The organism is Streptomyces sp. NBC_01390, assembly GCF_045040105.1.
In the GTDB taxonomy this organism is placed as follows: Bacteria; Actinomycetota; Actinomycetes; order Streptomycetales; family Streptomycetaceae; genus Streptomyces.
The window spans coordinates 3,785,973-3,901,315 of the sequence record NZ_CP109551.1 but is presented as its reverse complement, the minus strand read 5'-3'; the positions used below and the strand labels follow the sequence as shown (position 1 = coordinate 3,901,315).

Below are 115,343 nucleotides of genomic sequence, written 5' to 3'. Positions count from 1 at the left end.
CCCCAGCCTGACCGCCGCCGTGAGCAGGTCGGTGCGGTGCACGGGGTCGAGGCAGTACACCAACTGGGCATCCCGCTCAGGGGAGTCGACGCCCCCGGCGGCCGCCGCGAAGGCCGGCGCGGTACCGGTGGCCAGCAGCAGGAGGACAGCCCCGGTCGCCGCCCGGGAGGCGTGCCGTGCGCGGGGCCGGCGGCCCGGGGGAGCGGTACCCCGAGTGACCCGAGTGCTCCGGGCGCTCGTGGTGTTCCGGACCGGCGGCCGGGTGCCGTCGCGGGGCACCCCTCGCACCCCTGATCTCCTCGCCTGCCTCATCAGCGTCTCCCCCGTCCGGTGCCGGCCCTGCACACGCCTGCTGTGTCTCGTACGTCTTGCATTCCCCGCGGTCGCCGTCTGTCCCACATTTCCGGGCCACCGGAACCCCGCACTCCGGAACATCCCGAACTCCGGTCACGGCACCGGCTGTTCGTCCTCCGCCCGCTGGTCGTACGGAGAGTGACGCTCGGAGTCGGCGGGGAGTTCCCGGCCGGCACGCGTCCGCCGTCGGCGGGGCGGATGAGCCAGCAGCGCCTGCGAGGTGCCGTACAGCAGGTTGACGGTGATGACGGCCGGCCCGACGGTCGCGGCGGTGCCCGGGAAGTCCCGCTCCAGGGTCAGGGCGATCAGCACGGCCGTGATGCCGTTCTGCTGGCCGAGACCGAGCGCGATCCGGTCGCTGCGCTCCAACCCACGTACGAACAAGGGCAGTACGCCCAGCGCGACCACCGCCTGCGCGGCGAACGCAGCAACGCCCAGCACGACCCCCGGCCACAGCCGCACCCCGTGCGCGAGCAGCAGCCCGAGCGTCAGGAACGCGGCGAGGAACGCGCCGCCCACCGCCCGGCCGACCGCCTTGTCCAGCACCGTGGCACGCAGCACGAGACCGGCCAGCGCCACCCCGAGCATCAGCTGGTTCAGCGCCGCGAGCACCAGCATCGCCCCGACGAGCAGCACCGCGCCGCCCGCCTTCGTGCGCCGGACCGCCACGACGTCCGGCAACCGTGACACCGCCCGCCGCCCGACCCACCACAACAGCACCACGGCGGCCAGGAGCACGGCGTTGAAGAGGAGCCCGGTCGCGTAGTCGCCGCCCGCGCCCCGGCTGATCTCGGGGGTGCCCTCGTGCCCCGCCGCCGTATAGGCGTACCCCGCCAGATACAGCGTCAGCAGGACCGTCATCGGGTCGTCGAACGAGGCCCACGCCGTCAGCAGCGACCGGGCGCGGGGCGACATCCGCCCCCTGCCGGTCAGGGCGGCCACCGACAGCGGGTCGATCTGGGCGACGGCGACACCGAGCACCAGGTACTCGGGCCGCCGGAACACCAGCATCATCGTGCCGGCGATCAGCCCGGCCTTCAGGACCACCCCCAGGGTGACCGCGGCCACCACACCGGTCAGATCGGCCCGCAGCGCCCTGAGATCGATCGAGTACGTGCTCCCGTACAGCCCGACCGCGAGGAGCAGCGCCGCCCCGAGCGCATAACCGTCGGAACGCACCAGCGCCGAGACGTCCACCACCAGACCGGCCAGCACACCGACGGCCAGCAGGCCCGCCGAGCCGAGCACGATCCCGGGGACCACCTCGGGCAGCCTTCGCAAACGGGTACGCAAGGATGTCCCCATGGCCTTGTCCCCCCTCCGCTCCGCCCCCACGCGCTGTCCGGCGCGACCGGAGACGTTCCCCCCGGCGGTACGGGTGTGACCGCCTGTGGGGCAGAAGAATGCCAGGGGCCCAGGTGCCGAGGGAAAAGCCGCACACCAGCCTTCCGCCCGGCTCGTCGACGCCCCCTGGCCGGTACGCGACCCGACGGGCCGGCGCCGCTGCCGTCCCGCCCTGACTCTGTCCCGACCCGTCCTGTCCCGTCCTGTCCTCACGATGCCCGGCACGAGGCATCCGTGAACCCGTTTCGGTGCCCTGGCCGAAAGCCAACGGTCCTTTCCAGCAGGGTATTTGACGCCCGTAGACTCACCCGGTGACAAAGGTGACACGCGACGACGTCGCCAGGCTCGCGGGAACTTCCAGCGCGGTCGTGAGTTACGTCGTCAACAATGGCCCCCGGCCCGTCTCCGCGGAGAAACGCCGACGCGTTCTCGAAGCCGTCAGGGAACTCGGCTACCGGCCCGACCGGGTGGCCCAGGCCATGGCCAGTCGCCGTACGGACCTGCTGGGGCTGATCGTTCCGGACGCCCGTCAGCCATATTTCGGGGAAATCACCCACGCGTTGGAACGCGCCGCCGCCGACCGGGGAAAAATGGTGCTCGTCGGCAACTCCGATTACCAGGAGGAGCGCGAACTCCGTTACCTTCACTCCTTTTTGGGGATGCGGGTGTCGGCGCTGATCCTGGTGAGTCTGGGGCTCGGTGACCGGATCGCGGCGGAGCTGGACACCATGGACACCAGGGTCGTGCTGATGCACGAACGGTCCGCGTCCGTACGCAAGTTCGCCGTGGTGACGGACGATGTCGAGGGCGCCGGGATGGCCACCCGGCATCTCCTCCAGCACGGTCACACCGCCGTGGCCTGCCTGGGTGGTCCCGAGGCGGATCCCGTGGCAGGTGATCCCGTCGCCGACCATGTCGAGGGCTGGCGCAAGGCGATGGCGGACGCCGGCCGCCCCACCGGCGGGCTCCTCTTCCACGCCCCCTACAACCGGTACGACACCTACGAGGCCGCGCTGCGCCTGCTCGCCGCCCCCGACCGGCCGACCGCCGTGTTCTGCTCGACGGACGACCAGGCCATCGGCCTGCTGAGGGCGGCCCGCGAACTGGGCGTCGACGTGCCGGGCGAACTGGCCGTGGTGGGCTTCGACGACGTCAGGGAGGCGGCGATGACCGACCCGCCGCTGACGACGGTCGCCTCCGACCGCGAGGCGATGGCCCGCAAGGCGGTGGACATGGCCCTCGATCCGGACCTGGACACGGGGACACCCGGCGAGACCGACCGCACCCGCCGCTTCCCGTCCCGCCTGGTCGTCCGGGCGTCCTGCGGCTGCCCGAACCGGACCTGAACCCGGACCCGCCCCACCGCTCCCCGCCCGCCCGTCGCCGGACACCGCCGGCCCCTTGCCGTGCAATCGGTGAGCGTACGACCATGACCGCGACCGAGGCGGGCCGGTTCGTACAATTCGGTGCCGAGCGACATGGTGTCGTGGGACCCCGACCTCGACCCTGCCCTCGCCCTGTCGTCAGAAGTGGAGAACCCCGTGCGCGCCCTCGTCATACATCACGACCATCTCTCGCTGTCCGGTCCCGTTGGCGACCGGATAGCCCAACTCGGTTACGACATCGACGAGTTGATGGTCGTACCGGCCGAGCGGTACGACAGCCCGGGCGTGGAGTTCACCTTCCCCGACCCGGCCGGCTACGACCTGGTCGTGCTGCTCGGCGCGCCCTGGTCGGTCTACGACAGGGCCTCTGTCGCGCCCTGGATCGACGGCGAACTGGAGCTGCTGCGCACCGCGTACGCCGCCGAACTGCCCGTGCTCGGCATCTGCTTCGGGGCACAGGCGCTCGCCACCGCCCTCGGGGGGAGCGTCGAGGTGGCGCCCCGGCACGAGATCGGCTGGACGGCCGTCGAGTCGGACGTGCCCGGGCTGATTCCGGCGGGTCCCTGGTTCCAGTGGCACTTCGACCGGTTCACGGTCCCGCCGGGCGCGGTGGAGCTGGCCCGCAGCGCGGTCGGTCCGCAGGCCTTCCGGGCCGGCCGGGCCCTCGGAGTGCAGTTCCATCCCGAGCTCGACGAGGAGACCCTGCTCCAGTGGCTGGACGCGGGCGGCCGGGCCGAGGCCAGGGCACACGGTGAGGACCCGGAGCGACTGCTCGCGGAGACCCGCGCCCGGCGCGAGGAGTCACGACAGCGGGCGTACGACCTCGTGGACGCCTTTCTCGCGGAGATCGCCGAGGTGTCGACGGACCCGGCAGCGGGCGGGCAGGACCGCGCGGCCTGAGAGCGTTCGGCGCTCCGATGAACGTTTTCCGGCGAATACGCGTCGTAGCGATAGTCGGGACTCGTTCGTTTGTTTGTTCAGGGGGATCACCATGGCTTCGGTCCGATTGCTGTCGTCCGTCGTGCTGGTCGGGGGGCTGATGTGCACGGTCGTCGCCTGTGAAAAGGCTGCCGGGGCGTCGGGACAGGGCTCGTCGACGGACTCGCCCACCCCCACCTCCTCGTTCTCGTCGTTCGCGGAGTCCTGGGACGAGCCCGACGCGTACGCCTACACGCTGACGTCGAGCGAGGGGGAGCGCAGCCTCATCGGCACGTTCCGGGTGACGGTGCGGGACGGGAAGGTCGCCAAGGTGGTCGGGCTCGACGAGAGCGGGCGCGGCGAGGTGCGGCGGGCGCCGGAGGAGGTACCCACCATCGGCGGTCTGCTGGACCAGCTGGAACGGGCCCACGACGAGGGCGCGGACACGGCGGAGGCGGAGTACGCGCCCGACGGGCACCCCGTCCGGATCACCCTGGACCCGGAGGAGAACGCGGTCGACGACGAGCAGACGTACGTCATCAGCGACTACGAGCCGCAACCGGCGTCGGCGGGCACGAAGTCCTAGTTCTGGGCGTCGTGGTCGTTCAGGTCCTCGAAGGTGCCGCCGACCTTCTGGCGCAGTGACTCCTGGAGCTTCGGGGGCGCGCTGATGACCCACTTCGTGCCGACCAGGTACTTGCCGCCGTAGATGGCCGCGCTGTCGAGCCAGATGAGCTTGTACTTCTCCTCGGGGAACGTCGTGATCAGGTAGTCGCCGTCGGCGGTGTGACAGACGCCCTCGCGCAGTTCCTTCGCGTCGGTGCGGATCGTCACCTCGCAGCCCGTCAGCTTGGCGATCACCTCGACCTTGGCCGGCGCGACCACGGCCGCCACGGGGGCGGCGGGCATGGACTCCGACACGGACGGCGACGCCTTCTTCCCGGAGTCCGTGCCGGAGTCCGACGTACAGGCGGTGGCCAGGGGGAGGGCGACGGCCGTCAGGAGCGCGGCGAGCGCGACGCCCCTGCGGGAGGACGGCCGGCGGGGTTGCTGCTGGGACACTGAGCTGCTCCTGGTCGGGCGGTACGGCGGACGTACGACTCGACAGGAGGTACGGGCGGGCGCTGGGCGGTGTTCACAGCCAGCCGTTGCGTTTGAAACCGCGGTGTACGAAGAAGCAGGCGGCGGCGATGACGGTGAGGACGACCGGGTAGCCGTAGCGCCAGTGCAGCTCGGGCATGTGCTGGAAGTTCATGCCGTAGATCCCGCAGACCATGGTCGGTACGGCGACGATCGCCGCCCACGCGGTGATCTTCCGCATGTCCTCGTTCTGGCCGACGGTGACCTGCGCGAGGTGGGCCTGGAGGATCGAGTCGAGCAGGGCGTCGAAGGCGTGGATCTGCTCGGTGGCGCGCATCAGATGGTCGGACACGTCCCGGAAGTAGGCCTGTATCGCCGGCTCGACGGACGGCATCGGCTCGGTGGCCAGCTGCTGGAGGGGGCGGCCGAGGGGGACCACCGCCCGCTTCAGTTCGAGCAGCTCGCGCTTGAGCTGGTAGATACGGCCGGCGTCGGCGGTGCGCGGGCTCTGCGGGGAGAACACGTCCGACTCGACCTGGTCGAGGTCGTCCTGGACGGCGTCCGTGACGTTCAGGTAGTCGTCGACGACATGGTCGGCGATGGCGTGCAGCACCGCGGCCGGCCCCCTGCCGAGCTGCGCCGGGTCGGACTCCAGCTCCTCGCGCAGCGGACCGAGGGAGCCGTGCCGGCCGTGCCGGACGGTGACCACGAAGTCGGGGCCCGCGAAGACCATGATCTCGCCGGTGGTGACGACCTCGCTGGTCGCGGTGAGCTCCTCGTGCTCGACGTAGCAGACCGTCTTGAACACGGAGAACAGGACATCGCCGTACCGCTCCACCTTGGGACGCTGGTGGGCCTGGACCGCGTCCTCGACGGCGAGCGGGTGCAGCCCGAACAGTTCGGCTACGCGGGCGAACTCCGTCTCGGAGGGCTCGTGCAGGCCGAGCCAGACGAAACCGCGGTTGTGCTTGCGGACGCGGGCGACGGACTCCTCGACGGTGGGCGCGGTGGGCTGGCGTACACCCTCGCGGTAGATCACGCAGTTGACGACGGTCGAGCCGAGCGGTGACCGGGCGGGGTGACTGAGATCCACCCGTTGCCGCCCACGCCGAGCCAGGCGGGCCACTTTGCGCAGGCTGCCGACCATCGACATGTGGTTGCTCCTTCTCCGGGTGCGGCCAGTGTGCCAGGTGGGGGTAAGGGCGAGGTCAGGAGGCAGGAGGTGGGGCCGGCCGACCTGGGCTCGGACGTCCCGTGCCGGACATACCCGTTTCGCCCTCTGTGCATCCGGGCAGGGATCGGGCAGCGTGGTCCCGGTCGAGTGAGCCGGCCAGGGGGAGGGGGACGCGGCGGTGGTGGCGGACCATGTGCGGACCGCGGACGGGCGGCGCTTACGGGTCGAGATCTCGGGGGACCCGAACGGACACCCCGTGTTCCTCCTGCACGGCACACCCGGCAGCCGGGTAGGTCCCCGGCCCCGCGCGATGTTCCTGTATCAGCGCGGCGCCTGCCTCATCAGCTACGACCGTCCCGGATACGGCGGTTCGGACCGCAAGGCGGGGCGCCGGATCGGCGACGTGGTGAACGACGTCTCCGTGGTCGCCGACGCCCTCGGGATCGACCGATTCGCCGTTGCCGGGCGATCGGGCGGCGCCCCGCACGCCCTCGCCTGCGCCGCTCTGCTGCCGGACCGGGTGACCCGGGCCGCCGCACTGGTCGGGCTCGCGCCGAGAGACGCGGAAGGGCTCGACTGGTTCGCCGGGATGGCCCCCTCCAACGTCAACGAGTTCAGGACGGCGTTCACCGATCCGGAGCGGTTCGCGGCCCGGCTCATCCCGCGGTCGGCGGCCATCCGCAGCGATCCGGCGAAGCTCCTCGAAGAACTGCGCACGGAACTCACCGACGACGACCGGATGATCGTCTCCGACAACACCATCCGGTCGATGCTCCTGCGCAACTACCTCGAGGCACTGCGCACTTCACCGTACGGCTGGATCGACGACGCTCTCGCGCTGACCGGCCCGTGGGGATTCGACCCGGCACAGATCGATGTGCCGGTGCTGCTCTGGCACGGCGGGCTGGACGTCTTCTCGCCCGCCTCGCACTCCTCCTGGCTCGCGGCCCGTATCCCGCGCGCCACGGCCGTCCTGGAACCGGCGGCGGCCCACTTCGCGTCCCTGCGCGCCCTGCCCACCGCCCTCAACTGGCTGCTCTCGGGCACCACTCAGTCCTAGACGAGTAAGCCCTGACGTCTGACCCGCCTCCCCGTCGCGGGACGACGGCTCGGTGGCCTTCCGCCGGAACGGAACCGGGCCACCGCCGCGACCCGTCCGCGTCGCCTGTCGCGTCGGTCAGTCCACCTCGTCGGAGGACTTGGACGAACTGCTCTCGGAGTACATCGCTGCGGCATGCCGAGCGGTCTCCTGTTCCGCGCCGGGTGCCAGAACTCTCATGGGGCCTTCCGCGAAGCGGCGCCCGCGGCCAGTCCTTTCCTGGTGCCGTCTCGTCTGGTGTGCTTCCAGGCCTTCGGCGGCGCCCTGGGGGGTCGCGACGACCAGGCTCAGCATGCCGTACCGGGTGAACCATTCCCGGGGGATGGCCTTGCCGGTCATGGCCTTCCACGCGTCGCCCGCGAAGGTCGAGCAGTTGTGCAGGGTGAAGTTGTAGTTGGCCAGGACCCTGTCATGGGCGATCTGGTAACCCTTGATGACGTCTTCCAGAGCCACTTTCTTCGACTCGTGGTGAGTGGCACGACCGCGGCCGCTGTACCCGTCCGGGCAGTGCACGCCGCCTTGCACGCTGCTGAGCCTTTCGTACCCGCCTTCTTCCGGGTAGAAGCCGAACGAGGTCTGCTCCCCGTCTGATCCGGTGATCTCGATCCAGGCGTGACCGCTGCCTCCCCTGGGGCTGGTCCCCTGCACCTGGAACGTGACCTTCAGCTTTTTGCCACTCCCCTTCCCCACTTCGGCTACGAGGAGGTCGCGGAACGGCCTCAGAAGGTTGGTCTCCGGCAGTTGGGAAAGCAGCCCCTCGGCCGAACCCGCCGACGAATCGGAGTCGGATTCCGAGGATTGCGACGCCCGGGCCTGGCCTTGGGGAGCCGCTTGTTGTGCCGGCCGGGCCTGGTCCTCGGAATCGGAGTTGTGTATCGCCCGGATCCGGCGGAGCGTCGAGGGGCCCAGGCCCAGCCTCTCGGTCCGTCCTACGAGGTCGTCCAGCCCTCCCCCTGCCACCAGCTCCTGTTCCGTGCGGCTCAGAAGTTCCCGCCGCTCCGGAGAGCCGTCGCTGTCCCGGCCGTGGACCGATCCGCCAGAGTCGGAGGCGGAGGCATCGGCCTCGTAGTCTCCCTCGCCGCTGCTCCGGCGGCCCCGCGAGGGGCTCTCCATACGCTGCACGGCTCCGCCCGCTGTCGACGCGTTCTCGTTGACGGCCGCAGAGCCGACGTCCTGCGTGAGAGCCCGCTGGGTGACGACGGACGGAGCGGTCGCCCCACGGGCACCGAAGGAAGCCCCGTCCCTCTCCGCCTTCTGTTCCGAGCCCTGGTTGGGGTCGGTGATCGTGACTCCGGCACCGTTGTTGTTACCGGTCTCGGGGGTTCCCTTGAGGTTCTCGTTGACATGGCTCAACTCGTGGCCCATGACCCCCTTGTCCGCGACGACCTGCGGGGACGCGAAGATGTGGGTGCCGACCGTCATGGCACGGGCCCCGAGGGCCGCCGTGGCGCGCTGGGCCACCGGGTTGTCGTGGAGTTGAGCGGCGGCGAGGTTCGGGTTCTGGAAGAACGGCATCGCCTCCGCGAGCAGCGGTTCGGGAAGCGAGCGGCTCGGTGACGCCATGGCCGCGTCGAGCAAGGCCTTCTGAACGGCCGGGCTGGAGTCCGCCATGGCCTCGTGCCCGTGGGCGTGTCCCTCGCTCTCAGGGATCCGCTGGACAGCTTCGTCCCGCGCGGAACGCTGGACCGGGGATGCCTCTCCCTGATGCCCGCATGCGGGGCCGTGCTGATGCCGCTCCTGGGCCCATGGATGCCCGGCCTGGCGGAGCAACTGCACGACAGCGCCGTTCCCCGCACCGCTCTGCAGTCCGAGAATCCTTTGAACAGCAGGGCTGCCGGAAGTCGCTGAGCGCGGTTTGGCCACAGAACTGCGTCCAGCGAGTTTGTCGCCTTCTTCCTTGGCGAAAGCCATGATCATTCCCTTGAAGTGGAGGATCAGCCCGTTCTACTCGCCGACTCGCTCGAATCCCAGGTACCCAAGGGCAGACTTCGATGCCAAACCGGCACTCGACGACGCTACGGCCGGAGCGTCAACTCCTTCTCGATGTCCCGCTTGTCGAACTTGGCGTCGAACTTTGCCAATAGTTGCGGGCCGCTGTCGATCCGGCCACGTCCCGTTCGACGTCATGATGTGCGGCGCCTCGCCGCACGATGACGTGACAGGACCTGACGAGGAAACCCGTGGATCAACTGCTGAGAGTCATGAACTTCAACGTCTCGAGTGACGGGATCGGTGCCGGTGAGCACCAGAGTCTTGAGCGGCCGTTCGGCCACGACCATCCCGAGAGGCTGTTCGCCTGGGCCGGAGCCACGGCGAGCTGGCCCATGCGCACGGATCCCGGCGGGAGCCGGGGCCTCGACGACTACTTCACGCGGGACTTCGCACGCAACATCGGTGCCGAGATCATGGGCCGCAACAAGTTCGGCCCCCAGCGCGGGCCCTGGCAGGACTACGAGTGGCGCGGCTGGTGGGGGGAGGAGCCCCCGTTCCGCACGCCGGTGTTCGTCATGACCCACCACACGCGTCCGTCGTTCACGCTCTCCGACACCACGTTCCACTTCGTCGACGGCGACCCGGCCACGGTCCTCGAACGGGCGCGGGAAGCGGCGCAGGGCCAGGACGTCAGACTCGGCGGCGGGGTCACCACCATCCGGCAGTTCCTCGATGCCGACCTCGTCGACACCATGCATGTGGCGGTCTCGCCGGTAAAGCTCGGGTCCGGACTACGGCTCTGGGAGTCCCCCGATGAGCTGCGCGACCGGTTCCACCTGGAGGTCGTCCCCAGCCCGAGCGGCGTGACACACCACCTGTTCTGGCGAAGGTGACGCCAGGGCCAACCCGGGCGGGCTGACAAGGCTGGCCAGGCACTCAACGAGGACTGGCCGTTCAGCTGATTCACCCTGACCAAGGGTGCAAAGACGGGTTCTCAGTGGTCGTAGGCGATCAACGATCGAGTGATCGGTGCGCCGGTCAGGTTGTTCAGCCAGATCGCGGCGGCCATGGCCAGAATGCGCTGGGCGACGCGGACCGCGACGCCCGCGCAGCTGCGCCCGCCGTGGCCTTCCAGGTCGAGCCGGCCTTTGAGGGTGTCGTTGACCGACTCGATCAGCTGACGGACCTTCTTCACCATCGGCTCGCCGTAGCGGGCCTTCTCGCGCCTGCGGGAGGCCGCAGCAAGGTGATGCCGTGGTCGGCCGGCAGCTGTTCGAAGGCCCGGCCGGCGAAGCCCTTGTCGGGGTGCACACCAGGTACAGCCGCAGCCCCCCAGAAGAACCGCGAGTGGCTGGCGCAGTAGCCGTATCCGGCCCATCCGGCCAGGTCGGAGCGTTTCACGGTGCGCCGCGCGCAGGCGTTTGTTGTAGCCGGACCGCTGAGGCAGGTACGGGAACATCCCGGTCAGGTGCTTGCGGGCGCAGCGCAGCCAGTGGGCTTCGGAGGTGAAGCCGACGGGACTTCGGACTTACTCGTCCAGGGGGCCCTGGCCGGCTGCCGGCGACCAGTCGTCGCCGGCGCACCCGTGCCGTACCTCACCGCATCCCGCGTCCCGCACCCCGCCTCACACCGCCAGCGGCTCCAGGTCCCGGTACACCCGCCGCCTGCTGTGGGCGAACCGGGTGATCCCGTTCTCGTCGCCGAGCAGCATCCGCAGCTCCGACAGTGCCTCGCCGTGCCGCCGCTCCGCCTCCGCCTCGTGGCCCAACTCGCTCAGTGTCAGGGCGGAGTTGGCGACCACGGCCAGGGTCTCCGGGTGATGCGGGCCCAGGATCTGACGCAGGGTGACCAAAGCGTTCTCCTCCAGCTCCCGGGCCTCGTCGAGACGGCCCTGGCCGGCCAGTACGTTGGCGTAGTTGACCCCGCAGAACAGGGAGTGCGGGTGCTGCTCGCCCAACACCTCGCCCATGCGCCGCAGCACCTGCCGGAACACCGTGTCCGCCTTCTCCGTGTCGCCGCAACCCCAGTGGTAGATACCGAGGTTGTTCAGCGCGGCCTGGGTGTACGGGTGGGCCTCGCCCGGTACCTCCATGTATCTGGCCAGCGCTTCCCGGGCGACCTCGCGGGCCCGCTCCCGTTCGTCGGCCGCGAACAGGTCGGCCGCCATGTTCAGATCGCAGGCCAGCGAGTCCGGCGTCGGCTCCTTGTACTGGCTGCGGTACTGGTCCTGCGTCGCCGTCGTCAGCCGCCGGGCGTCCTCGAACTGCCCGGCCCGACGCAGCGACACCGCCAGGGACTTGGCGCACCGCAGGGTGCCCGGGAACTCCTTGCCGAGGATCCGCTTGTGCGTGTCGTACGCCTGTGACAGCACCGCCACCGACTCCGCGTACCGGCCGACCTCGCGCAGGTCGCGGCCCAGCCCCTCGGCCGAGGCCAGCGTGTAGGGATGCTCCGGCCCCAGTACCCGCTGGCGCCGGTCGAGCGTCTCCTGGTCCAGGTCGCGGGCCTCGCCGTAGCGGCCCACCATGCGCAGGGCGAGGGCGAGGTTGTTGGCTGCGTTGAGGGTCCTGGGGTGGGACTCGTGGAAGATCTCGCTGAACCCGTCGTGCGCGGCACGGGCGAGGTCCACCGCGGACCGGTAGTCACCGAGCGCGGCGAGGTCGCTGGCGAGGCTGGACGTGGTGACGTACGTGTGCGGGTGCGTGGGGCCAAGGACCTGGCGCTGGCGGTCCAGCAGTTCGGTGTCGATGTCCCGGGCCTCGATGTAACGCCCTTGCGATCGGAGCACGTTGGCGAGCTGGCAGCGCAGGTACAGATACTGCACGTCGTCCTCGCCGCGCAGCGGCTTCCAGTGGTCCAGCAGGTCCTCGGCGCGTTTCTGCGCGTTGGGGAAGTCACCGCGTTTCCAGTAGTAGCGGACCCGGTCGATGAGCAGCCGGCGCGTCTCGGACTCGGTGCAGTTGCGGGCGTCGGAGGCGGTGAGGTGCGGCCAGATGACGCCGAACCGGGGCCAGCTCTCGGGGTCGTCGATCGGCTCGTCGCCGTCGGGACGGGCGCCCGCGAGCACCGTGTGCACGACATGCCGGGCGTGGCGCTGCTCCTCCTCGGTCAACTGGGCCCGGATCACGGCCTGGACCAGCCGGTGGACCTGGATGCTGTTGCTGACCTGGTCGACCTTGGCGAGCGCGAACCGCCCGATCTCCTGGACGACCCGGCCGAGCAGCAGCGGCTCCTGGAGCGCCGGGTCGTACGGCTTGAGGGCGTCGATCATCTCCTTGCTGTAGAGCAGGTCGGAGGAGATCGGCTCCGGAGCCAGGAACGCGCACAGCTGCAACAGGCGTACCGAGGCAGGAGAACGTTCCTTCAGCCGGGAGATGGACACGTTCCAGGTCGCGGCGACGGTCTTCGGGTAGTCGGCGGGCTGGTTGAGGTCCAGGACGTCGGTGGTCTGCTCGGCGAGCTGCCGCAGATACGTCTCGACGGGCGTGGCCGTCTCGGCCAGCCAGGCCGCCGCCTGCTCGACGGCCAGCGGCAGGTCGCCCACCGCCAGCGCCACCTGGTCGGCCGCCTCGGGGGTCAGCCCCCTGGCCCGCCGGGTGAGGTGCTCGACGCTCTCCTCGCGGAGGAAGACGTCGACGAGCTGGGCCGAACCCTGTTGCGCCCAGGCCTGGTTGCGGGAGGTGATGAGGATGTGCCCGCTGCCGCCGGTCGGGAAGTACGGCGTCAGCGCGGCCGGGTCGTCGGCGTTGTCGAAGATCAGCAGCCAGCGGTTGGTCGGCGTGCCCCGGGACAGCATCTGCCGGGCTTCCTTGCTGGCCATGGTGATGTCGTCGCGGCCGGGCGCGCCGATACGGGTGCCGAGTTCGGCGAGCGAGGCGACCACATCGTCCTCGTGCTCGGCGGACGTCCACCACACCAGGTCGTAGTCACCCATGAAGCGGTGTACGTACTCCAGTGCGACCTGGGTCTTGCCCACACCGCCGAGCCCGAACAGGACCTGCGGCTGCGAGGGGCCGGCGGAGACACCGCCGCCGAGCTGGTCGCGGATCCGCTCCAGGATGACGTCCCGCCCGGTGAACGTGTTGTTGCGCTGCGGCGCGCTCAGATACGCCGGAGTGTTGCCGGGGAAGCGGGCCGCGTGTGGTCCCGCCTCCGGCGCCTGCCCGGGCAGCCCCAGGGCACGCAGAACCGCGGCGGCACACTGTGTCTCGTCGAACCGGTGCAGGTCCACGGGGTTGTGGTCGAGGTAGCTCTCGGGCAGCCGCACCTCGTCGACCCGGAGCGGAACGGTCGTACCGGGCGGGGACTCCATGCCGGTGTCGGTGAGGGTGCGCCAGACGGTGTCGGCGTACCGGGACTTCTGGAAGGCGGTCGACAGCAGGAGCACGGTGCGGGTGGCCGAGTCCGAGCGCTCGACGGGGCCGCCGGAGATGTCGTGCGTCACGACGTTGCAGCCGACCCGTTTGAGCAGCGACTCGACCCAGTCGGCCCACATCCGGTTCTCCGCCGAGTAGGCCACGACCACATTGGCCGCGCTGGTCAGCGGGCGCCGCCTGAGGTACGCGTCGCGGCAGCGCAGCCGCACCGGCTCGGGAATCGGCGGCAGCGAGGTGACGTCGCCGTCGGTGATGACCTGGGTGAGCCGCTCGAACGCGGACAGCAGCGACTTGGGGTCGCCCTTCGCGTCGCCGAAGGTGGCGAGGGTCTCCTCGTAGGCGTAGTAGGGCCGGTAGGGGATCTCGACGCTTCCCCAGTACGCCGTCTGCTCGTCCGGGCCCAGTTTCTCGCCCTTGAGCCCCTTGGGCAGCCCCTGGAAGCGCAGCCGGGCCAGCGACCGGCCGGCGTCGACCTTGTCCTTCTCGCCCTCGTCGATCCGCATCGGCACGGGCAGTACCCGGATCGGGTGCGGGAGGGAGCCGTCCTCGACGCTGCGGGCCACCGCGGCGCCGCCGTCCAGGGACTGGTCGCTGAGGGTGAAGCAGTCGACCAGGACGTCGGGCATCTGCATGGTGCAGATGTCCGCGTTGTCGGACAGTCCGGTACGGCTGTCGATGAGGACGTAGTCGTACGACTTCTTCATGTTGGTGCGCAGCGCCTTGAGGAAGGCGCCGCCGCCCAGCCGGTCGTAGAAGTTGTCCCATTCCAGGGAGGACACGGTCGCCGAGTAGGCGCGGTCCTGGCGGCCGGCGGACAGGAAGTCGAGCGAGCCGCCGGCCTTGAAGCTCAGCCCGAACCGTTCCGGGGTGAGGGAGATGGCGTGCTGCTCGACGTTCGCGTAGTCGTCCTGCCAGTCGCCGGTGCGCTGTGGACCGGTGGTCGCCGCCCATGCGAAGTCATGAATGATGTTGATGACTCCGGTGGTGGCCACCAGCGCGTTGGGCTCCAGGAACGGGTGGAAGAAGCGGTGCAGGCCAGGCGCCTCCAGGTCCCAGTCGACGGCCAGGACCCGCTTGCCGTTGGCGGCGAGGATCCACGCCGTGTTGGCGAGGGCCATGGTGCGCCCGGTACCACCTTTGTACGAGTAGAAGGTGATGATGCGTCCGTTCTGCACGGCCGTCATGCTTCTCCTCCGTTGTGGGGTCCCGCTTCCGGGTACTGCGGCTGGATGGGGCCCATCAGACGGGGCCTCGGGACGTGCGGGCCCGGCGGCGGATGGGCCTCCGCGTGCTTGAGGAACTGCCGGGTCGTATGGGCCACGACGGCGGGGAGTACGTCGGTGAAGGCTTTGAGCGTGGGCACACCGGTCACGGCGATCCGGCAGTCGGTGCGCCGCCCCCGGTCGAGGATCAGGGGGAGGGTGCGTTCCAGTTCCTCGGTGAGCTGACGTCCCTCGGAGCTGTGACACTGCAGGTCGAGGCGGTTCCACGGGACGATCGCACTCACCCACGGCCGCGCGTGCGAGTCGAAGATCTTGAGCCGCCGCCGCCGTTCCTCGTCGGTCAGCACCCAGCGGTCGACCAGCAGGATGCCCGGCCGCACCACAGCCTTGTCGTCCTTCTCACCGTCATCACCGTCGTCGCCGTGACCGCCGCTGCCGGCCGGGGAGTTGCCGCCGGACACCGTCGGGGACTCCCCGGTGTCCTCGTCGTCGAAGGAGGACACCGTGATCCGGTAGTCGAGGGACCGGATGAGTTCCTCGGCGAGCGACGGCAGCGGACGGGTGGACTCGCCGTGGTACGGGTTCCAGTCCTGCGCGTCCTCGCCGTACGGCCGGATGTCGCGGTACTCGGGGACGCTGTCCCGGGTCGGCGCGGCCACGGTGAGATGGATGTGCCGGGGGCCCGAGCCGCGCGGCTTGAACGCGCTGGGCGTGCTCTCGTAGTTGCGGGGCCTGCTCGGCGGCAGCGGTGACTCGTGGGCGACCCGCACGATCCGCTGCGCCAAGCCCAGCACGGTCTCCTCGTATTCGTCGTGCAGCCGGTTGAGTTTGATCAGACCGTAGATCCCGTTGGCGGCGTAGCGGTCGCCGTAGGTCGAGTGGTCGAGGTGGATGTGCCGTACGGAGTCCGGGAGTTGGTCGTAGTCCACGCGGGTCCACAGGGCGGGGACGATGACGGACGCGGAGCCCGCGCCGGCGGCCTTGGCATGCAGGACCCGCTCGTGGAAGGCGAACCACTCGCGGCCGCACATCTCGCTGGTGAAGTAGCGGGGCGAGAACAACGGTACGAACACCCGGCACTTGGCCAGGTTCTCGCTGAGCTTCTCCGGCCAGCCCTCGCCGGAGTGCATCTCCCGGTCCATGAAACCGGCCTGCGAACCGGCGGGCAGATCGGTGAGCGCCATGATGTGGTTGCACAGGTCCCGGTACAGGACGTGCACCCAGTGATCGGGGTCTCCGCCGCCCGTGCCCCACGGTGGTGTGTGGGCGTAGGAAAGGAAGAAGTAGGGCTGGGTGTCCGGCACCCGGTCCCGACCCCGTTCGGTGTTGTCCACACGCCCCCCTGCCCGTCGGTGCGCCCCAGCGCCGGGGTCACCTGACCGGAACCAACAATGTGCCCGACGGTCGGCTCACCGGGGTTGCTTGTTTTACGTCAATCCGGGGCGATAACCGGCCATCTGATCGACTGCGTGGTCCACGACGTCACGCATGGCGCAAAGCGTGACCGTTTTTCCGGCCCATTCCCGCTCCACCACCAGCTCACGCGGGAGCCGCTTCCCGATCACGCCGAAGTCACTGTCGTCCAGGACGAGATCCTCGTACGAGATCCAGTTCCCCCGCTCGCCCACCACGCACCGGTACGTACGCAGGGGTGCGGGCGGGGTCATTCGGTACTCGGCCAGATGGAACGCGCTGCACACGTCGAACCCGACGCGCAGCAGCAGGATCTGGGCGTCCGCCGCGTACAGCGCGGCCAGCGGCGAGCGCTCGCCGAGATGACAGTGCGGGTCGTGCGCGCCGAGCAACTCGGCGGCCCTGGGCCCGAGTCCGGCGAACGAGGTCTGCGGATGCGTGCTGCGCACGGCACCGGGAGTGGTCCGCACACATTCGGCCAGCGCTCCCGTGGACGGACACGGCGTGCTGTCCGGAACGAAGGGCGGCATCGAAGCCCGCAGGGCGGCCTTCTCCCGCTCGGTCAGCCCCTCGGTGGCGGTCCGGTACGCCAGCGAGGTGTCGGAGTTCTCAGGCGTGAACGCAGGCACGACAAGCGTGCCACCGGCCCCCAACTGGCCGAGCAGACAGTCCCGCACGAGAGAGGGACCGAGACCGGCGCCACGGAGGGAGGCGTGGACGATGAGGGGAGCGCCGGGCCTGACACCCAACTCCACCAGCACGCGCCGTAGTTGGGCGGCGGGGTGAGATGTGGCGCGGGGGGCGGAGACGCCGGCCGCGGGGGCGAACAGGGGCTGAGGCGGGCGCGGTTGGGGTGGGAGGTCCAGGGCGGTCGAGGTGTGGGGAGCCGGGCTCGTCGTGTTCGCGGGGGTGGGCGATGTCGGAGTTGGCTGAGGTGCCTGGTCCGGGGCGCCTGCGGTGCGGCGGGCCGGGGCGACCGGGTTTGCGCGGCCGGGCCGCGTAGGGGTTGGTCGCGGTGCCTGGTCCGGGGCGGGTGCGTGGGCGGAGGGGGCCGTTCGGGGAGGGAGGCTCGGGGTGGAGGCCGGGAGGAGGGGCCGGTCGGTCGGGTTGGCGGGGGTGGTCGGTCGTGGGGGTCGGCCCGGGGTGGTCGCCGGGGAGGAAGTCGGGGCGGGTGCGTGGGCGGAGGGGGCCGTTCGGGGAGGGAGGCTCGGGGTGGAGGCCGGGAGGAGGGGCCGGTCGGTCGGGTTGGCGGGGGTGGTCGGTCGTGGGGGTCGGCCCGGGGTGGTCGCCGGGGAGGAAGTCGGGGCGGGTGCGTGGGCGGAGGGGGCCGTTCGGGGAGGGAGGCTCGGGGTGGAGGCCGGGTGAAGGGGCCGGTCGGTCGGGTTGGCGGGGGTGGTCGGTCGTGGGGGTCGGCTTCGGGTGGTCGCTCGGGAGGAAGTCCGAGGGGGTGTGTCGGTGGAGGGGGTCGGTCGGGGTGGGGGTTCCGGGGTGGTCGCCGGGGCGAAGGGGTGGTCAGGCATCGTGGGGCCTCCGGGGCGGTGGGCCCGGGTGCTTCGCCCATTCCGTCCACAGCTGGGCGGCCAGCACCGCGCCCGTTTCCGTGAGTTCCTGCTCAGGAAGCGCGGTCAGCTCGACCAGGGCGCGTACGGCGGCCTCGCGACGGGAGCTGCCGAGTTGCTCGGAGGCCTCGTCGAGGAGGCGGCCCGCCCGGTTGCCCAGGACGTTCAGGTCACCTGTCTCCCGGAGGGAGGTGAGCCTGGCCTGCCGTCCCAGCCGCGGGAGTTCACGCGCGAACTCCTCCGGCGTGAAGTCGACCGCCGCACCCAGCGCCCCCGGCCCGTGCGTGCCGAGCCGCAGTCCGCTGCCCGGGGCGAGCGGAGTGACGGTGGTGACGAGCAACGCGTTGCGGTCCTCCCCGGACCACCGTGGCCGCCGGGCTTCGAGCAGCTCGTACGCCCGCCTAAGGCGCTCGGCGAAGGATGCCGGGGTCTGCCCGGGGGCGAGGGGAACGGGGAAGCAGTCTCGGTAGGAGTCCGCGTCGTCGATCACCAGAGCCGGCCGGCCGGGCACTTCCACGGTGTCCAGCGGGCGCCACTGGGCGGCGGCAGCGGGGTCGGCGAGCTGTACCTGCACGGGCTCCGACGCGCCGAACACACAGAAGCCGCCCGGTGTCGTCTTGACCTCCACCCGACCGGGCTCCGCCAGCGTGAACGTGCCCAGCGCGGGGAGATGGAGGGCACGTTCGGGCTGGTCCCAGCCGAGCATCACGTCCGCGCCGGCCCGCACCGCCGCCGAGAAGGCCAGAGCCATGAAGCGGGGGAGATCCGCGGCCTCGTACCGGGACCGGAGCAGCCAGGTGCGGACGTAGGGGTGGGCGAGCACCTCATTGAGGTGCCCGACCGTGTCGACCCCGGCGTCCAGCTCCAGCAGAGTCCGCCAGGCCTCGTCCCAGCCGGGTTCCGGCGTCGGGTCGTCGTGCACGACCCGCAGCAACGCCCGGTCCAGCCGCAGCTGGGAGAGGCTGAGTTCGTCCGGCCGCCAGACCGAAGGGGCGAGCGCCCGGTTCGTCACCCGCTCGGCGATGCCGTCCACCAGGGCACGCAGATCGGCGCAGAAGACGGAAGGGTTGTCGAAGTCGCGTTCGGCGCTGTAGCGATGGGCGTACAGACCGCCGCCGCAGGAGTCGACCACCGGACAGCGCCGGCACTCCTCGCTGACCCCGGCGAGCCCGCGCTGGCGGGCCAGCACCCCCTCGTGCCGGGCGAACTCCTCGAAGCCGTGCCGGAAGACGTCGTACCCCGTGGCCGCCGCTCCGTCGAACGCCGTCTTGAGTGAGTCCGCCTGCTCGAAACTGCCGTCCGTCTCGACCACCGCGAGGTCGGACGGAGCGAGTCCCATCGCCTCGGTCAGACTGGGACCGCCGCGCAGTGTACTGAGCACCGACTCGAACGTCCGTACGGGAATCCGGCGCCCCTGCTTCTCCCAGAGGTCGAATACGGCGAGCAGCCAGTCGGCGTACGGGGTCGGTGATCCGGAGGGGTTCGGCGGCGGGTTCTCCCAGGTTGAGTGCGGTAGCAAATAATCGATACGGGGAGGATCAAGTGCGGTCAGTGTTTCGTGCACCGTGACGGGATCGTTCGCGACATCGACGGTACAGAGCAGACCGCCGAAGAGATGGCGGTATGCGGGAGTGCGCAGCAGCTCGATTCCGCGAACTACCCGGTCATAGCTGCTACGGCCTCTGCGGTCGAGTCTGTGCCGGTCGTTGGCGGCACGGTCGCCGTCGAGCGAAATACCCACCTTGACGCCGAATTCCGCGAAGACGTCCAGATGCCGCCGGCCCAGCTGGATTCCGTTGGTGTGAATCTGGAGGTCCAGTGTGGTGACCGGGGCGAGGGTCCGTGTGAGTTCCGCGCAGATTCTCCTGAGCCGGGCGGGGCCACAGAGGAGTGGTTCGCCCCCGTGCAGGATGACCGTCACGGAGGGAAGCTTGTGAGCCTCGGCGTAGGAGGCGAACTGCTGGGCGGTCCGGGTGAGCGCCTCGTCGGAGATGACGACCGGGCGGGCTTTCCAGCCCTGGTCGGCATGCTCGTACACGTAGCAGTGGTCGCAGGCCAGGTCACACCTGCTGTGCACCTTCAGGACCAGCTGCTGGAGGGAGGGGCTCGTCACACTGCATCTTCGCAAACTTACTACCGTACCCGAGGGCAACTCGTTGAACTGTTACCGAAGTTGACGAGCGTGACACCTGTGACATGGGGGGCATCCGACGGTGGTGCCGTCGGATACACCTGTCCGCGTGAACCTTCGGGCTCAAACCGCCGAGTTGAAGGTGGGGTGGGGCTGACGCCTGCCGGGGCTGTCCGGCAACCGCCCGATCATGTTCATGACCGCGTGGGAGTGCCGGGAGAGGTCCGCCAGCGGGGTCAGCGGCTGGGAGGTCGGCCGAGTACCGCTTGCGGGCGTTGCCTGTGACTGAGAGAGGCTCATGACTGGCTCGTAGCTCCTTCTGCTGACGCTGTCCAGCCCCCTTGTCGCCGGTTGGGACCGACCAGCGACAAGAAAGTCTGGTTTTGACGCGGACGATACCGGAGGGCGACCCCCAGGATGGAATCCGCCCATTCGACTTCAGGCTCTGACGCCCAAGAGTTGGCTATTGCGTGGGCAATGACCACGGGGGTGAGTCAATTGCACGCCGGTACTCCGGGGCCCAGTGTCACGCTCAGTGAGAATGATCTTCCGCCGTTGTTTGTCGTGAGCGATCGGCGCGCTCTGAGCCGTCAGAGTGAGTCCCTCTACGCGGTGCGCACGCAGTTGTTGCTGCTGCTGTCCGCGACGGCGATGGCGATGCTGGCGGAACGATTCGACAGTCATATTCCAGCGGCATTTGCAGCGCTTCTTTACGCCTTTACGATCGCTATCGGACTTCATATCGCCCGCCGCCGGGCCCGCGCCCAGTGGCGGGCGCACCGCGATGTGGCCGAGCTGCTCAAGTCACTCGCCTGGCAGTACATGGTGCACGGGGGGCCGTTCCACTCCGGGGTCCCCGACCCCGACGGACTGTTCGCGGAACGGCTGGAGGAGCGGCTCCGGGAACTCAGGCGGGTGGGCTGGGAGGACTCCCGCAACGGGGTCCGCGCCCGGGGCGCCGGGCAGATCACCCCGGTCATGCGGGCCGTGCGCGCCAAGCCGTTCGCCGCACGCCGGGACTTCTATCTCCGCGAGCGGTTACTGGAGCAGTTCGTCTGGTACCGGAACCGCGCCTCCGAGTCGCATCGCGCCTCCGTGCGCTGGTCCTCCGTCACGGCCGCCCTGACCCTGCTCGCCCTGCTGGCGGCCGTGCTCAGGGCCCTCGGTGTGATCGGCGGCTGGGATCTCACCGGCCTGCTGAGTGCCGGCGCGGCGGCCGGGGTGGCCTGGCAGGAGGTGCGGCGGCACCGGCCGTTGACGTACGCGCACTCCCTCATCGAACAGGACCTGGAGACACTGCGCGTCTCGATGTCCAGGACGGTGACGGAGGCGGGGTGGGCGGAGGCGGTGGCCGAGGCCGAGCGAATCGTGTCACCGCAGCACACCGACTGGCTGGTGCGGTTCGGCGGTTGACCCCGAACTCAGCCGCGCAGCACCCCCGGTCGCCACAGCACCGTCACCGGAACTCCTGTGCGGCGGGCGTACGCCACCACGTCACCGGTGCCGCCGAGCCCTCGTGCGGGCAGGCCGTCCCATACCGCGACCAGCCGGTCGGCGTGGTCGACGATCCAGCGGCCGGCCGCGAAGTAGGCCTCCTCGTGCGTCGCCTCCTCGGGCAGGTTCACGCGGGTACGGCAGGAGTTGAGGAGGCGCCGGTAGGCGGCACGGATGTCGGCGTCGCCGAGGTGAGCCTCGTAGTCCATGCCGGGAATCACGGCGGTGACCGGTATGCCCAGGTCCAGCGCCATGTCGGCGAACAACTGGTCGGCCCCGGCCGCGAGGCAGCTCAGGGCCTCCAGCTCCTCGTCGCCCCGCAACTGCCGGCGGATGCCCGTGCGGACGGACGGCAGCACGGCGGCGGGAATCGAGCGGTGCCCCGTCACGCCGATGCGTGTGCGGACGCGCGCCCCGACGCGTGTGCCTGTGCCGGTGTCCATGGACGTGCCGACGCGAGTGCCGACGAACGTGCCGTTTCGCGTGCCGTTTCGCGTGTCAGTCTCAGTCACTGGCTGCCCTCCGCCGTCCACGGTCCGTGACCTCTCTACAGGGTGCCGTCTCCCAGCGGGGCTTGCCAGATGACCGTCATATCCAGGCCATCGCCCGTTGTGTCGTCGCCGCTGTCGCCATCGGCGTACACCGTCAGCCGTACGGCGTCCCGGCCGTCCGGCAGGACCGCCGTCGCGTCGACCGTGACCTCGACGCGGCTGACACCGGGGCGGCGTACGGCGCTGGCGAGGGTGCGGCGCAGGGCGGTGAGGAGCCGGGCGGCGACGGGGGAGGGGACGAGGTGCTCGACGGGCCCGGTGAAGTGGACGGAGGGCCGGCGGCCGAGTACGGCGGCGGCACCGGCCGTCTCCCGGAGCACCTTGCCGCGCAGGCCTGTCGGTGCGTCGGCGGGGGGCTGCTGGAGGGCGAAAATGGTCGTCCGGACCTCCTGGACGGTGGCCTGGAGTTCGTCGACGGCATGCCCGAGGATCTCGCGCACGTTGTCGTCGTCCCCGGCCCGGCGCTGGGTGGACTCCAGCATCATGCCGGTGGCGAACAGCCGTTGGACGACGAGATCGTGCAGGTCACGGGCGATCCGGTCCCGGTCCTCGTACACCGCGAGGCGGGCGCGGCGGCGCCGGGCGTCGGCGAGGACGAGCGCGAGGGCGGCCTGCGAGGCGAACTGTGTCGCGAGGAGCCGTTCCGTGCCGGTGTACGGGCGGTCGCCGCGTCGGCGCGGCAGTGCGAGCGTGCCGATCAGCCGGCCCTCGGCCTGCAGCGGCAGCAGCATGCTGGGTCCGAACCGGTGCCGCACGGGGGTCGTCATCCGCGGGTCGGTCGCCGAGTCGTCGACGAACACCGCGTCCCCGCCGAGGAGTTGAACGAGCACCGGGCTGCCCGGGGCGATGACCGTCCCGACGATGTCACCGGGGTCGTCGAAGGTGGCGGCGGTCACGATCTCCATACCGCCGGCGTCCGTCGGCTGCAGGATGACGCCCGCGGCGGCGTCGGCGAGCTGCCGGGCACGTTCCGCGACGATCATCAGCGCGTCGTCGGCGGCCCCACCGGTGAGCAGCGCGGTGGTGACGGCGGCGGCACCCTCGATCCAGCGCTCACGCTGCCGTGCGGTCTCGTACAGCCGGGCGTTGCCGATCGCGATGCCGGCCTGCGCGGCCAGCACCCGCAGCAACTCCCTCTCCTCGGCACCGAACCGGGTCCCGTCGAGTTTCTCGGCGAGGTACAGCCGCCCGAACTCCTCGCCCTCCACGAGGATCGGTACGTCGATGACGGCGACGCCCTCCCGTTCGGCGCGCCCCAGGTCGGCCCGGCGGATCTCCAGGAGACCGTCGTGCCCCGGGTCGGCCATCCCGAGCCCCGCGTACCGGGCACCGGTCAACTCGGCCGCGCCGTCCACGATGTGCTGGAGGGTGGTGCGCAGTTCGAGATCGGTACCGATGCCGAGTACGGCTTCGAGACGGGACGGCAGCGGGGGAGAGGGAGGAGAAGGGGGTGGGTGAGGTGGGGGCGGGTTGCCTGGCATGTGGATGGTGGACGGTGGGCAGCCGGCTCGGGTGCCGCGCCTCAGGTGGCCAGCGGATCCAGGACCAGGGGCTCGATCCGGCCCTCCAGCATGTACCCGAGGCCCTGCACCGCGCACACGTCCGGCCGCTCGGCGATGTGCACCGGCATCCCGGTCGCCTGCCGCAGCATCTGGTCGAACCCGGGGAGCAGCGCGCTGCCGCCGACCATCATGATGCCTCGGTCGGCGAGGTCGGCCACCAGGTCCGGCGGGCAGTCCCGCAGCACCTTGCCGATGCCGTCGAGTACGGCGGTCAGCGGCGTCTGGATGGCGTCGCGCACGGCGGCGGTGTCGACCTGGACGGAGCGGGCGAGGCCGGTGGCGACGTCCCGTCCGTGGATCTCGGTGGACGACGGGCCGTGCGCGGTGAGCCCGTTGCCGGAGAGGGCGAGCTGCAGCGGACGTACGGACTGGCTGGGCAGCATCAGTTCGTGCTGGTGGCGCAGGTGCTGCACGATCGCGTGGTCGACGGCCTCGCCCCCGACCGGGATCCGCTCGGCGGTCACGATCGAGCCGAGCGAGAGAACGGCGAGCTGGGTGGCGGCGGCGCCGCACACCATGACCATGGTCGCCTCGGGCTGCTCGACGGGCAGTCCGCAGCCCACGGCGGCGGCGACGAGCGTGTCGACGAGTTCGACGCGCCGGGCGCCGAGCCCGACGAGCGTCTCGATGGCCGCGCGCTGCGCGAGCGGGTCGGCGTCGTGCGGGTAGCAGGCGGCGGCCCGCAGGAAGGGCTTGCGGCGCAGGGTGCGGCGGACCTTGTCGCCGATCAGGTGCCGCAGCATGCGCTGCGCCATCTCGATGTCGACGACGGTTCCGCCGGACACGGGCCGCACGACCCGGATGTAGTGGGGCGTACGCCCCGTCATCTTCTCGGCGAACTCCCCGACCGCGATCAGCGCACCGGTCTTGGTGTTCACGGCGGCGACCGAGGGCTGGTCGACGACGATCCCTTCACCCTTGACGTAGACGCGGGTCCGCGCGGCCCCGAGGTCGACGGCGAAATGGCAGCGGCGCAGCTGTTCCAGACTGACGGTCATGGCAGATCCTCCCGAGAGCGCAGACCGTACGGGCCGCGCCGGTCGGCGGGCCCACTGGCATCCTGCGGGGGTGGGGGAGCGGGGCGCCTGTTGTAGGGGGCCGGGTGGGGTGCCGCCGTATGGGTGTTTTGTTCTTTATGTCTGAATTATGACCAAGGTCCCGAGGGGCGCGGCCGAAGGTCCTGCCCGGTGTCCGGGCGGCCCACGATGCCCCGGACCACCCCCAGCTCCACCAGGTCCTGCGGCCGGATCCGCAACTGGTCCGCCGTCGCCCGCACCTCGCCCTCCGGGCGCTTGAGGATGGCCGCCGCGAGCTCCGGCGCGATGACGGAGAAGTAACTGTCCGGCGTGGCCCAGGTGTTGCCGGGTGCGGCCAGGGCCAGGGCGCCGCCCGAGCCGCCCTCGCCGATGAGCAGCGTGGTGACCGGCGTGCGGGCGGCGGCGACCGCGCCGAAGAGGTCCGCGATCGCCGCGCCCGCGCCCTGGCGCTCGGCGTCGGCGTCGTTGGCGGCGCCCGGGGTGTCCACCAGGGTCAGCACCGGGATGCCGAGCCGGTCGGCGAGGCGGATCAGCCGGGTGGCGGTGCGATAGCCGGCGGGGCGGGTGGCCGTGCCGAGTTGCGCGGCGTACGCGACGGTCCGCCCGTCCTCCGCACGCTCGCCGAACCCGCACACCATCCCGGCGTCGGTGCCCCCGCAGCGGTCACCGCTGATATCGGCGCGCCGGGTGAAGCAGGCGTCCAGATAGGCCTCGGCGCGCGGGCGCCGAGGGGAGCGGGCGCGCTCGACGGCGTCCCAGCCGGTGGTGGGGAGGGACGCCGTGCCGAGGGGCGCCGGTGGCGGGACGGCCCCCGCCGACCCGGTCTCCGCAGGCGCAGTCCCGGCGATACCGGAACCGGTACTGGCGCTGGTACCGGCGCTCAGCAGGCGCAGCCACAGGGCCAGCGTCTCCCGGAGCGCCTCCGGACGGACGATCGCGTCGGCCGCGCCCGCCGCCACCTGCGCCTCGGCCGTGTACGCCGCCGGGTCCGCGTCGGCCGGCCGGACCCGGGAACCCGCGAAGCCCACCTGGGCGCCGGGCAGCGCCAGCACGACGTCGGCGCCCGCCCCCAGGGTCGCCCAACCGCCGCCGGTCGTCGGATCCCGGAGCACCGCGATCTGTGGCAGGGCCGCCTCACGGGTCAGCGTCGACTGCCGGGCCACGCGCTGGAGCTGGGTCAGCGCGAGCATGCCCTCCTGCATCCGGCTGCCGCCCGTCGCGACGAGCGGCACGACGGGCAGACGGTGGGCGCGCGCGTACTCGTACGCGAGTTCCAGGCGGTCTCCGGTGCGTTCGCCGAGCGAGCCGCCGAGGAAGCCGAACTCGAAGGCGACCAGCACGGCAGGGGTACCCCCGATACGCGCGGTGCCGCAGACGACGGACTCCTCCTCGCCGGTGCGGGCGGACGCGCGGGCGCGCGAGGCGTCGTAACCCTGCCAGGAGAGGGGTCCGTCCGGCTTGAACTCCCGGGTGGGGTACGGGAGTTCGACGAAGCCCCCGGTGTCGCAGAGCAGGGCGATGATCTCGCGGGCGGAGAGGCGCCCGGGGGTCTGCTCGGTCGCCGGATCAGTCACTGGGCAGCGCCCGCTTCATGATCTTCCCCATGTCGTTGCGCGGGAGGGCGTCCAGGTAGCGCACCACCCGGGGGCGCTTGTGCGGGGCGAGCCGGGCCGCGACATGGTCGGCCAACTCGGCGGCGTCCGGCGGGGACTGCGGATCGGCGGGGACGATCCAGGCGACGATGCGCTCGCCCAGGTCGGCGTCCGGCTCCCCGGTGACGGCGGCCTCGCGTACGCCCGCGTGCTCCAGCAGCGCGTTCTCGATCTCACCCGCGCCGATCTTGTAGCCGCCGCTCTTGATCAGGTCGGTGGCCTTGCGGCCGACGATACGGACATAGCCGTCGGGATCGCGCACCGCCATGTCGCCGGTGCGGAACCAGCCGTCGGCGGTGAAGGCGGCGGCGGTGGCGTCGGGCCGGTTCAGGTACTCGGTGAACAGGTTCGGCCCGCGCACCTGGATCTCACCCACGCTCCCTCCGTCGTACGCCGTGATGGGCGCCCCGTCCTCCTCGACGAGCCGCAGCTCGACGCCCGGCAGCGGTACGCCGACCGTGCCCGCGCGCGGCTCCCCGTCCGCGCGGACGCTCGTGTTCATCAGCGTCTCGGTCATGCCGTACCGCTCCACGACCCGGCGGCCGGTCGCCGCCGCGATCCGCTCGTGGTCGTGCACGGGCAGCGCGGCCGAACCGGACACGAGCAGCCGGGCCCGGCCGAGTGCCCCGGCGAGCTCCGGGTCACCGGGGAGCGCCTCCGCGATCCGGTGGTACATCGTCGGTACGCCGAACAGCATCGTCGCCCCGTCGTTCAGCTCGCGGGTGACGCCCTCCGTCCCGAACCGCCCGAGGTGCCGTACCGAGCCGCCGCGCCGCAGCGGGCCGAGGATGCCGAGAATCAGGCCGTGCACATGAAAGAGCGGAAGCGCGTGCACCAGCACGTCCTCTTCAGTCCACTGCCAGGCGTCGGCGAGCGCGTCCAGGGTGGTGGCGACGGCCCGGCGCGGGATGACGGCACCCTTGGGCGGGCCGGTGGTGCCGGACGTGTAGACGATCAGGGCGGGGGATTCGGGGGCGGGGTCGTACGCCGTCCCGGGGGTTCCGGAAGGGGGACGTTCCAGGCCGTGCACCTCGACCTCGACGCGCTCCAACGAGCCGAAGGCGTCGGGGAGTCGGTCGCCCGGTGCGGTGAGTACGAGAGCGGGTGAGCTGTCCTTCAGGATGTGGCCCAACTCGCTCTCGCCCGACTTCGGGTTGAGCGGCACCGCGGGGATCCCGGCCAGCAGGGCGGCCACGACACCGACGGCCGTCTCCAGCGTCGGCGTCGCCCAGACCGCGACCGGGCCGCCGGCCCCGGAGATCCGGTCGGCGAGGGCTCCGGCCGTGGCGGCGAGTTCGGCGTACGTCAGCGAGCGCTCGCCGAAGCGCAGGGCGGGCCGCCCGCCCGTCACGTCGGTCGGGGTGCCGGTCGGGTCGCCGGTCAGCCCGGGGAAGAGAGAGGACACGCGTCGTACTCCTTAACTCGTCACGTCGGTCGTACAGCGCGGTGACACCCGCGGTCACCCCCAGTCGGGGACCACCAGCACCAGCCACACCACCGCGGGAACCACGGCCACCACGACTCCTCCGTACATCATCAACTGCCGGAAGAAACGCTCGCGGTCGACATCCTGCGCCGAGGCCAGCACCAGCGCCCCGTTCGTCGAGAACGGACTGACGTCCACCACCGTCGCCGACACCGCGAGCGCCGCCACCATTCCGACCGCCCCGATCTCCCCCTGCGCCAGGAACGGCACCGCCAGTGGAATCAGCGCCCCCATGATGCCGACCGAGGACGCGAACGCCGAGATCAGCGCGCCGATGTAGCAGAGAAGCACCGCGGCCAGCAGCGGCACGCCGATGTCGCCGACGCCCTCGCCGGCCCAGGTGATGGTGCCCATCTCCTGCAGCACTCCGACGTAGGTGAGAACACCGCAGATCACCAGGACGGTCGTCCAGGCGATCTCGCCCACGGCCTTGCGGCTGTCGTCGGGCCAGCAGGCCGCGAGCGCGACGGCGAGCGTGATGGCGGTGAGCCCCGCGTCGAGGTCGAAGCCGAGCACGGCGACGACGAGGACGACGAGCCCGGCGAGGGTGGCGATGCGGGCGGGCGTGAGGCGAAGGGCTTCCTCCGTCCGTACGGAGACGCCGCCTCCGCTGGGGGCGTCGCCTTCCCCGGCGGCGGCGGAGGCGCCGCCGCTGTCGTCCACTCCGCCCGCACGGCCAAGCTTCAGCCCGCCGAAGAGCACGAACACCACTGCCGCGATGGCGAGGTTGACGAAGAGGGAGGCGAGAAACAGGGCGATCTCGTTGCCGGGAAGCTTCTCCTTCTCGACGATCCCGTTGACGATCGACCCGTAGATGCTGATGGGCGAGAAGCCGCCGCCCTGGGCCCCGTGCACCACCATCGCGCCCATCAGCAGGGGGCTGATGCCGTACTGCGCGGCGAAGCTCAGTGCGATCGGCGCCACGATGGCGACGGCGGCCGGACTGACCGCGCCGATCGCGGTGAGCGCCCCCGTCAGTACGAACATCACCCACGGGATGAGCGCGACCCGCCCGCGCACCAGCCGGACCGAGGCGTGCACGAGCCAGTCGGTGGTGCCGTTGGCCCGGGCGATCGCGAACAGATAGGTCACTCCGACCAGCACGACGAAGAGGGAGCCGGGGAATCCGGCGAAGATCGTGTCGGTGTCGAGGTCGGCCACGAGCTCGCCCACCGCGAAGGCGGCGGCGAACGCGAGCGCGCCCATGTTGATGGAGCGGGTCGTGGCTATCACGAACACCACGACGAGCACGAGGATCGAGATCAGTTCGGCGGACATACGGGCTCCCGTTCCTGGGTCCCTTGTCGACGAGTGGGCGACGAGCGGCCTGTGTGGCTGACTGGCTAAGTGGCTGAACCACATTGGGTGTTGGTCTCGACCGGCGTCAAGGGACCCGACACGAATTGGCTCAGCCACTCGTCCACTGAGCCATGCTTCCACCAGGCCTCCGAACCGACGGCTACCCAGTGTTACGCTGCGGCCGAGGTGAGGGGGATGGTCATGGCTGACGCACTGCGCCCGGTGGAAGCCAGGACGCGTCTGTACGAGCAGGTGCTCGACCGGCTGCGCGACTACGTCGCGGAGGGGGGCCTGGGAGCCGGTGACCGGCTTCCGCCCGAGCGTGATCTGGCCGCCCGGCTGGGCGTCAGCCGTGCCTCCGTGAAGCAGGCCATCGTCGTGCTGGAGGTCCAGGGCCTGGTCGAGGTCCGGCACGGTGGCGGTACATATCTCGTGCGCGACAGCCTTGAGGTCGAACCCGTGGAGCAGCTCGTCGAGCGTCGGCGCCGGCTGCCCGACGTCCTCGACGCGCGCGAGGCGCTGGAGACCAAGCTCGCCGAACTGGCGGCCGAGCGCCGCACGCCGGAGGACATCGACGTGTTGCGTGCCGCACTCGCCGTCATGGGGGAGGAGATCGACAAGGGCGCGGAAGGAGTGGAGGGCGACCGTCTCTTCCACGCGGCGGTCACGTCCGCCGCGCACAGCGGGATTCTCGCCGAGTTCATGCGGTCGATCGCCGACCAGATCACCGAGAGTCGCCATGAGTCCCTGCGCCAACCGGGCCGCCCCGCCCGTTCGTTGGCCCAGCACATGGCGATCTTCGAGGCGATCGAGGCCGGCCTGCCGCGGCAGGCCGCCGCCGCGATGCGACGGCATGTGCGGACGGTGGCGAAGGTGCGGTTGCTGGACTGGGACCCGGAGGACGACGGCTCGCAGTCGGGCTGAACCTGCCCGCCGGAAGCCGCCGCCCCGCCTGTCCGCCCTACCGCACCGGCATTCGCCCCCCGTCGGTCCGCACCACGTCCGCGACCACGCAACTGACGTTGTCCGGGCCCCCGTTGGCGTTCGCCGCCTCGATGAGCGCGGCCGTCGTCGCGTCCGGGTCGGGGGTCGTGGCGAGGAGGCGCCGCACCGTGTCCTCCGGTACGGCCCTGGTCAGGCCGTCGGAGCAGAGGAGGTAGCGGTCGCCGGACCTGGCGTCGTGCAGACGCAGGTCGGGGGAGGCGGGGGCGCTCCCCAACGCCTTGCGGAGCAGCGTGCGTTGGGGGTGGGTCGCGGCCTCCTCGGGGGTGAGCCGGCCCTCGTCGATCATCGACTGGACCAGGGTGTGGTCGTGGGTGATCAGAAAGAGCTCGCCGTCACGCAGGAGATACGCGCGACTGTCTCCGATGTGCACGAGGGCGAGGCGCGACCCGGTCCACACCATCGCGGTGAGGGTGGTACCGACGTCGTTCGCCTCGGCGATGTCCCGGACCGCCTGGGTGGCGCCCTGGACCGCGTCCTCCAGGAGGTTCAGGACGCTGCCGGCGGTGAGCGGTTCGGCGTCCAGGAACTTCAGGGCCTCGACGGCGGCGGCACTGGCCGGTGCGCCCTCGGGGCCGAAGCCGTCGGCGACGGCCAGGACGCGTGAACCGGCGTACGCCGTGTCCTGGTTGGCGGCGCGGACCAGACCGATGTCGGTGCGGGCGGCGTAACGGAGTTCGAGCAGATCGCTGCTTGTCATGAGTTCGGTGTCCTTCCTCGGCGGTGTCGAGAGGTGATCGACGAGGAACGCGGCGAGATCCCGCCGGGCCGCCGTGTCCGCCTCGACCCGCGCCCAGAAGGCGCGGATCTCCTGGGCGGCGGCCGGTGGCTCCATGGCCCCGACCTGCCGGATACGGGCCAGGGGCATCCCCAGCCGGCGCAGCCAGGCCACCAGCCGGGCCTGCTCCAGCTGCTCGGCCGCGTAGTAGCGGTAGCCGGTGTCGGGGTCGACGCGTGCGGGCCGGAGCAGGTCCAGTTCGTCGTAGAGCCGCAGTGCCTTCGGTGAAAGGCGACACGCCCTGGCGAACGCCCCGATGGTCAGCGTCTCCGGCTCCGTCATGGCGTGCACCCTTTCCTGATCCCGGCTTGCCGCCGGTTCCTCGTTCCGTCACCGATGCTGGGGCTTCACCGAAGGTGAAGGTCAAGCGCTTGTTAACCTTCACCCGGAACCGATATCAGTGGTGAACCAGCGCTACGCGCCTTACCGCACACCTTGCCGTACGCCTTACCGAGGGAGTCCCCGTGGTCCGCATCGCGATCGTCACCTACGACCCCGGGCCCGGGACCAGCAAGGACCGGGATTTTCCGCTCCTGGTACGGGAGTTGCTGGCAGCCGGGGCCGACGCGTCCGCCGTCCACTGGGACGATCCCGACATCGACTGGGCGTCCTTCGACCTCGCGGTGGTGCGGTCCACCTGGGACTACTCCTGGCGCGCGGAGGAGTTCGCGGGCTGGCTGGAGCGGTGCGGGAAGCTCACGCGGGTCGCGAATCCGGTCGGTGTCCTGCGCTGGAACATGGACAAGCGGTACCTCGGTGAGCTGGCCGCGGCAGGTGTCCCCACGGTCCCCACCCGCTATCTGGCCCCCGGCGACACCCCCGACCTGCCCGACGACCGCGAGTACGTCGTCAAGCCCACCTCGGGCGCCGGCGCCCGTTACGCCGCCCGCTACACACCCGAGGACCGGGAGACGGCCGTACGGCATCTCGCGCGCATGCACGCCGAGGGGTTCACCGCGATGGTGCAGCCGTACGTGGGGAGCATCGACGTCACCGGGGAGCGTGCCCTGCAGTTCTTCGGGGGCAGCTTTCTGCACGCCAGCCGCAAGGGGGCCGTACTGGCTTCCGGGACGGCGTACGACGACGACAAGGTCGCCCATCCCGACCTTGAGGTCTGGACGCCGACCCCGGCCGAACTCGCCGTGGCGGAACGGGCGTTGGCCGCTGTGCCGGACAACTCCGGGCTGCTGTACGCCCGGGTCGACCTCGTCCTCGGTGACGACGGTGAACCCCGGGTCATGGAACTGGAGTTGATCGAGCCGAACCTGTTCCTCGATCTGCATCCGGACTCGGTGCCGGTGGTGGTGCAGGCCATCCTGCGGGCCGCCGTCGGCCGCCAGGAACGGCCGTGACCGCGCCCTGACCGCCCCCTGACCGTCTTGATCGGCGGGCGGCCCGTCACTCCCTGACCGCCACCCGCTGCAGCAGCCCCCAGGTGAACTCCGCCGCGCACTCGCGCCGTACCCCGGTCGCGTCCGGCGCCGTGAACGCCAGCCCCCACCGGGTCGGGGCGGTGCCCTCCAGGGGGCGGGCGGGGGCGAAGGCTCGGGCGACCTCGTCGACCGTGCAGGACCAGGGGCGCAGGTCGTCCGGCGTACGGAGTTCGGGGGCGGGGGCGCCCGGGGCCCGCACCAGCCACTCGTTCCAGGCGACGCCGCCCGGGGCGACGAGCACCTCGAAGCGCAGGTCGGGCCAGAGGGGGACCGGCCACAGCCAGGCCTCGCACTCCAGGTCGCCGATCCTGCGCGACGTCACCGACTCGGGAGTGCCGAGGACCGAGCGATATCGGGAGGCGGCGGCTCGGGCGTGCTTGGACCGCAGCATCGCCTGCCAGCGTTTGTTGGCCTCGCGCATGTCCGCGATCGACACGCCCAGCTCGTGCCGGGCGTCCTCCACGAGGTCCGGGTTGTGGTCCGCCATGCGGCGCAGCAGGACCAGCTGGAAGTCGATGACCGTGAACATACGAACCATCGTCCCGTATCCGCGAGGACAGTCACGGACGGCAACGAAGCCGTCGCACGCCCATTGCCCGGCCGAGCCCTTGTGGTTAGCCTGTCCTCTGTTCGTCATGCCGATCGTCTGTTGAAATCTCGAACGCCGTCGAATTACGTCGTCGGGATCGTAGACACCCTGAACACAAGAGAGGGGGCCGTCATGGGACGCCTCGTACCTGCCGTGACCCGGGCTCTCGACATTCTTGAGCTCTTCCTGGACGGAGACGGGACTCTCTCCGCCCCGGACATAGTGCGCCGGCTTCAGCTGCCGCGCACCACCGTGCACGAACTGGTGACGACGCTCGCCGCCCGTTCGTACATCGTGCAGGTCCCCGGCCAGCCGGGACGCTACCGCCTGGGTGTGCGCCCGTACCAGCTCGGCAGCCGCTACGCCGAGCAGCTCGACCTCGCCGCGGAGGGTCTGCAGGTGGCCCGTTCCGTCGCCGAGAACTGCGGCGAGACGGTGCACGTCGCGATCCTCGAAGGCACGGACGTCATCTACATCGCCAAGGTGGACTCCACCCACGCGGTCCGGATGGTGTCGGCCGCGGGCCGCCGGCTGCCCGCCCACTGCACCTCCGTGGGCAAGATGCTGTTGGCCTCGCTCCCCGACCACGAGCTCTCCGCACGGGTTCCCGACAAGGTTCCGCTGCCCGCGATGACGCCGAACAGCATCACCGACCCGGCGGTCCTGCGTGAGGCTCTCGTGGAGATCCGCCGCCGGGGCGTCGCCGTGGAGAACCGCGAGTCGAACCCGGACGTGAGCTGCGTGGCCGCGCCGGTGCACGACCGCACGGGTCGGGTGGTCGCCGCGCTGTCGATCTCCGTCCCGATGATCCGCTGGAGCGACGACCATCGTTCGGAGCTGGAACAGCTCGCCGCCAAGGGCGCCGCCGAACTCTCCGAGCGCCTCGGTCACCGGAGCGTGGCATGACGACGTACGAACCCGCCCTCGAAGTGGCGGTCCAGGCGCAGGCGACCCTCGGTGAGGGCCCGACCTGGGACACGGCGGCGTCCCGGCTGATCTGGATCGACATCCTCGGCTCGCGGGTCAACACCTACGACCCGTCGACGGGCCGCCGCACGGTCATGGCGACGGAGCAGCACGTGGGCGCGGCGAAACCGCGTGCCGGAGGCGGTCTGGTCCTGAACCTGCGCGACGGAGTGGCTCTGTACGACGGTGACGGCGCCGACCCCGCCACCGGCTTCCGCTGGCTGCACCACGACCCGGTCCCCGGGCGCCGGGCGAACGACGCGGCGGTGGCCTCCGACGGCTCCCTGTGGGCCGGCACGATGCGCTACGACGAGGCGCCGGGCGGCGGCACGCTGTTCCGGCTGACGGGCGACGGCGAGGCCACGACCGTCCTGGACGACGTGGCGGTGAGCAACGGCACGGGCTGGAGCCCGGACGGCCGCCTGATGTACTACGTCGACTCCCCGACCCGCCGCGTCGACGTCTTCGACGTGTCGGCCGACGGCCAAAGCATCGGCAACCGCCGCCAGTTGGCGCTGATCGAGGACGGTGCGGGCTTCCCCGACGGCCTGACGGTCGACGCGGACGGCTGCGTCTGGGTGGTCCTGTGGGACGGCGGAGCGGTCCGCCGCTACACCCCGGCCGGCACCCTGGACCGTACGATCACCCTCCCCACGGTCCGCCCCACGGCCTGCGCCTTCGGCGGCCCGAACCTCACGGACCTGTACATCACCACGGCCCGCGTCGGCCTGTCCGCGCCCCACCCGATGTCGGGCTCGCTCCTGGTCGTCCCGGAAGCGGGCAAGGGGGTCGCCCAGCCGGCGTTCGCCGGCTGACCGTCACCCCGTACCGAACCACTCCTCCGCCACCGCCTCCTACTCCGCCGCCTTCCACTCCTCCGGTCTCAGCGGCGGCCCGCTCAGCGGTGGTTTCAGCGGGCCGATCGCCGCCGCCAGCAGCACACTTGGCGTCAGCAGTACTTCCGCGCCGCGTTCCAGGGACGTCACGTCCGTCACCCGGCGGGCGATACGGCCGTTGCCCGCGGCCGTGCGCATCAGGCGGCCCACGTAGGCCGCGAGCAGACGGTCCCGCACGGTGGGGCCGTGGTCCGTCGCGCCGGGGTAGAAGACGTCCTGGCTGGTCGCCAGGTCCCAGGCCGCCGCGACCGGGCGGGCGACCTCCTTCTGGATATGGCGGGACAGGCCGGGCGTACCCCAGCCCTGACGGTCGATCACATCCCGTAGGGCCACGGCGCTTTGGGCCGCCACCGACATTCCGTGGCCGTAGATCGGGTTGTACGCGGCCAGCGCGTCGCCGATCACCGCGAAGTTCTCCGGCCAGGCGGGCATCCGCTCGTAGTAGTGCCGGCGGTTCGACGTCGTACGGGTGACGGAGACGCCCGTCAGGGGTTCCGCTCCCGCGAGCAGGTCGGCGATCAACGGGTGGCGCAGCTCCTCGCGGGCGAAACGCGTGAACTCGGCGCCGTCCGTGGGGGGTTCGCTGCCCCGGGTGCCCGACAGGGAGACCAGCCAGCAGCCGTCCTCGATGGGCGTGAGGACACCCGCCCGGCCGGGACCGGCCCCCCTCGGGTCCGCCTGCACGTTGACCAACGGGTAGCCCCGCCGGGCGGGTTCGGGCGCCCGGTAGATCCGGCTGGCGTACGCGAGCCCCGAGTCGACCACCCGGCGGGGCGGTTCCGGCAGACCCAGCTCGCGCAGCCAGTGCGGGGTGCGCGAGGCGCGGCCGGTGGCGTCCACGACCAGGTCCGCGTGGAGCGTGCTCCGGCTGCCGTCGGCGCCCCGAACCCGTATGCCGGTGACGGCCTCGGCCGTGCCCTCCAGGCCCAACACCTCGGCGTGCTCGACCAGTTTGATCCGGTCGTCGTCCAGGACCTGGGCGCGGACCGTCGCGTCCAGCAGATCCCGGCCGCACAGGAAGACGTGGTGCGACTCGTCCCACCGCCGGAACCAGCCCTGCGGTGCCAGCGCCACCATGTCCGTCGTGACCGCCAGCCGGTGCGCACCGGTGGCGAGGAGCAACTCGCCCACGCCCGGTACCAGTTCCTCGACGGCCCGGGCACCGCCCGACCACAGCACATGCGCGTGCCGGGCCTGCGGCAGGTTCCGGCGCGGCTCGGGGCCGTCCGGCAGGATGTCGCGCTCGACGACGGTCACGCGGTCGGCGAACCCGACCAGGGCACGGGCCGCGAGCAGCCCGGCGAGCGAACCGCCGAGCACGACGGCCGACCTGACGGTGCGTCCGGAGGCCGGTGCGAGGGGGGAGCCGACTGAAGTCGGGCGATCACTCATATACGTGCAGACTCTCTGCTGGGGCGGTCGCGAGGGTGCGCACCGCCTCGATCTCATCGGGGTGACTCAGCACCTGGGACACGGCTTCGATGCCACGGAGCAGGTCCGTGAGCAAGTCGGTCTCGTGGCCGGTGACTTGGGGGGAGGGGTGACGGGACAGGTCGCGCGACTCGATCGCGTCCCGGATCGTCACCACCGCCGCCAGCGCTCCCGCCCGCCGCGCGCCGTGTCCCAGGTCCACGGCGGCCTCGTACGCCCGCCGCCGCAGCTCCTCGTCGAAGTGGCGGGCGAGTTGCAGCAGGGCGTCGCGGATGAACGTCTCGCGGCGCACCAGCCGCAGTTCCGGGGTGGCCCGCAGCGAGAAGGGGACGCCTCTGCCGGCGGCGGTGCGCAGCAGGTCGTACAGCGGGCCGAGTCGGCGGTGGGCGCGCCGGATCCGCCAGCGGTCGCGCAGATACTGGCCGGCGTGCGGCAGCACGAACCCGGTCGCGATCAGGACGGCGGCCACGCCGGCGGCGACGGGGGCGAGTTCGGTGGAGAGCGGATCCAGGTCGCCGCCCGCCCAGCGGGCGACGACGGCGGTGCCCTTCGCCGCGTCGAACACCAGGTTGGCGGCGTAGCCGACGGCCAGCGACCGCAGGCCCCGGCGCAGCCACACGTCGAGTCCGGCGGTGTGGATCCAGTCCCGGACCAGCCGGTACGTCAGGACACAGGACGTGGTGTGCGCGAGCAGGTAGAGCACGATCAGCTCGCGCATGAAGGGTGTGTGGGCGTAGTGCGTGTCCAGGTCTCGCCGGCGCTCCACGGGTACGTCGGCGAGCGCGAACAGCACCCACAGCGCGACGATCACCCCCGCGTGCCCGCCGGCGACCCACCGCATCGCGCGCCGCCCCCCGGCCGAGCCGGCCGATCCCGGCGAGCGCCCGGCGAGGCCGCCGCGCCAGGCGATCATCAGCAGCAGGCTCGCTCCGCAGAACGCGACGAGGAAGCTGTAGACGAGGGGCGCCGCGAGGTTGGGTACGCCGCTGACCCGGTTGGTCCAGGCCACGGCCGGTGGTGCCGCGAGGACGAAGATGCCGCAGGCGAGCAGCAGCAGTCCGCCGACCGCGCGCCGCAGCGGGTCCCCCCACAGCGTGACGATGCTGGGCAGCTTGAACACCAGGGCGGCGGCCAGGAACACGATCGGCGTCCCGAACACGATGACGGAGTACGGCTCACCGAGGAAGCCGGAGGGGTTCATGGCCGGGCGTTTCCGCTTCCCCGGCCGCGATACCCCAGCGAGGCCTGCACACCGCTGCTGCCCGCGCTCGTCGTACGGCCCTCCAACCACGGCCGGAAGACGGTGGCGAGGCGGTGGCCGAACTCCTCGGCGTCGGCCTCGTCCGCCTCGCGGGAGCCGTTGCGGGCGGCGACGGTCAGCGCGCCGCCCTGCCAGGACTGCTCGTCGGCCAGGACCCGGGCGGCACTCGCGCCGACACTGTGGTGGTGACAGTGCCCGGCGTGCAGATGCCACAACTCATGTCCCAGAATGACGAGTTGCTGCACGGCCTCGGCCCGCTCCTCGACGATCACCAGGTCGAAGTCGTGGAACTCCACACACAGCCCGGTGACTTCGATCTCGTCGGGGAAGCGCTCGAACCGCAGCTCGACGCGCCGCCCGCGCCGCGCGCTCATCTCCGCGCACAGCGCCCGGCACAACTCGCCCGCGCCTGAAGTGCTGTTGGCCTGGTCGGTCAGCTCCCGCAGGGCCACGTCGAGCGCGCCGGTCAGGTCGCGCATCGCACCCCGGGTCCGCAGCCGGTGCGCGGCCCGGGCGGGCAGCAGCGCGGCCAGCACACCCCTGGTGATCCCCCGTGTCGTCCTCCTCGGCGTCACCGCTCCGTCTCCTCGCCGCCGCTGAGCAGCCCTTCGAGCATCACCGCGAGGGCCTCCTGCTTGCGCGGGGTCAGCCGCCGGCCGCGCAGGGCCAGCGTGACGACACCGTGCCGGGTCGCGAACCGGACCAGCGGGCCCTCCTCGGCGCCGCCGAGTTCTCCGAGCAGCCGGCGCAGTTCACGGTGGAACACGATGGGCGCGGGGTCGGTGAAGAAGCCGGTGCCCTGCTCGACGCCGAAGTACGCGGCGAGCGCCGTGAGATCGGGAACGTTCGGCATCTTCTTGCCGAGGAGCAGCTGACGGGCCCACTCGGGGCTGATCGACAGGGCGCCCGCGACCTCCTTGCAGACCTCGGCACGCGTCCTGCCGTTCGCCGCGAGCCGTGTCTCGTGGAGGGTGCGCACCCGGCGCCGGATACGGCCCTCGATGTCGTCGGCCGGAGGCTGCGCGCCCTCGGTCAGCAGTGCCCGGATCTCGCCCTCCGTGAGAGCGGTACGGGCGGACAGGGCACGTACGTCGAGGACTTCGGCGCGGTCGAGGCGGGCCTCGGCGATGCGCTCTTCGAGGAGGGCCAGGGTCTCCGGGAGGGGCTCGCTCACGGGCCGACCCTACGCGTCCGGACCCCTGGACACCAGGGAAATCCAACGATCGTTGGAGCAGGCGGAACGATCGTTGGGCGTGCACGCCATTGACGTGCGGACACTCCAAAATTACGGTTTTGTTCGAGGTTACGGGCGGATACCGAGATACCGAACGCCGAATGCGCCGAACGCCGTACGCAGAGCACTGAACGCAGCACGCCGGAGAGGAACACATGTCCCGCACCGCCCGTTTCACGATCGACCCCGCCTTCGCCGTCGGTGAGGTCAACCCCCGGCTCTTCGGCTCCTTCGTCGAACACCTCGGCCGCTGCGTCTACACCGGCGTCTTCGAGCCCGGCCACCCCGCCGCCGACGAGGACGGCATCCGCACCGACGTCCTGGAGCTCGTCCGCGAGCTCGGCGTCACCGCGATCCGCTACCCGGGCGGCAACTTCGTCTCGGGCTACAAGTGGGAGGACTCCGTCGGCCCCGTCGAGGACCGCCCCCGCCGCCTCGACCTCGCCTGGCGCTCCACCGAGACCAACCGCTTCGGCCTCTCCGAGTACATCGCCTTCCTGAAGAAGATCGGCCCCCAGGCCGAGCCCATCATGGCCCTCAACCTCGGCACCCGGGGCGTCGCCGAGGCCCTCGAACTCCAGGAGTACGCCAACCACCCCGCTGGCACGGCCCTGTCGGACCTCCGTGCCGCACACGGCGACAAGGACCCCTTCGGCATCAAGATGTGGTGCCTCGGGAACGAGCTGGACGGCCCCTGGCAGACCGGCCACAAGACCGCCCAGGAGTACGGCCGGATCGCCGCCGAGACCGCCCGCGCGATGCGCCAGATCGACTCGGGCGTCGAACTCGTCGCCTGCGGCTCCTCCAGCCAGTCCATGCCGACCTTCGCCGCCTGGGAGGCGACGGTCCTGGAGGAGACGTACGACCTCGTCGACCACATCTCCCTGCACGCCTACTACCAGCCCGAGGACGGTGACGTCGACTCCTTCCTGGCCTCCGCCGTCGACATGGAGTCCTTCATCGGGAACGTGGTCGCCACCGCCGACCACATCGGCGCGAAGCTGAAGTCGAAGAAGAAGATCAACCTCTCCTTCGACGAGTGGAACGTCTGGTACACCTCGGAGTGGCACGAGATCGAGAACTCCGGCGCCCGGGACTGGGCGGAGGCCCCCCGTCTCCTGGAGAACAACTACAGCGTCCTGGACGCCGTCGTCTTCGGCTCCCTCCTCATCGCCCTGCTGCGGCACGCGGACCGCGTGACCGTCGCCTGCCTCGCCCAGCTCGTCAACGTGATCGCGCCGATCATGACCGAGCCGGGCGGCCCGGCCTGGCGCCAGACGACGTTCTTCCCGTTCGCGCAGGCCAGCAAGTACGGGCGCGGCGAGGTGCTCGACGTACGGGTGGACTCACCGACCTACGAGACGAAGAAGTACGGCGAGACGGACCTGCTGCACGCCACCGCCGTACGCGCCGACGACGGCACGGTCACCGTCTTCGCCGTCAACCGGGACCGCACCCAGTCGCTGCCCCTCGAAGTCGTCCTCAACGGACTGGAGTTGACGACGGTCATCGAGCACAGCACGATCGCCGACGCCGACCCCGACGCCCGCAACACCCTGGACGACCCGGAGCGCGTCACCCCGCACCGGGCCACCGGCACCACCCTCCAGGACGGCACCCTGACCGCCGTCCTGGAGCCGCTGTCGTGGAACGTGATCCGACTGGCGTAGATCTGGGTCCGACGACTACCGGCCGGGGGAGGGGACGTCCGTCACCGGAACTCCCCCGGCCGCGCTCCCCAGCAGCGTCAGCCGTACCCGCCCCGGTCCGGACATGGTCGGCCCGTCCGAAAGGACCGCCAGGGCAAGGGTGTTGGCGCCCCGGGTGCGCAGGATGCCGTTCGGGAGGACGAAGGTGTGCTGGGGGCCGACGTCGTTGATGTACTGGCCCATGTTCCAGCCGTTCAGGAAGATCTGGACGCGGTAGGCGTGCGCCGGATCGTCCTCCAGCAGCAGTCCGATCGACGCGTCGACGCCCGGATCGACGGCGAGCCGGAACCCCGTCCGGTACCAGGCGACCCCCTGTCGCCCCCGCCCGGCACGCGGCAGTTCGACCGTGGGCCAGTCCTCGTCCCCGTACCCCGGCAGATGCCAGCCCGACCGTTCCCCGTACAGCCCGCCGGTGTTGAGGGGGCCGCGCACCGGATCGGCCGCCGCCGCGCCCCGCAGCCGCCAACTCACCTTGGGGGAGGCGCCGGTGAAGGTCACCGCCGTCAGGCCGCGCGCGACCTTGTGGGTGTCCAGGGCCTTGCCGTCCATGTCGTGCTGCATCCGCCGCACCAGCACGGACAGCACACGCCTGCCGGACGTCCGCGCCTTCTCCGGCACCGCGAAGCTCGCCGTGGCCGCCCAACTCCCCTTCCGTACCGTCTTCTTGTCCGGTACGGGCATCCGGTGCGTGCCCAGCGGCTCGCCGTCCAGCCAGGCCATCAGCAGCCCCTGGGTCCCGGTGCTGTAGCCGAGGTTCACGGCTTCCGCGCTCTGGGCGCCGGTGAAGGAGCCCCGATACCAGACGTCCCCGTAGTGGAACCCGTAGTCGTCGGCGAACAGCACGGGCTGTCCGTCGGGTACGGGGGTCGTGCTGAACGTCGAAGTCCGGTCGGCGACGGTCCAGTCGGAGTCGTCGAACCCCGGCTCGGACTCGGGGTTCTCCGCCTTCCACCGCCAGCCGTCCAGCACGGGCAGCATGACCTCCGGGACACCGGCCAGGGGCTCCGCTGCCCGCAGACTGCCGGAGTCGGTGGCCGACGTTCTCAACGGCTCCTGGTTCCAGACCACTTCGCGGAGCCCGTGCGGGCCCCACACCTCCAGCCCGGTGGCCTCGACGGTGTCCCCGGTCAACCGCACGACACCGTCCCCGAGTTCGACGGTCCGCAGCAGCGAAGGCCCGTGGACCAGCACCGACCCGGCGGGAGTCTCGCGCGGCCACAGTCGCACCGAGGTCTCGTCGTCGGCGAGGAGGAGAAGGAGGGGAGCCGTGACACCCCCGCCTTCCACCAGCACCCGGGTGAGCCCGCCGAGCCGGGCACGCACCCGCACCAGCCCGTCCGCGTACGAGGACTCCGCGTCGCCCGCCAGCACGGTCACCGTCGGCTCGCCCGCGCACTCCAGCGCCGTCACCGTCGCCTCTCCGGACCGTCCGGTGAACACGGCGACGTCCTGGTCCCCCGCCCTCAGCCACAGCATCGGCTGGGCGTTGGAGTACGCCAACTTCCGCCGCCCCAGGGCGATTCCGGAGGCAAGGAGACGCGCGTCCGAGGCGGGGACGGTGACCGGCAGCGAGATCCCGGCGACCGGGAGCGTCGAGGTGACCGGTTCTGTGGAGTCGTTGCGCAGGACGTAGATGTGGGCGTGGGTGTCCGGGTTGGAGAGGTGGTAGACCTTGATCCGCCCGTCACCCGCCACCGCGCCGCCCCCTCCCACACCACCCCCTGTGGCGATGTCCTCGGCCCGGTCCAGCTTGGCCAACTCCGGGACGCACCGCACCAGATGCCCGAGCTGGTGCATGGGGACGACCTTGGGGGTCGCCCGCCGCCCCTCGTCGAAGGCGGCGCCGTAGTCGTACGACGTGTACACCTGCGGGGCGGGCAGCCAGCCCCAACTGGTGCCGCCGAAGGTCATGTAGACGTTGTGGACGGTGATGCCGTTGGCGAGGTTGGTGAGGTAGAAGCGCCGTTCGTAGGCCGCGTCCCGGGTCCGGGCCGACCCCGCGTACCCCGCCCCGTCGAACTCGGCCCCGCCCCACGGATCGAACCAGCCGCCGCCGAACTCCGGAATGAACCCCGGTGTCCCAGGACTCGCCGTGGCCCCGCCCTTCTTGCCGCCGATCCCGAAGTACCCCCAGTCCGGCGGGAGTTGATCGGGGTCCGGATAACCGTCGAAGCCGTACAGCCAACGCCCGCGCTCACCGCCGGTGTCGAAGGTGCCGGGGGCCCAGTAGCCGTTCCTGCCCAGGTCGTTGTGGAAGAGGGGCACGTCGATGCCGTCTGCGCGGACCTTGGCGTACAGGTGGGACATGTAGTCGATGCCGGTGGGCTCGGTGACGTACGAGCCGTACTCGTTCTCGATCTGGTAGAGCAGGACCGTGCCGTCGCCCCGGGTGTGGAGGTGGCGGGCGACGATCCGGTCGACCGCCGTCAGCCACTCGTCGACGTGGGAGAGGTAGGTCGGGTCGGAGGTGCGGGCGCGGCCCCTCGTCGCGGTCAGCCAGCCGGGGAAGCCGCCGGCGTCGACCTCGGCGTTGATGTACGGGCCCGGCCGCAGGATGACGTACAGCCCGGTCTCGGCGGCCTGGCGCAGAAAGAGGTCCAGGTCGCGGACGCCTGTGAAGTCGTACTCGCCGGGGGCGGGGGAGTGGTGGTTCCAGGCCACGTAGACGCTGACGGCGTTGTAGCCGTGCGCGCGCATCTTCTGCAGGACGTCCCGCCACAGGGACGGGCTGGGCAGCCGGAACGGGTGCATCTCGCCCGACCACAGGACGAGCCGTCGGCCGTCGACGAGCAGGGAGTAGCGGTCGAAGCCGACGGTGTGCGGGCGGCCGTCCGCCGAGGGCGGGTCGGGGGCCGGCCCGGTGGGTGTGAGCCGGGCCGAGCCGCCTCGGCCGTCCGTGCCCGTGCTCGCGCTGAGGGAGAGGCCGAGGGCGGCGGTACCGGCGAACGCGGTGAACGTTCGTCTGCTCAACACCAACGTGATCTCCTCGGCCGTACCGGACCCGCGTGTGCGGACGTGTGTGGTTCACACGAATGTGCGGGTCCGGTCATTGTCCACACCGTGACGACCGACAATGACCCCATGAGGATCTCGGCGCGGGCGGACTACGCGGTACGAGCGGTGCTGGAGCTCGCCGTACGGCAGGAGGAGCCCGCCGTGAAGGCGGAGACCGTCGCCGCAGCGCAGACCATTCCGCACAAGTTCCTGGAGGGCATCCTCGGCGATCTGCGGCGTGGTGGGATCGTCGACTCCCGGCGGGGCGGCAACGGCGGCTACCGGCTGGCGCGCCCCGCCGCCGAGATCACCGTCGCGGACGTCGTCCGGGCCGTCGACGGGCCCATCGTGTCGGTGCGCGGCGAACGGCCGACCGGCCTCGCCTACACCGGCCCCGCCGAACCGCTGCTGCCGCTGTGGGTCGCGCTGCGCGCCAACGTCCGCAAGGTGCTGGAGGGGGTGACCTTCGCCGATCTCGCGGCGGGGGAGCTGCCGGAGCCGGTACGGGGGCTGGCGGCGGAACCGGCTGCCTGGGAAAACCCGTAAATGTTCTGAATTGCCAGCCTTTCAGGGCCCTCTATTTTGCTCCGTTGGAGCGCTTGTAAACCACCGTGAAGGCTGAAGTTCCGGGTTGGTTGTTGACGCGCGTCACTCGCCGGATACCTTGACCCTCGGCATGTGCATGTAACGGGTGGGGCCTAGGTGAAGGGTGTGCGGACGGGGATGAGTCTGCTGAGATCGCGTAGAGGGTGGGGCATCGGGGCCGTAGTGGCCGCCGGAGTGTCCGGGGTTCTGATCGTGCAGGGCATGAGCGGCGGCGGTGCGGACAGCGCCGCCGACGACAGCAAGGCGGCCTCCGGGCCGATCGCGAGCGAGGAGTACGCGGCGGCCCTGAAGGTCGCCGCCGACGGTGGCTCGGCGACGCTGGCCAAGCGGGACGCCAAGCCGTTCAGCATGCTCGGGGTCACCTGGTCCGACCCGTCCGCGAAGATGGCGGGCAAGGTCGAGGTCCGTACCCGGGACGCCGGCACCGACAACTGGTCGTCCTGGCTGGAGCTGGGCACGGACAGCGGCCCCGGCGAGGAGGGCGCGACCCGCGCCGGTACCGAGCCCGCGTGGGTCGGCGCGTCCGACGGCGTCGAGGTCCGGGTCGACGGCAAGGCGTCCGCGGAGCTGCCGAAGGGCCTGCGCGTCGACATGATCGACCCCGGCACCTCCTCGGTCACGGACCTGGAGCCCGCCGGTTACGTGGCCGCCGCGAGCACCGAGTCGCCGGACCCGTCGGTCACACCGGACGTGTCGGAGTCCCCCTCGCCGACGGCGACGGACTCGGCGTCCGCCTCCGAGTCCCCGAGCGCGCCCCCTACGGTTCCGCCCTCCGCGTCCGAGTCGCCGAGCAGCGCGCCCGTGACGACTCCGCCGGCGACGACTTCGGCCCCGGCCACGCCGACGACGGCCCCGCCGAGCACCGGCCCCACGGCTCCGCCGTCCACCGCCGTCAGGCCGCCGATCACCCTGCGGGCGGGCTGGGGCGCGGACGAGTCGATGAGCCCCGAGGCGCCGGACTACCTGACCGGCGGGATCAAGGCGGTGGTCGTCCACCACACCGCCGAGACGAACGACTACACGTGCGACCAGTCCCCGGCGATAATCCGAGGCATCTACACGTACCACGTCAAAACGAACGGCTGGAAGGACATCGGCTACAACTTCCTGGTCGACAAGTGCGGCACGATCTTCGAGGGCCGTAAGGGCGGGGTCGACAAGCCGGTCTTCGGGGCGCACGCCTACGGCTTCAACAGCCAGACCACCGGCATCTCGGTCCTCGGCAACTACAACCTGGTCGAGCCGCCGACCGCCGTACTGACCTCCGTCGCCCGTCTCGCCGCCTGGAAGCTCGGCCAGTACGGCGTCGACCCCGGACCGACAGCTACCACCACGCTCGTCGCGGGCGCCGCCGGGACCAGCCAGTACAACTCCAGGACGTGGAAGACGGGCGACCAGCTCAGCTTCCCGACCATCCACGGCCACGGCGACGGCTACGCCACCGAGTGCCCGGGCACCAAGCTCTACGCCCAACTCCCCACCATCCGCAGCTACGCGGCGGGCCCGGTCACCGGCCTCACCCTCAAGTCGGTGACGGGAGCGGGCACTTCGGGCACGCGGACGTACACCAAGTCGGCCATAACGGTCAACTGGTCGGCGACCACGCCCACCGCCCTGATCGCGAAGTTCGAGGTGCTGGTCGACGGCAAGGTCGCCGCCACCACCGCTGGTACGGCGACCTCCGGAAACGTGAACCTGGCGCTCGGCACGCACTCCGTCGCCGTACGGGCCACGCACATCTCCGGTAAGGCGACGACCACCGCCGCCGCGACCGTGGTCGCCGAGACGACGGCGCCGGCCTTCACCACCGCGCCGAACCTCTCCCTCACCACCGGCACGGTGAACACGACGGCCGTCCCGGTCACCCTGAAGTGGAAGGCCACGGACGCGGCCGCCCTGAAGGAGGTACGCCTGACGGCCCCGGTCGCCAAGACGTACGGCCCGACGGTCACCAGCGCCAACCTGACCTCCAAGTCCGGTGCGGCCACGACCTGGTCGATGACGGCGTACGACCAGGCGGGCAACACCAAGGCGGCCTCGGTCGCCGGTACGCCGATGATCCTCCAGGAGACCTCGGCGACCCGTACGGGCACCTGGACGGCGAAGTCGTCGACCAGCTACCTGGGCGGCAAGTCCTTCTCCAGCTCCGCCAAGAACGCCTCGATGACCTGGACGTTCACCGGTCGCTCGGCCGCCCTCGCGGTGTCGCGGGCCTCGACGTCCGGCCAGGTCAACGTCTTCGTGGACAACGTCAAGGTCGCCACGGTGGACCTGAAGTCGGCGACGACGAAGTACCGGGACGCGATCTGGACGAAGAGCTGGAGCGCGAGCGCCAAGCACACGGTCAAGATCGTGGTCGTCGGCACGACCGGCCGCCCGACGGTCACGACGGACGGCCTGGTCTATCTGAAGTAACGACCTTTGTCCGACCGGCAGTTCTGCCAGGGCGGCCCGAACGCACCTCACCGTGCGTTCGGGCCGCCCTCGCTTTCTCCTGATGTTGCCTGTGGGTTACATCGACGGGGGAATCAGGCCGCGCGCGGCCGGGGATTGGCCGGGGATCGACCTGGCTGGTAACTGCCCCGCCACCTATGCTGCGACCGCCCCGCCTTCACAGATTCTTCACTGCTCAATCACAGGCTGGGTGCGGGCATGTGCATGCAATCGGCATGCGTATTTGGCATGCGCATGACCGCGTGACTGCTCGACGCGTGATTCTCACCCCCCACTGCAACACCGCGATGAAAGGGAGAAACATGGCTGGTGGTCTGCTTGTGAGCGGCGCGATAGCCGCTCTGTTCGCCGCTGCGGTACCCGCCCAGGGTGCCGGGTCGTCCTTCGACAACCCGCCCCCGGACAAGATCGTCATCACCGTCGCCACGGTGAACGGCTCCGGCTGTCCCGCCGGTACGGCCGCGGTGGCGGTCTCCGGCGACAACACCGCCTTCACCGTCACCTACAGCGACTACCTCGCCCAGGTCGGCGGCAACTCCGACCCGACGGCGTTCCGCAAGAACTGCCAGCTCAACCTGAAGGTGAAAGTCCCGGCCGGCTTCACGTACGCCATCGCCAGCGCCGACTACCGCGGCTTCGCCGCCCTCCAGCGGGGCGCGAGCGCCGTCCAGCGGGCCTCGTACTACTTCCAGGGCTCGTCGAGCACTATGTTCCGCACCCACACGTACAACGGCCCGCTCAACGACAACTGGCAGGCCACCGACGTCACGGACTGGGCCCAACTGGTCTACGCGCCCTGTGGAGTCGAGCGCAACTTCAACATCAACACGGAGCTGCGGGTGAACGCGGGCACGTCGACGGGCACCAGCTTCATGGCGATGGACTCGACGGACGGCGACATCTACACCAAGTACCACCTGGCGTGGCAGCCCTGCCCCGCGAAGTGAAGGCCGTAGGGGCTGTACGGGAGCTGTAGGCCGGGGGTGTGGACATGGCGGCCGGCCGCCGTGTCCACACCCCCGGTTGTGGTGCGCTACGCCGGTGAGGCCGGCGTCAGCTGTTTTCCACTCCCACGGTCAGCGTCCCCGCGTACCCTGCCGAGGTCGAACTCCCCAGTGCGGTAAGGGTGAGCAGGCCGGAGGCGGCGCCGCCCTCGTCGTAGATGTGGTCTTGGGCGAGGGTGGTGCGGGTGACCGTGTTGGCCGCGTACGTCGAGAGTGCGGCGACCTTCGTGGTGATCGTCTCGTCGAAGAACAGCTGGCCGGTGTGGAGTTCCTGGCCGCCGGTGAACGAGCCGTCCGGGGTGAGGGTGACGTTCGTATGCACCTTGAGGTGGATGTGGACGCAGCGGCCTATGTACCAACCGGGGTACACCGTGGTGATGTTGGCGACGCCGCTGGAGTTCGTCAGCACGCCGCCGCGCAGGAAGGTGCCGTTGTCCGGTTCGGTGTGGCCGTTGTCGCCGACGAAGCCGGAATACTCGCCGAGGGCGTCGCAGTGCCAGATCTCCACGAGCGCGTTGCCGAGGGGCGCGCAGGTGTCGTCGTCGACGACGGTGAGGGTGAGCTTGAGGGGGATGCCGGTCTTGGTCTCGTGGATGTCGGCGCGGACGTACTGGCCGTCGAGGTAGTAGGGGCCTTCGGTCATCTCCTTGGTGAGGGTGCAGACGGCTGCGGCGGCGACGGGGGCGGTCGTGTCGCTGGTGGGGGCCGGCGATTCGGGCACGGCGGCGGCCACGGCCAGGGTGACGGCGGTGGCACCGGTCGCGATCAGTACGGTGCGGCGCCCGATCGAGGTGGGGGGAGTCTCCGAAATCTCTGTCATGAACACGGCAACCTAGAGAGGGTTGCTGTCTGTGAGCTAGGTGTTTGGCAAAGTGATGGTTCGTCAAGTCGCTTGTGAGACACAGACCTTGCGAGAAGGTTCAGCTCCAGCTCGCTGACGGCCAGCTCGGCGGGGCGTACGGCACCGGGCGTCCCATGAAGGCGTCCAGGATGATCCGGTCGCCCAGTGGCCGGTCCAGCGTGACCTTCACCTTCTTGGCGAGCATGGCGGCGTCGCAGGCCCCTTCGTAGTTCCCGCCCGCGACGGTCGCCGAGAGCACCACGCTGCCGTCCGTCTCCAGCGCCTGCACGCGCGGGCCGTCGTCGCAGGACCCGTGGTGCGCCTCTACGGTGACGGTCCGCCCGTCCTCGGACACCTCCACCATCCTCGGGAGTTCCTTCAGTTCGGTGGGTGACTCCTCGAGTTGCCCGATCGGAGGCTTCGGGAGCTTCGACGGTTTGACGGCGACACGCTTCAGCGGCTCGGCGTACCCGTCCAGCGTGAACAGCCAGGCCGGCACGGTCGCCGGGCCACGGCTGGTGGCGATCGTCATCTCGCCCAACTTGGCGCCGGTGACGGTGAGATGGGGGGCATCGGGGCTGCTGTTACGGTCCAGGGCGGTGTATGTCCGCCGTGCGTCCAGCAGGGGGAGGGTGAGCGAGCCGCCGCCCTCCCACTTCACCTGGCCCTTCTCCGGTGCGGTGGTGGGGAGTTGGCCGCTCAGTACGTAGTTCTCCAGGCCGAAGGCCTCGTTGTCGGCGTCGCTGTGGAAACCGTTGGCGGGAGCCTGGGCCGGGTCGCCCATCGGGTGGTAGCCGCTGCGCCACGCCTTGGCGGCCTCGGAACCGTCCCACGCGTCGGCGACCTGCTGAGCGCGGCCTGCCGACGGCGAGGGGCTTTCCTTACGGTCGGGCGCGGTGCCGGACTCCGCCTGTTCGCCGCCGCAACCGGCCGCGAACAGGGCGGTGGTGAGCGTGAGAACGAGGGCGAGTCGGGTCGTGGTGCGGGTGGTGTGTGTACGCATGGGTCCCCCCGAAGCTGATGCTGTCGGGACTGTGACGCCTCGGGCCCGGGGTACGTTCGGTTCCGCGGTGAGACGGTCTCAGACCCTGACGGCGTACCCGACGAAGTCGGCCCAGGTGGTGGGGGAGAGGGTGAGCTGGGGACCGGTCTTGTTCTTGGAGTCCCGGATGTGGATGGTGCCGGGGCAGGTGGCGACCTCTACGCAGTCGTCGCCGGACGCGCTGCTGTAGCTGGATTTGTGCCAGTCGAGGGCGACTTCGACGCAGTCGCCGGAGCCGCTGCTGCTGTAACTCGACTTGAACCAGGACAGACCACTGGTGCTCATAGTTCCCCTCGCATCCGCTCCAACAGTCTCACGGAGTCTTCGAGCGTGAGAGCCTGTGCACGCATCCTGGCATACCGCTGCTGGAGCACGCTGATCACTTTGGCGTCGGAGATGAGCTGGCCGGACTCTGGGGCCTCGGTGTAGGCGTACCACTTGTGTTCCGGGGTTTCGAGAAGCTGCATGGGTCCGTGCAGCCCAGCGTGCGAGGCTCGCACCAAAGGCATGACTTGGACTTCCACGTTCCGCAACTCCGTGATCGCAAGTACGTGGTCGATGAGGCCCCGAGTGACGTCGCTCCCGCCTGTGCACCGTCGGAACAGGTGCTCTTCAAGAAGGAAACCGAAGGCCGTGTTCGGGCGCTCTCGCAGCAAGCTCTGGCGCTTGGCTCGTGCGATCCAGTTGGCCTCGATCTCGTCATCGGCCAGCGGCGGCAACTCGTCGACGAACAATTGCCGCGCATACGCCTCTGTTTGCAGCAGCCCTGGAATCATGCGGCATTCATACGTGTACAGACTGATCGCCATAGCTTCCAGCCGCGCCCACTGCCTGAACCACGACGCCAGCCCAGGCTGGCGATTCAGATGCTCTGCCGCTTTCAGCAGGGCGCCCGTGTTGCCCAGTACCGGGTCCGCCCGCTCGACGAACACCGGGTCCGCCATCCGCCTGCCCAGCTCGATGGACGCCACCGTGTGTTCGGAGTACCTCACCGCCTGCGCCAACGCCCGCCTGCTCATCCCCTGGTGCTCGCGCAACGCCTGGACCACCGCCCCGAACGTCCGCATGCTGTCCGAGGACTCCGGTTCGCCGCCCGTCTTCGCCTGCGTGTCCTTGGCCATCATCGGCAACCTCCCGCGCACTCGCCCCGCCGTACCCACCCGATCCGCCCATGGTCACGTCCAGTGATCGGTACTGTCCAGTGCGTCACCATGTACTCCGCCCTGGAGTACGCGGCTCCGACCTGGTGAAGTGCCCCTCCCGCCCGGCACATTGGGCCCATGAGCGCACCTTCGGCCCCTCAACGCCCGGTTACCGTACGTATGTTCACCCAGCGGCTCAGTGCCACCCCGCGCGGCGCCCGACTCGCCCGGCACCTCGCCGTGGGGCAGCTGGACGCCTGGGGCATCCCGTACGGCTCGGACGTCTCCGAGGCCGTCGCGGTGATCGTCGGCGAGCTGGCCGCGAACGCCGTGACCCACGGACGGGTCCCCGGGCGGGACTTCGAGCTGCGGCTCACGCTCGTCACGGGGAGCGTGCGCGTCGAGGTCACCGACAGCCGCAGCGGGCCGCGTCCGCCGGGACCGAGGGACGTATGGCCTCCGCTGCCCCTGGCGGAGTCCGGGCGCGGGCTGGTCCTCGTCGACGCGGTGGCGGACCGCTGGGAGGTGCTGGACCGCGACTCACCGCCCGGCAAGACGGTACGGGCCGAGGTGGACGTGCCGGGGTGGACGGCGCTGGTGAGGAGGCAGGGTCTACTGACGGGATCGTGAGTACGACCGCCGGCGGAGGGCGGCGGCGCGGACCTGGGCGGTTGCGTGGGAGAAGGAGGCGGCTGTCTGCCTCACGGCGTCGGTACGGCGCCGATCTGCTGCATGAGGCCGAGGAGGTCGGGCTGGCCCCGCTCTTTGACGATGCGTCCGTCGGCCAGGTAGTAGAAGTTCATGGCCTGGATCGCGATCTTGTTGCCGGTGGCGGGGATGCCGAAGAACTCGCCTTCGTGCGTGCCGCGCATGGTGAACCGTGCGGCCACCGTGCTGCCTTCGGTGATGCTCTCCTCCAGCGTCCACCGGACGTCGGGGAAGGCGCCGCGCATCATCGCGATGATCTCCAGGTAGCCCTCGGGGCCGCGCAGCGGTTCGGCGTGACTGGGTGCGTGGAACACCGCGTCGGGGGCGATGACCTCCCGGGCAAGGTCCTCGTCGGCTGTGTTGATGAACTCGACGAAGCGCTTCATCACTGATTCAACGGATTCCGGTGACATGTTCCTCTGCCTCCCTGACTCTCTGGCTCTCTGCCATGCCCACCGTAACATCGAATCGATGTGAACCTCGTTTCGATATGCCATCCTGGAGGGATGCTGGAACTCTCCATACTCGGCTTCCTGGCCGCAGGCCCCCTCCCCGGACACGAGCTGCGCCGCCGCGTCACGCACCTCACCGGATACAGCCGACCGGTCAGCGACGGCACCCTCTACCCGGCGATCAACCGCCTGACCAAGGCCGGTCTGATCCAGCGGCGACCCGCGCCGGAAGCAGGAGGCGGCCGGTATGTGCTGAACCTGACCGACACGGGCCGCCAGGACATGCTCCGGCGGCTGCGCGAGCCCGCCGAGCACGAACTCACCGACTTCCCCCGCTGGTTCACGATCCTGGCCTTCCTCTCCCTGCTCCCCGACGTGGCCGACCAGCACACGGTGCTCAGGCGCCGGCTCGCCTTCCTGGAGGAAACGGCGAGCTTCTTCTACGACGGAGACACCCCGCTGCGCGCCGAGGAGGTCGCCGACCCCTACCGGCGCGGCATGATGCTCACCGCCCGCGCCACCAGCCAGGCCGAACGGACCTGGATCCGCGAGGCCCTCGGCCTGGACACCCCCGAGCCCGGCCCCCCGCACGACCCGCACGCCTCCTCCCCGCCCGACGCACCGGCGAACTGACAGACAACGAAAGGCCCCCCATGCTTGCTTCCTGGTACGACGCACAAGGCCAGGCCACCGAGGTACTGCAGGCCGGTGAACTGCCCGACCCCACCCCCGGCCCCGGAGAGGTCCGCGTCCGCGTCACCGTCTCGGGGGTGAACCCCGGCGACACCAAGAAGCGGCGCGGCTGGACCGGCTCCGGCATGCCCTACCCGCGGGTGATCCCGCACAGCGACGCCGCCGGCGTGATCGACGCGATCGGCGACGGCGTGGACACGCGCCGCAGCGGACAGCGCGTGTGGGTGTACGGCGCCCAGTCCTACCGGGCCTTCGGTACCGCCGCCCAGTACACCGTCGTGCCCGCCGGCCTCACCGTCCCGCTGCCCGACCATCTCTCCGACGATCTCGGCGCCAGCCTGGGCATCCCCGGCATCACGGCGCACCGCAGCGTGTTCGCCGACGGACCCGTCGACGGCAAGACCGTCCTGGTCAACGGGGCCTTGGGCGGGGTCGGCTCGTTCGCAGCCCAGCTCGCCGCCTGGGGCGGAGCCACCGTCATCGGCACCGTCCGGCGCACAGCCGACCTGGACCGGCTCGACCCGGCGGTCGTCTCCCACGCTGTCGCCCTCGACGCCGCCGACCCGGCCGCCGAGATCCGCGCCCACGCCCCCACCGGCGTCGACCGCATCATCGAGGTGTCCCTGTCCGACAACGCCGACCTCGACAACGCCGTCGCCACCAACGGCGGGGTCATCGCCGCCTACGCCACCCGCGCCGACCGCACCGAAATCCCCTTCTGGCCCCTGCTGTTCAACAACGTCACCCTGCGCCTGATCGGCAGCGACGACTTCCCCACCGATGCCAGACTCCAGGCCGCCCGCGACCTGACCTCCGCAGCCGCCGTCGGCGCGCTCACCGTCGAGATCGGCGACCGCTACCCGCTCACCGACATCGCCAAAGCCCACGACCGCGTCGACTCAGGCGGCCGCGGCCGCGTTCTGATCGACATCCCCCGATAAGGCCCCAGGGAGCCGCCGTAGCAGCAGCCGCTGAACCGCCGGGCCACATCCTCGTCCCGGATCTCGTGGCCCTCCGCGCGCAGCTGGGCGACAGGGCGTCGATCTACCGGGTCGTCCAGAGGACTGTGCTCAGCCCGCCTGTCCCATGCCCGCCGCGTTGGGCCAGCTCTGGGCGGCCGGCCAGCCCGTTGCCGGGGCCGGGGTGAGGCCCGGGCCGGTGGTGCCGCGGACCTGGGCGGCCGTGAGGCCGTTGCGGGCCGGGACGCCGGACGGGGTGGGCTGCTGCGGGGCCATCGGTTGCTGGCCCATTGGTTGTTGGCTCATCGGCTGCTGAGGCTGCTGAGGCTGCTGAGGCTGCTGGGGCTGCTGCATCTGAGGCTGCTGCTGCTGCATCTGCATCTGCATCTGCGGCTGGGGGATCTGGGGCTGCGGGACCGGCTGCGGTTGTTGCTGCTGCATGGGCGTCTGCATCTGCATGCCCTGACCGCCGTAGCTCTGGGCGCCACCGCCCCCGCCGCCGTAGCTCTGCGCGGACATCGCCGCCGGCATCTGCATGCCGCCGGAGCCGCCGGACTGCATGGCGGCCGGCATCTGCATGGGAGTCGGCAGCTGCATGGGGGCTGCCATGGGGGTCGGCATGCCGGTACCGGCTGCCACGGCGGGTGCGAAACCGCCGGGCATACCGGTACCGAGGGCCTGAGCGGCTAGGCCCGGCATACCGCCCCCGTTGGTGGCACTGACCAGCCTGTCCACCGCCGCCGTGCCCGAGCTGTAGTTGGTCCCTGCACTCAGCTCGGGTACGGCGGCTCCCTTCCTGGTCCCGTAGAGCACCTGTTCCAGGCCGGACACCAGGCGACGTACGTCCACCTGGGGGCGCACCACGAGACGCAGGAAGCGACTGGACGAGCCGATCTTGTTGCCGCACTCGCGGACCAGGATGCGATGCTCGGTGAGCATCCGGTCCCGGACCACGGTGCCCTCGGCGCCGACGGGAAGGCGCACGAAGAGGAAGTTGCCCTGTGACGGGTAGACCGTCAGGCCGGGCAGCGAGGAGAGCTGGCTCGCCATGTCGAGGCGGTCACGGCGCACCTGGTGGAGGCTCTGCATGTACTCCTGGCCGTGCTCCTTGAGCATGAACACCACGTACTCGGCGAAGGCGTTGAGGTTCCACTTCGGCAGCATCGAACGGACGCGGCCCGCGAGCGACGGGTTGGCGACCATGTAGCCGAAGCGGATGCCGTGCAGACCGAAGTTCTTGCCGAGGCTGCGCAGGACGATGACGTTGGGGCGCATCATCGCCTCCTGCACGACGCTCGGTTCGGCCTCCGCGTCGGCGAACTCGAGGAACGACTCGTCGATGATGATCAGGTCGAGGTCGGCCATCGCGTCCATGAACTGCACCAGCGCGTGCTTGTGCAGGAAGCCGCCGTCGGGGTTGTTCGGGTTGCAGATGACGGCGACCCGGGTACCGCGCGCTCGGATGAACTCGGCGTACTGGGCGAGGTCGAGGTTGAAGCCGTTGGACTCCTGGAGCGGGAACATGTCGACCCGCTTGCCGGTCTCCATGGGCTGGTCGGTCCAGCGGCCGAAGGTGGGGACGGGGACGGCGAGGGACTCACGGACCAGCAAGTGGTCGATCCAGGTGATCAGTTCGGTCGAGCCGTTGCCCATCGCCACGGCCTGCGGCGGCAGTTGGAGCAGATTGCACAGCTCGGCGGTGATCGTGTCGGCGCTGCTCGGGTAGTACGTGATGATGTCGCGCAGCCGCGCCGCCATGGTGTCCATCATGGCCGGAGTGGGGAAGTAGGGGTTACACGGGATACAGAAGTCGACCGGGCCGGTCCCGTCGCTCTCTCGCGCGAGCGCAGCCATCGAGGGGCTGTGCGCCGCCGTGCTGCGAAAGAGCGAGGTGACGTTGTCGGCCATGGAACCTCCGTATGTGGCGGACCCGTTGGGGAGGACGGGTCCTCCAGCTCTGGGTGGCCCGCGCGGGGGAGCGCGGGCCACACCTGAATACGGATGGCTGTGAGGCGCTGTTCAACCGCTGTGGTTTCGACGCAAAACTGTGAAGCTCCTGTGAAGCCGGTCACTTGTCGAACGAGTGGACCGTGGTCGTGCGGTAGGTGTCGCCCGGCCTCAGCACCGTGGACGGGAAGTCCGGCCGGTTCGGTGAGTCCGGGTGGTGCTGGGTCTCCAGGCACAGCGCGTCGCCCTGCCGGTGGATGCTGCCGCCGGTGCCGACGAGGGTGCCGTCGAGGAAGTTGCCCGAGTAGAACTGCAGGCCCGGTTCCGTGGTCGCGATCCGCAACGTGCGGCCGGACGCCGGGTCCTTGAGGGTGGCCACGTGCTCGGGCTCCGCGGTGACGCCCTTGTCGAGCACCCAGTTGTGGTCGAACCCCTTGGCGTACAGCAGCTGTTGGTCGGCGGCACGGAGGTCGGCGCCGACCGTCTTGGACGCGCGGAAGTCGAAGGGGGTGCCCGCGACCTCGGCAAGTTCACCGGTGGGGATCAGGCCGGCGTCGACGGGGGTGTAGCGGGCGGCGGCGATCTCCAGCACGTGGTCGTTGATCGAGCCGCCGCTCTCGCCGGCCAGGTTCCAGTAGACGTGACTGGTGAGGTTGACGACGGTGACCCGGTCGGTGGTGGCCTCGTAGTCGATGCGCCAGTCGCCGTGCTCGGTGAGGGTGTAGGTGACCTTCGTCCGCAGGGTGCCGGGGAAGCCCATCTCGCCGTCGGCGCTGGTGCGTTGGAGGACCAGGCCTGCGTCGGTTCCCTCGGTGAAGGGCTCGACGTCCCACACCTGCTTGTCGAAGCCCTCGGTGCCCCCGTGCAGGCTGTTCTCGCCGTCGTTGACGGACAGTTGGTGGACCGTGCCGTCCAGCGTGAACCGTCCCTCGCCGACACGGTTGCCGTACCGGCCGATCAGGGCGCCGAAGTAGGGGCTGGAGGCGACGTAGTCCTCGATCGTGCCGAAGCCCAGGGAGACGTTGGCGTACCGGCCCTCGCTGTCCGGGATCTCCAGGGACTGCACGATCCCGCCGTACGACAGGACCTTCAGACGGGTGTCGCCGTTCTCCAGCGACCAGCGGTGGATCTCCGTCCCGTCGGAGAGTTTGCCGAAGAGTTCCTTCACCGGGTGCTTCACCGGGTTCCTGCCTCTCGTGCTCTCGTGTGCTGTCGTGCGAAACGCCGAAGGGCCCCGCGGACGCAGTGTCCGCGAGGGCCCCTCAGGACTTGCTTGCCTACGAACCGACCTTGCGCTTGTTCCACACGTCGAACCCGACCGCCGCCAGCAGGGCGAGGCCCTTGATGACCTGCTGCCAGTCGGTGCCGACGCTGAGAAGGTTCATACCGTTGTTCAGTACGCCGAGGACGAGACCACCGATGATCGCGCCGAGGACGGTGCCGACACCGCCGCTCATGGACGCTCCGCCGATGAACGACGAGGCGATCGCCTCGAGTTCGAAGCTGAGGCCCGCCTTCGGAGAGGCCGCGTTCAGCCGGGCGGCGACCACCAGGCCCGCCAGGGCCGCGAGCACGCCCATGTTCAGGAAGACGAGGAAGGTGACCTTCTTGTCCTTGACGCCGGACAGCTTCGCGGCCGGCAGGTTGCCGCCGATCGCGTAGATGTGACGGCCGAAGACCGCGTTGCGCATCACGTAGCCGTAGCCGACCACCAGCAGGGCCAGGACGATCAGGATGATCGGCGCGCCCTTGTAGCTGGCGAGCAGCATCGTGACCGTGAGGATCGCGGCGGTGATGGCGACGAGCTTGAGCAGGAAGAGGTTCCTGGGCGCCACTTCGAGGGCGAACTCCTGCTGCCGCTTGCGGTCGCGGACCTCCTGGATGACCGAGAAGGCGATCAGCGCGAAGCCCAGCAGCAGCGTGATGTTGTGGTAGTTGGTGTCCGGGCCGACGACCGGCAGGAAGCCGTTGCCCATCTTCTGGAGGCCGTCCGGGAACGGGCCGAGCGTCTGGCCCTTCAGGAGCATCTCCGTCAGACCGCGGAATATCAGCATGCCCGCGAGGGTGACGATGAAGGAGGGGATGCCGAGGTAGGCGATGAGGAAGCCCTGTGCCGCGCCGGCCGCCGCGCCGATGGCCAGGCACAGCAGCAGCGCGAGGGGCCACGCCATGCCGTGCTGCACCATCAGCACGGCCGCGAACGCGCCGGTGAACGCCGTGAGGGAGCCGACCGACAGGTCGATGTGACCCGCGATGATCACCAGCATCATGCCGATCGCGAGGATCAGGATGTAGCTGTTCTGGAGCACCAGGTTGGAGACGTTGCGCGGCAACAGCAGGTCGCCGTCGGTCCACACCTGGAACAGGACCACGATCAGGCCGAGGGCGATCAGCATGCCGTACTGGCGCATGTTGCGGCGCAGGCCGTCCAGCACCAGCCGGAGCAGCCCGCCGCCCGAGGCGGACCCGCCGTCCTTGCCGGGCGGCGCGGCGGCCGGGCTCTTGGTCACATCGGTGCTCATCGCGTTACCTCTTTGTCCTTCGTCATCTGACGCATCAGCACTTCCTGCGTGGCCTCGGCCCGCGGGAACTCGCCCGTGAGCCGCCCGGCGGCCATGGTGTAGATGCGGTCGCACATACCGAGCAGTTCGGGCAGCTCGGAGGAGATGAAGACGACCGCCTTGCCCTCGGCCGCCAGCTGGTCGATGACCGTGTAGATCTCGTACTTGGCACCGACGTCGATACCGCGCGTCGGCTCGTCCAGGATCAGCACGTCCGGACCCGCGAAGATCCACTTGCTGAGGACGACCTTCTGCTGGTTGCCGCCGGAGAGCTTGCCGGCCAGCTCGAACACGGTGGGGGCCTTGATGTTCATGGACTTGCGGTAGCCCTCGGAGACCTTCCGCTCCTCCTGCTCGTCGACGATGCCGCGCTTGGCCACCTTGCTCAGGGCGGTGAGCGAGATGTTGCGGTTGATCGTGTCGATGAGGTTGAGGCCGTAGTGCTTGCGGTCCTCCGTGACGTAGGCGATACCGTTGTCAACCGCCTCCGCGACGGTCTTCGTCCGGATCTCCTTGCCGTCCTTGAGGACCGTGCCGCCCGCGTACCGGCCGTAGGAGCGTCCGAAGACGCTCATCGCGAGCTCGGTGCGGCCGGCGCCCATCAGGCCCGCGATGCCGACGATCTCCCCGCGCCGCACCTGGATGGACACGTCGTCGACGACCTTGCGCTGCTGGTCGATCGGGTGGTGCACGGTCCAGTCGCGGATCTCCAGGGCCGGGGCCGCGCCCTGCTCCGGCTCGTGCGGGGTGCGCTCGGGGAAGCGGTGGTCGAGATCGCGGCCCACCATGCCGCTGATGATCCGGTCCTCGGTCGTCTCCGCCGACTTCACGTCGAGCGTCTCGATGGAGTGCCCGTCGCGGATGATCGTCACCGAGTCCGCCACCTTGCGGATCTCGTTGAGCTTGTGGGAGATGATGATCGAGGTGATGCCCTGGTTCTTCAACTCCAGGATCAGATCGAGGAGTTTGTCGCTGTCCTCGTCGTTCAGCGCCGCCGTCGGCTCGTCGAGGATGAGGAGCTTCACCTTCTTCGACAGCGCCTTCGCGATCTCCACGAGCTGCTGCTTTCCCACACCGATGTCGGCGACGCGGGTCTCCGGGTGGTCGCTCAGACCCACCCGGCGCAGCAGTTCCGTGGCGTGCCCGAGGGTCTGACGCCAGTCGATGAACCCGCCCTTGGCGTGCTCGTTGCCGAGGAAGATGTTCTCCGCGAGGGAGAGGTACGGCGACAGCGCCAGCTCCTGGTGGATGATGACGATGCCGTGCTGCTCGCTCGCCCGGATGTCCTTGAAGGAGCAGATCTCTCCCTCGAAGAGGATGTCCCCCTCGTAGCTGCCGTGCGGATGGACACCGGAGAGCACCTTCATCAAGGTGGACTTCCCGGCGCCGTTCTCACCGCAGATGGCGTGGACCTCGCCCTGACGGACGGTCAGTGAGACGTCCGACAGCGCTTTGACACCGGGAAAGGTCTTGACGATCGAGCGCATTTCCAGGACGGGTCCCGCCATGGTCTTGCCTTCCAATCCTTAAGGTTCGACGCTTACTTGAGCTGGTCGGCCGTGTAGTAGCCGTCGTCGACGAGTTCCTTCTCGTAGTTCGACTTGTCGACGCTGACCGGCTGCAGCAGGTAGGCGGGGACGACCTTGGTGCCGTTGTCGTACGACTTGGTGTCGTTGATCTCGGGCTTCTTGCCGTTGAGCGAGGCGTCGACCATGTTCGTGGCGACCTGGGCGAGCTTGCGCAGGTCCTTGTAGACCGTCATCGACTGCTCACCGGCGATGATCGACTTCACCGAGGCCAGCTCGGCGTCCTGGCCGGAGATGACCGGCAGCGGCTTGGCCTTGCTGCCGTAGCCGTCCGACTTCAGCGCGGCGAGGATGCCGATGGAGATGCCGTCGTAGGGCGAGAGGACCGCGTCGACCCTGCCGCTCGTGTACGTCGAGGTGAGGATGTCCTCCATGCGCTTCTGGGCGGTGGCACCGTCCCAGCGCAGCGTGGTGACCTTGGTGAGCTCCGTCTGACCGGACTTGACGACCAGCTTCTTGCTGTCGATGTACGGCTGGAGCACGCTCATCGCACCGTTGAAGAAGTACTTGGTGTTGTTGTCGTCGTTGGAGCCGGCGAACAGCTCGATGTTGAAGGGGCCCTTGCCGGCGGCCAGGCCGAGCTTGTCGGCGAGGTAGGTGGCCTGGAGCTTGCCGACCTTCTCGTTGTCGAAGGACGCGTAGTAGTCGACGTTCTTCGTGCCGAGGATGAGGCGGTCGTAGGAGATGACCGGGATCTTGGCGTCGGCGGCCTGCTGGAGCACGTTGTTCAGGGACTTGTTGTCGATGGCGGCGATGATCAGCGCCTTGACGCCCTGAGTGATCATGTTCTCGATCTGGTTGACCTGCTGGTCGGGGTCGTCCTCCCCGAAGACCAGCTTGGTCTTGTAACCCTTGGCCTTGAGGTCCTTCTCGACGTTGGCGCCGTCGGTGATCCAGCGCTCCGAGGACTTGGTGGGCATCGAGATACCGATGGTGCCGCCCTTGGCGCTGTCCCCGCCGCTGTCGCTGCCACCCTCGCCGCTCTGGCCACAGGCGGTGAGGGAGAGAGCGAGGGCAGCCGAGGAGGCTATGAGGGACAGTGCGGCTCTGCGAGTACGCATGATCATCATCCTTGATGTCGTGAGGCCAGGAGCGGTCTGGCGGGTCGGGTGCCCGGTCGGTTGGGCGAGGGAGCCCGGAGAAGAGAGAGTCGTGTCGGAGTCTGTGCGACTGCGTCGGCTTTTGTTAAGGGCGTTGTCCGTAACGTTATGCAGGTGTTTCGAACCGCTTCAGATCGCCGGGCAGCCGGGAGCCGAGCGGCGCCATGTCGCCGTCCGCGCCGTGCCGTGCGAGCAGGTCCAGGGCGAGCCGGCCGCGCCGCACTCTCTCCTTGGCGGTGTTCAGCGCGAGGTCGCGCAGGTGGTTCCCGTAGGGGTAGATCCCGGGAGCCTTGGACAGCCCGAACTTCAGGTAGAGCGGTGCGCCGCGCCGGATCAGCTCGGCGACCTCGTACATCCGGATGTAGCCGCCGAGATCGTCGGGGGCCTCGATGTACATGTCCATGGGAGCGGCCGACACCCGCCGGATCTCGGTGAGATGATCGAGCGTCAGGTCGCTCGGCACGTTGATCGAGTCACCGCCGAGGTTCTCGTACACGGCGTACGCGGCCGGGTTCACCGGCCCGATCAGCGCCGACACCTTGAGCGTCGTCTCGGCCGGGATGATCCCCGCGAGCCGCGCCCGGTGCAGGGCCCACAGCACGCCCTCGTCGGCGACGAGCAGGCACTGCACGCCCAACTCGGTCGCGCGTACGGCGTCTTCCACGCACCCGGCGACCGCGTCGTGACCCCGGGCGCGCAGCCCGCCGCCCTTGGAGTCGGTACGGGTGGAGCCGCCGATGTCCCAGGTGCCGCGTGGACCGGTGAACAGGCAGAGCTCGATGTCCCGTTCGGCCGTCGCCTCCACCATCTCGGTGATCTCGGCGTCGGTCAGCATCCAGATACCGCTGCCCTGGCTGACCCGGTGGATCGGCACGTCGAGGCGCGAGGACTCCTTGAGGACCACACCGAGGGCCTCGGGACCCTCCACGGAGGGCACCTCGGTACGCCAGCGACCGCCGCCGGGGAAGGCGTGCGGAGAGGCGTCGGCGGGATCGAGGGCGGGCGCACCCAGGCCGAGCGCGGCGAGCGCCGTCTCTCCGGGGCGTCGGGCTGCGGAGGCGTTGGTGTCGGTCACAGTCTGTCCTTCAGGATCGGCAGGTCCGGCGGATTCGCGAGGTCCGGCAGGTTCGCAAGGTCCGGCAGGTTCAGCGGGTTCGGTATCTCGGACGAGGTTCGCGGCTCTGGTTGCACAAGACTTTGGGTGTACGCCGGTACGGAGTCGTCAGGTACCCCGTACCGGCGTACGGCTCAGGGGTGTGTCATGGCCGCAGCAGGACCTTTCCGACCTTCGGGTCGCCCGACCCCACCAGCTCGATGGCCTGCGGAAACTCCTCCAACGGCAGCTCGTGCGTGACCAGCGGCAGCGGATCGAGGAGCCCGGCCCCGAAGACCCGTACCGTGTGCGCCCAGGCGTCCGGCGCCGCACCGAACACGGTGTGCACCTCCAGCTGCCGTACGACGAGATCCGTCGGGTCGAGCCCGTCCGCACCCGCCGCCGGGATCCCCGTGAGGACCAGCCGGCCGCCGCGCCGCAGCAGGGCGGCGGCGGTGACCGCCGCGTCCGCGGAACCGGCGGTCTCGATGACGACGTCGAAGTCGCCCGGGAGTTCCTGGTCCTTCGTGAGGAAAGCCGTGGCGCCGAACTTCTTCGACAGCTCGGCCCGGTCCGGACGTGTCCCCACGACCAGCAGCTCGGACGGCGAGCCCGCCTTCAGGAACTGAATGGCGAACATCCCGAGCGTGCCCGTGCCCACCACGGCGACCCGCTCACCCGGAACGGCGTTCGCCTTGAGCGCGGCGGCCGCGATGCACGCGGCCGGCTCCAGCAGCGCCGCCGCCGTGAGATCCGCGTCCTCGGGCAGAACGTGCAGCAGACGGGCGGGCAGCGTCAGCGTGGTGGCCATCGCGCCGGGCTCGGTGAACCCGGTCTCCTCGTACCCGGCCGTGCACAGCGTGGTCTCGCCCGCGTGACAGCGGTCGCACACCTGGCAGTTGCGGAAACCCTCACCAACCACCTTGCGGCCTACGAGAGTTGACGGAACCCCCGCCCCGACCGCCGCCACCGTGCCGGACCACTCGTGACCCGGTGTGAGGGGGTAACGGACGTACCCCTCCGGCCTGTTGCCCTGGTAGACCTCGCGGTCGCTGCCGCAGATCCCGACGGCGTGGACCCGTACCAGGGCCTCGCCGGCCTCCGGCTGACGAGGCTCGTGCGGCACGACTCGGTGCACGCCCGGAGCCTCGATCACCACGGTGCTGCTCACTCGGTCCCCTTGGGCTTGCGCTGCTCCCAGCCGTCTGCCCAGAGGTCGAACCGTGCCTGCTGCTGCGGGAACTCCGCCGCCGCGTCCACGTCCAGCTCGACACCGAGGCCGGGCTTGTCGGAGAGGTGGAAGTAGCCGTCCACGACCTCCGGGGCCCCCGACACGATCTTCTTGATCTCCGCGTCCGCGAAGTCGTTGAAGTGCTCGAGGATCTTGAAGTTCGGGGAGGTGAACCCGACCTGGAGGGAGGCCGCGGTCAGCACCGGTCCGCCCACGTTGTGCGGCGCGACCAGCGTGTAGTGGGTCTCGGCGGTCGCGGCCAGCTTGCGGGTCTCCCAGATGCCGCCGATGTGGCCGACGTCGGGCTGGATGATGTCGACGGCCTGGCTCTCGAACAGCTCCCGGAACTCGATCCGGTCGTGGATCCGCTCACCCGTGGCGATCGGGATGTCGACCTTGGCGGCGACCTTCTCCAGCGCCTTCAGGTTCTCCGGCGGGCACGGCTCCTCCAGCCACGCGGGCTTGAAGGGCGCCAGGTCCTTGGCGAGACGGACGGCGGTGGAGGGCGAGAAGCGGCCGTGCATCTCCAGCATCAGCTCGGCGTCCGGCCCGATGGCGTCACGCACGGCCTCGATCAGGGAGACGGCGTACATGCTCTGCTCGTGGTCCAGCTCGAAGTGGCCGGTCCCGAAGGGGTCGATCTTGAGCGCCTTGTAACCGCGCTCCATGACGCCCTGCGCCGCCTTGTGGTACGCCTCCGGGGTGCGCTCGGTGGTGTACCAGCCGTTGGCGTACGCCTTGACCTTGTCGGTGACCTTGCCGCCGAGCAGCTGCCACACCGGGACGCCGAGGGCCTTGCCCTTGATGTCCCAGCAGGCCATCTCGATCACGGCGATGCCGGACATCACGATCTCGCCGGCCCGGCCGTAGTCGCCGTACTTCATGCGCTTGACCAGATCCTCGACAGCGAACGGGTCGGAGCCGAGAATGTGGTTGGTCTTGGCCTCGTGCAGATAGCCGAGCAGCGCGTCGGTGTGGCCCAGCATGCGGGTCTCGCCGACGCCGGTGAGTCCCTCGTCGGTGTGCACCTGGACGTAGGTCAGGTTCCGCCACGGCGTCCCGACCACGTGCGTGCTGATTCCCGTGATGCGCACGGTACTCCCTAGTCCTCTTGGTCTGTTCGAGATTTCGTCACTTGTTCGAAATGCTGTCGCGACAGTAAGGATGCTTCGGGCAGAGTGTCAATGGGTCGAACAAACAACCCTGCGCGTGTCTTGGACAACGGTCATCCGTTCCCACATCTTCGCGGTGACACCCCTCCTGGCCTTGGCCTGCCGCGTTATCCAACCGTGACAGCCTCTCTGACGCAGCCCTCTTGACCGCCGTCGATTGTTAGCGCTCACAATGACCTCCGCATTCATCAGTCGTCGACCAACGGCATCTGGGGGAAACACGAGCGTCATGTCACCAGTGCCCCAACTCGCCGTTCCGTCCAACGCCTTACGGCTATCCGGAAGCCCGGAGTGAGGCCGGCGGCGCGGCGACGACCGCCCGCACCGAAGGACTTATCCGCAGACGACCGCCAGGGAGGTGCAGCCGTGACCCCGTCGCAGACCAGTTCCCAGCCCTACGCGCAGTTCCGGCCGCCCACCATGGCCGACGTGGCACGCCAGGCCGGCGTGTCCCACCAGACCGTGTCCCGCGTACTGGGCGACCACCCCAACGTGCGGGACGAGACACGGGCCAGGGTGCTGCAGGCCATCGAGGAGATGGGCTACCGCCGAAACTCCTCCGCACGGGCGCTGGCGACCCGGCGCACCCTCACCCTGGGTGTGGTCGCCTCCAACACCACGCTCTACGGGCCGGCCAGCACCCTGTTCGCGCTGGAGGAGGCCGCACGCGCCGAGGGGTACCTCGTCTCGACGGTCAGCCTGCGCGAACTGAACGTCGAGACGGTGTCCGAGGCCATGCACCGGCTCAGCGAGGGCGGGGTGGAGGGAGTGATCGCCCTCGCCCCGCAGCGGTCGGCGGTCGAGGCCCTCACCGAACTGCGCCACCCCTTCCCGGTGGTGGCCGTGGGCACCGGCTCCGGTGTGGAGATCCCCAGCGTCAACGTGGACCAGCGACTGGGCGCGCGGCTCGCCACCGGCCATCTGCTGGCCACCGGCCATCGCACGGTCTGGCATCTCGCCGGGCCCGAGAACTGGCAGGAGGCGGTGGACCGGGCCGACGGCTGGCGCGCCACCCTCGAAGCGGCGGGCATCGAACCTCCGGCGCCGCTGCGGGGAGACTGGAGTCCGTTGTCGGGCTATCGTGCGGGCCAGCAACTGGCCGGCTGGGTGGGCCGTGGCCTGACCGCCGTCTTCGTCGCCAACGACCAGATGGCACTGGGGGTGTTGTGGGCGCTGCGTGAGGCGGGCGTGCGCATCCCCCAGGACGTCGCGGTGGTCGGTTTCGACGACATCCCGGAATCGGAGTTCTTCGCTCCGCCGCTCACCACCGTCCGGCAGGACTTCTCGGCGGTCGGCAAGCAGAGCATCGCCCTGCTGCTGGACCTGATCGAGGGCCGGCCCCCGTCCGGGACGTCCCGGGTCGCCATCGAACCCCAACTCCTCGTCCGCGCCAGTACTTTCCCCTACGCCCCTCAGTCGGCGACCGCTCCTGGCTGAGGGGGCACCGACCCGTTCGACGATCGTCCTCACCCTCTCAGGGTGGCCGATATCTCGAACAACGATCGACAGGTTGGACGTATCGCGACCTGTCACACCGAGCCCCACGAGTAACAAAAAGAACCACCGGCACCACCAGCACCACCTGTACGACCAGCACCCCCCATGAGCTCCACCAGCACCACCAGCACCACGAGTACCAGCGGGCCCATCACCGGGCCGGCGGCTCTTCAAAGGAGAAGACACATGCTCAACAGAAGGAACTTCCTCACCGCGGCGGTCGGCGTGGCGGCTGCGACGGGCCTGGCGGCCTGCGCCAAGAAGGACGACGGCGACTCCACCAGCTCCGGCGGTGACGGCAAGATCGTCCTCGGCTTCTCCCAGGTCGGCTCGGAGAGCGGCTGGCGCAGCGCCAACACCGACTCGGTGAAGGCCGCCGCCAAGGAGGCGGGCTACAACCTGAAGTTCTCCGACGCGCAGCAGAAGCAGGAGAACCAGATCTCCGCGATCCGCAGCTACATCACCCAGGGCGTGGACGTCATCGCCTTCTCCCCGGTGGTCGTCACCGGCTGGGACGCGGTGCTGAAGGAGGCCAAGGCCAAGAAGATCCCGGTCGTCCTCACCGACCGCAGCGTCGAGACCTCCGACGAATCCCTGTACGTCACCCTCGTCGGCTCCGACTTCACGGCGGAGGGCCGCCGCGCCGGCAAGATCCTGGAGAAGGTCCTGGAGAAGGCCGGCCACAAGGGCCCCGTCAAGATCGCCCAGCTGGAGGGCACCACCGGTGCCGCCCCCGCGATCGAGCGCGCCAAGGGCTTCAAGGAGGTCATGGACGCCGACCACGCTTCCGACTGGAAGATCGTCGTCAGCCAGACCGGTGACTTCACCCGCGCCGGCGGCAAGCAGGTCATGGCCGCCTTCCTGCAGTCCAACCCGGACGTCAACGTCCTGTTCGCGCACAACGACGACATGGCCATCGGCGCCATCCAGTCCATCGAGGCGGCCGGCAAGAAGCCCGGCAAGGACATCCTGATCGTCTCGATCGACGGCGTGAAGGACGGCTTCATCGCGATGTCCGAGGGCAAGATCAACGCCATCGTCGAGTGCAACCCGCTGCTCGGCCCCCAGCTGATGGAGGTCGTGAAGAAGGTCAAGGACGGCGAGACGGTCGAGCGCTGGATCAAGACCAAGGAGGGCGACTTCATGCAGGACCAGGCCAAGGCCGCCCTGCCCACCCGTAAGTACTGACCCACCGCACCCATCGGCAGGGAGCCCTCGACCGACCGGACCCTCCGTACGGAGGACGGTCCCGGGGGGCTCCCTGCGGGCCTGGACGCCATCGCGGGCCCGACCAAAACAACCGTGGGCCTGAACGAGATTCAAGGAGCGCTGCCATGGCAGAGCCGCGGCCCGTCCTGGAGATGACGGGCATAGTCAAGGAGTTTCCGGGGGTACGGGCTCTGTCGGGTGTCGACTTCCGGCTCTTCCCCGGTGAGATCCACGCCCTGATGGGCGAGAACGGAGCCGGTAAGTCCACCCTCATCAAGGTGCTGACCGGCGTCTACACGCTGGACGGCGGCACGATCACCCTCGACGGGACGACCGTGCGGATCGGCAGCCCGCTCCAGGCGCAGCAGGCCGGCATCAGCACCGTCTACCAGGAGGTGAACCTCTGCCCCAACCTGTCGGTGGCGGAGAACATCTTCATCGGACGTGAACCCACCCGCTTCGGCCGCATCGACTGGAAGCGCATGCGCAAGGACGCGGCGGAGCTGGTCGACCGGCTCGGCCTCGACATCGACGTCGCCGCGCCCCTGTCCTCGTACCCGCTGGCCGTGCAGCAACTGGTCGCGATCGTACGGTCGGTGGGCACCGGCGACAGCGACGGCGCCGGAGCCGGCACCAAGGTGCTGGTCCTCGACGAGCCGACGTCCAGCCTCGACCGCGACGAGGTCCTCGAACTGTTCCGCCTGATGCGGCAGCTCCGGGACGAGGGCGTGGCGATCCTGTTCGTCTCGCACTTCCTCGACCAGATCTACGAGATCTGCGACCGTATGACCGTCCTGCGCAACGGCACCCTCGTCGGCGAACACCTGGTCAGCGAGCTCGACCAGGTCGGACTGATCCAGCTCATGATCGGCAAGGCCATGGACCAGCTGGAGGGGCTCCACGAGCACCAGCTGCACGCCGAGGTCGGCGAACCGCTGCTCGAAGCGGAGGGCCTCGGCCGGACGGGCGGTATCGCCCCCTTCGACCTGGAGGTCAAGAAGGGCGAGGTCCTGGGCCTGGCGGGCCTGCTCGGCTCCGGCCGTACCGAACTCGCCCGACTGCTCTTCGGCGCCGACCAGCCCGACAGCGGCAAGCTGACCATCGGCGGCAAGCAGATCTCCATGAGCGCCCCGAACGACGCCATCGGCGCCGGGGTCGCGTTCTGCTCGGAGAACCGCAAGTCCGAGGGCCTGGTACCCGACCTGACGGTGCGCGAGAACATCATCCTCGCCCTGCAGGCGGCCCGCGGCTGGACCCGGCCCATCCCGGCCGCCCAGCGTGACGAACTCGTCGCCAAGTACATCAAGGCGCTGGACATCCGGCCCGCCAACCCGGAGGCCCGGGTAGGGCAGTTGAGCGGCGGCAACCAGCAGAAGGTGCTCCTGGCCCGCTGGTTGATCACCCAGCCGAAGCTGCTGATCCTGGACGAACCGACGCGCGGCATCGACGTCGGCGCGAAGGCGGAGATCCAGAAACTCGTGGTCTCGCTCTCCGAGGAAGGCATGTCCGTGCTGTACATCGCGGCCGAACTGGAGGAGGTACTCCGGCTCAGCCACACCATCGGCGTACTGCGCGACCGCAAGCTGGTCGCCCGGATCGCCAACGGGCCCGAGATCACTCCCACTCGGATCCTGGAGACCATCGCGAGCGGAGAGCACCAGTGACCACCCCAGCGACCCCCACTCCCCGCCTGCGAGCGCTGACGCAGCACAACCTGTTCTGGCCGGTGGCCGTGCTGGTCTTCCTGCTGCTGATCAACGTCCCCTTCACCCCCGGCTTCTTCTCGATCAAGATGACGGACGGCCACCTCTACGGCAGCCTCGTCTCGATCGTGCTGTTCGGTTCGCCGCTCATCCTGGTGGCGGTCGGTATGACCCTGGTCATCGCGACCGGCGGCATCGACCTCTCCGTCGGCGCCGTGGTCGCCATCACCGGCGCCCTGACCTGTTCGTACATCAGTGACCAGGCCGACCAGGACTCCCTGGCCGGAGTCTTCCTGGCCATGGGCATCGGCCTGGTGGCAGCGGTCGTCTGCGGTCTGTGGAACGGCTTCCTGGTGGCCCGGATGGGCATCCAGCCGATCATCGCGACCCTGATCATCATGGTCGCGGGCCGAGGCGTGGCCCAGCTGATCACCGACGGCCAGATCATCACCATCAACAGCGAGCCGTACAAGCTGATCGGCGGCGGCTACTGGCTGACCCTGCCGTTCTCCATCTTCGTGGTGGCGGCGGTCGTGGCCGTCACGGTGGCCCTGACCCGCCGCACCGCCCTCGGCCTGCTAGTCGAGGCGGTCGGCGGCAACGCCGAGGCCAGCCGCCTGGTCGGCATCAGGTCCCGCCGTATCAAGATCATGTGCTACGTGTTCTGCGCGCTGTGCGCCGGCATCGCGGGCCTGATGATCAGCTCCAACACCTCGGCGGCGGACGGCAACAACGCCGGTCTGTGGATCGAGCTGGACGCGATCCTCGCCGTCGTCATCGGCGGTACCTCCCTCACCGGCGGCCGGTTCTCGATCGGCGGCACGGTGGTGGGCGCCCTCGTCATCCAGACCCTGACCACCACGATCTACACCATCGGCGTACCGACCCAGACCAACCTGGTCTTCAAGGCCGCCGTCGTCATCGTCGTCTGCCTGCTGCAGTCCCCGAAGTTCCGCACCAAGGTCTTCGGCGGGAAGTTCGGCTCCGGATCCGGCGCGAAGGGCGGCGGCACGCCGGCCGCCACCCCGGCGGACACCGCCCCGACGACCGCGGCAGCCCCGAAGATGGAGGTGTCGTGATGAGCACGACCGCCCAGCCCCCCAAGACCCGCAACAACCCCGCGACCGGGTCCGCCTCCACGGCGTCCAAGGCGGCGCGGCTGCTCGGCGACCGGCGACTGCCCGTCGTGGCGACCGCCACGCTCTTCGTCGTGATGTACCTCGTGGCCCTCGGCCGCTACCAGAACTACGGTTTCGGCGAACCGCAGGTCTTCCTCAACCTGTTCATCGACAACGGCTATCTGCTCGTCGCCGCGGTGGGTGCCACCTTCGTCATCCTCACGGGCGGCATCGACCTCTCCGTGGGCTCGGTGATCGGCTTCACGACCATGCTCACGGCATGGCTGGTGGAGAAGCAGGGCCTGCCCATCCTGGTCGTCATCCCCATCGCGCTGGGCGTCGGAGCCTTCGGCGGCTTCCTGATGGGCTATGTGATCCACAACTTCGAGATCCAGCCCTTCATCGTGACCCTCGCCGGACTGTTCCTCTTCCGGGGTCTGTGCCTGGTCATCAGCAAGGAGTCGATCGCCATCGACGACTCCTCCGTGAGCAGCATGGCGCAGGCGCAGGCACAACTGGGCGTGGGCTTCCTGTCGATCGGCGCGATCATCGCGCTGGTGGTGCTGGCCATCGCCTTCTACGTCCTGCACTACACCCGCTTCGGCCGCCGCGTGTACGCCATCGGCGGCAACGAGCACTCGGCGATGCTGATGGGCCTCCCGCAGGGCGGCACCAAGATCGCCGTGTACACGGTGAGCGGCTTCTGCTCGGCGCTGGCGGGTCTGCTCTTCACCCTGTACATCCAGTCCGGTGACCCGCTGCACGCGACCGGCATGGAGCTCGACGCGATCGCCGCGGTCGTCATCGGCGGCACACTGCTGACGGGCGGCTCGGGCTATGTCATGGGCACCCTGTTCGGCGTCCTCGTCCTGGGCCTCATCAAGAGCATCATCCAGTTCGAGGGCACGCTCAGCTCCTGGTGGACGAAGATCGCGACGGGCGTGCTGCTCTGCGCGTTCATCCTGATCCAGCGGGCCATGACGGCGCGTAAGAAAACCTGAGCCGCGAGAGAAGCTCTCGGGAGAAGATCTTCGGTCCGGAGCGGTCCGTCGCGTGTACGCCACGTGACGGACCGCTCCGGCGTGTCAGAAGTTGGCACGGAATGATCGGCCTTGACCTCAACTGGGCAAACCCAAAACGCAAGTTCCGCACGGAATATTCACAGTGACCCCTAGGAGCGGCCCCCGTAAGGAACTTATTCTTCCCGCGTCATGGACTACTGCCAGCAGTGCCAAAGGCACCTCAACGGCGCACTCGCCTGCCCGGGGTGCGGCTCATCGATCGCACCTCTCCAGGCGTACCCGGAGGAGATCGGCGCGCGCCCGGAAACGGACGCGGACGACTCGGCGGGTGCTGTCGAGGAGGCGGTACGTCCTGGGCGGGCGGCGGCCCGTAAGGCGGGCCGCGGACGCGGCCGGGAGACGGCCTCCGCCGCCCCGGCGGCGGAAGACGCCGACGAGTACGACGACGCCGACGAGTACGAAGACGACACCGACGCCGAAGCCGACGACGCCGGGCAGCCGGCCGGCAGCCGACGGGACCGCAAGGCCGCCGCGCACCGGCGGCGCCGGAAGCGGACGCTGCTCGTCGTCGCGGGGTTCGTGCTCGCGGCGGGCGGGCTGAGCCTCGCCGAGCTGGGTACGGACGCGCCGGGCTCGAACCCGAACGCCGCGGCGGCGGACGGCGATTCGGCGGACGGCACGACGCCGAAGTCCGGCGCCACGGAGACACCCCTGTCCGACGAGAAGCCGTCCTCGTCGGGCGAGGACGGGTCGGACTCGCCGTCCCCGGACGCGTCGGCGTCGCCGTCCGCGTCGGAGAGCTCGGGATCACCGTCACCGTCGGTCTCACCGAGCAGGAGCAAGGACGCCCAGTCGGCGCCGATCGGTACGGCGCCCACGCCGACGAGGGGTGAGTCCTCGACCCCGACGGACCCGGCGACCCCGTCCACGGACCCGACCTCCGCCGACCCGACGCCGGAACCGTCACCTTCGGAGACCTGCGAGCAGTTTCTCTGGTGGTGCACCTGAGCGGGCGGTTCGCTTCGTTCTCCGCGTCGGTGAGCTGATCGTTCCGGGTTTCCCTGCGGCCGGTCGGGGCTATGTGCCCGGGCGGATGTTGGGCGCGAAGCGGGCCAGGGCGACGGTCTCGATGGCCCCGATGGTGTTGTACGCGAGTGCGGACACGGCGGTGAGGACCGCGACCGAGGCCCAGAGGTGGTCGTAGTCGAAGGTGGAGGAGTCCTTGAGCATGGCGTAGCCGAGGCCCTGTCCGGTGGAGAGCCATTCGGCGAGCATCGCGCCGATCAGGGCTCCGGGGACGCCGACGCGGGCGCTGGTGAAGAACGCGGGGACGGCGCTGGGCAGCATGACCTTGCGGACGACCGTCCAGTCCCCGGCGCCGTACGCGCGGCACAGGTCGGCCGCCTGGCGGGAGGCCGAGCGCAGGCCGAAGGTCATGGTGACAAGGGCGGGGAAGAAGACGATCAAGCCGCTGATGACGGTGGTGGCCATCAGGCCGCGCCCGAAGACGAGGGTGATGAGCGGGGTCATCGCCACCAGGGGCACGGACCGCACGACGACCGCCATCGGCAGCAGCGCCTGCTCGACGCTCCGCACCAGGACGAAGACGACCGCCACTCCCACGGCCGCCGCGAGCCCGGCGACGAAGCCGAACCCGGCGTCGAGCAGCGTGCGGCCCAGACCGGAGGAGACCAGGGAGCGGTGGGCTCCCGCGTCCGCGCCGGTGAACAGGTAGTGGAAGATGTCGACCGGTGACTTGGCCACCAGTGGGTCCAGGTCGTAGACCTGCAGGAAGATGATCCACAGGACGATGACGGCCGCCATGGTCACGACCACGTTGAGCAGCGGGCGCAGCACGCCCGCCGCGAAGCGCAGCGCGGGGGCTGTCGGCGTCTCGGTCGGGGTGCTCATGCGTGTCCGCCTTCCACTGTCGTCGTGCGCGACCACGGCAGGGCATAGCGGGAGACGAGCCCGACCGCGCCGTACGCGATGCCTGCCACCGTGCCCGAGACCAGGGCGATGCCCCAGGTGCGGGGTACGTCGAGCTGTTGCTGGGCGATGGTCATGGCGATACCGAGCCCGCTGTCCACGCGGCCGAGGTACTCGCCGATGATCGCGCCGAGCAGTGCCGCCGGCCCGGCGATCTTGAGCGCGGCCAGCGTGCTGGGCAGCGCGGCGATCAGGCGGACCCGCAGCATCTGCTGCCAACGGCCGCCGCCGTAGGCACGTACCAGGTCCAGCGAGGCGGGGTCGGCCGAGCGCAGTCCGAGGAGTGCGCCGACGAGGGTGGTGAAGAAGACCGACAGCCCGGCCATCGCCGACATCGGCTTGTCTCCGTCCAGGACGAGGGAGAGGATCGGGCCGATCGCCACGATCGGCAGGCAGTAGGAGGCCACGGCTATCTGCGTGACCACCCGCTCCAGCACGGGCACCAGCAGCACCAGCACGGCCAGGCCGAGCGCCAGTCCGTTGCCGATCAGGTACCCGGTCAGGGCCTCGCCCACGGTCTGCGAAACATGCGGGCTGTAGAAGGTCCAGCCGTCGTCGTACACGCTCGCCACCACCGCCCAGGGGGTGGGCACGCCGTCCCCGGGGCCGAAGACCGTGGTGGCCAGCAGCGACCACGCCCCGATCAGAGCCGCGATGCCGACGGCCCCGCCGGTCCAGGCGGAACGCCGCGCACTCATGACGCCTCCGCCGCGGGCGCGGCGTCGTCGGAGACGTCGGTGCGGCCGAACAGGAGTTCCGACAACTGGTCGGCGTACGCGTGGAACTCGGCCGAGCGCATCATCTCCGGCGTACGCGGCCGGGGCAGGTCGATGTTGACGACCTCCACGATCCGGCCGGGCCGGGGGGACATGACGGCGACGGTGTCGCTGAGCAGCACGGCCTCGTTGATGGAGTGGGTGACCAACAGGGTGGTCACCGCGCGGGCCTGCCAGATGCGCTGGAGTTCGAGGTTGAGCCGTTGGCGGGTCATGTCGTCCAGGGCGCCGAACGGCTCGTCCAGCAGGAGCACCTTGGGGTCGACGACCAGCGAGCGGGCGATGGCGACGCGTTGCCGCATGCCGCCGGAGAGCTGGGCGGGGCGGGCCTTCTCGAAGCCTTCGAGGCCGACCAGTTTGATGAGGTCGGAAATCGCCGCGGGGTCGGCCTTGATGCCGCTGATCTCCAGCGGCAGCCGTATGTTGGCGGTGACCGAGCGCCACGGCAGCAGCGCGGCGTCCTGGAAGGCGATGCCCAGGTGGTGCCGTTTGCGGGCCGCCTCCGGGTCCTCGCCGTGCACGAGCGCCGTACCGGAGGTGGGGCTGTCGAGCCCGGCGAGGATCCGCAGAACGGTCGACTTGCCGCAGCCCGACGGCCCGAGCAGCGCGAGGAACTGGCCCTCGGCCGTGTCCAGGTCGACGCCGGCCAGTGCGGGAACGTGGTGCCGGCCGAGCTTGAACTGCTTGCTCAGCCCGCGCAGGGACAGCCCGGTGCCGGACGGCACGGAGCCGTCGGGTGCGTCGCCGGATGCTTCGGGGACAGCGGCTTCGGTACTCATCAGTTGGCGACCTCGGTGTGCGGTACGGGTGCGGGTACAGGTAGGGAAAACCGGTACCGGCGGGCCGACGGGCCGCACCGGTACCGCCGGATCCTCAGATGAGGCTGGGGTTCTCCTTGTAGATCTCTTCGATGATCGAGAGGTCGAAGAGCTTCTCGGCGGTGATGTCGAGGCCGCCGTACTTCAGCGTCTTGATGTTCTCCTCGACCAGCTCCGGCGTGACCGTGAACAGGCCGTTCTTCTCGGTGTCGGCGCTCACTATCAGCTTGCTCTCGTCCTTGGACTCGAGGGTCTGCTCCTCGGTCGTCAGCCCGAGCCCCTTGCCGTACGTCTCCGCCGCGAGCTTCGCACCGAGCCCCGGGTCGGCGATGTTCGCCTTCCAGCCCTTGATCTCCGCGCGCAGGAACGCCTTGAGCAGGTCGCGCTGGTTGTCGATGGTGTCCTGGCGGACGCAGTACGTCTCCGAGACCAGCGGGTAGCCGGTGTCGGCGAGCAGCATCGTCGCGACCTTGAAGCCCTTCAGGCGCAGCGTGTTCGGCTCGTTCGTCACGAAGGAGAACCAGCCGTCCACGGTGCCCTGGGTCAGGGGCAGCGGGTCGAACTGCACCGGCACCTTCGTGATCTTCGATTCGTCCAGCCCGGTGGCCTTGACGTACGCCGCCCACACGGACTCGTTGCCTGCCTGGATGCCGATCTTCTTGCCGTACATGTCCTGCGGCTTGACGATCGGGTTCTTGGCCATCGACATGATGCAGAACGGGTTCTTCTGGAACTGGGCGCCGATGATCTTCAGCGGCGCGCCCTTGGAGACGGCGGCGCCGGTGATGTCGGGGGCGCTGATCGCGACGAGGGCCTTCTTGGTGACGACGTCCGTCTCCATCGGCGTCGCGGACGGGCCGCCGCCTATCAGCGTGACCTTCGAGAAGCCCTCGGCCGTGTAGTAGCCCTTGCTGTCCGCGATGTAGCTGCCCGCGAACTCGACGTTCTTGATCCAGGACAGCCGCAGCGTCAGCTCACCGAAACTCTTGGCACCGGAGGACGAGGAGGCCCCGGAGGAGGCCGACGACGAGTCGGAGTCGCCACAAGCGGCGAGCAGCGGGCCGCCGAGCAGCACGGCACCGCCGAGTTGCAGTCCCCGCTTGAGGAAGAGGCGGCGATCGGCGGCGGCGAACGCTCTGTCACTGCTCGTACTTCTGGTCATGGCGCGCGTTCCTTTCACTGGCCGGGTGGGCTCCGGCTCATGACGGGCAGGAAAAACATGGGTCTGGCGTGGCCCGGACATTGCCGGGCCGGTCTCCGGTCGGGCGGCGACCTGGGGTCGAAGACCCCGGGTCAGAGGCCGAGGAGGAGTTCGGGGGTGCGGCGCGGGAACAGCGGATGGTGATCCGGTCGCCCGCCGCGCGCTCGTCCGCCTTCCGGACCTCGTCGCGGTGGCCGGGTTCGGCGGCCAGGACGGGGTCAGGCAGGCGCCGCGGATGCCCTGCTCGCAGGACAGCTCGACCTCGACGCCATGGGCGGTGGCGACTTCGCCGCCGGCACCGTTTCCGGCGGGTGACGGAACTGCCGGGGCGAAGCGTTCGGTGTGGAGCCGGCGGCCGAAACGGCCCGGCAGGCACCGGTGAGGCGCACACGCCAGGGCGACGGCGCAGGAAGAAGCAGGTGGCGAAAAGCGTGCGGCGACAGGCCTTGCCCCGGGATAGCGACACCGGAGAACCACGGCCCGGGCAGGGCGCCGGCCGCGGTCATCGGCACGAGCTCAGGCGTGAGAGCACTCGGACGCCGGATGTGAGCCGTGTGCCACGCGTCCGCGCGTCCAGGCCGACTGGTGGGCACGGCACCGGAGGTCCGTACCGCACTCGCTGACAAGGCTCATCGCGCTTCCCTCCGTGCTCAGTGCCGACTGTCTGTCGCCGGACGACCAAGCAGAGAGTGACTCAGAGAGATTGCCCAGTCATTCCACGTTTGTTACTTACGGATTGCATGCCCGGTTTTGACCGCAGCTTCTGCGGTGGGAGGTATACGCATGGCGGATGTGAAGCAGCCTCTACGCCTCCACCATCCGCACCAGCAGCCCCCGCAACAGCACCCGTTCCTCCTCCGACAGCCCGGCCAGCGGCTGGCGCGCGAAGTCCAGGGAGTCGCGCAGGCTCCGTGCGACCCGGCGCCCCTCGTCCGTGCAGGCGGCCAGCTTCACCCGGCGGTCCGACGGGTCGGGGCGGCGCTCGACCAGGTCCCGGGACTCCAGGCGGTCCACTATCCCGGTGACGTTCGACGGCTCGCACCGCAGCTTCCGTGCCAGCTGCCGCATCGGCAGCGGACCCAGCGAGAGCAGGCTCAGTAGTCGCGCCTGTGCCCCGGTGAGGGAGTGCCGGGTGGCCGCCTCCTCGTACTCCTCGTGATAGCGGGCCACGACCGCGCCGATGAGGTCGACGACCTCCAGGCTCAGGGGGTCCATGCGACGGGTCTTCTCCGGTGTGGCCATGCTCTTCAGGCTACCCCTTTACTTGACACCCTGAAATATTCAGGAGCATTATTGTTTCACGTACTGAAGTATCTGAAGCAATCTGAGCCGTAGCTACGCAGCCGCACCGGAAGGCCCCCTCATGTCCGACACCCCCACCCCCGCCCTTCCCACCGTCAACCGCGAATGGCACCTGCGCAGCCGTCCGGTCGGCCGGCCCAAGGCCGAGGACTTCGCGCTGGTCGAGGCGGCGGTCCCGCAGCCTCGCGAGGGCCAGGTGCTGGTGCGGAACCTGTACGTCTCCGTGGACCCCTACATGCGTGGCCGGATGAGCGACGCCAAGTCGTACGTCGCCCCCTTCGAGCTGGACAAGGTCATGCAGGGCGGGGCCGTCGGCGAGGTCGTCGCCTCCAACGCGGAGGGCTTCTCGGTCGGCGACCACGTCCTGCACTTCCTCGGCTGGCGCGAGTACGCGGCGGTGAACGCGAAGGACGCCGTCAAGGTCGACGCCGACGCCGCGCCCCTGTCGACGTACCTCGGTGTGCTCGGTATGACCGGCCTCACCGCCTACGCGGGCCTGCTGCGCACCGCCTCCTTCAAGGAGGGCGACGTCGTGTTCGTGTCCGGCGCCGCCGGTGCGGTCGGCGGCCAGGTCGGGCAGATCGCCAAGCTCAAGGGCGCCTCCCGGGTCATCGGCTCCGCCGGGTCCGACGAGAAGGTCAAGCTGCTGGTGGAGGAGTACGGCTTCGACGCCGCCTTCAACTACAAGGACGGGTCGGTCAGCAAGCAGCTCCGTGAGGCCGCCCCCGACGGCATCGACGTGTACTTCGACAACGTGGGCGGCGACCACCTGGAGGCGGCCATCGGCGCCCTCAAGCACGCCGGCCGGATCGCCATCTGCGGCATGATCTCCGTCTACAACAACACGGAGCCCGCCCCCGGCCCCAAGAACCTCGCCCGCCTCATCGCCACCCGCGGCCGTATCGAGGGCCTCCTCGTGGGCGACCACTACGACCTCCAGTCGAAGTTCGTCGAGGAGGTCGGCGCCTGGGTCCGCTCCGGCGAGCTCAAGTACCGCGAGACGGTCGTCGAGGGCATCGAGAACAACCTGGAGGCGTTCTTCGGGGTCCTGCGCGGCGACAACACCGGCAAGATGATCGTCAAGCTCTGACCTCTGACCTCTGATCTCTGACCTCTGAGCTTCGGCATCCGAGCCGCCGGCGACCGGCCGCACCCCTGGACGTGGGGTGCGGCCGTCGTCGTGACGTCGTGACCGCCGCGCGGGTCAGCCGCGCAGCGCCGCCGCGTGTAGGGCCCGCACGAAACGCTCGTTCTCCGGCGCCGCTCCGCCCGGGAAGGCGAACCGGCGCCGGGTGTAGCCGTAGGCCAGACCGCTGTGCGGGTCGGCGAAGGCCTGCGAGCCGCCCGCCCCGCTGTGGCCGATCGTGTGGGCGCCCAGGAACGGGTAGGCCACGTCCGCGGTCTTCTGGAAGCCCAGGCCGAACGACTTGTGGGTGCGGGCCACCAGGTCGTAGCCGACCGAGTGGAACTGGCCGAACTCCGCCACCGTGTCCGGCTTCAGCAACGGCGCGTGCTCACCGACCTCACTGATCGCCGCCGCGTACAGCCCGGCCAGCCCACGCGCCGACGCCACCCCGCCGACCGACGCCGGCCCCTTCTCGCGGACCACCCGGTGGTTGGGCAGCGACTCGAGGTCGGTGGGCTCGGCCCCGTTGCGGTTGAAGGCGATCGACGCGAGCGTGTGCGGTCCGGAGGGCTGCGAGTCGAGCAACTCCCGTTCCTCCGGCGTCGGCAGCATCGGCTGCACGGTACGGAAGCGCGGCTCCAGCGCCTCCGGCAGCCCCAGATGGAAGTCGAGGCCGTACGGGGCCCGCACCCGCTCCTCGTGGACCTCCTGGAGCGTACGGCCCGTGGCGCGCCGGACGACCTCGCCGGTCAACGCGCCAATGACCAGGGCGTGGTAGCCGAAGGCGCTGCCCGGCCGCCAGAACGGGCGCTGGTCCGCGAGGCGTTCGGCGATCACCCGGTCGTCGGCCAGCTCCTCCAGGGTGAACCCGGCGTCGCTGCCGACCAGCCCGGCCCGGTGCGCGATCAGGTCGCGCAGGGTCAGCGCCGCCTTGCCCTCGGGGGCGAACTCCGGCCAGTAGTAGGTGACTTTGCGGTCCAGCTCCAGGGTGCCCTCCTGGACCAGCAGGGCGACCACGAGATGGGCGGCGCCCTTCGTGGACGAGTACACCCCGTAGAGGCTGTCCGGCCCGAAGTCCGGTTCGGTGTCCGGGCCCGCCCACAGGTCGACGACCCGCCGACCGTGCACATACGCGCACAACTGGCCCTCGTAGTCGGGCAGTTCACCGGCGACGAAGGCGGCGAACTCCTCCCGCACCGCCTCGAAGCCCTCGGCGACCGTGCCCCGGACGGACCGTCCCGCGGCCTCGGTGATCTCCTGCGTCATCGGCTCTCCTCACTCGACGTACCGATCGGCGCGGTCGACGGGCTCGGCGCGGTCGGCAGGCTCAGCAAAGCACGTGCCACCTGTGCGAACTCCCCCTTGGGGTGGTCCCGGAACAGTGGCTCGGTGCCGAACAGCACCGCGTGCGGCCCGCTGACCACCGACGCCTGTCCCGCCGCCGCGCCCGGACCCCCGGACCCGTCCGCGAGCGGCCGCCAGTGCCCGGAGACGACAGGATTCCCGCTCCCGTACGACTGGTCGACGCGCACACCGGGACCCAGGTCCGTGAACCAGACGGGCGCGTACACGAACCCGTGGTCCGGCGCCCCGCCGGTGACCGGGCTGCGGCCCGAATTCACCACCCGGACAACGCCGTTGGCATCCCCGTTGCCCTCGACCGGCTTCGCCGCCAGCAGCCCGGCGGCGGAGTTCAGCGCGGCCCCGGAGGCGCCCCGGCCGACCAGTCCCCGGGAGCCGAGGAAGGCGTCGAGCGCCTTACGGGCGGCCGGGTTCAGGTCCGCGTACTCCACGTCCTGCGACACGAACAGCACATCCACCCCGGCCCAGTCGAAACCGGCGTTGAGGACGGCCGTCGACACCGGCGTCACCTCGAAGTTCATCTCACGCAGTGCGAACAGCTCCCCGGGTGTGACGGCCGCGGCGACCCGGGTGCGACGCAGGACGGAGACTCCGGCCACCTTCGTCGCGTCGAAGGCCACGTCGTACGTACGGGCCGCAGCGAGCGCCTGCTTGCGTGCCGACGCCGGGACGATCGCACTGCCGTCCGCCGCCCGCCGTACCGAAACACCGCCCCGCAGAAGGGAGTTGAGCGCGGCGATCTCACGCGGATCGTCGAGCCGCAGTCGCAGATCGCCGTACGGAGCGACATACCCGACCGGCGCGGCAGTGCTCACCGCCCGCAGAGGTACGCCCAACAGGCCGCCACCGACGACCGGTTGGACGGTCGCGCCCCACAGCCGGCCCAGGCTCCAGCCCGAGATGTCGTACATCACCGAGACCTTGTCGCTGATGTCCCGCCCGTCGGCGAGCAGCACGTTCGCGAGTCCGCGTTTCGGCTGGCGCATGTCGACGACGTACGAGCCCTTCGCGTACGTCCGTCCGCCGAGCCGGAAGGCGTGGCTCGCGCGGGAGACCCTGATGTCGTTGGCGAGCAGGTGGTCGACCAGCCGGGCGGCGGCGGGCGCGGACCGCTGGGCCGGGGCGCCGGCCGGAATGACGTACGCACGGGGGAATCTGGTCGTGTAGACGTCCTCCGGCCCGATACCCGGAACACCGGGGACGGTCGCCGCCGACACAGGCACCTGCGCGGCCCCGGTGGCCCCGCGCCGGAAGACCTCGATCTGGTCGGCGATCAGTGAAGTCCGGTGATCCTGCACGTAGTTGAAGGTCGCCGTGATGGCGGCGCCCGCCACGGCGGTGTTGATCGCGGACCGGCGGCGCAGCTCGGCGACCGAAAGGGTGTCGTAGGCCCGGTTGTTGACCGTCATCGGGATCTCCACGGTGTGCGCGGCGACCGTGCCGTGGAAGGCCGCGTACTGCGGGGTGAAGATCGGCGGCCAGTCGTCCCAGCCCTCCTGCTGATCACGGAACGGGATCTGGACGGGCTCGACACCGTCCTTCGCCGGTGTGTAGCCGAGGCCGTTGACGGCGGCCTCCATCCCCAGGGCGTTGGCGTAGGTGTTCTTCAGGAAGAGGTCGTACTCGTAGTTCTCGCCGTGCGGGGGAGTGGTCGGCTCGATGAGGGTGCCGTTGACGTATCCGTGCAGGTCGAGCATGACGGTCGGCTGCTTGTCGATCTCGATCTGCCGCATCGCCCGCCCCTCGGGCTGCGAGGAGGTGACGAAGTCCCGGTTCAGGTCGAACCCGTTGGCGTTGGCACGGGTGCCGGCGATACGGCCGTCCGGGTTGGCGGTGATGTTGAAGTAGAGCCGGCTGTGCGCGAGCAGGTCCCGGGTCCTGGCGTCGGTGGCGGTCGCGAGCCGCTCGACGATCTTCAGGGAGGCGTCGGTGCCCTCCCACTCGTTGCCGTGGATGTTGTTGTTGACGAAGACGGGAGCCTTGTAACTCCGCCTGATCGCAGGGCTCTTGGCGGCGACCGAGGGCGCGTTCTCGATCAGCTCGCGCATGCCCTCCTGGGCGCGCGTCTGGGCCGCGCTCTCCGGCGCGGTGACCGTGACGAGATAGAGCCGGTGCCCGCCCGCCGAACGGCCCGCGACCTCGACGCTCACCCGGTCGCCCAGCCGCTGAAGGGCGTTCAGCTTGGGGGCGATGGCGTGGTACGGGGTCAGACCCAGCTTGATGGACTTGTCCGCCGGGTTCACCGGGTCGGGGGACAGGGTCTGTTCGCGCGGGTAGCCGCGCCCCTTGTCGCCGAGGCCGGTGACGGGGGCGGCGAGAGCGCGCCGGGCGGCGCCGACGGGAGCGGTGGCGGCGCGCTCGCCGGCCAGGGACCGCTCGTCGCCCGCCCCCTCCCGGGTGAGGGGCTTGCGGTCGGCGGTTGCGGTGTGGGGGGTGAGCAGGAGCGAGCCCGCCGTGGTGACGGCGAGGGCCGCGAGCAGAACAGGGCTGAGCGGAACGGGGCTTGTGCGACGCACGTGTAGCTCCTCCAGTGCTTCCTGTGCCTTCTGTGCTTCCTGGGCTTGCTGTGCTTCTGTGCTTCCTGGACCTCTGGGATCGGTACGCGAGATGTACCTTCCCGACTCACTGCCAACAAGAGGGCCTTCACGCCACACGTCCCCCGGACGGATCACGCACCCCCGATAGAGTTCCCCCATGAGCGATCTTGCGACAGGCTTCCGCTACCTCCTGAAGGGCCAAGGCTGGGTCGCCCGACACGGCAAGCAGTACGGCTGGGGCCTCGTCCCCGGTCTCATCACCCTGGTTCTCTACGTCGCCGCCCTGGTCTCCCTCGCCCTGTGGGGCACCGACGTCACCACCTGGGCGACCCCCTTCGCCGACGACTGGTCGAGTCCCTGGCTCGGCCTCTTCCGCGGATTTCTCACCGCGCTGCTCTTCGCGCTCGCCCTTCTGCTGGCCGCCATCACCTTCACCGCCGTGACGCTGCTCATCGGCCAGCCCTTCTACGAGAACCTCTCCGAGAAGGTCGACCGGGACGTGTCCCCCGACGGCACCGCCCCCGAGTCGGGCCTGCCGCTGCACAGGGAGTTGTGGATCTCGGCCCGCGACAGCCTCCGGATCCTCGTGCGGGCCCTGTGCTGGGCGGTGCTCCTCTTCGCCCTCGGCTTCGTCCCGGTCGCCGGGCAGACCGTCGTACCCGTGATCGGCTTCGTCGTCACCGGGTTCTTCCTCACCGAGGAGCTGACCGGAGTCGCCCTGCAGCGGCGCCGGGTCGAACTCCGGGAGCGCCTCGCCCTGTTGCGCTCCCGCAAGCTGCTCGTGTGGGGCTTCGGTACGCCGCTCGGGCTGGCCTTCCTGGTGCCGTTCGTGGCCGTCTTCCTGATGCCGGGCGCGGTCGCGGGCGCCACGATGATGGCCCGCGACCTGCTCGGCGAGGAATCCGGGGAGCCCTCGGCGGACCCCGAGGATCAGGAGACGCCGGCCTCGGCGTCCTGACCGGATGAGCCACTGGACGCGTCCACGGCCACGGTCAGGATCGACCGCACCTGGGCGATGATGTCCAGCCGGTTGCGCACGAACTCGGGGTCGGTCACGGCCCCGGTCGCCGGGTCGGTGTTGCCCGTCCCGAACTGCAGTACCGGCGTGTGCACATGGCCGCCGGGCAGGGTGGCGCCCAGACCGAGGCGGTCGCGCAACAGGGTTGCCCGGTAGGCGATCTCGTTGGACAGATAGTCCCCGCCGCCCCCGGCCCGCGCCGTCGACCCGGCGGTGGGACCGTCCGCCCGGACGACGGGAACGGTGCCTCCCGCCGGAATCTCCGTCACGCTCGTGTTGTCGTACACGGGGAAGCGGCCGGTGTCGGCGGCGACAATCGCCTGGTACGGCAAGGTTGTTGACGTCCACTGGGGCTGCGAGCCCGGGTCGGCGACCGGCACGGTCTCAGTCCGGCCGATGTTCTCGTTGTCCCCGAAGCCGCCCCGCCAGGCCCCGTTGGTCCGCTCCACGTCGAACCGGCCGACCCGCCCCTGGCTCACGGTGGTGAAGAGATCGACCTTCGGCAGATACGGCTTCAGCGTCCGCTCCACCGTGCCCTCAGTGAAGTCCTGCCAGCGCACCGGGAACATCGCGGTCTCGACCCTGGCAGGCCCGTCCGCCGTCTCGATCACCGTGCCGTCGAGGGCGAGCGCGGTGGCCCCGGACGGGTTGGAGATCCGTATGTCCCGGTCGAGCGTGAACGGATCGAACCCGGTGACGAGAACACGCTTCAGCGTCCCACCGCACGGATACCGGATCGACGTCTGTCCGCGTGAGTTCCGCTCCAACTCGCCCAACAGGGCGGCCCGCTGGTCGTCGCTGACCTCGAACGACGGTTCCCAGGACCGGAGTTCACGGGTCATCCCGAGACGCGCCCAGTACAGCGGCCGGTCGTCGTCCCGGCTCAGGTCACCGCCGGCCGGCCCGCGCCCCTGCGCCCGGTCGACGGCCCGTCGCCACAGGGCCGCTCCCTGGCGTACGACGAGCCGGCGGGCGTCGGCGTACGAGCGCGTCTTGCCGAGCGCCCGTGTGAACTCCGGTGCCACGGAGTCGAATCCGGACCGCCGGAGGATCTCCTTCGGGGCCGCGCTGTCCAGCCGCAGCTCCTCGACGGTGGGCGCGGCGGAAGTGACTTCGGAGGCCTCGGTGGTGGCCTCGGCGGTGGTCGGCGTCGCCAGCCCGGAGAGCAGGGCGATGCCCAGTACGCCGATCCGAACACGTAGGGATGTCATGGGAGTCGAGCCTTCCGTAGCTGTGGGGAGCCCAGCACCGAAGTGCTGTCGGACGGCCGCAGTATCGCGTGACGGAAGTGGTCTACGCCACCGTGTGCGCAACACGTAACGCAGGTGAGGCGGGTGACGTAACCGGGCCCGCGCGCCCGGGTCTCAGCCCTCGCCGCCCAGCAGTGTGAGGAAGTCCCGGAACGCGGCCGGCATGTCCACGGCCTCCGGATCCAGCAGCCACTGGTACTGGAGCCCGTCCATCACCGCCACCAGCAGGGGAGCGGCCCGTTCGGGGGTGAGCCCACTCGGGAGACGGTCGCCGTACTCGGCGCGCAGGGCCGCCGCCATGGTCGTACGGACGTCGGTGTACCGCCCGGTGAAGAACTCGCGCGCCGGATGTCCCTCCGTGACGCTCTCGCCGAGCAGCGCCGAGAAGGTCTGGATGATCCCGGGCCGCATGGCGTTGTACTCGACGAGCGAGGCCAGCAGGTCGACCCGCCACCGGGTCTCGGGCATTGCGTCCCACTGGTCCCGTTCCCTGAGGACGGCGACCAGCAGCGCGTCCTTCGTGGGGAAGTGGTGCAGCAGCCCCTGCTGGGTCAGCCCGACCCGCTCCGCGACCGCGGCCAGGCTCGTGCCCCGGTAGCCGCGTTCCGCGATCACGTTCAGGGCGGCCCGGACGATCTCCGCGCGCCGCTCCTCGGTCCTCGCTCTGATCGCCATGCCGTCACCGTACGGTATGTGCCCCCAGCAAAAATAACGTCAACGTAACAAAACCTACCGCTCTACAGGGGGCGCGTGCAGGATGGGGGAGACAGCTTGGACTCAGCGAGGAGACACCATGGTGACGGTGACGGGAACCCCGGGCAGTGACCCGACGTCGGCCGACGCGGCCCGTGAGGCGGCCGTCGAGGCGGCTCTCGGCAAGCTCGACCTGGACGCCAAGGCCCGACTGCTGGGCGGGCAGGACATGTGGTCGCTGCCCGAGCTGCCCGAGATCGGGCTGGACTCCCTGGTGATGTCCGACGGCCCGATCGGCGTCCGCGGCACCCGCTGGACCGCCGACGACCCCTCCGTCGCCCTGCCCTCCCCGACCGCCCTCGCCGCCACCTGGGACCCCGAACTCGCCCGCAGGGCAGGCGTGCTGCTCGCCCAGGAGGCCCGCCGCAAGGGCGTCCACGTCCTCCTCGCGCCCACCGTCAACCTGCACCGCTCCCCGCTCGGCGGCCGGCACTTCGAGGCGTACAGCGAGGACCCGTACCTCACCGGCCGGATCGGCGCGGGTTACGTCAACGGCGTCCAGTCCGGCGGCGTCGGCACCACCGTCAAGCACTTCGTCGCCAACGACGCCGAGACCGACCGCTTCACCGTGGACAACCTGGTCTCCGAACGCGCCCTGCGCGAGCTGTACCTGGCCCCCTTCGAGGCCATCGTCGAGAACGCCCACCCCTGGGGCATCATGACCGCCTACAACACGGTCAACGGCACGACGATGAGCGAGCACCGCTACCTGGTCAACGAAGTCCTGCGCGGCGAATGGGGCTTCGACGGCTACAACGTCTCCGACTGGATGGCCGCCCGCTCCACAACCGGCGCCATCGACGGCGGCCTCGACGTCGCCATGCCCGGCCCGAGGACGGTCTACGGCGCCCCCCTCGCCCGGGCCGTACGGGACGGACACGTCGCCGAGGCCACCCTCGACGGCGCCGTGCGCAACGTGCTGCGCCTCGCCGCCCGCGTCGGCATCCTGGACGGCGCCGAACCCGCCGTCGCCCACACCGACCTCCCCGCGCCGGTCGACGGCGAGGCACTGGCCCGCGAGATCGCCCACCGCTCCTTCGTCCTGGTCCGCAACGAGGGCGCCCTACCACTGCCCGAAGGCCGTACGGTCGCCCTCATCGGCGCCGCCGCCCGCGACGCCCGTGTCCTCGGCGGCGGCTCCGCCACCGTCTTCCCGGCCCAGGTCGTCTCCCCGCTCGACGGCCTCACCGCCGCCCTCCCCGAAGGCGCCGTGACCTACGCGGTCGGCGCCGACCCGAACACCGAACTCGCCGTCGCCGACAAGGGGTTCACCCTGCGCGCCGTCTGCCGCGACGCCACCGGCACGGTCCTCGGCACCGGCTCCGCACCCAACGGCCAGATCAACTGGATGGGCTCGGACCTCCCCGAAGGCGTCACCCTCCCCCACTCTCGGCTTCGCTCGAGCGGGGGGACCCCCATCCGGCTCCACACCGTCGAACTCGCCGGCACCTTCACCCCGCGCGACACCGGCCGGCACGCCTTCGGCATCAAGGGCCTCGGCGCCTTCGCCCTCACCGTCGACGGCACGACGTACTACGACGACGTCCAGAGCACCGACAGCGACGATCCCTTCATCTCGTTCTTCGGTGACCCCGAACTCCGGGCCGAGGTCCAACTCACCGCCGACACACCGGTCGAGGTGTCCCTCACCCACGGCGTCACCTTCCCCGAAGACGCCGCGATGAAGGCCGTCGGCTTCAGCCTCTGCCACCAGGAACCGCGTCGTGACCCCGACGAACTGATCGCCGAGGCAGCCGAAGCCGCCCGCGCCGCCGACACCGCCGTCGTCGTGGTCGCCACCACCGAGCGCGTCGAGTCCGAGGGCTTCGACCGCGTCGACCTCCAACTGCCCGGCCACCAGGACGACTTGGTGCGCGCCGTGGTCGCCGCCAACCCGAACACCGTCGTGGTCGTCAACTCCGGCTCACCGGTGGAACTGCCCTGGCGCGACCAGGTCGCCGCCGTGCTGCTGAGCTGGTTCCCCGGCCAGGAGGGCGGTGCGGCCCTGGCGGACGTCCTCACCGGCGCCCGTGAGCCGGGCGGCCGGCTTCCCACCACCTGGGGTGCGCTCGCCGACGCCCCGGTCACCCAGGTGACCCCGGCCGACGGTGAACTCCCGTACACCGAGGGCGTGTTCATCGGCTACCGGGCCTGGGAGAAGGAGGGCAGGACCCCCTCGTACGCCTTCGGCCACGGCCTCGGCTACACCGACTGGACGTACGAGAGCGCCGAGGCGGAAGGGACACGGGCCGACGGAGTGACGGTCACCGTCCGCGTCACCAACACGGGCACGCGCGCGGGCCGCGAGGTCGTACAGGCCTACCTCGCCCCGACCGGTGAGGCGGGCCCCGACCGCCCGGCCCGCTGGTTGGCCGGCTTCGCCGGAATCGAGGCCGCCCCCGGCGAAACGGTGGAGGTGACCCTCGAACTCCCGCGCCGCGCCTTCGAGATCTGGGACGAGTCCGCCGGAGCGTGGGCCTTTGTGAAGGGTTCGTACGAAATCCAGGTAGGACGCTCGATCGCCGACCGCCGGCTCACCGCGCCGATTACGGTCTGACCGAGGGCAGTCCGCCCCACCAGCCGGCCCCGGCCCGGGACCTGACCCCCAGGCCGGGGCCGCCGGCTGCCCGCCCACGCACCGTGAGCGCCGAGCCCTTTGGCCACGGGCTCCTCAGCCCCGTACGCCGAACCCGTACACCGTCTCCGACCGGAACGTGTCACCCGGCCGAAGCTCCGTGCTCGGGAAGTCGGGCCGGTTCGGTGAGTCGGGGAAGGCCTGCGTCTCCAGCGCGACACCGTGCCCGGGCCCGAACGGCTCGCCCAGGTGGTCGGCCGTGTAGAGCTGAAGGCCCGGCTCGGTCGTCGCCACGGTCACGACCCGCCCCGACGCCGGGTCGTACAACTCGGCTACCTCCACCGACTCCACCGTCCGCCCCTTGTCGAGGACGAAGTTGTGGTCGTACCAGGTGCCCACCTTCCGTTCCGTACGGAAGTCGAACCGGGACCCCGCCACCGGCTCGACGCCGGTCGGGATCAGGTCCGCGTCCACCGGTGTGTACTGCGACGCGTCGACGCGCAGGGCGTGCCCGGCCGTACTGCCGGAGGCCGGACCGGACAGGTTCCAGTACGTGTGGTTCGTCAGGCTGATCACCGTCGGCGCGTCCGTGACCGCCTCGTACGCGATCCGCAGCGCCCCCGCCGCGTCCAGCGTGTACGTCGCCGAGACCTCCAGGCGCCCCGGGAACCCCTCCTCGCCGTCCGGGCTCACCCGGGACAGCCGCACCCCGTGCTCGACCGGCTCCGCGTCCCACACCCGCTTGTCGAAGCCGACTTCACCCCCGTGCAGACAGTTGGGCGCGTTGTTGCGCGCGAGCCGGTACGTCCGGCCGTCCAGCGCGAAGGCACCACCCGCGATGCGGTTCGCGTACCGGCCCACCAGCGCCCCGAAGTACGGCTCCGGGTGCGCCAGATAACCGGCCAGATCCGGGAACCCCAGCACCACGTCCACGAGCTGCCCGGCCCCGTCCGGAACCTCGACCGACTGCACGATCCCGCCGTACGTCAGCACCCGTGCCCGGACCCCGGCCCGCTCCAGCGTCCAGCGATGGACGGGGGTGCCGTCGGAAAGTGTGCCGAAGAGTTCGTATCTGTGGGCCATGCGGAAAACCCTAGGTCACCGCCTTCCCGCTGGTGACGCCGCGGTACGCCATCTCGGCCAGCCGCGCCTGCCCGTCGCGGCTCGGATGGAACCAGTCCCAGGTGCTCAGCTGGCGCGTCCCGAAGTCGTAGTCGAAGACCGCGCCCCCGTCGAACCGGCACAGCCGGTCCGTCGCGCACACCGACTTCAGCACCGAGTTGTACGCCTCCACCCGATCCCGCACCTCGTCGCGCCGCGTGGTCGCCGCCGCGTCGACCGCGTCCGGGTCGGCCAGCATCGACGGGCAGATCCCCAGCTTCCACACCGCCTTGCCCAGCTCGTTGCCCCGCCCCTGCGACCAGAGCCGCTTCAGATCCGGCACGCTGGCCACGTACACCTGGCTCTTGGGCGCGGCCTTGCGCAGGGTCCGCAGCGACTCCTCGAACGAGGACCGGAATCCGGCGACCGACGTCATCTCCGCCACCGACGTCCGGCACGCGTCGTTGGCCCCCGTCATCACCGTGACCAGCGCGGGCCTGTGCGCGGCGGCCTTCGTCATCTGGGCAGGCAGGTCCGCCATCCGGGACCCGCTGACCGCGTAGTTCCAGCTGCGCGCGGCGACCCCGGACGCCCCCAGCAGCCGTACGGCCAGACTCCTCACGTCCGTGGCGGTGCCGGTCGCCCAGGACACCTCGGGGCAGTCGGACAGCACCGAGCACGCGTCGAAGCCGCGCGTGATGGAGTCGCCCACGGCGGCCATCGAGGCTGGACTGGTGTCCCACGCGGGCGTCGCAGTCGCGGACGGCTTCGTCGCCCTCGCCCGCGTGCCGTCCGGAGCCGGGGAGCCGCTGCCGCCGGCGTCACACCCGGCGACACCCAGCAGGGCCGCCGACACGACGGCGACGACGGCCCGCGAACGGCGACTTCGATTCCGCATCCTTCGGGTCCCCTCGGTCGGCGTGCAATGCCTCTCGCCTACAACAACGCACGACAGTTCCCGAACCGAAAACAACTAATGCACCAAACACTGCAACGTCGCACACCCGTACAGGCGTCCCCCTGGGTGAATGGCGGGCGTTTCATGGCATCGGGACCGACGGTACGTCACACTCCTTGCGCCGCCGCACGGTAGCCTCGCCATCAACGCGGCTGCCCGCCACCGCCGCTCAGCCAGTTCGCAAGATGTCCCGCTCTGTCCGGAGGTCCCAGTGACGACACGTGGAGTTCTGTACGTGCACTCCGCGCCGCGCGCGCTGTGCCCGCACGTCGAGTGGGCCGTCGCCGGAGTCCTCGGCACGCGCGTCAGCCTCGACTGGATCCGCCAGCCCGCCGCACCGGGCACCTGGCGCTCGGAGTTCTCCTGGAAGGGCCAGGTCGGCACCGCCTCCAAGCTCGCGTCGGCCCTGCGCGGCTGGCAGCTGCTCCGCTTCGAGGTCACCGCCGAACCCTGCGCCACGGCCGAGGGCGAGCGCTACAGCTGCACCCCCGACCTCGGCATCTACCACGCCGTCACCGGCATCCACGGCGACATCCTCATCCCCGAGGACCGCCTCCGCGCCGCCCTGACCCGCTCCCAGCGAGGCGAGACGGACCTGGAGGCCGAACTGGCCAAGCTGCTGGGCAAACCCTGGGACGACGAACTGGAACCCTTCCGCTACGCGGGCGAGGGCGCCCCGGTGAGATGGCTCCACCAGGTGGTGTAAGAGACGGCCACGGGGAGGCTTTGGCCCTTAGGGGCGCGAGGAACTGCGCGAGAAGCCCCACGGACCGCCACCCGGCAATCCACGGAAACCAAAACGACAAGTGGCCCGAACTCCAGTACAGGAGTCCGGGCCACTCACCGTTCACAGCAGAACTCAGACAGACCTGAACGCCAGCACCACGTTGTGCCCACCGAACCCGAACGAGTCGTTGAGCGCGGCGATCCGCCCATCGACGGGCAGCTTCCGAGCCTCACCCCGCACGATGTCCGCATCGGCCTCAGGGTCGAGGTTCTCGACGTTGATGGTCGGCGGCGCCACCCGGTGATACAGCGCGAGCACGGTCGCGACCGTCTCCACCCCACCCGCACCACCGAGCAGATGCCCGGTCATCGACTTCGTCGCGGACACAGCCATGTGGTCGACATCGTCGCCGAACACATTGCGCAGCGCCTTCAGTTCGGCCACGTCACCCGCCGGCGTCGACGTCGCGTGCGCGTTGACGTGCACGATCTCGGCGGGGTCGAGCTCGTTGTTGGCCAGCAGATTCCGCAGGGCCGCCGAGATCCCGCGCCCCTCCGGCTCCGGCTGCACGATGTCGTGGGCGTCGGCCGAGATGCCCTGGCCGACCGCCTCCGCGTAGACCCGCGCACCACGCGCGGCGGCGTGGTCGGCGGACTCCAGGACGACCACGCCGGAACCCTCACCCATCACGAAGCCGTCGCGGCCCGTGTCGTAGGGGCGGGACGCGGCCTGCGGGTTCTCGTTGTTCTTGGACATCGCCATCATGTTGCCGAACGCGGCGATGGGCAGCGGATGGATGGCCGCCTCCGTGCCACCGGCGATGACGACGTCGGCGCGGCCGGTGCGGATCATCTCGATGGCGTACCCGATGGCCTCGGCGCCCGACGCGCAGGCGGAGACCGGGGTGTGCACACCGGCGCGGGCGCCGACGAGCAGGCCCACGTTGGCGGAGGGGCTGTTGGGCATCAGCATCGGGACGGTGTGCGGGGAGACGCGGCGGACGCCCTTCTCCTTCATCACGTCGTACTGGTCGAGCAGAGTCGTCACGCCACCGATGCCGGAGGCGATGACGGCGCCGAGCCGGTCGGGGTCGACGGCCGGGCTCTCGCCCTCGCCCGCCCGGTCGGTGAAGCCGGCGTCGGCCCACGCCTCCTTGGCGGCGATCAGCGCGAACTGCGCCGACCGGTCCAGGCGGCGGGCCTGGGGACGCGGAATGATCTCGGACGGTTCCACGGCGATCTGAGCGGCGATACGGACGGCCTGCTCGGCCGCCCACTCCTGCTCCAGGGCACGGACACCGGACTTGCCGGCGACCAGACCCTCCCAGGTAGAGGCCGCGTCGCCACCCAGCGGTGTGGTTGCGCCGATACCGGTGACGACCACGGTGCGATTGGTCGGGCTCACGGGAATTCCTTCTCCAACTGATACGGGAGGACAACCCCCGCGCAGGCGGGGAGAACGGCGCCACCGCCGGGTGGCGGGGCTGGGGGACTGGGGCTGAGGGACTGATCAGCGGATCAGTCCCCACGACCGGCCCTGATGACCAGGGCCGGTGAATCAGTCCTGGTTCTTGAGGATGTACGCGGTCGCGTCGCCGACCGTCTTGAGGTGCTTGACGTCCTCGTCGGGGATCTTGACGTCGAAGCGCTCTTCGGCGGCGACGACGACCTCGACCATGGACAGCGAGTCGACGTCCAGGTCGTCGGTGAAGGACTTGTCCAGCTGGACGTCCTCAACCGGGATGCCGGCGATCTCGTTCACGATGTCGGCGAGACCGGCGACGATCTCTTCCTGAGTGGCGGCCATGGTGGGCGCTCCTTCTTGTGTGGCTATCCAGAGAGGGTTGGCAGTTGTCCCCGTCCCGGATCCGAGGATCCGGTGCGAGGTGCCTAGGGGAGGGTAACGACCGTCGCGGCGTACACGAGACCCGCCCCGAAGCCGATGACGAGCGCGGTGTCGCCGCTCTTCGCCTCACCGGTCGCCAGAAGCCGCTCCATAGCGAGCGGAATCGAGGCGGCCGAGGTGTTGCCGGTGGTGCGTACGTCACGCGCGACCGTGACGTGCTCCGGCAGTTTCAGCGTCTTCACCATCGAGTCGATGATCCGCTCGTTGGCCTGGTGGGGAATGAAGACATCCAGGTCGTCCGGGGTGATCCCGGCCGCGTCCAGCGCCTGCTGCGCGACCTTCGCCATCTCGAACACGGCCCAGCGGAACACCGCCTGGCCCTCCTGCGTGATCGCAGGAAACTTGCCGGAACTGTCGTACTCGTTCCACGGGACCGTCTGCTTGATGGTGTCCGACTTGTCGCCCTCGGAGCCCCATACGGTCGGACCGATGTGGGGTTCCTTGGACGGGCCCACGACGACCGCGCCCGCGCCGTCCCCGAAGAGGAAGGCGGTCGCCCGGTCCTCCAGGTCGGTCAGGTCGGACAGCCGCTCGACGCCGATGACAAGGACGTACTCCGCCGAACCGTCGACGATCATGCCCTTGGCCAGGGTCAGGCCGTAGCCGAAGCCCGCGCAGCCCGCCGAGATGTCGAACGCGGCGGCCTTGGCAGTGCCGAGCTTGTCGGCGATCTCCGTGGCCACGGCCGGGGTCTGCTTGAAGTGCGAGACGGTGGCGACGACCACGCCGCCGATCTGCTCGGCGCTGATCCCCGCGTCGGCGATCGCCTTGCCGGACGCCTCCAGGGACATCGCGGCGACGGTCTCCTCGTCGGAGGCCCAGTGCCGGGTCTCGATGCCCGAGCGGGAGCGGATCCACTCGTCGGACGAGTCGATCGTCTCCAGGATCACGTCGTTGGGCACGACCCGGATCGGCCGGTACCCGCCCACACCCAGGATGCGCGCATACGGGGCACCCTTACTGGGCTTGATCTTCGACATTGCTCGGGGCTCCTTTCAGGCGCCCGCCGCGTCGGCGGCAGCGGTCGGGGTCAGCGACTCGGCGATGAGCTCGCGAGCGGCGTCGAGGTCGGCGGGGGTCTTCAGGGCCAGCGTCTTCACGCCGGGCATCGCGCGCTTGGCGAGACCGGTGAGGGTGCCGCCCGGGCACACCTCGATGAACGCGGTCACGCCCAACGTCTGGAACGTCTCCATGCACAGGTCCCAGCGCACCGGGTTGGCGACCTGCCCGACCAGCCGGGCGAGCACCTCGGAGCCGTCCGCGACCGTCTGCCCGTCCTTGTTCGAGACGTACGTGATCTTCGGGTCGCCGGGCGTCAGTGACGCGGCGGCCGAGGCGAGGACGTCGACGGCGGGAGCCATGTGGTGCGTGTGGAAAGCGCCGGCCACCTTCAGCGGGACGACCTTGCGCACCCCTTCGGGCTTGTCCGCGACGAGGGCCTCGATCTGCTCGGCCGTCCCCGCGGCGACGATCTGACCGGCGCCGTTCACGTTCGCCGGCGTCAGTCCGAGCTTCTCCAGGTGCTGCACGGTCACCTCGGGGTCACCCCCGAGAAGCGCCGCCATGCCGGTCTTCGTGACGGCCGCGGCCTCGGCCATGGCCAGACCGCGCTTGCGTACGAGGGTCAGGGCGGCCGTGTCGTCGAGCACGCCCGCGAAGGCGGCGGCGGTGATCTCGCCGACACTGTGACCGGCGACGGCGCCGGGCGTGAGGTCACCACCCATGGCACCCAGTGCCGAGGCGGACAGTATTCCGGCCGCGACCAGCAGCGGCTGGGCGACAGCGGTGTCGCGGATCGCGTCGGCGTCGGCCTCGGTGCCGTAGTGGACGAGGTCGAGCCCGATGGCGTCGGACCACGCGGCGACGCGCTCGGCGGCACCGGGCAGTTCGAGCCAGGGAGTCAGGAAGCCGGGCGACTGGGCGCCTTGGCCGGGAGCGACGAGTACGAGCACTCTCACACTCTCTCTTGGGTACGGGCACGGCCGCCCGTGGGGACAGGGACGAAGAACAGGAGGGGGTTTTGTAGACCCCCGACAAAACCCTAGGGCTGGAGATCCCCATCGGCCAGGCGCCCCAGGATCAGCGCGATCCGCAGTGTGAATGCGGATCGTACATCTGAAGGTGACCAACCGGTGACGTCAGTCACACGTCGGAGCCGGTAGCGCACGGTGTTGGGGTGAACGAAGAGCATTCGTGCCGCGCCCTCAAGACTGCTCGCCTGTTCGAGATAGACGGCGAGGGTCTCAAGGAGCGCGGACCCGGCCTCCTCCAGCGGTCTGTAGATCTCCTCCACCAACTGTTCACGTGCCCCCGGGTCACCGGCGATCGCGCGCTCCGGAAGGAGATCGTCCGACAGCACCGGACGCGGTGCGTCCTGCCAGGCGGAACAGGCCTTGAGTCCCGCGGCGGCGGCCTGCGCGGACCGGGTGGCGGCGAGCAGGTCGGGCACGATCGGCCCGGCGACCACGGGCCCGGCGGCAAAAGGCCCGATCAGGGACTTGGCGACGGCGAGCGGATTGTCGTCGCCCCCCGCGATGACGACGAGCCGGTTGCCCAGCACGCCGGTCAGCACCTGGAGCTTGGCGTGCCGGGCGGCCCGCCGGATCGCCTCGACGGTCAACTCGCTGTCACCGTCGGGCGCGTTCCCCAGCACCACACACACATGGTCGGGCGAGTTCCAGCCGAGCGCGGCGGCCCGTGAGACGGCACCCTCGTCGGCCTCGCCGCTCAGCACGGCGTTGACGACGAGGGACTCCAGCCGGGCGTCCCAGGCACCCCGTGCCTCGGCGGCCTGGGCGTACACCTGTGCGGTGGCGAAGGCGATCTCACGGGCGTAGACGAGCAGGGCCTCCCGCAGCACGGACTCGTCGCCCGGAGCGGCCACCTCGTCGATGGCGCTCTCCATGACCTCGATGGTCGTACGGACCATCTCGACGGTCTGGCGCAGGGTGATCGCCCTGGTCAGCTCGCGGGGAGCGGTGCCGAAGACGTCGGTGGAGATGGCCTGGGGAGCGTTGGGATGCCGGAACCACTCGGTGAAGGCGGCGATACCGGCCTGGGCGACCAACCCGATCCAGGAACGGTTCTCCGGTGGCATGGCCCGGTACCACGACAGCGTCTCGTCCATGCGCGTGATCGCCTGCGCGGCGAGACTCCCGGACGACTTCTCCAGCCGCCTCAAGGTCCCCGGGTGCGGGTGCTCGGGACGGTTGGTGGGCTCGGGGCGGTGGGATTCGGGTTCGGGCACGGAACAAGACTGCCTTATCAGGACGGGGGCGTGCGGCGTCGGGTCTACCGTGGGTGCGTGATGGACGTACGGCGCGCGGACGCGCGCTATCCAGGGGGTGACCCGGCGGCCGGTATCGAATCCTGGCACGCCTTCTCCTTCGGCCCCCACTACGACCCGGACAACCTCCGCTTCGGCGCGGTGATCGCCTGCAACGAGGAGCGTCTGGCGCCCGGCGCCGGTTTCGACGAGCATCCGCACAGCCACACGGAGATCGTCACGTGGGTGACGGAGGGGGTGCTCACCCACCGCGACTCGACGGGTCACGAGACGACCGTGTTCTCCGGGGACGTCCAGCGGCTGAGCGCGGCGGCGGGCGTCCGCCACGTCGAGCGCAACGACGGCGAGACCCCCCTCACCTTCGTCCAGATGTGGCTGGCCCCGCTCACCCCCGGCGGCACCCCCACCTACGAGACGGTCCACGGCATCGCGGACTCCACCCCGTACGCGGTCCCCGAAGCGGGCGCGATGCTGCACGTACGCCGCCTGACGGCGGGGGAGCGCACGGCGGTCCCGGACGCGCCGTACGTGTACGTCCACGTCGTACGGGGCGAGGTGCGCCTGGACACGGAGAAGCTTGGCCCGGGAGACGCGGCCCGCATCACTGAGGCAAGGGGCCTGGAAGCGACGGGGGTGACGGCGGCGGAGCTACTGCTGTGGGAGATGCAGGCCTGACTTGACGCATTGTCAGCGCCGGCCCGCACCCTCAGCCTGTCCGGCGCTTGAGGACGAGCGCTTTCGGCGCGAAGGGGGGTTCGGGGGCGCAGCCCCCGAGGATGGGACGGGTAGGGGCGGCGGGGGCGAAAACCACCCACCCTCAGCCCCGTACCTCCGCCAGCACCGCCTCCGTGAACGCCGGCCACACCTCCACCGCCCACGCCCCGAACGCCCGATCGGTCAGCGCGACGCACGCCACCCCCGCCACCGGGTCGATCCACAGGAACGTACCGGACTGCCCGAAATGACCGAACGTCCGCGCCGACGACGAACTCCCCGTCCAGTGCGGCGACTTCGCGCCCCGGATCTCGAACCCGAGCCCCCAGTCGTTGGGGTTCTGGTGCCCGTACCCCGGCAGGACACCCTTCGTCCCCGGGTACTGCACGGTCATCGCCTCCGCGACCGTACGCGGATCCAGCAGCCGGGGAGCCTGCACCTCGGCGGCGAACCGCACCAGGTCCGCGACCGTCGAGACGCCGTCCTTCGCGGGCGACCCCTCCACCCCCGTCGACGTCATCCCCAGCGGCTCCAGCACCGCCTGCCGCAGGTACTCCGCGAACGGAATCTCCGTCGCCTTCGCCAGGTGGTCACCCAGCACCTCGAACCCGGCGTTGGAGTACAGCCGCCGCTCCCCGGGGGGAGCCGTCACCCGGTGCTCGTCGAAGGCGAGGCCGGAGGTGTGCGCGAGGAGATGGCGGACCGTCGATCCGGGCGGCCCGGCCGGCTCGTCGAGTTCGATCGCGCCCTCCTCGTACGCGACGAGGGCGGCGTACGCGGTGAGCGGCTTGGTGACCGAGGCGAGCGGGAACCGGTGGTCGAGGGGGCCGTGACCGCCGAGAACGGCCCCGTCCGCCCGTACGACGGCCGCGGCGGCGGTGGGCACGGGCCAGTTCTCGATCAGCGCGAGCGACTTCAACGACTTCGACGACATGCGTCGAGCTTAGGAGGCTCAGAGCCGCAGCCGCATGAAGGGGTCGGGTTGGCGGACGAAGCCCAGCGACGCGTACAGCGGCTCCGCGTCGGCGGACGCGGTGAGGTCGATCTGACCCACGTCCTGCTCGCGGAACCAGGCCAGCAACGCCTCCATACAGGCCCGCGCGTACCCCTGGCGGCGGGCGTCCGGGTCGGTGGCGACGCTGAAGACGTAGCCGATCCGCCCGTGCGGATTGCCCGCCCGCCCGATCCGGTACTCGACGGTCCCCACCGCCAGGGCCGCCAGTGAGCCGGCCCGGTCCGGACGGTCGACGACGAACGCGGCGAAGTCCCCCTCGGGTTCGGCGAGCCGGGCGGTCACGGTGGCGAGGGACGCGGACTGCCAGCCCGGATCCGTGTTCGCCCCGGTCATCGAGTCGATCATCACCTGGCGCAGCCGGAGCAGCTCTCCGGCATCCTCTGTCGTGGCACGGCGTACGAGAGTCATGATCGGCACGGTAGTGAGCCCGGACCGGCCAAGTCTCCGCAATATCGCGGTATCCGCTTGCTTCGAGCGCACTCCAAGGTTTTAGCGTGGGGGTCATGACGGTGCTGGAGACCCCAAACCCCACCACGGCGACCCCCACTGCCCCCGCGGTCCCCGCCACGGCCGACAGCTGTGCGGGCCCGCGACAGCCCGACCGACGGCCGGACGGAGCGGACCGCTACACGATCAGCGAGGTCGTCGTCTTCACCGGGCTGACCGCGCACACCCTGCGCTGGTACGAGCGCATCGGGCTGATGCCGCACATCGACCGTTCGCACACCGGCCAGCGCCGCTACAGCAACCGCGACCTCGACTGGCTCGACCTCGTCGGCAAGCTCCGGCTCACCGGTATGCCGGTCGCGGACATGGTGCGGTACGCCGAACTCGTGCGCGAGGGCGACCACACGTACGGCGAACGGTTCGAGCTGCTCGAATCGACCCGCCGGGCCGTCCTGGACCGGATCGCCGAGCTCCAGGACACACTCGCGGTACTCGACCGCAAGATCAGTTTCTACGCGGAAGCGGACCTGGACGCGGGCCTTGTCCGTGACGTCCGTGATGTTGGTGCGGATGTCCGTCAGGACGTCCGCCAGATGGAGAGGGTTCGATGACGAACGACGACAGCAGGATCACGACGGCAACGCTGGGCACCGGCGGCCCCGAGGTGGGTGTCCAGGGCCTCGGCTGCATGGGCATGAGCTTCGCGTACGGCCCCACGGACGCCGACGAGGCCCGCGCCACGCTGGACCGCGCCCTCGAACTCGGCGTGACCCTCTACGACACGGCGGACGCCTACGCCGACGGCGAGAACGAACGTTTCCTGGCCCCGTTCTTCAAGGCCCATCGGGACGAGGTCGTCGTCGCGACGAAGTTCGCCCTGGCGATCCCGCCGGACGAGCCGACCCGGCGGATCATCCGCAACGACGCGCCCTACATACGCCAGGCCGTCGAGGCGAGCCTCAAGCGCCTGGACCTCGACGTCATCGACCTCTACTACATGCACCGGCGCGATGTGAACGTGCCGATCGAGGAGTCGGTCGGGGCCATGGCCGACCTGGTCCGCGAGGGCAAGGTCAAGCAGCTGGGCCTGAGCGAGGTCACGGGCTCGGAGCTGCGCGCGGCCCAGGCCGTGCATCCGATCGCCGCGCTCCAGTCGGAGTGGTCCCTGTTCAGCCGGGACATCGAGGCGGACGTGGTCCCGGTGGCCCGCGAGCTGGGCGTCACCCTGGTCCCGTACTCCCCGCTCGGCCGGGGCTTCCTGACCGGCTCCTTCACCGACGCCGACCAGGAACTGACCGAGGGCGACTACCGCCGCACGCAGCCCCGCTTCACGGGCACCAACGCCACGGCGAACGCCGCCCTGCTGGCTCCCATCAGGACGGTCGCCGAAGCCCACGGCGCCTCTCTCGGCCAGATCGCCCTGGCCTGGGTCCAGCAGCAGGCCACCACCCACAAACTCCCGGTCGTCCCGATCCCGGGTACCCGCAAGCGGTCCAGGGTGGAGGAGAACACGAAGGCGACGACCATCACCCTGACCGAGGAGGAACTGGCCTCCCTGGACCTCATAGCGGCCAAGGTGACAGGCACCCGCTACGCGGACATGACCTTCACATCAGCAGGCAGGAAGTAGCGGCCCTTTAGGGGCGCGGGGAACTGCGCGACCAGCCACATCCAGCCCGCACCCGCCAACGCACCGGTCCCGCCCACCCAATAGGCGCCTACAACTCCGCCAACAACTCAGCCTTCTTCGCCGAGAACTCCTCATCCGTAACCAACCCGGCCGAGTGCAACTCCCCGAGATGCCGAATCCGTTCAGCCACATCAGCCGGAGCACGCCGAACCGAGCTCACACCACCCACCGCCGAACCCCCGGATGAACGCCGGACGGCGGAAAGCACTGCCGCCGCGAACGGCAACGACTCGTGCACCGGCCCGTACCCCAGCCCGAACACCACCGACGCGGGGTCCTGGTCGACCGGCGTGACAGAAGAATCGGTACGCCTCAGCAGTCGCAGATGGCCCTCGAACACCTCGGGCGACCGCCACTCCACGCCGATCAGGTCGGCGACCGGGAACGTCTGGTCGCCGGCCTTCCACTTCGCCGACGACGCGCCCGTCCAGAACCACCGGAAGGACACCGCCCGTCCGTCGAAGGACGCCTTCGCGTCGTACGCCTTGAACGCCCGCGGCACCTCGGGAGCGTCCACCAGGAACCTTTCAGCAGGTCCCTGCCCGGTCAGCTGGGCCCGCAGCTCGTCCGCGTAGTACTCGGCGAGCGTCTCCCGCTCGGCGGGCAGCACCAGCCGGTACGGATCGCAGCCCTCCTTCAGCTGGCCGTCGGCCGCCTCCATCAACGGGTCGGCGCCCGGGCGGGGTTCGGCCCGCAGAACCACCGTTCCCCGCTTGCCCGGGGTCAGCGTCACCCCCGCGATCGCCTCCAGGGGGATACGGCGTTCGCCGAGCGCCTGGAACAGCTTCGGTGTGCGGAGACCCCGTTCGAAGCGGATGAGCACGGAGTCGGACTCGAACTCCCAGGCGGCATGAAATCCGGCCAGTACGTCACCCATGCGGCTCATCGTATGTGGCGCGAGCTTCATAGTCCCCTCCCCGGGCACACCGTGAATTCTGCGTCCTCTACGCGCGTCCGGACATAGCCCCGTCGGACAAACCCTTCAGACACACGTCATCCTTGCGGTTCTGCTGATCCTTCTGATCCCGTTCGGCACACAGCACGGCGTCGTACGCGCCGACGCCGATCTCCGCGAAGTTGTCCAGACTCTCCGTACCCGGCTCGAAATAGCCGCCGTGCCCCCGCGCGCCCCGCGAGGACAGCACCCGGGCGCCGAACGACGACGACATCGGGTCGGCGCCGTGTCCGAGGCCGCCGACCTCCAGATGCGGTACGTCCTGGATCCAGTCGTCGGCGTCCCGCATCGCCCACACCCGGGCGGAGGTGTGCAGTTGGGCGGAGTTCTCGACCCGCATACCGGGGCTGCCGGCCACCGCGATGTCGGTCACCCGGCGCGGCAGGCCGGGCGCGGCGACGCCGCACACCACCGAGCCGTAGCTGTGGCAGTACAGCGCGACCGATGCCCGGCCGGGCAGCCCGCGCACCAGCGCGTTCAGCCGCAGCGCGCCGGAGTTGGCGCGCATCGCCGTCGCCGCGTCCATCCCGAGCCCGTTGGGCGCGGTGTAGTCGGCCCAGGCGATCACGGCGGTACGGGTCGTGGGGCTTGCCTCCCACTCCGCGCGGTACAGCGCCGAGGCCATGCCGACGGGCGCCGTGTACTTGCGGTTGGTGCGCTGGAAGGTCAGGAGGTCCGTGTCCACGCCGGGGACCACGACCGAGACGCGCCGCGCCTTGTCGAGGTCGCCGAAGACCTCGGCCACCCGGCCCGAGCCCTCGGGGTCGAAGGCGAGGATCTGGCGGCCGGGCTCCAGCAGGGCGTCGTAGCGGTGCATACGGCGCCCCGCCTCGTACTGGCCGACGGGCGAGAGCCGGTCGTCGTGCATGCGCACGCGCTCGGTCTCGCGGGCCGTGTACAGCGCGACGCGGTTGGCGCGGTAGCGCAGCGCGACGGGAGCGCCGTTCATGTTGCCGAGCGCCAGCGGGTAGCGCCGGACGAGCCGGTCGCGCTGGTGGTCGCTGAGCGAGGCGAAGAACCGGCCCAGCCGGCCGGACGTCTCGTCCGGGTCGGGCAGCGCGTGGCCGCCGATCCGTCCGTGCTCCCACGCGGAGAGCGACGCCTGGAGCGGCGAGGGCGTGCGATGGCTGCGGACCGCGGTCCAGCCGGTCGTCGCCAGCATTACGAAGACCACGGCCAGCGCGAGCAGTGCGCGCCAGACGTTCAGTTGCGGGGAGGTGTCGAAGGAAGTCACTGAAAGGACACACTAGGAGAACGAGAGGGTCTCGCGTTAACCGAGTGACGGGGATCACGTTTCGATAACCGAGGCGGGGTATGGCCCTGCGTGCGCATGCCCGTACGGGGCGTCACGATCACTCCGTACGCCAGTTCCCCGCCAGCGCCGGACCCATCGCGTCGAGGTAGGTGGCGGTCAGGTCGCGCATCGCCGCCACGCTCATGTCCGAGCCCGCGCCCCACCGCCGTTCCGTCAGTCGCATCAGCCCGCTGAACAGGGCCACCACGACCCGGGGCCGGAGGTCGCCGTCCACGTCGACGCCCTCGCGCTCGGCGATCAGTCGCGCCACCGCCTCCTCCGTCTCGGCCGAGCGGCGCATGTGCGCGGCCAGCAGCATCGGGGTCGACTCGATCAGGTGGTACATACGCATCTGCAACTCCGCCGGTACGACGGACTCCACGGCCTCGTGGATGGTGGGCCACCCCTCCAGTACGGCCTGGCGCAGCGCCTCCAGCGGTGCCTCGTGCGGCGGGCGTTCGCGTACCGCCTGGATGAAGCGCGCCTCCGCGATGCGGTGCACGGCGAAGGCGGCGTCCTCCTTGCCGGCGAAGTAGCGGAAGAAGGTGCGCTGCGAGACCTCGACCGCCTCGGCGATCTCGTCGACGGTCGTGTGCTCGTACCCCTTGCTGGTGAAAAGGGTGAGGGCGGCGCGCACCAGCGCGTCGCGGGTGCGCTGCTTCTTGAGCTCACGCAGGCCGGGGCCGGAGGCCGGACCCACCTCGGTTTCGGCGGTGCTCATGACGATCGGGCCTCTTTGCTGTTCATCCGTCTTCCCGGTGAGTGACCTGTCAGTTACCGACTTGTGAACCCGTTTGTCAATTGTCAGTGGCTGTCACTAGCCTCGACGTATGACTAGTCAGACCGCCATCGAGACGACCGGGCCGGGGGACAAGGCACCTGTCTCCCCGTCGGGCCCCACGCCTGCCAAGGGACTGCGCGGCCACCCGTGGCTGACCCTGATATCCGTGGCCGTCGGGGTCATGATGGTGGCCCTGGACGGCACCATCGTGGCCATCGCCAACCCGGCCATCCAGAAGGACCTGGGCGCGAGTTTCGCGCAGGTCCAGTGGATCACCAACGGTTACTTCCTCGCGCTCGCGGTCACGCTGATCACCGCGGGCAAGCTCGGCGACCGGTTCGGGCACCGGCAGACCTTCCTCATCGGCATCGTCGGCTTCGCGTCCGCGTCGGCGGCCATCGGCCTGTCCAGCAGTATCGCGCTCGTCGTCACCTTCCGGGTGTTCCAGGGGCTGTTCGGCGCGCTGCTGATGCCGGCCGCACTCGGTCTGCTGCGGGCCACGTTCCCCGCCGACAAGCTGAACATGGCCATCGGCATCTGGGGCATGGTCATCGGCGCGTCCACCGCGGGCGGCCCGATCCTGGGCGGACTGCTCGTGGAGCACGTCAGCTGGCAGTCGGTGTTCTTCATCAACGTGCCGGTGGGTGTCCTGGCCCTCGTCATCGGCCTGGTGATCCTGGTCGACCACCGCGCGGAGAACGCTCCGCGCTCCTTCGACCTCCTCGGTATCGCGCTGCTCTCCGGCGCGATGTTCTGCCTGGTGTGGGCGCTCATCAAGGCCCCGGCGTGGGGCTGGGGGGACGGCAAGACCTGGCTGTTCCTGGTGGTGTCGGTGGCGGGCTTCGCGCTCTTCGCGTTCTGGGAGCAGAGGGTCAAGGAGCCGCTGATCCCGCTCAACCTGTTCCGTTCGGTCCCGCTGTCGGCGGGTGTGGTGCTGATGGTCCTGATGGCCATCGCCTTCATGGGCGGCCTCTTCTTCGTCACCTTCTATCTGCAGAACGTGCACGGTATGAGCCCGATCGACGCGGGTCTGCACCTGCTCCCGCTCACCGGGATGATGATCGTCGGCTCGCCCCTGGCCGGCGCCATGATCAGCAAGACGGGCCCGCGCATCCCGCTCGCGGGCGGTATGGCCTGCGTGGCGATCGCCATGTTCGGCATGTCCACGCTGGAGACGGACACCGGCAGCGGCATCATGTCGGTCTGGTTCGCCCTCCTCGGCCTCGGCCTCGCGCCGGTCATGGTCGGCGCGACGGAGGTCATCGTCGGCAACGCCCCCATGGAGCTCTCCGGCGTCGCGGGCGGCCTCCAGCAGGCGGCGATGCAGATCGGCGGCAGCCTCGGTACGGCGGTCCTGGGTGCGGTCATGGCCTCCAAGGTCGACAACGACCTCGCGGGCAACTGGACGGCCGCCGGCCTCCCCCAACTCACCGCGGAGCAGCAGGCCCAGGCCTCGGAGGCGGTCCAGGTCGGTGTGCCCCCGGTGGCGCCGGGAACGCCGGAGACGGTCGTCGCCCAGATCACGAAGGTCGCCCACGACACGTTCATCTCCGGCATGAGCCTGGCCTGTCTGGTCGCGGCCGGCGTGGCCGTGGTCGCCGTCCTGGTCGCGCTGCTGACGAAGCGCGGCGAGAACGCGGAGGCTGGCGCGGGCGCGGCGCACATCTGAGCCGCATATTTCGCGCATATATCTACGGCTGACGCGGGGGAGTTCCCCTATCAGGGTGACTCCCCTAAAGATTCCTCCCCTTCGGCCCACGGGACAGGTCACAGTTAGTCAAGTCCTCCGCACGACATGGTCTTTACGACATGGTCGGTAGTACGAAGGAGGACGGCCGGGCCGCGGCGCGCTGCCGGAGGGGGACAGCGCGCCGGCGGGCCCGCCGAAAAGCCGGAAGGCTAGAACCAACTGGCGGGGGTACCCGCCTCATCGACCCCGAACTACGAACTACCGACAAGTTCCAGGGAGTTGATGAATCATGGCGGCCTTCGGACGGCAGCACACCACCCGCAGGCACCCCGGCTCACGCGGCAGCAGCTGGCAGCGCTCCGCTCCCGACAGCGCGACTCTGGGAATCATCGGGCTCATCTGCGCCGTCGCGGGCTTCTTCGTCCTCGGCATCATCCTGGGCCCCGTGGCCATCGTCTGCGGCTGGCTGGCGATGGGCCGGACATGGAAGGGCCCGCACGCGATCCCGCCTCTGGTGGCCGTGGTGCTCGGCGCGATCGACACCCTCCTGGCCGTCATCTGGCTGGCGAGCGCCACCGGCCCGACGATCGGCTTCTTCTGACGGTCAGCCTCACGAGGGGCCTCTCGACATGAGGGGCCCCTGCCGAGCTCACTGAGGCTGTTCCTCACCCACCCGCTCCCTCGCGCCGGCCAGGGCGGCCACCTCCGCCCGCAGCGCCCGCACCTCTTCCGTCAGCGCCGTGATCGCCGCCGTCTGGCGCCGTTCCTCGACGTCGTCCATCTCGAACCGGGCGATGAACCAGGCGGCGATGTTCGCGGTGACGAGACCGAGCAGCGCGATCCCGGACAGCATCAGTCCGACCGCGAGTATCCGGCCGATTCCGGTCGTCGGCGCGTGGTCCCCGTACCCCACGGTGGTCATCGTCGTGAACGACCACCACAGGGCGTCATCCAGCGTGCGGATGTTCCCTTCCGGGGACGCGCGTTCCACCGACAGCACGGCCAGCGAACCGAACATCAGCAGGCCCACCACGGCCCCGCCGACATACGTCGTCAGCCGGACCTGGGACGCCATCTGGGCCCGCCGGCCCACCAGCATCAGCGTGGAGACGACCCGCAGCAGCCGCAGCGGCTGGAGCAGCGGCAGCAGCACGGCGAACAGGTCAAGCCAGTGCCGCCGTACGTACTCCCGGCGCCGGTCGGCGAGCGCGATCCGGACGAGATAGTCGACCGCGAACGCACCCCACACCGTCCACTCCGCAACCGTGCAGGCGATCGACACCCCCCGCCCGGCGGGATCGTCCACAATGGGCACCGCATAGGCGACGGTGAACACCACAGCGAGCCCCATCAGAGGCCGCTGGGTATACCGCTCCCACCGCCCCTGCGCCGATGATGCTTCCTTCATACCTCGCATCGTAAGGGCGCCAAAGCGCCCTGGGGGGCCGCCCCAAAGGGCCGCCCCCCAGGGGCGCCCCTGGGGGGCGCGGGGAACTGCGCGACCAGCCACATCGCACCCGCAGACGAAAAACCCGCCCAACCCGCGGAGCGCTACGCGTCGCCGCCCGCAGCACCCGGATCCGCCGACGCCACGTCAAGCAACTGATACCGATCGATCGCCTGCTTCAGCACCGAGCGATCCACCTTCCCCTCCTTGGCCAGCTCGGTCAGCACCGCCACCACGATCGACTGCGCGTCGATGTGGAAGTGGCGCCGGGCCGCACCCCGCGTGTCCGCGAAGCCGAAGCCGTCCGCGCCCAGCGACTGGTACGTCCCGGGCACCCAGCGCGAGATCTGGTCCGGAACCGAACGCATCCAGTCGGAAACGGCCACGAACGGTCCCTCGGCCGAGCTGAGCTTCCGCGTCACATAGGGGACGCGCTGCTCCTCCTCGGGGTGCAGCAGGTTGTGCTGCTCCACCGCGACCGCCTCGCGCCGCAGCTCGTTCCAGGAGGTCGCCGACCAGACGTCCGCCCGTACGTTCCACTCCTCGGCGAGCATCCGCTGCGCCTCCAGCGCCCACGGCACCGCGACACCGGACGCGATGACCTGGGCCGGGATGGAGCCCGAAGTCCCCGCGCCCACCCGGTGGATGCCCTTGAGGATGCCGTCGACATCGACGTTCTCGGGCTCGGCCGGATGCTGGATCGGCTCGTTGTAGACGGTGAGGTAGTAGAAGACGTCCTCACCCACCTTGCCGTCGGCGGTCTCGCCGTACATCCGGCGCAGCCCGTCCTGCACGATGTACGCGATCTCGTACGAGTACGCCGGGTCGTACGCCACACAGCCCGGGTTCGTCGAGGCGAGCAGCTGCGAGTGGCCGTCGGCGTGCTGCAGACCCTCACCGGTCAGCGTCGTACGGCCGGCGGTCGCGCCCAGCACGAAACCGCGCGCCAACTGGTCGGCCATCTGCCAGAACTGGTCACCGGTGCGCTGGAAACCGAACATCGAGTAGAAGACGTAGACGGGGATCAACGGCTCGCCGTGCGTGGCGTACGCCGAACCCGCCGCGATCAGCGAGGCGGTGCAGCCCGCCTCCGAGATGCCGTCGTGCAGCATCTGGCCGGTCGGCGACTCCTTGTACGCGAGGAGCAGCTCACGGTCGACCGACTCGTACTGCTGGCCGAGCGGGTTGTAGATCTTCGCGCTCGGGAAGAACGAGTCCATGCCGAACGTGCGGTACTCGTCCGGCGCGATCAGCACGAAACGCTTGCCGATCTCCTTGTCCCGCATGAGGTCCTTGAGCAGTCGGACAAACGCCATGGTGGTGGCGATCGACTGCTGACCCGAACCCTTCTTCACACTCGCGTACGTCTTCTCCGGCGGCAGCGGCAACGGCTTGGCGCGCACGACGCGGGTCGGGACGTAACCGCCGAGCGAGTTGCGGCGGTCGTGCATGTACTGGATCTCTTCCGAGTTCCGGCCCGGGTGGAAGTACGGCGGCGCCCCGCCCTCCAGCTCCTTGTCGGAGATCGGCAGGTGGAGCCGGTCGCGGAAGCCCTTGAGGTCGGCGGCCGTCAGCTTCTTCATCTGGTGCGTGGCGTTGCGGCCCTCGAAGTTGGGCCCGAGCGTCCAGCCCTTGACCGTCTTGGCGAGGATGACGGTCGGCTGGCCCTTGTGCGCCTTGGCCGCCGCGAACGCCGCGAAGATCTTCCGGTGGTCGTGACCACCACGGCCCAGGTGCAGCACCTGGTCGTCGGTCATGTTCTCGACCATCGCGCGCAGCCGGGAGTCGTCACCGAAGAAGTGGTCGCGGATGTACGAGCCCGTCTCGGTGGCGTACGTCTGGAACTGCCCGTCGGGGGTCGTGTTCATCTTGTTGACGAGCACGCCGTCCCGGTCCTGCGCGAGCAGCGGGTCCCAGCTGCGGTCCCAGACCAGCTTGACCACGTTCCAGCCGGCGCCCCGGAACTGCGACTCCAGCTCCTGGATGATCTTGCCGTTGCCGCGCACCGGGCCGTCGAGCCGCTGGAGGTTGCAGTTGACGACGAAGGTCAGGTTGTCGAGGCCCTCGCGCGCGGCGATCGACAGCTGGCCGAGCGACTCCGGCTCGTCCATCTCGCCGTCACCGAGGAACGCCCACACGTGCGACTTGGAGGTGTCCGCGATCCCGCGCGCCTCCATGTAGCGGTTCATCCGCGCCTGGAAGATCGCGCCGAGCGGGCCGAGGCCCATCGAGACGGTCGGGAACTCCCAGAAGTCCGGCATCAGCCGCGGGTGCGGGTACGAGGACAGGCCGTACGGCGCCTTCGACTTCTCCTGGCGGAAAGCGTCGAGCTGCTGCTCGCTGAGCCGGTCGAGAAGGAAGGCGCGGGCGTAGATGCCGGGGGAGGCGTGGCCCTGGAAGAAGATCTGGTCGCCGCCGTCGCCCTCGTCCTTGCCCCGGAAGAAGTGGTTGAAGCCCACGTCGTAGAGGGAGGCGGAGGAGGCGAAGGTCGCGATGTGGCCGCCGACGCCGATCCCGGGCCGCTGGGCGCGCGACACCATCACGGCCGCGTTCCAGCGGGTCGCGTTCAGGATGCGGCGCTCGATCTCCTCGTTGCCGGGGAAGAAGGGCTCGTCCTTCGTCGCGATCGTGTTGACGTAGTCCGTGCTCCGCATCTCGGGCACGGCCACGCGCTTCTCGCGGGCTCGCTCGATCAGCCGCAGCATCAGATAGCGGGCCCGCTCCCGGCCGCGCTCGTCAACAGCGGCGTCGAGGGAGTCGAGCCATTCCTGGGTTTCTTCGGGATCGAAGTCAGGGACCTGACTCGGAAGGCCGCCAATGATGATCGGGTTGCGATCTGATCCGGAAGCCACGCTGTTCCTTCGCTCTCGGAGGGCTTGTTCCGGGGCACGCTGTGGGCCTGCTCCGGGGCTGCGAATGCACTGGCCCCATCGTGTACCCCGAGGCCGGGTACGTCACCTCTACTCAGAAGTAGCCCCGGTGGAGATCGCCGGGGCTAGGGTGTCCGCAGCCAAATCGCAACGATACGCCCAGTCCGTGACGTGTTCCGTAAAGCGATTCGGATCTAGCACGCATGTGTGAGAGGTTCGGGAGTCACTCGGGAGCAGCAAAACCGCAAAGCGGGCAGAATGGTGTGGTGCGCGTCACTAGTTCCCGGGAACCGCTGTCAGCAGTTGCGGCGACACCGCCAGGATCGTCACCGTTTCGGCGGTCTCGACGGCCGGGTACTTGCGCGATCCGTCCCGCCCGTGTGGACTACGGCCAATGCTTCGCGCACGCGCGTGGCTGCACATTTCTCGAAACATGATCAGGAGGCAACCCGTGAGCGCGACCGCGGACCACGCGGAGGAGCGGACTAACCCTGCCGCAAGGCTGGGGTTCCAGCCCGAGCAGGTGGTCCAGGAGATCGGCTACGACGACGACGTCGACCAGGAGCTCCGCGAGGCCATTGAGGAAGTCATCGGCAGCGATCTCGTTGACGAGGAGTACGACGACGTCGCAGATGCCGTGGTGCTCTGGTTCCGCGACGAGGACGGCGACCTGACCGATGCGCTGGTGGACGCCACCACCTACATCGAAGAAGGCGGCGCCATTCTGCTCCTCACGCCGAAGACGGGCCGTGACGGCTACGTCGAGCCGAGCGACATCTCTGAAGCCGCGACGACGGCGGGTCTGTCGGCGACCAAGAGCGTCAGCGTGGGCAAGGACTGGAGTGGCAGTCGGCTGGCCACGCCCAAGGCGGCGAAGTCGAAGAAGTAAGTAATCAGTGACCGTGGGCCGAAGCGGGCGTCTGCTGGGGCTGCCGCCCCCAGATCCCCGCTTCGGCCCTGAACGGGCCTCGTCCTCAAACGCCGGTCGGGCTGCATATCGCCCTGCGGTCGGTGCTCACTAGGGTGTCCTCACCCGAACAGCCCACCGAAGGGATGCAGGATCATGGCGATCGAGGTCGGCGACAAGGCCCCGGACTTCGAGCTCAAGGACAACCACGGCGCCACCGTGCGGCTCTCGGACTTTCGTGGCGCGAAGAACGTGGTGCTGCTCTTCTACCCCTTCGCCTTCACCGGCGTGTGCACCGGCGAGCTGTGCGACCTGCGGGACAACCTGCCGAGGTTCTCCGACCGGGACACCCAGGTGCTCGCGGTCTCCAACGACTCCATCCACACCCTGCGCGTCTTCGGCGAGCAGGAGGGCCTCGAATACCCCCTCCTGTCCGACTTCTGGCCGCACGGCAACATTTCGCGCGCGTACGGCGTCTTCGACGAGGACAAGGGTTGTGCGGTGCGTGGGACCTTCATCATCGACAAGGAGGGCGTCGTGCGGTGGACCGTCGTCAACGGACTGCCGGACGCGCGTGACCTGAACGAGTACGTGAAGGCCCTCGACACCCTGTGATTCTTCGGTTCCAAGCCCTGCGAGGGTCGGGAACCCGTTACTAGGATCGACACGTTGATCCGATACAGGCGCACGACGGGGCACACCGCCCCTGGACGGCAGACGAGACACCAATGGAGGACTCGTGGGAGTCAGCCTCAGCAAGGGCGGCAACGTATCGCTGACCAAGGAGGCCCCCGGCCTCACCGCGGTCATCGTCGGTCTGGGGTGGGACGCCCGTTCCACGACGGGCACCGACTTCGACCTCGACGCCAGCGCCATCCTGACGAACACGGAGGGCAAGGTCAGTTCCGACGCCAACTTCGTGTTCTTCAACAACCTCAAGAGCCCTGACGGCTCGGTCGAGCACACCGGCGACAACATCACCGGTGAGGGCGAGGGCGACGACGAGCAGATCAAGGTCAACCTCGCGGCGGTCCCGGCCGACGTCGACAAGATCGTGTTCCCGGTCTCGATCTACGACGCCGAGAACCGTCAGCAGTCCTTCGGCCAGGTGCGCAACGCGTTCATCCGCGTGGTGAACCAGGCGGGCGAGGCGGAGATCGCGCGCTACGACCTCTCCGAGGACGCCTCGACGGAGACCGCCATGGTCTTCGGCGAGCTCTACCGGCACGGCGCGGAGTGGAAGTTCCGCGCCATCGGCCAGGGTTACGCGTCCGGCCTGCGCGGCATCGCGCAGGACTTCGGCGTGAACGTCTGAGCCGGACTCCTTCCGGTTCCCTCGTCCGGCGTCGCACTCCTGGTGCGGCGCCGGACGCGCTCGGCACATCTGTTCCGCATGACCTCGGGGAGGACCAGCAGCATGGGCGTCACGCTTGCCAAGGGGGGCAATGTCTCCCTCTCCAAAGCCGCACCGAACCTCACCCAGGTGTTGGTCGGGCTCGGCTGGGACGCGCGTTCCACCACCGGCGCACCCTTCGACCTCGACGCCAGCGCGCTGCTGTGCGGGGGCGGGCGGGTGCTGGGCGACGAGTGGTTCGTCTTCTACAACCAGCTCAAGAGCCCCGACGGCTCGGTCGAACACACTGGCGACAACCTCACCGGTGAGGGTGAAGGTGACGACGAGTCGCTGATCGTCGACCTCCCCAAGGTGCGGGCCGACTGCGACAAGATCATCTTTCCGGTCTCGATCCATGACGCGGACAACCGCGGCCAGACCTTCGGCCAGGTCAGCAACGCCTTCATCCGGGTCGTCAACCAGGCCGACGGCCAGGAACTGGCGCGCTACGACCTGAGCGAGGACGCCTCGACGGAGACCGCCATGATCTTCGGAGAGTTGTACCGCTATCAGGGCGAGTGGAAGTTCCGTGCAGTTGGTCAGGGGTACGCGTCGGGTCTCCGGGGCATCGCTCTAGACTTCGGAGTCAACGTTTCGTAAAGCCGGGTACGGCAGCGGGGGAGACCCGTAAACACACGATTGGGTAGCCAGTGATTCTGAAAACCTTCGGCTGGTCGTTCGCGGTCACCGCGCTCGGCCTGGTCGCCGCCGTCCTCTACGGGGGGTGGACCGGCTTCGGGATCGTGGCGATCCTCACCATCCTCGAGATCTCGCTGTCCTTCGACAACGCTGTGGTCAACGCCGGCATCCTGAAGAAGATGAGTGCCTTCTGGCAGAAGATCTTCCTCACCGTCGGTGTCCTCATCGCCGTCTTCGGTATGCGACTCGTCTTCCCCGTCGTCATCGTGGCCATCAGCGCCAAGATCGGTCCGATCGACGCCGTCGACCTCGCGCTCAACAACAAGGACCAGTACCAGCAACTGGTCACCGACGCCCACCCGGCGATCGCCGCCTTCGGTGGCATGTTCCTGTTGATGATCTTCCTCGACTTCATCTTCGAGGACCGGGACATCAAGTGGCTCGGCTGGCTGGAACGCCCGCTCGCCAAGCTCGGCAAGGTCGACATGCTGTCGGTCTGCATCGCCCTCATCGTGCTCATGATCTCCGCCATGACCTTCGCGACCAACGCCCACCAGCACGGTGGCGCCCACGTCGACAAGGCGCAGACGGTCCTCATCTCCGGCATCGCCGGTCTGATCACGTACATGGTCGTCGGCGGGCTCTCCGGCTACTTCGAGGACCGGCTCGAGGAAGAGGAGGAGCGCGAGCACGAGGAGGAGGAAGAGGCCGAACGCACCGGCAAGAAGAAGCCGGCCATCGTCCTCGCCGGCCAGGCCGCGTTCTTCATGTTCCTCTACCTCGAAGTGCTGGACGCGTCCTTCTCCTTCGACGGTGTCATCGGCGCGTTCGCCATCACCAACGACATCGTGCTGATGGCCCTGGGCCTCGGTATCGGCGCGATGTACGTCCGTTCGCTGACGGTCTACCTCGTCCGTCAGGGCACCCTCGACGACTACGTCTACCTGGAGCACGGCGCGCACTACGCGATCGGCGCCCTGTCCGTCATCCTGCTCGTCACCATCCAGTACCAGATCCACGAGGTCATCACCGGCCTGGTGGGCGTGGTCCTGATCGCCTGGTCCTTCTGGTCCTCCGTGCGCCGCAACACCAAACTGGCGGCGGCCGAGGGAAAAGCGACGGCCTCGGACGACAAGACTGAGGTCTCGTCCGGGGTGTGACAACCTCCGGTGTGAGGAACGCTCTGAGCGGGGCGGCTACGAGGAATCGTCCTCGTCGGCCGTCCCGCTGCTCTGTGGGCGGCGGACAGGCGGCTGACGGCCTGGACGAATGTGCGGGGACTGGACGGGTGGGACGGGTGGGGACGGGATGAGTTTCTGGGACGACCTGTGGCGCGGCCGTACGACGGACTTCGACGCCGGCAGCGCAGCGAGCAACTCCATCGAGCTGACCAAGCGGCACCAGCGGGTCTCGCTCACCAGGCAGGGCGCGGCGACCGGCCATCTGCGCATCAACCTGTCCTGGCGGATGCGTACGTCTGACATCGGCGGCCCGAAGCGGCAGAGCCTGTGGCGGCACCCCTTCCAGGCCCTGCGGCCGGAGGAGGTCAAGGGCCACACCCAGAGCATGGTGAACGTCGACCTCGACCTGGGCATCCTGTACGAGCTGACCGACGGCACCAAGGGCGTCGTACAGCCCCTGGGCGGGTTCCTGGGCGAGACGAACGTGCCGCCCTACGTCAAGCTCAGCGGCGACGACCGGTTCGGGTCGGCGTCCGGCGAGACGGCGTACGTCAATCTTGATCACCGGGACGAGATCAAGCGGCTGCTGGTGTTCGTGTACATCTACGACCAGACACCTGCGTTCGACCGGACCCACGCGATCGTGACGCTCTACCCGAGCAACGGGCCGCGGATCGAGATAGGCCTCGACGAGCGGCACTCGCAGGCACGGTCGTGTGCGGTGGTGTTGATCGAGAACGTGAAGAACGAGTTGATCGTCCAGCGGGAGGTCAAGTTCGTCTACGGGTTCCAGGCAGAGCTTGATCGGTTGTACGGGTGGGGGTTGCAGTGGGGCAGGGGGTACAAGACCAAGGCTGAGCGCTGACCGTTCGGGTGCGGGTTCGTCGTGGCTTGTCGCGCAGTTCCCCGCGCCCCTGAAGGGGGCGCTTGCCCTAGCGTCCGATGAACTGTGGGCCCTGTGGGGGTAGGTGGAAGTCCGGGGACGGGGATGTTCCTACCGGTTGGGGGTAGCCGTAGGCCGGTTGGGTCGTGTTCGGGCTTGCGGGCTGGGGGTAGCCGTAGGCCGGCTGCGGAGGGAGGGTCGGCGGATGCTGGACTGTAGTGGCCGCCGAGGGATCCGTGGGCGGGGCGTTCGTGGTGTCCGGGAACGGTTCCTCGGCCGGCTGGTCCTCCACTGAGATGCCGAAGTCCGTCGCCAGGCCCTCCAGGCCGTTCGAGTAGCCCTCGCCCAGGGCGCGGAACTTCCAGCCGTCTCCGCGTCGGTACAGTTCGCCGCAGATCAGCGCCGTCTCCTCGCCCGTCTCCGGCTTCACGTCGAAGTACGCCAGCGGTTCGCCGTCCGCGACGGCACCGTCGTACAGCACGATGCGCAGGGACCGTACGCGGGCGAAGGCGACGCCGTCCGCCGAGGCGACCAGCAGAATCTGTCCGACTCCCGACTCGACACCGGCCAGATCCGTCTGGATCGTGTCGGTCAGACCCTCGGCCACCCGTTTCTTGCCGAGCCGCCAGACCTTGCCCGACGGGTGGCGAGGCTGGTTGTAGAAGACGAAGTCCTCGTCGGAGCGCACACGACCGTCGGGGCCGAGGAGCAGCGCCGAGGCATCGACATCCGGAACCCCCTGCCCAGGCGTCCAGCGCAGCACGGCGCGCACCGTCGTGGCTTCGAGAGGGACGTTCGACCCCTTCAGCATCGCGTGCGTCATGCGGTCATCCTGCCTTCTCGGTCCTGGTCACGACAACGCGGGGGCATCGGTTCTGCGTGTCCGCGTTACCTGAACTTCATTCTCGGTGGGAACCCTCGACATGGATCCCTACGTACTATTACCGGCCACCCATCAACACCCGATCGACTCTCGATCACCACTCGACCAGCCGTCCACCCGCCACGGGGGAGTCTTATGCGTCATTTCGGGCACATCGCCCCTGAGGTACGGCAGCGCCTGTTCCATCAGGAGCCGTGCGAGTTCACCGCCGACTCCTCGGCCCGGCTGCTCGCCACGGCCCTGGGCGCCACCCTGTACAGCCCGGCCACGCGGCCGCGCCTCGCCGACGCCATCATCAAGCAGGTCGCTCGCGGTGTCGTCTCGATGGTCCTGTGCCTGGAGGACTCGATCGACGACTCGGAGGTCGCGGACGCCGAGGAGAACCTGGTGCGGGAGTTCCGGGTGCTCGCCGAGCGCCCCGACGCCGCCACCGGGCTGCCCCTGCTGTTCATCCGGGTCCGTACGCCCGAACAGATCCCCGACCTCGTACGGCGCCTCGGGACCACCGCACGGCTGCTCTCCGGGTTCGTGATGCCGAAGTTCACCGAGGAACGCGGGATGCCGTTCCTGGAGGCCCTCGCCGACGCCGAGGCAGCGAGCGGACACCGGCTGTTCGGCATGCCGGTGCTCGAATCCCCCGAGCTGATGTACCGGGAGACGCGCGTAGAGACCCTGGAGGGGATCTCCCGCGCCGTCGACAAGTACCGCGACCGCGTCCTCGCCCTGCGCCTCGGCGTCACCGACTTCTGCTCCTCGTACGGGCTGCGCCGAGCCCCGGACATGACCGCGTACGACGTCCACGTCGTCGCCTCCGTCATCGCCGACGTCGTCAACATGCTGGGGCGGGCCGACGGCACCGGGTACACCGTCACCGGGCCCGTCTGGGAGTACTTCCGGGTCCAGGAGCGCATGTTCAAGCCGCAGCTGCGCCGCAGCCCCTTCCTGGAGGGCCAGGCCGAGGAACTGCGTGAGACGCTGATCGAGCACGCCATGGACGGGCTGCTCCGCGAGATCAGCCTCGACCAGGCCAACGGGCTGCTCGGCAAGACCTGCATCCACCCCTCGCACGTCCTGCCCGTGCACACCCTGTCCGTGGTCAGCCACGAGGAGTTCAGCGACGCGCAGGACATCCTGCGGCCCGAGCGCTGCGGCGGAGGCGTCCTGCGGTCGGCGTACACGAACAAGATGAACGAGGTGAAGCCGCACCGAGCCTGGGCCGAGCGGACCCTGCTGCGCGCCGAGGTCTTCGGCGTCGCCAACGAGGACATCGGCTTCGTGGAGCTGCTCACCGCCGGTATCCCCGACTGACCCGCCGTCCGCCCGGCATCCGCAACACCCCCGACGAACACACAGACGAACACACATAGG

Annotated in this window: 99 protein-coding genes and 1 pseudogene (1 of these 100 only partly in view); 39 read left to right on the top strand and 61 right to left on the bottom strand. The window is 69.9% G+C overall.

Annotated features, from left to right (window positions below; translation table 11 throughout):
- Positions 1-288: the beginning of a hypothetical protein gene (locus tag OG241_RS17455; protein WP_405816366.1), read on the bottom strand. 657 nt of this gene lie to the left of the window's left edge; the window shows 288 of its 945 coding nt (coding positions 1-288); the start codon lies at positions 286-288; its stop codon lies beyond the left edge, outside the window.
- 159 nt (positions 289-447) lie between these two features.
- Positions 448-1,647, bottom strand: coding sequence for a hypothetical protein (locus OG241_RS17450; RefSeq protein WP_405816365.1), 1,200 nt, complete (start codon positions 1,645-1,647; stop codon positions 448-450).
- A 362-nt stretch (positions 1,648-2,009) separates the two neighbouring features.
- Between OG241_RS17450 and OG241_RS17445 the strand changes: the two genes are divergently transcribed.
- From OG241_RS17445 to OG241_RS17435, 3 genes are all read left to right on the top strand, one after another.
- Positions 2,010-3,044: a LacI family DNA-binding transcriptional regulator gene (locus OG241_RS17445; protein WP_405816364.1), complete on the top strand. Its 1,035-nt coding sequence runs from the start codon at positions 2,010-2,012 to the stop codon at positions 3,042-3,044.
- Between the two features lie 120 nt (positions 3,045-3,164).
- Complete coding sequence (locus tag OG241_RS17440; RefSeq protein ID WP_405816363.1) at positions 3,165-3,983, top strand: type 1 glutamine amidotransferase; 819 nt, start codon at positions 3,165-3,167, stop codon at positions 3,981-3,983.
- 91 nt (positions 3,984-4,074) lie between these two features.
- Positions 4,075-4,587, top strand: coding sequence for a DUF6174 domain-containing protein (locus OG241_RS17435; protein WP_405816362.1), 513 nt, complete (start codon positions 4,075-4,077; stop codon positions 4,585-4,587).
- Here the strand turns inward: OG241_RS17435 and OG241_RS17430 are convergent.
- Both OG241_RS17430 and OG241_RS17425 read right to left on the bottom strand, forming a co-directional pair.
- Positions 4,584-5,063, bottom strand: a complete 480-nt coding sequence (locus tag OG241_RS17430) for a hypothetical protein (protein ID WP_405816361.1) — start codon at positions 5,061-5,063, stop codon at positions 4,584-4,586. The two genes, OG241_RS17435 and OG241_RS17430, sit on opposite strands and share 4 nt — an antisense overlap.
- 73 nt (positions 5,064-5,136) lie before the next feature.
- The gene (locus OG241_RS17425) at positions 5,137-6,234 is read right to left on the bottom strand and encodes a magnesium and cobalt transport protein CorA (RefSeq protein WP_405816360.1); all 1,098 of its coding nucleotides are present in this window, start codon (positions 6,232-6,234) and stop codon (positions 5,137-5,139) included.
- 202 nt (positions 6,235-6,436) lie between these two features.
- Here OG241_RS17425 and OG241_RS17420 point away from each other — a divergent pair, with 202 nt between their 5' ends.
- The gene (locus OG241_RS17420; protein WP_405816359.1) at positions 6,437-7,315 is read left to right on the top strand and encodes an alpha/beta fold hydrolase; all 879 of its coding nucleotides are present in this window, start codon (positions 6,437-6,439) and stop codon (positions 7,313-7,315) included.
- 117 nt (positions 7,316-7,432) lie between these two features.
- On the opposite strand, the gene OG241_RS17415 is transcribed toward OG241_RS17420, so the two are convergent.
- The gene (locus OG241_RS17415; RefSeq protein WP_405816357.1) at positions 7,433-9,130 is read right to left on the bottom strand and encodes a DUF4157 domain-containing protein; all 1,698 of its coding nucleotides are present in this window, start codon (positions 9,128-9,130) and stop codon (positions 7,433-7,435) included.
- A gap of 404 nt (positions 9,131-9,534) precedes the next feature.
- Here OG241_RS17415 and OG241_RS17410 point away from each other — a divergent pair, with 404 nt between their 5' ends.
- A complete protein-coding gene (locus OG241_RS17410; RefSeq protein ID WP_405816356.1) occupies positions 9,535-10,179 on the top strand; it encodes a dihydrofolate reductase family protein in 645 nt (214 codons plus the stop codon).
- 101 nt (positions 10,180-10,280) lie between these two features.
- On the opposite strand, the pseudogene OG241_RS17405 reads toward OG241_RS17410, so the two are convergent.
- The 6 genes and pseudogenes from OG241_RS17405 to OG241_RS17380 form a co-directional block, all read right to left on the bottom strand.
- Positions 10,281-10,799: pseudogene (locus OG241_RS17405) on the bottom strand (IS982 family transposase); the annotation flags it as partial.
- A gap of 111 nt (positions 10,800-10,910) precedes the next feature.
- A complete protein-coding gene (fxsT, locus tag OG241_RS17400) occupies positions 10,911-14,846 on the bottom strand; it encodes an FxSxx-COOH system tetratricopeptide repeat protein (RefSeq protein WP_405816355.1) in 3,936 nt (1,311 codons plus the stop codon).
- A complete protein-coding gene (locus tag OG241_RS17395) occupies positions 14,843-16,219 on the bottom strand; it encodes a TIR-like protein FxsC (RefSeq protein ID WP_405816354.1) in 1,377 nt (458 codons plus the stop codon). Before OG241_RS17395 ends, fxsT begins: the two co-directional genes overlap by 4 nt.
- Positions 16,220-16,312: 93 nt before the next feature.
- A complete protein-coding gene (locus tag OG241_RS17390) occupies positions 16,313-17,059 on the bottom strand; it encodes an AAC(3) family N-acetyltransferase (protein WP_405816353.1) in 747 nt (248 codons plus the stop codon).
- Between the two features lie 751 nt (positions 17,060-17,810).
- Complete coding sequence (fxsBH, locus tag OG241_RS17385; RefSeq protein ID WP_405816352.1) at positions 17,811-19,970, bottom strand: radical SAM/SPASM protein FxsBH, inactivated beta-hydroxylase extension form; 2,160 nt, start codon at positions 19,968-19,970, stop codon at positions 17,811-17,813.
- Between the two features lie 141 nt (positions 19,971-20,111).
- On the bottom strand, positions 20,112-20,288 hold the full coding sequence (locus OG241_RS17380) for a hypothetical protein (RefSeq protein ID WP_405816351.1): 177 nt from the start codon (positions 20,286-20,288) through the stop codon (positions 20,112-20,114).
- 177 nt (positions 20,289-20,465) lie between these two features.
- On the opposite strand from OG241_RS17380, the gene OG241_RS17375 reads away from it, so the two are divergent.
- A complete protein-coding gene (locus OG241_RS17375) occupies positions 20,466-21,401 on the top strand; it encodes a DUF4231 domain-containing protein (protein ID WP_405816349.1) in 936 nt (311 codons plus the stop codon).
- A gap of 8 nt (positions 21,402-21,409) precedes the next feature.
- On the opposite strand, the gene OG241_RS17370 is transcribed toward OG241_RS17375, so the two are convergent.
- The 6 genes from OG241_RS17370 to OG241_RS17345 form a co-directional block, all read right to left on the bottom strand.
- Positions 21,410-21,925 carry a hypothetical protein gene (locus tag OG241_RS17370; protein WP_405826275.1) on the bottom strand — a complete coding sequence of 172 codons (516 nt, stop codon included), beginning with the start codon at positions 21,923-21,925 and terminating at the stop codon, positions 21,410-21,412.
- 104 nt (positions 21,926-22,029) lie between these two features.
- Complete coding sequence (locus OG241_RS17365; protein ID WP_405816348.1) at positions 22,030-23,514, bottom strand: GAF domain-containing protein; 1,485 nt, start codon at positions 23,512-23,514, stop codon at positions 22,030-22,032.
- Between the two features lie 41 nt (positions 23,515-23,555).
- Positions 23,556-24,593, bottom strand: a complete 1,038-nt coding sequence (locus OG241_RS17360; protein WP_405816347.1) for a rod shape-determining protein — start codon at positions 24,591-24,593, stop codon at positions 23,556-23,558.
- A gap of 146 nt (positions 24,594-24,739) precedes the next feature.
- A complete protein-coding gene (locus OG241_RS17355; RefSeq protein WP_405816346.1) occupies positions 24,740-26,206 on the bottom strand; it encodes a carboxyl transferase domain-containing protein in 1,467 nt (488 codons plus the stop codon).
- Entirely contained in the window at positions 26,199-27,689 is a 1,491-nt protein-coding gene (locus OG241_RS17350) for an acyl-CoA synthetase (RefSeq protein WP_405816344.1), read from the bottom strand. The genes OG241_RS17355 and OG241_RS17350 overlap by 8 nt, the downstream gene beginning before the upstream one ends.
- Before the next feature lie 54 nt (positions 27,690-27,743).
- Entirely contained in the window at positions 27,744-29,048 is a 1,305-nt protein-coding gene (locus OG241_RS17345) for an SLC13 family permease (RefSeq protein ID WP_405816343.1), read from the bottom strand.
- A 222-nt stretch (positions 29,049-29,270) separates the two neighbouring features.
- Here OG241_RS17345 and OG241_RS17340 point away from each other — a divergent pair, with 222 nt between their 5' ends.
- Positions 29,271-29,993, top strand: a complete 723-nt coding sequence (locus OG241_RS17340) for a FadR/GntR family transcriptional regulator (RefSeq protein WP_405816342.1) — start codon at positions 29,271-29,273, stop codon at positions 29,991-29,993.
- A 37-nt stretch (positions 29,994-30,030) separates the two neighbouring features.
- Here the strand turns inward: OG241_RS17340 and OG241_RS17335 are convergent, their stop codons facing one another.
- On the bottom strand, positions 30,031-31,131 hold the full coding sequence (locus tag OG241_RS17335) for a MerR family transcriptional regulator (RefSeq protein ID WP_405816340.1): 1,101 nt from the start codon (positions 31,129-31,131) through the stop codon (positions 30,031-30,033).
- Between the two features lie 182 nt (positions 31,132-31,313).
- Here OG241_RS17335 and OG241_RS17330 point away from each other — a divergent pair, with 182 nt between their 5' ends.
- The gene (locus OG241_RS17330; RefSeq protein WP_405816339.1) at positions 31,314-32,201 is read left to right on the top strand and encodes a RimK family alpha-L-glutamate ligase; all 888 of its coding nucleotides are present in this window, start codon (positions 31,314-31,316) and stop codon (positions 32,199-32,201) included.
- 46 nt (positions 32,202-32,247) lie between these two features.
- On the opposite strand, the gene OG241_RS17325 is transcribed toward OG241_RS17330, so the two are convergent.
- Positions 32,248-32,820 carry a hypothetical protein gene (locus OG241_RS17325; protein WP_405816338.1) on the bottom strand — a complete coding sequence of 191 codons (573 nt, stop codon included), beginning with the start codon at positions 32,818-32,820 and terminating at the stop codon, positions 32,248-32,250.
- Between the two features lie 183 nt (positions 32,821-33,003).
- Here OG241_RS17325 and OG241_RS17320 point away from each other — a divergent pair, with 183 nt between their 5' ends.
- The gene (locus OG241_RS17320; protein WP_405816337.1) at positions 33,004-33,777 is read left to right on the top strand and encodes an IclR family transcriptional regulator; all 774 of its coding nucleotides are present in this window, start codon (positions 33,004-33,006) and stop codon (positions 33,775-33,777) included.
- Positions 33,774-34,652, top strand: a complete 879-nt coding sequence (locus OG241_RS17315) for an SMP-30/gluconolactonase/LRE family protein (RefSeq protein ID WP_405816336.1) — start codon at positions 33,774-33,776, stop codon at positions 34,650-34,652. The genes OG241_RS17320 and OG241_RS17315 overlap by 4 nt, the downstream gene beginning before the upstream one ends.
- 39 nt (positions 34,653-34,691) lie before the next feature.
- Here OG241_RS17315 and OG241_RS17310 read toward each other — a convergent pair whose 3' ends face one another.
- The 4 genes from OG241_RS17310 to OG241_RS17295 form a co-directional block, all read right to left on the bottom strand.
- Entirely contained in the window at positions 34,692-36,125 is a 1,434-nt protein-coding gene (locus tag OG241_RS17310; protein WP_405816335.1) for an NAD(P)/FAD-dependent oxidoreductase, read from the bottom strand.
- Entirely contained in the window at positions 36,118-37,365 is a 1,248-nt protein-coding gene (locus OG241_RS17305) for an MAB_1171c family putative transporter (protein WP_405816334.1), read from the bottom strand. The genes OG241_RS17310 and OG241_RS17305 overlap by 8 nt, the downstream gene beginning before the upstream one ends.
- Positions 37,362-37,904, bottom strand: a complete 543-nt coding sequence (locus tag OG241_RS17300; protein ID WP_405826273.1) for a toxin-antitoxin system, toxin component family protein — start codon at positions 37,902-37,904, stop codon at positions 37,362-37,364. Before OG241_RS17300 ends, OG241_RS17305 begins: the two co-directional genes overlap by 4 nt.
- 92 nt (positions 37,905-37,996) lie before the next feature.
- On the bottom strand, positions 37,997-38,599 hold the full coding sequence (locus OG241_RS17295) for a transcriptional regulator (protein ID WP_405816333.1): 603 nt from the start codon (positions 38,597-38,599) through the stop codon (positions 37,997-37,999).
- 215 nt (positions 38,600-38,814) lie between these two features.
- On the opposite strand from OG241_RS17295, the gene OG241_RS17290 reads away from it, so the two are divergent.
- Positions 38,815-40,329, top strand: coding sequence for an alpha-N-arabinofuranosidase (locus tag OG241_RS17290; protein ID WP_405816332.1), 1,515 nt, complete (start codon positions 38,815-38,817; stop codon positions 40,327-40,329).
- A gap of 15 nt (positions 40,330-40,344) precedes the next feature.
- Here OG241_RS17290 and OG241_RS17285 read toward each other — a convergent pair whose 3' ends face one another.
- A complete protein-coding gene (locus OG241_RS17285; RefSeq protein WP_405816331.1) occupies positions 40,345-43,344 on the bottom strand; it encodes a beta-galactosidase in 3,000 nt (999 codons plus the stop codon).
- Between the two features lie 105 nt (positions 43,345-43,449).
- Between OG241_RS17285 and OG241_RS17280 the strand changes: the two genes are divergently transcribed.
- The 3 genes from OG241_RS17280 to OG241_RS17270 all read left to right on the top strand — a co-directional run bounded on the left by OG241_RS17280 (position 43,450) and on the right by OG241_RS17270 (position 47,369).
- Positions 43,450-43,908 carry an RrF2 family transcriptional regulator gene (locus tag OG241_RS17280; protein WP_405826271.1) on the top strand — a complete coding sequence of 153 codons (459 nt, stop codon included), beginning with the start codon at positions 43,450-43,452 and terminating at the stop codon, positions 43,906-43,908.
- 177 nt (positions 43,909-44,085) lie between these two features.
- Positions 44,086-46,383 (top strand): peptidoglycan recognition protein, encoded by a 2,298-nt coding sequence (locus tag OG241_RS17275; RefSeq protein ID WP_405816330.1) that lies wholly within the window; start codon positions 44,086-44,088, stop codon positions 46,381-46,383.
- Positions 46,384-46,724: 341 nt separating this feature from the next.
- Entirely contained in the window at positions 46,725-47,369 is a 645-nt protein-coding gene (locus OG241_RS17270) for a DUF4360 domain-containing protein (RefSeq protein ID WP_405816329.1), read from the top strand.
- A gap of 106 nt (positions 47,370-47,475) precedes the next feature.
- On the opposite strand, the gene OG241_RS17265 is transcribed toward OG241_RS17270, so the two are convergent.
- The 4 genes from OG241_RS17265 to OG241_RS17250 form a co-directional block, all read right to left on the bottom strand.
- A complete protein-coding gene (locus tag OG241_RS17265) occupies positions 47,476-48,246 on the bottom strand; it encodes an intradiol ring-cleavage dioxygenase (protein WP_405816327.1) in 771 nt (256 codons plus the stop codon).
- 100 nt (positions 48,247-48,346) lie between these two features.
- Positions 48,347-49,270 carry a hypothetical protein gene (locus tag OG241_RS17260; RefSeq protein WP_405816326.1) on the bottom strand — a complete coding sequence of 308 codons (924 nt, stop codon included), beginning with the start codon at positions 49,268-49,270 and terminating at the stop codon, positions 48,347-48,349.
- A gap of 78 nt (positions 49,271-49,348) precedes the next feature.
- Positions 49,349-49,594: a DUF397 domain-containing protein gene (locus tag OG241_RS17255; RefSeq protein ID WP_405816325.1), complete on the bottom strand. Its 246-nt coding sequence runs from the start codon at positions 49,592-49,594 to the stop codon at positions 49,349-49,351.
- Entirely contained in the window at positions 49,591-50,433 is an 843-nt protein-coding gene (locus OG241_RS17250) for a helix-turn-helix domain-containing protein (RefSeq protein WP_405816324.1), read from the bottom strand. Before OG241_RS17250 ends, OG241_RS17255 begins: the two co-directional genes overlap by 4 nt.
- Positions 50,434-50,589: 156 nt before the next feature.
- Between OG241_RS17250 and OG241_RS17245 the strand changes: the two genes are divergently transcribed.
- Entirely contained in the window at positions 50,590-51,081 is a 492-nt protein-coding gene (locus OG241_RS17245; RefSeq protein ID WP_405816322.1) for an ATP-binding protein, read from the top strand.
- A 71-nt stretch (positions 51,082-51,152) separates the two neighbouring features.
- On the opposite strand, the gene OG241_RS17240 is transcribed toward OG241_RS17245, so the two are convergent.
- Positions 51,153-51,572, bottom strand: a complete 420-nt coding sequence (locus OG241_RS17240; RefSeq protein WP_405816321.1) for an ester cyclase — start codon at positions 51,570-51,572, stop codon at positions 51,153-51,155.
- Between the two features lie 93 nt (positions 51,573-51,665).
- Here OG241_RS17240 and OG241_RS17235 point away from each other — a divergent pair, with 93 nt between their 5' ends.
- Positions 51,666-52,244, top strand: a complete 579-nt coding sequence (locus OG241_RS17235) for a PadR family transcriptional regulator (protein WP_405816320.1) — start codon at positions 51,666-51,668, stop codon at positions 52,242-52,244.
- A 20-nt stretch (positions 52,245-52,264) separates the two neighbouring features.
- Positions 52,265-53,245 carry an NADPH:quinone reductase gene (locus tag OG241_RS17230; protein ID WP_405816319.1) on the top strand — a complete coding sequence of 327 codons (981 nt, stop codon included), beginning with the start codon at positions 52,265-52,267 and terminating at the stop codon, positions 53,243-53,245.
- A gap of 129 nt (positions 53,246-53,374) precedes the next feature.
- Here OG241_RS17230 and OG241_RS17225 read toward each other — a convergent pair whose 3' ends face one another.
- The 8 genes from OG241_RS17225 to OG241_RS17190 all read right to left on the bottom strand — a co-directional run bounded on the left by OG241_RS17225 (position 53,375) and on the right by OG241_RS17190 (position 63,875).
- Complete coding sequence (locus OG241_RS17225) at positions 53,375-55,171, bottom strand: pyridoxal phosphate-dependent aminotransferase (RefSeq protein ID WP_405816318.1); 1,797 nt, start codon at positions 55,169-55,171, stop codon at positions 53,375-53,377.
- 160 nt (positions 55,172-55,331) lie between these two features.
- A complete protein-coding gene (locus tag OG241_RS17220; RefSeq protein ID WP_405826270.1) occupies positions 55,332-56,456 on the bottom strand; it encodes an aldose epimerase family protein in 1,125 nt (374 codons plus the stop codon).
- 31 nt (positions 56,457-56,487) lie between these two features.
- Entirely contained in the window at positions 56,488-57,732 is a 1,245-nt protein-coding gene (gene mmsB, locus OG241_RS17215; protein WP_405816317.1) for a multiple monosaccharide ABC transporter permease, read from the bottom strand.
- A complete protein-coding gene (gene mmsA / locus OG241_RS17210; RefSeq protein WP_405816316.1) occupies positions 57,729-59,279 on the bottom strand; it encodes a multiple monosaccharide ABC transporter ATP-binding protein in 1,551 nt (516 codons plus the stop codon). The genes mmsB and mmsA overlap by 4 nt, the downstream gene beginning before the upstream one ends.
- 32 nt (positions 59,280-59,311) lie before the next feature.
- Complete coding sequence (gene chvE, locus OG241_RS17205; RefSeq protein ID WP_405816315.1) at positions 59,312-60,418, bottom strand: multiple monosaccharide ABC transporter substrate-binding protein; 1,107 nt, start codon at positions 60,416-60,418, stop codon at positions 59,312-59,314.
- Positions 60,419-60,563: 145 nt separating this feature from the next.
- The gene (locus OG241_RS17200) at positions 60,564-61,532 is read right to left on the bottom strand and encodes a hypothetical protein (protein ID WP_405816313.1); all 969 of its coding nucleotides are present in this window, start codon (positions 61,530-61,532) and stop codon (positions 60,564-60,566) included.
- 184 nt (positions 61,533-61,716) lie between these two features.
- Entirely contained in the window at positions 61,717-62,721 is a 1,005-nt protein-coding gene (locus OG241_RS17195; RefSeq protein ID WP_405816312.1) for a zinc-binding dehydrogenase, read from the bottom strand.
- Positions 62,718-63,875, bottom strand: coding sequence for a mandelate racemase/muconate lactonizing enzyme family protein (locus OG241_RS17190; protein WP_405816311.1), 1,158 nt, complete (start codon positions 63,873-63,875; stop codon positions 62,718-62,720). The genes OG241_RS17195 and OG241_RS17190 overlap by 4 nt, the downstream gene beginning before the upstream one ends.
- 498 nt (positions 63,876-64,373) lie before the next feature.
- On the opposite strand from OG241_RS17190, the gene OG241_RS17185 reads away from it, so the two are divergent.
- The 6 genes from OG241_RS17185 (at position 64,374) to OG241_RS17160 (ending at position 71,510) form a co-directional block, all read left to right on the top strand.
- On the top strand, positions 64,374-65,390 hold the full coding sequence (locus OG241_RS17185) for a LacI family DNA-binding transcriptional regulator (RefSeq protein ID WP_405826268.1): 1,017 nt from the start codon (positions 64,374-64,376) through the stop codon (positions 65,388-65,390).
- 246 nt (positions 65,391-65,636) lie between these two features.
- Positions 65,637-66,638 (top strand): ABC transporter substrate-binding protein, encoded by a 1,002-nt coding sequence (locus OG241_RS17180; RefSeq protein WP_405816309.1) that lies wholly within the window; start codon positions 65,637-65,639, stop codon positions 66,636-66,638.
- A gap of 146 nt (positions 66,639-66,784) precedes the next feature.
- Complete coding sequence (locus tag OG241_RS17175) at positions 66,785-68,323, top strand: sugar ABC transporter ATP-binding protein (protein ID WP_405816307.1); 1,539 nt, start codon at positions 66,785-66,787, stop codon at positions 68,321-68,323.
- Entirely contained in the window at positions 68,320-69,441 is a 1,122-nt protein-coding gene (locus tag OG241_RS17170; RefSeq protein ID WP_405816306.1) for an ABC transporter permease, read from the top strand. The genes OG241_RS17175 and OG241_RS17170 overlap by 4 nt, the downstream gene beginning before the upstream one ends.
- The gene (yjfF, locus tag OG241_RS17165; protein ID WP_405816305.1) at positions 69,441-70,481 is read left to right on the top strand and encodes a galactofuranose ABC transporter, permease protein YjfF; all 1,041 of its coding nucleotides are present in this window, start codon (positions 69,441-69,443) and stop codon (positions 70,479-70,481) included. Before OG241_RS17170 ends, yjfF begins: the two co-directional genes overlap by 1 nt.
- A gap of 210 nt (positions 70,482-70,691) precedes the next feature.
- The gene (locus tag OG241_RS17160) at positions 70,692-71,510 is read left to right on the top strand and encodes a hypothetical protein (RefSeq protein ID WP_405816304.1); all 819 of its coding nucleotides are present in this window, start codon (positions 70,692-70,694) and stop codon (positions 71,508-71,510) included.
- Positions 71,511-71,579: 69 nt separating this feature from the next.
- Here the strand turns inward: OG241_RS17160 and OG241_RS17155 are convergent, their stop codons facing one another.
- The 5 genes from OG241_RS17155 to OG241_RS17135 form a co-directional block, all read right to left on the bottom strand.
- Complete coding sequence (locus OG241_RS17155; RefSeq protein WP_405816303.1) at positions 71,580-72,413, bottom strand: ABC transporter permease; 834 nt, start codon at positions 72,411-72,413, stop codon at positions 71,580-71,582.
- Positions 72,410-73,189, bottom strand: coding sequence for an ABC transporter permease (locus OG241_RS17150; RefSeq protein ID WP_405816302.1), 780 nt, complete (start codon positions 73,187-73,189; stop codon positions 72,410-72,412). The genes OG241_RS17155 and OG241_RS17150 overlap by 4 nt, the downstream gene beginning before the upstream one ends.
- The gene (locus OG241_RS17145) at positions 73,186-74,046 is read right to left on the bottom strand and encodes an ABC transporter ATP-binding protein (protein WP_405816301.1); all 861 of its coding nucleotides are present in this window, start codon (positions 74,044-74,046) and stop codon (positions 73,186-73,188) included. Before OG241_RS17145 ends, OG241_RS17150 begins: the two co-directional genes overlap by 4 nt.
- Positions 74,047-74,140: 94 nt before the next feature.
- Entirely contained in the window at positions 74,141-75,247 is a 1,107-nt protein-coding gene (locus OG241_RS17140) for an ABC transporter substrate-binding protein (RefSeq protein WP_405816300.1), read from the bottom strand.
- A gap of 843 nt (positions 75,248-76,090) precedes the next feature.
- Positions 76,091-76,528, bottom strand: coding sequence for a MarR family winged helix-turn-helix transcriptional regulator (locus tag OG241_RS17135; protein WP_405816299.1), 438 nt, complete (start codon positions 76,526-76,528; stop codon positions 76,091-76,093).
- A gap of 121 nt (positions 76,529-76,649) precedes the next feature.
- Between OG241_RS17135 and OG241_RS17130 the strand changes: the two genes are divergently transcribed.
- The gene (locus tag OG241_RS17130; protein WP_405816298.1) at positions 76,650-77,678 is read left to right on the top strand and encodes an NADP-dependent oxidoreductase; all 1,029 of its coding nucleotides are present in this window, start codon (positions 76,650-76,652) and stop codon (positions 77,676-77,678) included.
- A 114-nt stretch (positions 77,679-77,792) separates the two neighbouring features.
- Here the strand turns inward: OG241_RS17130 and OG241_RS17125 are convergent, their stop codons facing one another.
- Together OG241_RS17125 and OG241_RS17120 are read right to left on the bottom strand one after the other, a co-directional pair.
- Complete coding sequence (locus OG241_RS17125; RefSeq protein ID WP_405816297.1) at positions 77,793-78,980, bottom strand: serine hydrolase domain-containing protein; 1,188 nt, start codon at positions 78,978-78,980, stop codon at positions 77,793-77,795.
- The gene (locus OG241_RS17120) at positions 78,977-81,592 is read right to left on the bottom strand and encodes a M14 family zinc carboxypeptidase (RefSeq protein WP_405816295.1); all 2,616 of its coding nucleotides are present in this window, start codon (positions 81,590-81,592) and stop codon (positions 78,977-78,979) included. Before OG241_RS17120 ends, OG241_RS17125 begins: the two co-directional genes overlap by 4 nt.
- Before the next feature lie 178 nt (positions 81,593-81,770).
- Here OG241_RS17120 and OG241_RS17115 point away from each other — a divergent pair, with 178 nt between their 5' ends.
- Positions 81,771-82,571: an EI24 domain-containing protein gene (locus tag OG241_RS17115; protein ID WP_405816294.1), complete on the top strand. Its 801-nt coding sequence runs from the start codon at positions 81,771-81,773 to the stop codon at positions 82,569-82,571.
- Here OG241_RS17115 and OG241_RS17110 read toward each other — a convergent pair.
- Positions 82,544-83,842: a pyroglutamyl peptidase gene (locus OG241_RS17110; protein ID WP_405816293.1), complete on the bottom strand. Its 1,299-nt coding sequence runs from the start codon at positions 83,840-83,842 to the stop codon at positions 82,544-82,546. The two genes, OG241_RS17115 and OG241_RS17110, sit on opposite strands and share 28 nt — an antisense overlap.
- A 153-nt stretch (positions 83,843-83,995) precedes the next feature.
- Entirely contained in the window at positions 83,996-84,574 is a 579-nt protein-coding gene (locus tag OG241_RS17105) for a TetR/AcrR family transcriptional regulator (protein ID WP_405826266.1), read from the bottom strand.
- 100 nt (positions 84,575-84,674) lie between these two features.
- Between OG241_RS17105 and OG241_RS17100 the strand changes: the two genes are divergently transcribed.
- A complete protein-coding gene (locus tag OG241_RS17100) occupies positions 84,675-87,191 on the top strand; it encodes a beta-glucosidase (protein ID WP_405816292.1) in 2,517 nt (838 codons plus the stop codon).
- A 114-nt stretch (positions 87,192-87,305) separates the two neighbouring features.
- Here the strand turns inward: OG241_RS17100 and OG241_RS17095 are convergent, their stop codons facing one another.
- Both OG241_RS17095 and OG241_RS17090 read right to left on the bottom strand, forming a co-directional pair.
- Positions 87,306-88,292, bottom strand: a complete 987-nt coding sequence (locus OG241_RS17095; protein ID WP_405816291.1) for an aldose epimerase family protein — start codon at positions 88,290-88,292, stop codon at positions 87,306-87,308.
- A gap of 10 nt (positions 88,293-88,302) precedes the next feature.
- Complete coding sequence (locus OG241_RS17090; protein ID WP_405816290.1) at positions 88,303-89,208, bottom strand: SGNH/GDSL hydrolase family protein; 906 nt, start codon at positions 89,206-89,208, stop codon at positions 88,303-88,305.
- A gap of 271 nt (positions 89,209-89,479) precedes the next feature.
- Here OG241_RS17090 and OG241_RS17085 point away from each other — a divergent pair, with 271 nt between their 5' ends.
- Positions 89,480-89,974, top strand: a complete 495-nt coding sequence (locus OG241_RS17085; protein ID WP_006374635.1) for a DUF3145 domain-containing protein — start codon at positions 89,480-89,482, stop codon at positions 89,972-89,974.
- 153 nt (positions 89,975-90,127) lie between these two features.
- Here OG241_RS17085 and fabF read toward each other — a convergent pair whose 3' ends face one another.
- From fabF to OG241_RS17060, 5 genes are all read right to left on the bottom strand, one after another.
- Positions 90,128-91,399, bottom strand: coding sequence for a beta-ketoacyl-ACP synthase II (fabF, locus tag OG241_RS17080; protein WP_405816289.1), 1,272 nt, complete (start codon positions 91,397-91,399; stop codon positions 90,128-90,130).
- 153 nt (positions 91,400-91,552) lie between these two features.
- A complete protein-coding gene (locus tag OG241_RS17075) occupies positions 91,553-91,801 on the bottom strand; it encodes an acyl carrier protein (protein ID WP_006374616.1) in 249 nt (82 codons plus the stop codon).
- An 83-nt stretch (positions 91,802-91,884) separates the two neighbouring features.
- Positions 91,885-92,880, bottom strand: a complete 996-nt coding sequence (locus OG241_RS17070; protein ID WP_405816288.1) for a ketoacyl-ACP synthase III — start codon at positions 92,878-92,880, stop codon at positions 91,885-91,887.
- 15 nt (positions 92,881-92,895) lie between these two features.
- A complete protein-coding gene (locus OG241_RS17065; protein ID WP_405816286.1) occupies positions 92,896-93,852 on the bottom strand; it encodes an ACP S-malonyltransferase in 957 nt (318 codons plus the stop codon).
- 89 nt (positions 93,853-93,941) lie between these two features.
- Positions 93,942-95,147, bottom strand: coding sequence for a PucR family transcriptional regulator (locus OG241_RS17060; RefSeq protein WP_405816285.1), 1,206 nt, complete (start codon positions 95,145-95,147; stop codon positions 93,942-93,944).
- Positions 95,148-95,204: 57 nt separating this feature from the next.
- Here OG241_RS17060 and OG241_RS17055 point away from each other — a divergent pair, with 57 nt between their 5' ends.
- Complete coding sequence (locus OG241_RS17055; protein WP_405816283.1) at positions 95,205-95,861, top strand: pirin family protein; 657 nt, start codon at positions 95,205-95,207, stop codon at positions 95,859-95,861.
- A 142-nt stretch (positions 95,862-96,003) separates the two neighbouring features.
- On the opposite strand, the gene OG241_RS17050 is transcribed toward OG241_RS17055, so the two are convergent.
- Both OG241_RS17050 and OG241_RS17045 read right to left on the bottom strand, forming a co-directional pair.
- Positions 96,004-96,834 (bottom strand): serine hydrolase domain-containing protein, encoded by an 831-nt coding sequence (locus OG241_RS17050; protein WP_405816282.1) that lies wholly within the window; start codon positions 96,832-96,834, stop codon positions 96,004-96,006.
- Between the two features lie 18 nt (positions 96,835-96,852).
- The gene (locus tag OG241_RS17045) at positions 96,853-97,323 is read right to left on the bottom strand and encodes a GNAT family N-acetyltransferase (RefSeq protein WP_405816280.1); all 471 of its coding nucleotides are present in this window, start codon (positions 97,321-97,323) and stop codon (positions 96,853-96,855) included.
- Positions 97,324-97,418: 95 nt separating this feature from the next.
- Between OG241_RS17045 and OG241_RS17040 the strand changes: the two genes are divergently transcribed.
- Together OG241_RS17040 and OG241_RS17035 are read left to right on the top strand one after the other, a co-directional pair.
- Positions 97,419-97,973: a MerR family transcriptional regulator gene (locus tag OG241_RS17040; RefSeq protein ID WP_405816278.1), complete on the top strand. Its 555-nt coding sequence runs from the start codon at positions 97,419-97,421 to the stop codon at positions 97,971-97,973.
- On the top strand, positions 97,970-98,992 hold the full coding sequence (locus tag OG241_RS17035) for an aldo/keto reductase (RefSeq protein WP_405816276.1): 1,023 nt from the start codon (positions 97,970-97,972) through the stop codon (positions 98,990-98,992). Before OG241_RS17040 ends, OG241_RS17035 begins: the two co-directional genes overlap by 4 nt.
- Before the next feature lie 88 nt (positions 98,993-99,080).
- Here OG241_RS17035 and OG241_RS17030 read toward each other — a convergent pair whose 3' ends face one another.
- The 3 genes from OG241_RS17030 to OG241_RS17020 form a co-directional block, all read right to left on the bottom strand.
- Complete coding sequence (locus OG241_RS17030; protein ID WP_405816274.1) at positions 99,081-99,929, bottom strand: DUF4429 domain-containing protein; 849 nt, start codon at positions 99,927-99,929, stop codon at positions 99,081-99,083.
- 67 nt (positions 99,930-99,996) lie between these two features.
- Positions 99,997-101,241 (bottom strand): alpha/beta hydrolase, encoded by a 1,245-nt coding sequence (locus OG241_RS17025; RefSeq protein ID WP_405816272.1) that lies wholly within the window; start codon positions 101,239-101,241, stop codon positions 99,997-99,999.
- Between the two features lie 118 nt (positions 101,242-101,359).
- Positions 101,360-102,022, bottom strand: coding sequence for a TetR family transcriptional regulator (locus tag OG241_RS17020; protein ID WP_405816270.1), 663 nt, complete (start codon positions 102,020-102,022; stop codon positions 101,360-101,362).
- Between the two features lie 109 nt (positions 102,023-102,131).
- Here OG241_RS17020 and OG241_RS17015 point away from each other — a divergent pair, with 109 nt between their 5' ends.
- Together OG241_RS17015 and OG241_RS17010 are read left to right on the top strand one after the other, a co-directional pair.
- The gene (locus tag OG241_RS17015; protein WP_405816268.1) at positions 102,132-103,751 is read left to right on the top strand and encodes an MFS transporter; all 1,620 of its coding nucleotides are present in this window, start codon (positions 102,132-102,134) and stop codon (positions 103,749-103,751) included.
- A 310-nt stretch (positions 103,752-104,061) separates the two neighbouring features.
- A complete protein-coding gene (locus OG241_RS17010) occupies positions 104,062-104,373 on the top strand; it encodes a small hydrophobic protein (RefSeq protein ID WP_405816267.1) in 312 nt (103 codons plus the stop codon).
- A 48-nt stretch (positions 104,374-104,421) separates the two neighbouring features.
- Here the strand turns inward: OG241_RS17010 and OG241_RS17005 are convergent, their stop codons facing one another.
- Both OG241_RS17005 and aceE read right to left on the bottom strand, forming a co-directional pair.
- Positions 104,422-105,180 (bottom strand): potassium channel family protein, encoded by a 759-nt coding sequence (locus OG241_RS17005; protein ID WP_405816266.1) that lies wholly within the window; start codon positions 105,178-105,180, stop codon positions 104,422-104,424.
- A gap of 143 nt (positions 105,181-105,323) precedes the next feature.
- Entirely contained in the window at positions 105,324-108,071 is a 2,748-nt protein-coding gene (gene aceE, locus OG241_RS17000) for a pyruvate dehydrogenase (acetyl-transferring), homodimeric type (protein ID WP_405816264.1), read from the bottom strand.
- Between the two features lie 469 nt (positions 108,072-108,540).
- Here aceE and OG241_RS16995 point away from each other — a divergent pair, with 469 nt between their 5' ends.
- The 6 genes from OG241_RS16995 (at position 108,541) to OG241_RS16970 (ending at position 113,074) form a co-directional block, all read left to right on the top strand.
- Positions 108,541-108,978 carry a DUF3052 domain-containing protein gene (locus tag OG241_RS16995; RefSeq protein WP_235479451.1) on the top strand — a complete coding sequence of 146 codons (438 nt, stop codon included), beginning with the start codon at positions 108,541-108,543 and terminating at the stop codon, positions 108,976-108,978.
- Positions 108,979-109,152: 174 nt separating this feature from the next.
- The gene (locus OG241_RS16990) at positions 109,153-109,611 is read left to right on the top strand and encodes a peroxiredoxin (protein ID WP_055524621.1); all 459 of its coding nucleotides are present in this window, start codon (positions 109,153-109,155) and stop codon (positions 109,609-109,611) included.
- Positions 109,612-109,735: 124 nt separating this feature from the next.
- On the top strand, positions 109,736-110,311 hold the full coding sequence (locus tag OG241_RS16985) for a TerD family protein (protein WP_006382631.1): 576 nt from the start codon (positions 109,736-109,738) through the stop codon (positions 110,309-110,311).
- Positions 110,312-110,413: 102 nt separating this feature from the next.
- Positions 110,414-110,989, top strand: coding sequence for a TerD family protein (locus OG241_RS16980; RefSeq protein ID WP_319093161.1), 576 nt, complete (start codon positions 110,414-110,416; stop codon positions 110,987-110,989).
- A 50-nt stretch (positions 110,990-111,039) separates the two neighbouring features.
- On the top strand, positions 111,040-112,188 hold the full coding sequence (locus OG241_RS16975) for a DUF475 domain-containing protein (protein ID WP_405816261.1): 1,149 nt from the start codon (positions 111,040-111,042) through the stop codon (positions 112,186-112,188).
- 148 nt (positions 112,189-112,336) lie between these two features.
- A complete protein-coding gene (locus OG241_RS16970) occupies positions 112,337-113,074 on the top strand; it encodes a Tellurium resistance (RefSeq protein WP_319093159.1) in 738 nt (245 codons plus the stop codon).
- Between the two features lie 67 nt (positions 113,075-113,141).
- Here OG241_RS16970 and OG241_RS16965 read toward each other — a convergent pair whose 3' ends face one another.
- On the bottom strand, positions 113,142-113,915 hold the full coding sequence (locus OG241_RS16965; protein ID WP_405816259.1) for a TerD family protein: 774 nt from the start codon (positions 113,913-113,915) through the stop codon (positions 113,142-113,144).
- 195 nt (positions 113,916-114,110) lie between these two features.
- On the opposite strand from OG241_RS16965, the gene OG241_RS16960 reads away from it, so the two are divergent.
- Complete coding sequence (locus tag OG241_RS16960) at positions 114,111-115,283, top strand: HpcH/HpaI aldolase/citrate lyase family protein (protein WP_405816257.1); 1,173 nt, start codon at positions 114,111-114,113, stop codon at positions 115,281-115,283.
- Positions 115,284-115,343: the final 60 nt, after the last annotated feature.

Coding starts and splice junctions, on each gene's coding strand:
- OG241_RS17365 (WP_405816348.1), bottom strand. CDS start 23,514: ATGCCAGGCAACCCGCCCCCACCTCACCCACCCCCTTCTCCTCCCTCT.
- OG241_RS17375 (WP_405816349.1), top strand. CDS start 20,466: ATGACCACGGGGGTGAGTCAATTGCACGCCGGTACTCCGGGGCCCAGT.
- OG241_RS17275 (WP_405816330.1), top strand. CDS start 44,086: ATGAGTCTGCTGAGATCGCGTAGAGGGTGGGGCATCGGGGCCGTAGTG.
- OG241_RS16980 (WP_319093161.1), top strand. CDS start 110,414: ATGGGCGTCACGCTTGCCAAGGGGGGCAATGTCTCCCTCTCCAAAGCC.
- OG241_RS17255 (WP_405816325.1), bottom strand. CDS start 49,594: ATGAGCACCAGTGGTCTGTCCTGGTTCAAGTCGAGTTACAGCAGCAGC.
- OG241_RS17005 (WP_405816266.1), bottom strand. CDS start 105,180: ATGAAGGAAGCATCATCGGCGCAGGGGCGGTGGGAGCGGTATACCCAG.
- OG241_RS17155 (WP_405816303.1), bottom strand. CDS start 72,413: ATGAGCACCCCGACCGAGACGCCGACAGCCCCCGCGCTGCGCTTCGCG.
- OG241_RS17335 (WP_405816340.1), bottom strand. CDS start 31,131: ATGACGGAGCCGGAGACGCTGACCATCGGGGCGTTCGCCAGGGCGTGT.
- OG241_RS17230 (WP_405816319.1), top strand. CDS start 52,265: ATGCTTGCTTCCTGGTACGACGCACAAGGCCAGGCCACCGAGGTACTG.
- OG241_RS17140 (WP_405816300.1), bottom strand. CDS start 75,247: ATGACCAGAAGTACGAGCAGTGACAGAGCGTTCGCCGCCGCCGATCGC.
- OG241_RS17345 (WP_405816343.1), bottom strand. CDS start 29,048: ATGTCCGCCGAACTGATCTCGATCCTCGTGCTCGTCGTGGTGTTCGTG.
- OG241_RS17030 (WP_405816274.1), bottom strand. CDS start 99,929: ATGGGTGACGTACTGGCCGGATTTCATGCCGCCTGGGAGTTCGAGTCC.
- OG241_RS17340 (WP_405816342.1), top strand. CDS start 29,271: ATGGCTGACGCACTGCGCCCGGTGGAAGCCAGGACGCGTCTGTACGAG.
- OG241_RS17240 (WP_405816321.1), bottom strand. CDS start 51,572: ATGTCACCGGAATCCGTTGAATCAGTGATGAAGCGCTTCGTCGAGTTC.
- OG241_RS17245 (WP_405816322.1), top strand. CDS start 50,590: ATGAGCGCACCTTCGGCCCCTCAACGCCCGGTTACCGTACGTATGTTC.
- OG241_RS17290 (WP_405816332.1), top strand. CDS start 38,815: ATGTCCCGCACCGCCCGTTTCACGATCGACCCCGCCTTCGCCGTCGGT.
- OG241_RS17110 (WP_405816293.1), bottom strand. CDS start 83,842: ATGACATCCCTACGTGTTCGGATCGGCGTACTGGGCATCGCCCTGCTC.
- OG241_RS17305 (WP_405816334.1), bottom strand. CDS start 37,365: ATGAACCCCTCCGGCTTCCTCGGTGAGCCGTACTCCGTCATCGTGTTC.
- OG241_RS17075 (WP_006374616.1), bottom strand. CDS start 91,801: ATGGCCGCCACTCAGGAAGAGATCGTCGCCGGTCTCGCCGACATCGTG.
- OG241_RS17045 (WP_405816280.1), bottom strand. CDS start 97,323: ATGACTCTCGTACGCCGTGCCACGACAGAGGATGCCGGAGAGCTGCTC.
- OG241_RS17435 (WP_405816362.1), top strand. CDS start 4,075: ATGGCTTCGGTCCGATTGCTGTCGTCCGTCGTGCTGGTCGGGGGGCTG.
- OG241_RS17090 (WP_405816290.1), bottom strand. CDS start 89,208: ATGCGGAATCGAAGTCGCCGTTCGCGGGCCGTCGTCGCCGTCGTGTCG.
- OG241_RS17180 (WP_405816309.1), top strand. CDS start 65,637: ATGCTCAACAGAAGGAACTTCCTCACCGCGGCGGTCGGCGTGGCGGCT.
- OG241_RS17265 (WP_405816327.1), bottom strand. CDS start 48,246: ATGACAGAGATTTCGGAGACTCCCCCCACCTCGATCGGGCGCCGCACC.
- yjfF (WP_405816305.1), top strand. CDS start 69,441: ATGAGCACGACCGCCCAGCCCCCCAAGACCCGCAACAACCCCGCGACC.
- OG241_RS17040 (WP_405816278.1), top strand. CDS start 97,419: ATGACGGTGCTGGAGACCCCAAACCCCACCACGGCGACCCCCACTGCC.
- OG241_RS17315 (WP_405816336.1), top strand. CDS start 33,774: ATGACGACGTACGAACCCGCCCTCGAAGTGGCGGTCCAGGCGCAGGCG.
- OG241_RS17225 (WP_405816318.1), bottom strand. CDS start 55,171: ATGGCCGACAACGTCACCTCGCTCTTTCGCAGCACGGCGGCGCACAGC.
- OG241_RS16970 (WP_319093159.1), top strand. CDS start 112,337: ATGAGTTTCTGGGACGACCTGTGGCGCGGCCGTACGACGGACTTCGAC.
- OG241_RS17135 (WP_405816299.1), bottom strand. CDS start 76,528: ATGGCCACACCGGAGAAGACCCGTCGCATGGACCCCCTGAGCCTGGAG.
- OG241_RS16990 (WP_055524621.1), top strand. CDS start 109,153: ATGGCGATCGAGGTCGGCGACAAGGCCCCGGACTTCGAGCTCAAGGAC.
- OG241_RS17300 (WP_405826273.1), bottom strand. CDS start 37,904: ATGCGCGACCTGACCGGCGCGCTCGACGTGGCCCTGCGGGAGCTGACC.
- OG241_RS17325 (WP_405816338.1), bottom strand. CDS start 32,820: ATGGTTCGTATGTTCACGGTCATCGACTTCCAGCTGGTCCTGCTGCGC.
- OG241_RS17130 (WP_405816298.1), top strand. CDS start 76,650: ATGTCCGACACCCCCACCCCCGCCCTTCCCACCGTCAACCGCGAATGG.
- OG241_RS17270 (WP_405816329.1), top strand. CDS start 46,725: ATGGCTGGTGGTCTGCTTGTGAGCGGCGCGATAGCCGCTCTGTTCGCC.
- OG241_RS17020 (WP_405816270.1), bottom strand. CDS start 102,022: ATGAGCACCGCCGAAACCGAGGTGGGTCCGGCCTCCGGCCCCGGCCTG.
- OG241_RS17035 (WP_405816276.1), top strand. CDS start 97,970: ATGACGAACGACGACAGCAGGATCACGACGGCAACGCTGGGCACCGGC.
- OG241_RS17015 (WP_405816268.1), top strand. CDS start 102,132: ATGACTAGTCAGACCGCCATCGAGACGACCGGGCCGGGGGACAAGGCA.
- OG241_RS16965 (WP_405816259.1), bottom strand. CDS start 113,915: ATGACGCACGCGATGCTGAAGGGGTCGAACGTCCCTCTCGAAGCCACG.
- OG241_RS17175 (WP_405816307.1), top strand. CDS start 66,785: ATGGCAGAGCCGCGGCCCGTCCTGGAGATGACGGGCATAGTCAAGGAG.
- OG241_RS17185 (WP_405826268.1), top strand. CDS start 64,374: ATGGCCGACGTGGCACGCCAGGCCGGCGTGTCCCACCAGACCGTGTCC.
- OG241_RS17125 (WP_405816297.1), bottom strand. CDS start 78,980: ATGACGCAGGAGATCACCGAGGCCGCGGGACGGTCCGTCCGGGGCACG.
- OG241_RS17280 (WP_405826271.1), top strand. CDS start 43,450: ATGAGGATCTCGGCGCGGGCGGACTACGCGGTACGAGCGGTGCTGGAG.
- OG241_RS17370 (WP_405826275.1), bottom strand. CDS start 21,925: ATGGACACCGGCACAGGCACACGCGTCGGGGCGCGCGTCCGCACACGC.
- OG241_RS17100 (WP_405816292.1), top strand. CDS start 84,675: ATGGTGACGGTGACGGGAACCCCGGGCAGTGACCCGACGTCGGCCGAC.
- OG241_RS17320 (WP_405816337.1), top strand. CDS start 33,004: ATGGGACGCCTCGTACCTGCCGTGACCCGGGCTCTCGACATTCTTGAG.
- OG241_RS17115 (WP_405816294.1), top strand. CDS start 81,771: ATGAGCGATCTTGCGACAGGCTTCCGCTACCTCCTGAAGGGCCAAGGC.
- OG241_RS17070 (WP_405816288.1), bottom strand. CDS start 92,880: ATGTCGAAGATCAAGCCCAGTAAGGGTGCCCCGTATGCGCGCATCCTG.
- OG241_RS17235 (WP_405816320.1), top strand. CDS start 51,666: ATGCTGGAACTCTCCATACTCGGCTTCCTGGCCGCAGGCCCCCTCCCC.
- mmsB (WP_405816317.1), bottom strand. CDS start 57,732: ATGAGCACCGATGTGACCAAGAGCCCGGCCGCCGCGCCGCCCGGCAAG.
- OG241_RS17145 (WP_405816301.1), bottom strand. CDS start 74,046: ATGAGTACCGAAGCCGCTGTCCCCGAAGCATCCGGCGACGCACCCGAC.
- OG241_RS17425 (WP_405816360.1), bottom strand. CDS start 6,234: ATGTCGATGGTCGGCAGCCTGCGCAAAGTGGCCCGCCTGGCTCGGCGT.
- chvE (WP_405816315.1), bottom strand. CDS start 60,418: ATGCGTACTCGCAGAGCCGCACTGTCCCTCATAGCCTCCTCGGCTGCC.
- OG241_RS17095 (WP_405816291.1), bottom strand. CDS start 88,292: ATGGCCCACAGATACGAACTCTTCGGCACACTTTCCGACGGCACCCCC.
- OG241_RS17250 (WP_405816324.1), bottom strand. CDS start 50,433: ATGATGGCCAAGGACACGCAGGCGAAGACGGGCGGCGAACCGGAGTCC.
- OG241_RS16960 (WP_405816257.1), top strand. CDS start 114,111: ATGCGTCATTTCGGGCACATCGCCCCTGAGGTACGGCAGCGCCTGTTC.
- OG241_RS17360 (WP_405816347.1), bottom strand. CDS start 24,593: ATGACCGTCAGTCTGGAACAGCTGCGCCGCTGCCATTTCGCCGTCGAC.
- OG241_RS17150 (WP_405816302.1), bottom strand. CDS start 73,189: ATGAGTGCGCGGCGTTCCGCCTGGACCGGCGGGGCCGTCGGCATCGCG.
- OG241_RS17010 (WP_405816267.1), top strand. CDS start 104,062: ATGGCGGCCTTCGGACGGCAGCACACCACCCGCAGGCACCCCGGCTCA.
- OG241_RS17050 (WP_405816282.1), bottom strand. CDS start 96,834: ATGTCGTCGAAGTCGTTGAAGTCGCTCGCGCTGATCGAGAACTGGCCC.
- fxsT (WP_405816355.1), bottom strand. CDS start 14,846: ATGACGGCCGTGCAGAACGGACGCATCATCACCTTCTACTCGTACAAA.
- mmsA (WP_405816316.1), bottom strand. CDS start 59,279: ATGGCGGGACCCGTCCTGGAAATGCGCTCGATCGTCAAGACCTTTCCC.
- OG241_RS17160 (WP_405816304.1), top strand. CDS start 70,692: ATGGACTACTGCCAGCAGTGCCAAAGGCACCTCAACGGCGCACTCGCC.
- OG241_RS17310 (WP_405816335.1), bottom strand. CDS start 36,125: ATGAGTGATCGCCCGACTTCAGTCGGCTCCCCCCTCGCACCGGCCTCC.
- OG241_RS17380 (WP_405816351.1), bottom strand. CDS start 20,288: ATGAGCCTCTCTCAGTCACAGGCAACGCCCGCAAGCGGTACTCGGCCG.
- OG241_RS17260 (WP_405816326.1), bottom strand. CDS start 49,270: ATGCGTACACACACCACCCGCACCACGACCCGACTCGCCCTCGTTCTC.